The 112,637-nt window shown below is 72.2% G+C and carries 102 protein-coding genes and 4 tRNA genes (1 of these 106 running past the window's edge); 52 read left to right on the top strand and 54 right to left on the bottom strand.

Going from position 1 to position 112,637, the window contains the following annotated elements:
• A protein-coding gene (locus IEZ07_RS25805; protein WP_275413855.1) for a Glu/Leu/Phe/Val family dehydrogenase crosses the window boundary here: on the bottom strand, positions 1–115 show its 5' portion. 1,001 nt of this gene lie to the left of the window's left edge; the window shows 115 of its 1,116 coding nt (coding positions 1–115); its start codon is at positions 113–115; its stop codon lies beyond the left edge, outside the window.
• A gap of 213 nt (positions 116–328) precedes the next feature.
• Between IEZ07_RS25805 and IEZ07_RS25800 the strand changes: the two genes are divergently transcribed.
• Both IEZ07_RS25800 and bldC read left to right on the top strand, forming a co-directional pair.
• On the top strand, positions 329–1,186 hold the full coding sequence (locus IEZ07_RS25800) for a DUF8083 family protein (RefSeq protein WP_068902803.1): 858 nt from the start codon (positions 329–331) through the stop codon (positions 1,184–1,186).
• 320 nt (positions 1,187–1,506) lie between these two features.
• Positions 1,507–1,710: a developmental transcriptional regulator BldC gene (gene bldC, locus IEZ07_RS25795; protein ID WP_013133571.1), complete on the top strand. Its 204-nt coding sequence runs from the start codon at positions 1,507–1,509 to the stop codon at positions 1,708–1,710.
• 279 nt (positions 1,711–1,989) lie between these two features.
• Here the strand turns inward: bldC and IEZ07_RS25790 are convergent, their stop codons facing one another.
• A complete protein-coding gene (locus IEZ07_RS25790; protein WP_239320457.1) occupies positions 1,990–2,673 on the bottom strand; it encodes a TetR/AcrR family transcriptional regulator in 684 nt (227 codons plus the stop codon).
• 157 nt (positions 2,674–2,830) lie between these two features.
• On the opposite strand from IEZ07_RS25790, the gene IEZ07_RS25785 reads away from it, so the two are divergent.
• From IEZ07_RS25785 to IEZ07_RS25770, 4 genes are all read left to right on the top strand, one after another.
• A complete protein-coding gene (locus IEZ07_RS25785; protein ID WP_204054546.1) occupies positions 2,831–3,916 on the top strand; it encodes a LacI family DNA-binding transcriptional regulator in 1,086 nt (361 codons plus the stop codon).
• A gap of 121 nt (positions 3,917–4,037) precedes the next feature.
• Positions 4,038–4,298 carry a hypothetical protein gene (locus tag IEZ07_RS25780; protein ID WP_191897103.1) on the top strand — a complete coding sequence of 87 codons (261 nt, stop codon included), beginning with the start codon at positions 4,038–4,040 and terminating at the stop codon, positions 4,296–4,298.
• 215 nt (positions 4,299–4,513) lie between these two features.
• Complete coding sequence (locus IEZ07_RS25775) at positions 4,514–5,440, top strand: N-acetylmuramoyl-L-alanine amidase (protein WP_191897102.1); 927 nt, start codon at positions 4,514–4,516, stop codon at positions 5,438–5,440.
• A 240-nt stretch (positions 5,441–5,680) separates the two neighbouring features.
• Entirely contained in the window at positions 5,681–7,441 is a 1,761-nt protein-coding gene (locus tag IEZ07_RS25770) for a beta-N-acetylhexosaminidase (protein ID WP_191897101.1), read from the top strand.
• Positions 7,442–7,574: 133 nt separating this feature from the next.
• On the opposite strand, the gene IEZ07_RS25765 is transcribed toward IEZ07_RS25770, so the two are convergent.
• The 3 genes from IEZ07_RS25765 to IEZ07_RS25755 are packed head-to-tail and all read right to left on the bottom strand — an operon-like array spanning position 7,575 to position 9,610.
• Positions 7,575–7,778: a heavy-metal-associated domain-containing protein gene (locus tag IEZ07_RS25765; RefSeq protein ID WP_191897100.1), complete on the bottom strand. Its 204-nt coding sequence runs from the start codon at positions 7,776–7,778 to the stop codon at positions 7,575–7,577.
• A 57-nt stretch (positions 7,779–7,835) separates the two neighbouring features.
• Positions 7,836–8,903, bottom strand: coding sequence for a quinone-dependent dihydroorotate dehydrogenase (locus tag IEZ07_RS25760; RefSeq protein WP_191897099.1), 1,068 nt, complete (start codon positions 8,901–8,903; stop codon positions 7,836–7,838).
• Positions 8,904–8,914: 11 nt separating this feature from the next.
• Positions 8,915–9,610, bottom strand: coding sequence for a GAF and ANTAR domain-containing protein (locus IEZ07_RS25755; protein ID WP_191897098.1), 696 nt, complete (start codon positions 9,608–9,610; stop codon positions 8,915–8,917).
• A gap of 217 nt (positions 9,611–9,827) precedes the next feature.
• Between IEZ07_RS25755 and IEZ07_RS25750 the strand changes: the two genes are divergently transcribed.
• From IEZ07_RS25750 to IEZ07_RS25740, 3 genes are all read left to right on the top strand, one after another.
• Positions 9,828–10,214, top strand: a complete 387-nt coding sequence (locus tag IEZ07_RS25750) for a hypothetical protein (RefSeq protein ID WP_191897097.1) — start codon at positions 9,828–9,830, stop codon at positions 10,212–10,214.
• A 90-nt stretch (positions 10,215–10,304) separates the two neighbouring features.
• Positions 10,305–11,069 carry a phosphatase PAP2 family protein gene (locus IEZ07_RS25745; RefSeq protein WP_239320460.1) on the top strand — a complete coding sequence of 255 codons (765 nt, stop codon included), beginning with the start codon at positions 10,305–10,307 and terminating at the stop codon, positions 11,067–11,069.
• Positions 11,070–11,120: 51 nt separating this feature from the next.
• Positions 11,121–11,837: a phosphatase PAP2 family protein gene (locus IEZ07_RS25740; protein WP_191897096.1), complete on the top strand. Its 717-nt coding sequence runs from the start codon at positions 11,121–11,123 to the stop codon at positions 11,835–11,837.
• Here the strand turns inward: IEZ07_RS25740 and IEZ07_RS25735 are convergent.
• Positions 11,815–12,318 (bottom strand): isochorismatase family protein, encoded by a 504-nt coding sequence (locus tag IEZ07_RS25735; protein WP_191897095.1) that lies wholly within the window; start codon positions 12,316–12,318, stop codon positions 11,815–11,817. The two genes, IEZ07_RS25740 and IEZ07_RS25735, sit on opposite strands and share 23 nt — an antisense overlap.
• On the bottom strand, positions 12,315–12,479 hold the full coding sequence (locus IEZ07_RS36380) for a hypothetical protein (protein ID WP_373868884.1): 165 nt from the start codon (positions 12,477–12,479) through the stop codon (positions 12,315–12,317). The genes IEZ07_RS25735 and IEZ07_RS36380 overlap by 4 nt, the downstream gene beginning before the upstream one ends.
• Before the next feature lie 108 nt (positions 12,480–12,587).
• On the opposite strand from IEZ07_RS36380, the gene pdxR reads away from it, so the two are divergent.
• Positions 12,588–14,060, top strand: a complete 1,473-nt coding sequence (gene pdxR / locus IEZ07_RS25725) for a MocR-like pyridoxine biosynthesis transcription factor PdxR (protein ID WP_301549352.1) — start codon at positions 12,588–12,590, stop codon at positions 14,058–14,060.
• Positions 14,061–14,197: 137 nt separating this feature from the next.
• On the opposite strand, the gene IEZ07_RS25720 is transcribed toward pdxR, so the two are convergent.
• Positions 14,198–15,853, bottom strand: a complete 1,656-nt coding sequence (locus IEZ07_RS25720; RefSeq protein ID WP_191897093.1) for a methyl-accepting chemotaxis protein — start codon at positions 15,851–15,853, stop codon at positions 14,198–14,200.
• A gap of 351 nt (positions 15,854–16,204) precedes the next feature.
• Between IEZ07_RS25720 and IEZ07_RS25715 the strand changes: the two genes are divergently transcribed.
• The 5 genes from IEZ07_RS25715 (at position 16,205) to IEZ07_RS25695 (ending at position 21,219) form a co-directional block, all read left to right on the top strand.
• The gene (locus IEZ07_RS25715; protein ID WP_191897092.1) at positions 16,205–16,852 is read left to right on the top strand and encodes an O-methyltransferase; all 648 of its coding nucleotides are present in this window, start codon (positions 16,205–16,207) and stop codon (positions 16,850–16,852) included.
• Positions 16,853–17,065: 213 nt separating this feature from the next.
• The gene (locus tag IEZ07_RS25710; protein ID WP_191897091.1) at positions 17,066–18,031 is read left to right on the top strand and encodes an ATP-binding cassette domain-containing protein; all 966 of its coding nucleotides are present in this window, start codon (positions 17,066–17,068) and stop codon (positions 18,029–18,031) included.
• A complete protein-coding gene (locus tag IEZ07_RS25705) occupies positions 18,028–18,843 on the top strand; it encodes an ABC transporter permease (RefSeq protein ID WP_191897090.1) in 816 nt (271 codons plus the stop codon). Before IEZ07_RS25710 ends, IEZ07_RS25705 begins: the two co-directional genes overlap by 4 nt.
• 109 nt (positions 18,844–18,952) lie before the next feature.
• Entirely contained in the window at positions 18,953–19,663 is a 711-nt protein-coding gene (locus IEZ07_RS25700; protein ID WP_191897089.1) for a response regulator transcription factor, read from the top strand.
• The gene (locus IEZ07_RS25695) at positions 19,660–21,219 is read left to right on the top strand and encodes a sensor histidine kinase (protein ID WP_191897088.1); all 1,560 of its coding nucleotides are present in this window, start codon (positions 19,660–19,662) and stop codon (positions 21,217–21,219) included. Before IEZ07_RS25700 ends, IEZ07_RS25695 begins: the two co-directional genes overlap by 4 nt.
• A gap of 35 nt (positions 21,220–21,254) precedes the next feature.
• Here IEZ07_RS25695 and IEZ07_RS25690 read toward each other — a convergent pair whose 3' ends face one another.
• A complete protein-coding gene (locus tag IEZ07_RS25690; RefSeq protein WP_191897087.1) occupies positions 21,255–21,809 on the bottom strand; it encodes a hypothetical protein in 555 nt (184 codons plus the stop codon).
• A gap of 56 nt (positions 21,810–21,865) precedes the next feature.
• Positions 21,866–22,447, bottom strand: coding sequence for a hypothetical protein (locus IEZ07_RS25685; RefSeq protein ID WP_191897086.1), 582 nt, complete (start codon positions 22,445–22,447; stop codon positions 21,866–21,868).
• Between the two features lie 28 nt (positions 22,448–22,475).
• On the opposite strand from IEZ07_RS25685, the gene IEZ07_RS25680 reads away from it, so the two are divergent.
• Both IEZ07_RS25680 and IEZ07_RS25675 read left to right on the top strand, forming a co-directional pair.
• Positions 22,476–23,948 (top strand): hypothetical protein, encoded by a 1,473-nt coding sequence (locus IEZ07_RS25680; protein ID WP_191897085.1) that lies wholly within the window; start codon positions 22,476–22,478, stop codon positions 23,946–23,948.
• 219 nt (positions 23,949–24,167) lie between these two features.
• Positions 24,168–26,207, top strand: a complete 2,040-nt coding sequence (locus tag IEZ07_RS25675) for a cellulose binding domain-containing protein (RefSeq protein WP_191897084.1) — start codon at positions 24,168–24,170, stop codon at positions 26,205–26,207.
• 296 nt (positions 26,208–26,503) lie between these two features.
• Here the strand turns inward: IEZ07_RS25675 and IEZ07_RS25670 are convergent.
• From IEZ07_RS25670 to IEZ07_RS25655, 4 genes are all read right to left on the bottom strand, one after another.
• Positions 26,504–26,577 (bottom strand) — tRNA-Phe (locus IEZ07_RS25670).
• Between the two features lie 28 nt (positions 26,578–26,605).
• Positions 26,606–26,680: transfer RNA gene (locus IEZ07_RS25665), tRNA-Asp, on the bottom strand.
• A 107-nt stretch (positions 26,681–26,787) separates the two neighbouring features.
• Positions 26,788–26,860, bottom strand: a tRNA-Glu gene (locus IEZ07_RS25660).
• Between the two features lie 104 nt (positions 26,861–26,964).
• Positions 26,965–28,476 (bottom strand): metallophosphoesterase family protein, encoded by a 1,512-nt coding sequence (locus tag IEZ07_RS25655; protein WP_191897083.1) that lies wholly within the window; start codon positions 28,474–28,476, stop codon positions 26,965–26,967.
• 66 nt (positions 28,477–28,542) lie between these two features.
• Between IEZ07_RS25655 and IEZ07_RS25650 the strand changes: the two genes are divergently transcribed.
• Together IEZ07_RS25650 and IEZ07_RS25645 are read left to right on the top strand one after the other, a co-directional pair.
• A complete protein-coding gene (locus tag IEZ07_RS25650; RefSeq protein WP_068902932.1) occupies positions 28,543–28,884 on the top strand; it encodes a metallopeptidase family protein in 342 nt (113 codons plus the stop codon).
• 262 nt (positions 28,885–29,146) lie between these two features.
• Positions 29,147–30,469, top strand: coding sequence for an MFS transporter (locus tag IEZ07_RS25645; RefSeq protein WP_301549351.1), 1,323 nt, complete (start codon positions 29,147–29,149; stop codon positions 30,467–30,469).
• 1 nt (position 30,470) lies between these two features.
• Here IEZ07_RS25645 and IEZ07_RS25640 read toward each other — a convergent pair whose 3' ends face one another.
• A complete protein-coding gene (locus IEZ07_RS25640; protein ID WP_068902766.1) occupies positions 30,471–30,959 on the bottom strand; it encodes a PspC domain-containing protein in 489 nt (162 codons plus the stop codon).
• A 110-nt stretch (positions 30,960–31,069) separates the two neighbouring features.
• Between IEZ07_RS25640 and IEZ07_RS25635 the strand changes: the two genes are divergently transcribed.
• Positions 31,070–32,227, top strand: coding sequence for an acyl-CoA dehydrogenase family protein (locus IEZ07_RS25635; protein WP_191897082.1), 1,158 nt, complete (start codon positions 31,070–31,072; stop codon positions 32,225–32,227).
• A gap of 97 nt (positions 32,228–32,324) precedes the next feature.
• Here the strand turns inward: IEZ07_RS25635 and IEZ07_RS25630 are convergent, their stop codons facing one another.
• Positions 32,325–32,948, bottom strand: coding sequence for a 3'-5' exonuclease (locus IEZ07_RS25630; protein ID WP_191897081.1), 624 nt, complete (start codon positions 32,946–32,948; stop codon positions 32,325–32,327).
• A gap of 151 nt (positions 32,949–33,099) precedes the next feature.
• On the opposite strand from IEZ07_RS25630, the gene IEZ07_RS25625 reads away from it, so the two are divergent.
• From IEZ07_RS25625 to IEZ07_RS25600, 6 genes are all read left to right on the top strand, one after another.
• Positions 33,100–33,175 (top strand) — tRNA-Lys (locus tag IEZ07_RS25625).
• Positions 33,176–33,880: 705 nt separating this feature from the next.
• Positions 33,881–34,123, top strand: coding sequence for a hypothetical protein (locus IEZ07_RS25620; RefSeq protein WP_191897080.1), 243 nt, complete (start codon positions 33,881–33,883; stop codon positions 34,121–34,123).
• 530 nt (positions 34,124–34,653) lie between these two features.
• Positions 34,654–35,253, top strand: a complete 600-nt coding sequence (locus IEZ07_RS25615; protein WP_191897079.1) for a DUF6461 domain-containing protein — start codon at positions 34,654–34,656, stop codon at positions 35,251–35,253.
• Positions 35,254–35,883: 630 nt separating this feature from the next.
• Positions 35,884–38,550 carry a hypothetical protein gene (locus IEZ07_RS25610; protein ID WP_191897078.1) on the top strand — a complete coding sequence of 889 codons (2,667 nt, stop codon included), beginning with the start codon at positions 35,884–35,886 and terminating at the stop codon, positions 38,548–38,550.
• An 86-nt stretch (positions 38,551–38,636) separates the two neighbouring features.
• Positions 38,637–38,927, top strand: a complete 291-nt coding sequence (locus IEZ07_RS35975) for a P-loop NTPase family protein (RefSeq protein ID WP_204054548.1) — start codon at positions 38,637–38,639, stop codon at positions 38,925–38,927.
• Between the two features lie 692 nt (positions 38,928–39,619).
• Entirely contained in the window at positions 39,620–40,222 is a 603-nt protein-coding gene (locus IEZ07_RS25600) for a hypothetical protein (protein ID WP_191897077.1), read from the top strand.
• A gap of 481 nt (positions 40,223–40,703) precedes the next feature.
• Here the strand turns inward: IEZ07_RS25600 and IEZ07_RS25595 are convergent, their stop codons facing one another.
• Positions 40,704–41,375 carry a TetR/AcrR family transcriptional regulator gene (locus IEZ07_RS25595; RefSeq protein ID WP_191897076.1) on the bottom strand — a complete coding sequence of 224 codons (672 nt, stop codon included), beginning with the start codon at positions 41,373–41,375 and terminating at the stop codon, positions 40,704–40,706.
• A gap of 39 nt (positions 41,376–41,414) precedes the next feature.
• Here IEZ07_RS25595 and IEZ07_RS25590 point away from each other — a divergent pair, with 39 nt between their 5' ends.
• A complete protein-coding gene (locus IEZ07_RS25590) occupies positions 41,415–41,717 on the top strand; it encodes a hypothetical protein (RefSeq protein WP_191897075.1) in 303 nt (100 codons plus the stop codon).
• The gene (locus IEZ07_RS25585) at positions 41,714–42,745 is read left to right on the top strand and encodes a saccharopine dehydrogenase family protein (RefSeq protein WP_191897074.1); all 1,032 of its coding nucleotides are present in this window, start codon (positions 41,714–41,716) and stop codon (positions 42,743–42,745) included. Before IEZ07_RS25590 ends, IEZ07_RS25585 begins: the two co-directional genes overlap by 4 nt.
• Positions 42,746–42,795: 50 nt before the next feature.
• On the opposite strand, the gene IEZ07_RS25580 is transcribed toward IEZ07_RS25585, so the two are convergent.
• The gene (locus IEZ07_RS25580) at positions 42,796–43,503 is read right to left on the bottom strand and encodes a sensor domain-containing protein (RefSeq protein WP_191897073.1); all 708 of its coding nucleotides are present in this window, start codon (positions 43,501–43,503) and stop codon (positions 42,796–42,798) included.
• A gap of 416 nt (positions 43,504–43,919) precedes the next feature.
• Between IEZ07_RS25580 and IEZ07_RS25575 the strand changes: the two genes are divergently transcribed.
• The 4 genes from IEZ07_RS25575 (at position 43,920) to IEZ07_RS25560 (ending at position 48,027) form a co-directional block, all read left to right on the top strand.
• Positions 43,920–44,747: an alpha/beta fold hydrolase gene (locus IEZ07_RS25575; protein ID WP_191897072.1), complete on the top strand. Its 828-nt coding sequence runs from the start codon at positions 43,920–43,922 to the stop codon at positions 44,745–44,747.
• A 251-nt stretch (positions 44,748–44,998) separates the two neighbouring features.
• Positions 44,999–46,168: a sensor histidine kinase gene (locus IEZ07_RS25570; protein WP_191897071.1), complete on the top strand. Its 1,170-nt coding sequence runs from the start codon at positions 44,999–45,001 to the stop codon at positions 46,166–46,168.
• Positions 46,161–46,805, top strand: a complete 645-nt coding sequence (locus IEZ07_RS25565) for a response regulator (RefSeq protein ID WP_191897070.1) — start codon at positions 46,161–46,163, stop codon at positions 46,803–46,805. The genes IEZ07_RS25570 and IEZ07_RS25565 overlap by 8 nt, the downstream gene beginning before the upstream one ends.
• Positions 46,806–46,932: 127 nt before the next feature.
• Entirely contained in the window at positions 46,933–48,027 is a 1,095-nt protein-coding gene (locus IEZ07_RS25560) for a hypothetical protein (protein ID WP_191897069.1), read from the top strand.
• Positions 48,028–48,161: 134 nt separating this feature from the next.
• Here IEZ07_RS25560 and IEZ07_RS35970 read toward each other — a convergent pair whose 3' ends face one another.
• From IEZ07_RS35970 to IEZ07_RS25550, 4 genes are all read right to left on the bottom strand, one after another.
• Complete coding sequence (locus tag IEZ07_RS35970; protein WP_301549350.1) at positions 48,162–48,308, bottom strand: hypothetical protein; 147 nt, start codon at positions 48,306–48,308, stop codon at positions 48,162–48,164.
• Between the two features lie 138 nt (positions 48,309–48,446).
• Complete coding sequence (locus IEZ07_RS35965) at positions 48,447–48,800, bottom strand: LLM class flavin-dependent oxidoreductase (protein WP_239320477.1); 354 nt, start codon at positions 48,798–48,800, stop codon at positions 48,447–48,449.
• A gap of 99 nt (positions 48,801–48,899) precedes the next feature.
• A complete protein-coding gene (locus IEZ07_RS35960; protein WP_275413856.1) occupies positions 48,900–49,025 on the bottom strand; it encodes a hypothetical protein in 126 nt (41 codons plus the stop codon).
• Between the two features lie 21 nt (positions 49,026–49,046).
• Positions 49,047–49,511 carry a MarR family winged helix-turn-helix transcriptional regulator gene (locus tag IEZ07_RS25550; protein ID WP_191897068.1) on the bottom strand — a complete coding sequence of 155 codons (465 nt, stop codon included), beginning with the start codon at positions 49,509–49,511 and terminating at the stop codon, positions 49,047–49,049.
• Between the two features lie 353 nt (positions 49,512–49,864).
• Between IEZ07_RS25550 and IEZ07_RS35955 the strand changes: the two genes are divergently transcribed.
• Entirely contained in the window at positions 49,865–50,995 is a 1,131-nt protein-coding gene (locus tag IEZ07_RS35955; RefSeq protein WP_204054551.1) for a hypothetical protein, read from the top strand.
• A 123-nt stretch (positions 50,996–51,118) separates the two neighbouring features.
• Here IEZ07_RS35955 and IEZ07_RS25540 read toward each other — a convergent pair whose 3' ends face one another.
• The gene (locus IEZ07_RS25540) at positions 51,119–51,778 is read right to left on the bottom strand and encodes a response regulator (protein WP_068902705.1); all 660 of its coding nucleotides are present in this window, start codon (positions 51,776–51,778) and stop codon (positions 51,119–51,121) included.
• Positions 51,775–52,926, bottom strand: a complete 1,152-nt coding sequence (locus IEZ07_RS25535; protein WP_191897067.1) for a sensor histidine kinase — start codon at positions 52,924–52,926, stop codon at positions 51,775–51,777. Before IEZ07_RS25535 ends, IEZ07_RS25540 begins: the two co-directional genes overlap by 4 nt.
• 226 nt (positions 52,927–53,152) lie before the next feature.
• On the opposite strand from IEZ07_RS25535, the gene IEZ07_RS25530 reads away from it, so the two are divergent.
• Positions 53,153–54,067, top strand: coding sequence for an alpha/beta fold hydrolase (locus IEZ07_RS25530; RefSeq protein WP_191897066.1), 915 nt, complete (start codon positions 53,153–53,155; stop codon positions 54,065–54,067).
• Here the strand turns inward: IEZ07_RS25530 and IEZ07_RS25525 are convergent.
• Positions 54,030–55,040 carry a GlxA family transcriptional regulator gene (locus IEZ07_RS25525; RefSeq protein WP_204054552.1) on the bottom strand — a complete coding sequence of 337 codons (1,011 nt, stop codon included), beginning with the start codon at positions 55,038–55,040 and terminating at the stop codon, positions 54,030–54,032. The genes IEZ07_RS25530 and IEZ07_RS25525 overlap by 38 nt on opposite strands.
• A 373-nt stretch (positions 55,041–55,413) precedes the next feature.
• Here IEZ07_RS25525 and IEZ07_RS25520 point away from each other — a divergent pair, with 373 nt between their 5' ends.
• Positions 55,414–58,914 carry a tetratricopeptide repeat protein gene (locus IEZ07_RS25520; protein ID WP_191897065.1) on the top strand — a complete coding sequence of 1,167 codons (3,501 nt, stop codon included), beginning with the start codon at positions 55,414–55,416 and terminating at the stop codon, positions 58,912–58,914.
• Between the two features lie 208 nt (positions 58,915–59,122).
• A complete protein-coding gene (locus IEZ07_RS25515) occupies positions 59,123–59,926 on the top strand; it encodes a hypothetical protein (RefSeq protein WP_204054553.1) in 804 nt (267 codons plus the stop codon).
• A gap of 80 nt (positions 59,927–60,006) precedes the next feature.
• On the opposite strand, the gene IEZ07_RS25510 is transcribed toward IEZ07_RS25515, so the two are convergent.
• Positions 60,007–60,393 carry a hypothetical protein gene (locus IEZ07_RS25510; RefSeq protein WP_191897064.1) on the bottom strand — a complete coding sequence of 129 codons (387 nt, stop codon included), beginning with the start codon at positions 60,391–60,393 and terminating at the stop codon, positions 60,007–60,009.
• 76 nt (positions 60,394–60,469) lie between these two features.
• A complete protein-coding gene (locus IEZ07_RS36445; RefSeq protein WP_191897063.1) occupies positions 60,470–60,697 on the bottom strand; it encodes an AbrB/MazE/SpoVT family DNA-binding domain-containing protein in 228 nt (75 codons plus the stop codon).
• 179 nt (positions 60,698–60,876) lie between these two features.
• Here IEZ07_RS36445 and IEZ07_RS25500 point away from each other — a divergent pair, with 179 nt between their 5' ends.
• Positions 60,877–61,518, top strand: a complete 642-nt coding sequence (locus tag IEZ07_RS25500) for a response regulator transcription factor (RefSeq protein ID WP_191897132.1) — start codon at positions 60,877–60,879, stop codon at positions 61,516–61,518.
• A gap of 113 nt (positions 61,519–61,631) precedes the next feature.
• On the opposite strand, the gene IEZ07_RS25495 is transcribed toward IEZ07_RS25500, so the two are convergent.
• Genes IEZ07_RS25495 through IEZ07_RS25485 form a run of 3 tightly spaced genes read right to left on the bottom strand, consistent with a single transcriptional unit; the run spans position 61,632 to position 65,040 of the window.
• Positions 61,632–62,930, bottom strand: coding sequence for a sensor histidine kinase (locus IEZ07_RS25495; protein ID WP_204054556.1), 1,299 nt, complete (start codon positions 62,928–62,930; stop codon positions 61,632–61,634).
• Positions 62,927–64,258, bottom strand: a complete 1,332-nt coding sequence (locus tag IEZ07_RS25490) for an FtsX-like permease family protein (RefSeq protein ID WP_204054557.1) — start codon at positions 64,256–64,258, stop codon at positions 62,927–62,929. Before IEZ07_RS25490 ends, IEZ07_RS25495 begins: the two co-directional genes overlap by 4 nt.
• 5 nt (positions 64,259–64,263) lie before the next feature.
• Positions 64,264–65,040 (bottom strand): ABC transporter ATP-binding protein, encoded by a 777-nt coding sequence (locus tag IEZ07_RS25485; protein WP_191897061.1) that lies wholly within the window; start codon positions 65,038–65,040, stop codon positions 64,264–64,266.
• Between the two features lie 808 nt (positions 65,041–65,848).
• Here IEZ07_RS25485 and IEZ07_RS25480 point away from each other — a divergent pair.
• Both IEZ07_RS25480 and IEZ07_RS25475 read left to right on the top strand, forming a co-directional pair.
• Positions 65,849–67,240 carry an endo-1,4-beta-xylanase gene (locus IEZ07_RS25480; protein WP_301549349.1) on the top strand — a complete coding sequence of 464 codons (1,392 nt, stop codon included), beginning with the start codon at positions 65,849–65,851 and terminating at the stop codon, positions 67,238–67,240.
• 11 nt (positions 67,241–67,251) lie between these two features.
• Positions 67,252–68,598, top strand: a complete 1,347-nt coding sequence (locus IEZ07_RS25475) for an extracellular catalytic domain type 1 short-chain-length polyhydroxyalkanoate depolymerase (RefSeq protein WP_191897059.1) — start codon at positions 67,252–67,254, stop codon at positions 68,596–68,598.
• A 53-nt stretch (positions 68,599–68,651) separates the two neighbouring features.
• Here IEZ07_RS25475 and IEZ07_RS25470 read toward each other — a convergent pair whose 3' ends face one another.
• From IEZ07_RS25470 to IEZ07_RS25455, 4 genes are all read right to left on the bottom strand, one after another.
• Positions 68,652–70,271: a glycoside hydrolase family 27 protein gene (locus IEZ07_RS25470; RefSeq protein WP_191897058.1), complete on the bottom strand. Its 1,620-nt coding sequence runs from the start codon at positions 70,269–70,271 to the stop codon at positions 68,652–68,654.
• A gap of 130 nt (positions 70,272–70,401) precedes the next feature.
• Complete coding sequence (locus IEZ07_RS25465) at positions 70,402–72,219, bottom strand: family 43 glycosylhydrolase (RefSeq protein WP_191897057.1); 1,818 nt, start codon at positions 72,217–72,219, stop codon at positions 70,402–70,404.
• 242 nt (positions 72,220–72,461) lie between these two features.
• On the bottom strand, positions 72,462–73,883 hold the full coding sequence (locus IEZ07_RS25460; protein WP_204054560.1) for a non-reducing end alpha-L-arabinofuranosidase family hydrolase: 1,422 nt from the start codon (positions 73,881–73,883) through the stop codon (positions 72,462–72,464).
• A 165-nt stretch (positions 73,884–74,048) separates the two neighbouring features.
• The gene (locus tag IEZ07_RS25455; protein ID WP_191897055.1) at positions 74,049–76,163 is read right to left on the bottom strand and encodes an RICIN domain-containing protein; all 2,115 of its coding nucleotides are present in this window, start codon (positions 76,161–76,163) and stop codon (positions 74,049–74,051) included.
• Positions 76,164–76,656: 493 nt separating this feature from the next.
• Here IEZ07_RS25455 and IEZ07_RS25450 point away from each other — a divergent pair, with 493 nt between their 5' ends.
• Genes IEZ07_RS25450 through IEZ07_RS25440 form a run of 3 tightly spaced genes read left to right on the top strand, consistent with a single transcriptional unit; the run spans position 76,657 to position 80,309 of the window.
• Positions 76,657–78,492, top strand: a complete 1,836-nt coding sequence (locus IEZ07_RS25450) for a serine hydrolase domain-containing protein (protein WP_191897054.1) — start codon at positions 76,657–76,659, stop codon at positions 78,490–78,492.
• 18 nt (positions 78,493–78,510) lie between these two features.
• Entirely contained in the window at positions 78,511–79,647 is a 1,137-nt protein-coding gene (locus tag IEZ07_RS25445; protein WP_239320483.1) for a sensor histidine kinase, read from the top strand.
• Positions 79,644–80,309, top strand: a complete 666-nt coding sequence (locus IEZ07_RS25440) for a response regulator (protein WP_191897052.1) — start codon at positions 79,644–79,646, stop codon at positions 80,307–80,309. The genes IEZ07_RS25445 and IEZ07_RS25440 overlap by 4 nt, the downstream gene beginning before the upstream one ends.
• A 110-nt stretch (positions 80,310–80,419) precedes the next feature.
• Here the strand turns inward: IEZ07_RS25440 and IEZ07_RS25435 are convergent, their stop codons facing one another.
• Positions 80,420–81,424 carry a MerR family transcriptional regulator gene (locus tag IEZ07_RS25435; protein ID WP_191897051.1) on the bottom strand — a complete coding sequence of 335 codons (1,005 nt, stop codon included), beginning with the start codon at positions 81,422–81,424 and terminating at the stop codon, positions 80,420–80,422.
• A gap of 70 nt (positions 81,425–81,494) precedes the next feature.
• Positions 81,495–82,163 (bottom strand): HEAT repeat domain-containing protein, encoded by a 669-nt coding sequence (locus tag IEZ07_RS25430; RefSeq protein ID WP_191897050.1) that lies wholly within the window; start codon positions 82,161–82,163, stop codon positions 81,495–81,497.
• Between the two features lie 182 nt (positions 82,164–82,345).
• Here IEZ07_RS25430 and lgt point away from each other — a divergent pair, with 182 nt between their 5' ends.
• On the top strand, positions 82,346–83,242 hold the full coding sequence (lgt, locus tag IEZ07_RS25425) for a prolipoprotein diacylglyceryl transferase (protein WP_239320485.1): 897 nt from the start codon (positions 82,346–82,348) through the stop codon (positions 83,240–83,242).
• Between the two features lie 79 nt (positions 83,243–83,321).
• Here the strand turns inward: lgt and IEZ07_RS25420 are convergent, their stop codons facing one another.
• The 3 genes from IEZ07_RS25420 to IEZ07_RS25410 all read right to left on the bottom strand — a co-directional run bounded on the left by IEZ07_RS25420 (position 83,322) and on the right by IEZ07_RS25410 (position 84,817).
• Positions 83,322–83,966: a response regulator transcription factor gene (locus IEZ07_RS25420; protein WP_068902672.1), complete on the bottom strand. Its 645-nt coding sequence runs from the start codon at positions 83,964–83,966 to the stop codon at positions 83,322–83,324.
• Entirely contained in the window at positions 83,957–84,112 is a 156-nt protein-coding gene (locus tag IEZ07_RS25415; RefSeq protein WP_191897049.1) for a two-component system sensor kinase, read from the bottom strand. The genes IEZ07_RS25420 and IEZ07_RS25415 overlap by 10 nt, the downstream gene beginning before the upstream one ends.
• Positions 84,113–84,199: 87 nt before the next feature.
• The gene (locus IEZ07_RS25410; RefSeq protein ID WP_204054558.1) at positions 84,200–84,817 is read right to left on the bottom strand and encodes a DedA family protein; all 618 of its coding nucleotides are present in this window, start codon (positions 84,815–84,817) and stop codon (positions 84,200–84,202) included.
• A 207-nt stretch (positions 84,818–85,024) separates the two neighbouring features.
• Between IEZ07_RS25410 and IEZ07_RS25405 the strand changes: the two genes are divergently transcribed.
• On the top strand, positions 85,025–85,477 hold the full coding sequence (locus IEZ07_RS25405) for an iron chaperone (RefSeq protein ID WP_191897048.1): 453 nt from the start codon (positions 85,025–85,027) through the stop codon (positions 85,475–85,477).
• A 136-nt stretch (positions 85,478–85,613) separates the two neighbouring features.
• Here the strand turns inward: IEZ07_RS25405 and IEZ07_RS25400 are convergent, their stop codons facing one another.
• The gene (locus IEZ07_RS25400; protein WP_204054559.1) at positions 85,614–86,429 is read right to left on the bottom strand and encodes a hypothetical protein; all 816 of its coding nucleotides are present in this window, start codon (positions 86,427–86,429) and stop codon (positions 85,614–85,616) included.
• A gap of 286 nt (positions 86,430–86,715) precedes the next feature.
• On the opposite strand from IEZ07_RS25400, the gene IEZ07_RS25395 reads away from it, so the two are divergent.
• From IEZ07_RS25395 to IEZ07_RS25385, 3 genes are all read left to right on the top strand, one after another.
• Positions 86,716–88,053: a sensor histidine kinase gene (locus tag IEZ07_RS25395; RefSeq protein WP_191897047.1), complete on the top strand. Its 1,338-nt coding sequence runs from the start codon at positions 86,716–86,718 to the stop codon at positions 88,051–88,053.
• A 53-nt stretch (positions 88,054–88,106) separates the two neighbouring features.
• Positions 88,107–88,751 carry a LuxR C-terminal-related transcriptional regulator gene (locus tag IEZ07_RS25390; protein WP_191897127.1) on the top strand — a complete coding sequence of 215 codons (645 nt, stop codon included), beginning with the start codon at positions 88,107–88,109 and terminating at the stop codon, positions 88,749–88,751.
• Between the two features lie 279 nt (positions 88,752–89,030).
• On the top strand, positions 89,031–91,421 hold the full coding sequence (locus tag IEZ07_RS25385; protein ID WP_191897046.1) for an ATP-binding cassette domain-containing protein: 2,391 nt from the start codon (positions 89,031–89,033) through the stop codon (positions 91,419–91,421).
• A 23-nt stretch (positions 91,422–91,444) separates the two neighbouring features.
• Here the strand turns inward: IEZ07_RS25385 and IEZ07_RS25380 are convergent, their stop codons facing one another.
• From IEZ07_RS25380 to IEZ07_RS25365, 4 genes are read right to left on the bottom strand one after another with little or no spacing between them, the layout of a single operon-like run.
• Positions 91,445–92,095, bottom strand: coding sequence for a response regulator (locus tag IEZ07_RS25380; protein ID WP_068902659.1), 651 nt, complete (start codon positions 92,093–92,095; stop codon positions 91,445–91,447).
• The gene (locus tag IEZ07_RS25375; RefSeq protein WP_191897045.1) at positions 92,088–93,263 is read right to left on the bottom strand and encodes a sensor histidine kinase; all 1,176 of its coding nucleotides are present in this window, start codon (positions 93,261–93,263) and stop codon (positions 92,088–92,090) included. Before IEZ07_RS25375 ends, IEZ07_RS25380 begins: the two co-directional genes overlap by 8 nt.
• Positions 93,264–93,266: 3 nt before the next feature.
• Positions 93,267–93,962 carry an ABC transporter permease gene (locus IEZ07_RS25370; RefSeq protein ID WP_191897044.1) on the bottom strand — a complete coding sequence of 232 codons (696 nt, stop codon included), beginning with the start codon at positions 93,960–93,962 and terminating at the stop codon, positions 93,267–93,269.
• Positions 93,963–93,974: 12 nt separating this feature from the next.
• Positions 93,975–94,868, bottom strand: a complete 894-nt coding sequence (locus IEZ07_RS25365) for an ABC transporter ATP-binding protein (protein ID WP_191897043.1) — start codon at positions 94,866–94,868, stop codon at positions 93,975–93,977.
• A gap of 258 nt (positions 94,869–95,126) precedes the next feature.
• Between IEZ07_RS25365 and nshR the strand changes: the two genes are divergently transcribed.
• Together nshR and IEZ07_RS25355 are read left to right on the top strand one after the other, a co-directional pair.
• Entirely contained in the window at positions 95,127–95,927 is an 801-nt protein-coding gene (gene nshR / locus IEZ07_RS25360; RefSeq protein WP_191897042.1) for an NshR/TsnR family 23S rRNA methyltransferase, read from the top strand.
• Between the two features lie 163 nt (positions 95,928–96,090).
• A complete protein-coding gene (locus IEZ07_RS25355; protein WP_191897041.1) occupies positions 96,091–96,846 on the top strand; it encodes an expansin EXLX1 family cellulose-binding protein in 756 nt (251 codons plus the stop codon).
• A gap of 136 nt (positions 96,847–96,982) precedes the next feature.
• Here the strand turns inward: IEZ07_RS25355 and IEZ07_RS25350 are convergent, their stop codons facing one another.
• Both IEZ07_RS25350 and IEZ07_RS25345 read right to left on the bottom strand, forming a co-directional pair.
• Positions 96,983–98,812: an ABC transporter ATP-binding protein gene (locus IEZ07_RS25350; RefSeq protein WP_191897040.1), complete on the bottom strand. Its 1,830-nt coding sequence runs from the start codon at positions 98,810–98,812 to the stop codon at positions 96,983–96,985.
• A gap of 195 nt (positions 98,813–99,007) precedes the next feature.
• On the bottom strand, positions 99,008–100,294 hold the full coding sequence (locus IEZ07_RS25345) for a YibE/F family protein (RefSeq protein ID WP_191897039.1): 1,287 nt from the start codon (positions 100,292–100,294) through the stop codon (positions 99,008–99,010).
• A 257-nt stretch (positions 100,295–100,551) separates the two neighbouring features.
• Between IEZ07_RS25345 and IEZ07_RS25340 the strand changes: the two genes are divergently transcribed.
• On the top strand, positions 100,552–100,986 hold the full coding sequence (locus IEZ07_RS25340; protein WP_068902639.1) for a Fur family transcriptional regulator: 435 nt from the start codon (positions 100,552–100,554) through the stop codon (positions 100,984–100,986).
• Between the two features lie 33 nt (positions 100,987–101,019).
• Positions 101,020–103,248 carry a catalase/peroxidase HPI gene (gene katG / locus IEZ07_RS25335; protein WP_191897038.1) on the top strand — a complete coding sequence of 743 codons (2,229 nt, stop codon included), beginning with the start codon at positions 101,020–101,022 and terminating at the stop codon, positions 103,246–103,248.
• A gap of 112 nt (positions 103,249–103,360) precedes the next feature.
• On the opposite strand, the gene IEZ07_RS25330 is transcribed toward katG, so the two are convergent.
• From IEZ07_RS25330 to IEZ07_RS25315, 4 genes are all read right to left on the bottom strand, one after another.
• Positions 103,361–105,112, bottom strand: coding sequence for a heparinase II/III domain-containing protein (locus IEZ07_RS25330; protein WP_239320487.1), 1,752 nt, complete (start codon positions 105,110–105,112; stop codon positions 103,361–103,363).
• A gap of 55 nt (positions 105,113–105,167) precedes the next feature.
• A complete protein-coding gene (locus IEZ07_RS25325) occupies positions 105,168–106,421 on the bottom strand; it encodes a CU044_5270 family protein (RefSeq protein WP_191897037.1) in 1,254 nt (417 codons plus the stop codon).
• Positions 106,414–107,127: an RNA polymerase sigma factor gene (locus tag IEZ07_RS25320; RefSeq protein ID WP_307729038.1), complete on the bottom strand. Its 714-nt coding sequence runs from the start codon at positions 107,125–107,127 to the stop codon at positions 106,414–106,416. Before IEZ07_RS25320 ends, IEZ07_RS25325 begins: the two co-directional genes overlap by 8 nt.
• Before the next feature lie 148 nt (positions 107,128–107,275).
• Positions 107,276–107,764 (bottom strand): DoxX family protein, encoded by a 489-nt coding sequence (locus IEZ07_RS25315; protein ID WP_239320489.1) that lies wholly within the window; start codon positions 107,762–107,764, stop codon positions 107,276–107,278.
• Positions 107,765–107,913: 149 nt separating this feature from the next.
• Here IEZ07_RS25315 and IEZ07_RS25310 point away from each other — a divergent pair, with 149 nt between their 5' ends.
• Positions 107,914–108,576, top strand: coding sequence for a helix-turn-helix transcriptional regulator (locus IEZ07_RS25310; RefSeq protein ID WP_191897036.1), 663 nt, complete (start codon positions 107,914–107,916; stop codon positions 108,574–108,576).
• A 156-nt stretch (positions 108,577–108,732) separates the two neighbouring features.
• On the opposite strand, the gene IEZ07_RS25305 is transcribed toward IEZ07_RS25310, so the two are convergent.
• The 4 genes from IEZ07_RS25305 to IEZ07_RS25290 all read right to left on the bottom strand — a co-directional run bounded on the left by IEZ07_RS25305 (position 108,733) and on the right by IEZ07_RS25290 (position 112,374).
• The gene (locus IEZ07_RS25305; RefSeq protein WP_191897035.1) at positions 108,733–109,494 is read right to left on the bottom strand and encodes a group II truncated hemoglobin; all 762 of its coding nucleotides are present in this window, start codon (positions 109,492–109,494) and stop codon (positions 108,733–108,735) included.
• 272 nt (positions 109,495–109,766) lie between these two features.
• The gene (locus IEZ07_RS25300) at positions 109,767–110,438 is read right to left on the bottom strand and encodes a response regulator (RefSeq protein ID WP_191897034.1); all 672 of its coding nucleotides are present in this window, start codon (positions 110,436–110,438) and stop codon (positions 109,767–109,769) included.
• A 107-nt stretch (positions 110,439–110,545) separates the two neighbouring features.
• Positions 110,546–111,682 (bottom strand): sensor histidine kinase, encoded by a 1,137-nt coding sequence (locus tag IEZ07_RS25295; RefSeq protein ID WP_191897033.1) that lies wholly within the window; start codon positions 111,680–111,682, stop codon positions 110,546–110,548.
• Between the two features lie 92 nt (positions 111,683–111,774).
• Complete coding sequence (locus IEZ07_RS25290) at positions 111,775–112,374, bottom strand: hypothetical protein (protein ID WP_191897032.1); 600 nt, start codon at positions 112,372–112,374, stop codon at positions 111,775–111,777.
• Positions 112,375–112,637 lie beyond the last annotated feature (263 nt).

Below are 112,637 nucleotides of genomic sequence, written 5' to 3'. Positions count from 1 at the left end.
GGAGGCCGCTGCGCTCGTCGGAGCAGAAGACCACCTGCTCGTGTCCGGCCTGGCCGCTCATCGGGGTGCTCACCGGGCTGCTGTCCTTGTGGGAGAGCCCGAAGACGTCCGTCACGGTGGTGACTCCCGTCGTCCGGTCCGCCGCTCCGTCGCGGCGGAGATCAGACTCAGCGTAACCACAACCCGCCGAGCGTGACGACCGGGAACCCTCCCCTCTCACCTGCCGGGACGGCGTGCCGGGCCCGCGCCGGGCCGGAAGCGGGCGGACAGGGGGTCCGGCACGGTCCGGTACCGGACAAGGGCGGGCTCTTCATGGCACGATGCGAGCGTGCTGCCCTATGCCGCGTACCTCCGCGTCTATGAACCTCTGACCGCGTTCAGCCCCACCGAGCGCGCCTCATGGCAGGCCTACGCCGAGACGCCCGACCGGCCCCGCCGGGCGAGCGCGCTCCACGCCGAGCACGGTGAGGCGGTCGCCCGTCTCCTGGGGGTCCCACCGGCCCCGGCCCCGGTCCACGAGAGCCCCAACGCCTATCTGAGGCGCGTGGACGACGTGCTGTACGTCTGTCCGTGGCAGAGCAGGCTGCGCTCGTGGCTGGCCTTCTCGCGCTTCCGGGGGACGACCCCCGTCGCGGTGGCGGAGCGGTTCGTGCCGCTGTCGATCGCCGAGCAGACCGCCGACGACTTCGACCGGTTCAAGCGCCGCGGCGGGACGGCCGCGCTGCGCACCCACATCCGCACCTCGACCTGGCACATCCCGACGTCCTGGTTCCTGCCCTTCGACGGGGGCGAGCGCTGGCTGGCCCTCGACGGCGAGGCGGGAACCGGGGGGACGACCACCACCCGCAACCTGATCTACGTCACCTCCATGGCGCACGCCCGCCGCCGCGTCGCCCGCGCGCTGCAGATCCTCCGCCGCCAGGTGGGCGACGTCGGCATCACCGAGGAGGTCGAGGACGTGGCCCGCTGGCTGGAGGAGTTCCACCCGCACTCGCTGGTGGAGCTGGACTACGGCGGCATCGTCCACCTGATGGACGACGAGAAGCTCCGGGCCGACCAGTCGGTGGCCGAGCTCGCCGCCGCGCTGACGGGTCTGGACACCGGACAGGAAGAGCTGGCCTTCGCCATGTACCAGAGGGTGATCGCCCGCTGGAGGTCAATACAACTTCTCGAATCAGCAAACTGAGTCGCATATCACCCCTCTGACCTGCATAAGTGAGGCTGTCAACGTCCGGGGACGCATCTGCGAACTGAGTAATTTGCCGTTTTCACTGCGATACCACGAAACGTGTCGCTAGAATCACCGAGCGTGACAACACCGCATACACAAGAGAGATGAGTCGCCCCAAAGACTCGCCAATCGCTCTGTGTGGCTGTATGGTCACATCGGGTGATGCCGCATATGGTCCGAACTGCCGCACGCAAGGGACCATAGGGGGACATCCGTGACAAGCGTCAAGTCGCAGGATCGCTGTCGTCGGTCCACACGGAGGAGAGGCCGCACAAATGTCAGCTCGTACACCTGAGGCCGAGCCGCTGCTCACCCCGGCGGAGGTCGCAACCATGTTCCGCGTCGACCCCAAGACCGTCACACGGTGGGCGAAGGCGGGCAAGTTGACGTCCATCCGCACACTGGGTGGGCACCGCCGCTACCGGGAGACCGAGGTTCGCGCGCTGCTCGCGGGGATTCCGCAGCAGCGCTCCGAGTAGGGCGGGGGCCGTACTCGGATCCGGGGGGACAACATCGCGCGCTCACCGGGAGTGTGGGCGCGTGGACCGCACAGGCTCTGTGGAGAGCGGCGCCGCCCGCCCGGCGCCGCCTCCCCGGCCGGTGACTGTCCGTAACCGGTGACGCTCCGTCAGCGGGGACGTGCCGGGACCTCGCGCGATCCGTCCACCGGCGGCCCGCTCCCCCGGTGACGCCCCGTCGGACGCCCCTCCGCGGTCGGCGGTGCTTCGCCCCCGCTCTCTCCGGCCTTCCGGCTCTCGTCAGAGCAGCTGGTCCCGGACCAGTTCATCGAGGAGCTCCGCGACCTGCGGGTCGTGGTTGGCGGCGACCCCGAGCAGCGCCACCATGTGGTCGACCAGCATGCGCTCCAGCGTGGGCCGCTCGACGTCCCGGTGCTCCAGCCAGTCGAGGCCCGCCGTCTCGACCGAGGCGATCCACGAACGCAGCGTGATGCGGAGGGCCGGGCCCGGCTCCTCGACCCTCATCTGCCGCATGATGAGGCGGAGCAGGCGGTGCCGGACACTGTCGACGATCTCGCCGATCTCGCCGCTGCGGTTGGCCGGGCCGCCCTTGAGGAGGGCGGCGAAACCCGCCGCGTGCTCCTCGACGAAGTCGAAGTAACGCTCCAGCCCCAGGGCCAGCTCGTCCATCGGACGGCCGTTCCCGTGGGGGCGCAGCCGCGCCTCCAGCTGCGCGGCGGCGCTCTTCAGCGCGGCGACGTAGAGCTCCTGCTTGCCACCGAAGTAGTGGTAGACCAGGGCGCGCGACGCCCCGGCCGCGGAGGCCACGTCGTCGATGGAGACGTCCTCGGCGTCGTGCCTGCTGAACAGCTCCAGCGCCGCGGCCATGAGCTCCTCGCGGCGCCGGTCCACGCTGAGCCTGCGCCGCGCCGGTCGCGCGTCGCCGGACTTCTCCTGCCTCGCGGCCCCGGATCTCGAACCCACAGTGCGCACACTATCGGAGTGGGAGCGGACGGCGGCCGGGTCAAGATCCGAGTTCCGTCCCGCGAAAGCCGTACCCCATCCGGAACTCGATCGTTTTGAGTGAGAGGGCGTCAGGACACCCTCCGCAGGTGCCCACCCACCATTCCGGGGGAGAGCCATGTCAGGACCGCCGGTCAACACCGCCGTCACCCGAACCCGCGAGTTCGCCGCAGCCGTCCTCCCGGACGGCGGCGGGCCGCGACCACGTCCCACCATCCGCAACGTCGCCGAACGAGCCGGTGTCTCCAAATCGCTGGTCTCGCTCGTGCTGCGCGGATCACCGCACGTCAGCGAGCACCGCAGGCAGGCCGTGCTGCAGGCCGCCCGGGACCTCGGCTACCGTCCCAACGCGGTCGCGCGGAGCCTGGTCGAGGGCCGCACCCACCTGGTCGGGGCCCTCGTCGCCGACCTGCACAACCCCTTCTACGCCGAGTTCCTGGACGGCCTGCAGGAGAGCCTGCACGGCGACGGGCTGCGGCTGCTCATCGGCAACAGCCAGTGGGACCCGGCCTTCGAGGACGAGGCCGTCGAGGCCTTCCTGGAACTGCGGGTGGACGGGCTCGTCCTGCTCGGCATCCCGCCGACCAGCGAGACGCTCATCGAGGCCACCGGCTACACGCCCATGGTCGTGGTGGGTGAGCGCGACATCGACCTCGGCGGTGTGGACGTCGTCGTGGACGACGACCGGCTGGGCGCGCGCCTGGCCATCGACCACCTCGTGGAGCTGGGCCACCGCCGGATCGCCCACATCGAGGGGACCCGGTCCTCCTCCGGCCGGTTCCGGTGCGAGGGCTACCTGGTGGCGATGCGCCGGCACGCGCTGGCGCCGTACATCATGGTCGAGCAGGGCGACCCCACCGAGGAGGGCGGCGCCCGGGCGGCGCGGAGCCTGCTGACCCGCGACCCCCGGCCCACCGCGGTCTTCGCCGCCAACGACATGGTGGCCATGGGTGTGCTCGCCGCCGCGGCCGAACTCGGACTGCGGGTCCCCGAGGACCTGTCCGTCGTCGGATACGACAACACCCACCTGGCGGGCGTGCCCACGATCTCCCTCACCACCGTCGACCAGCCCCGCCGGGCCATGGGCCGCTCGGCCGCGGCGCTGCTCAGCGACCGCATCGGCGACCCGCGGAAGGCGTCCCGCCTGCGGCAGGTCACCCCCGAACTCGTCGTACGGCGCAGCACGGGCCCCGCCGGGGCGTAGGCGCCCGCCTGGAGGGGGTCCGGGAGGGTCACCCCGTCTCCAGGCGGGCACCAAGGCTGGGCAAACCCTCGGAGCCGCCACGAGTCCCTCGTGTTGACTCTGGCGTGACAAGGGGGTAACTATGCGTGATCCAGAACTGGTGTCATGCGCCCAGCGCGCCGCCTCCGAGCTGGAGCGGGCGTGGGCACAGTGGCGGAGCGCCCGGGGTCGCGGCGCCGAGGCCGAGGCCGCCGCCACGACGGGTTCCGTGGCCAGCTACGTCGCCCATTCGATCGACCATCCCTGGGGGCGGCCGCGCGTGGTGCTGGGCGTCGACGCCGAGGAGGCGCAGGAACTCGCCGCACTCCTGCAACGGCAGGAGACCGGCGAGCACGCCTGGTGATCCCGGCCGGGGATCGCGGCCGGGGATCGCGCTCGTCGACCGGGTCGGCGACCGTCCGGTGATCGCGCCCGGAACCGCTCCGACGGCCGGCCGATGACCGTGCCCGACGGCCGCGGCCGTCAGGTCCGTGACCGTCCGACGGCACCGACGGGCACCGATCACGGTGCCGGGCCGCGTAGGTTGGGGTGCCGACGGTTCCGCGCGAAGGGAAGAACGTGACCAGCAGAGCACTCGCGGCGGCCCTCGTCCTGTGCGGTCTGGGCGTCGCCGCCTGCGGCGGCGCCCAGGACGACGGCGCGGCGGGCCCGGCGAGCCCCGGACCCGCCACGAGCCCGGCGGACCCCGGCGCCTCCGCGCCCGCCGGCTCGCCGGACTCCGACGCGCCGGCCACTCCCGCCGAGGAGCGCACCGCGCCCCCCTCCGGCGAGACCACCGCGACCTCCGACTCGACGGTCCCCGCACCGGGCGGGAGCGCCGCGGTCAAGCCGCTGCGCGGCAAGGTCGTGGTCATCGACCCCGGCCACAACGGGCACAACTACCGCGACCCGTCGGCGATCAACCGGCAGGTCGACGTCCTGACCCACAAGAAGGCCTGCGACACCACCGGGACCGCGACCAACGACGGCTACGCCGAGGCGGCCTTCACCTGGGACGTGTCCCGGCGGCTGAAGGCGCTCCTGGAGTCCAGGGGCGCCACGGTGAAGCTGACCCGCCCGAACAACACGGGCGTCGGCCCGTGCATCACCGAGCGGGCGGCCGTCGGCAACCGGGCCCGGGCGGACGCGGCCATCTCGGTGCACGCCGACGGGGCCCGCGCCACCGACCGCGGCTTCCACGTGATCATCCCGAAGAAGATCAACGGTCCGGTGGACCCGGTCGTGGACGACTCCGAGAAGCTCGGCCGCGCCGTGCGCAACGCCTTCAGGAACGGCACCGGCCTGCCGTACTCCACCTACATCGGGCGCAACGCGCTGAGCTTCCGCAACGACCTCGGCGGACTGAACCTCTCCAAGGTGCCCAAGGTCTTCATCGAGTGCGGCAACATGCGCAACGCCGATGAGGCGCGGAAGTTCAGGAACGCGCAGTTCCGGGCGAGGATCGCACTCTCCCTCGCCAACGGGCTGCAGGACTACCTCACGTAGGCGCCGATTCGCGCCGCACCGGCCGGGCCCGGACCGTGGGACCCGCTCGTGCGGGCGCCGGTCCCCCGTACGCCCGTCCTGCCCGGACCCCGGCCCACGCCGGGGTCGTCTCCCGGGCGCGGTCCGCTCTCGGGGCTCTCCTGCGCGGTCCGCCCTCGGGTTCCCCGGGCCCGGTCCGCCCTGCAGAACATCCGGAAAGTTTCCTTCCTATTTCCTCGCGGGTTCGGCATGATCGGGGCCATGACCGACCTGCTTCCCCGTCCCGTGTCCGCCGAGTACGGCCCCGGCTCCTTCGACCTGTCCCCCGGTGACCCGATCTGCGGTCCCGCCGACCTGGTGGACGCCGTACGGCGGGCGCTTCCGGCCCTGGACCTGCGCTCCACCGGGGACGGCACGGGGCCGGCGGGACGGGGAGCGCCACCGGAGGCGGATGGCCCGGCGGCCGGGGAGACGGGTACGGCGCCCGGCACGACGGGGACGGCGGCCGGGGAGACGGGCGCGGTGCCCGACGCGGCGGTCGCGGTCGAGCGGGACGCCGCGCTGGGGCCCGAGGCCTACCGGCTGGAGGTGTCGTCCCGGGGCGTGCGGATCGCGGCGGCCGGGGAGGCGGGGGCGTTCTACGCCGCGCAGACCCTGCGCCAGCTCCTGCCCGACACGGCCTTCCGCACCGGCCGGGCCGGCGGGAGCGTCCCGGCGGTGCGGATCGCGGACGCGCCGAGGTTCTCCTGGCGCGGCGCGCACCTGGACGTGGCCCGGCACTTCCTGCCGAAGCGGGAGGTGCTGCGGATGATCGACCTCATGGCGGCGCACAAGCTGAACCGGCTCCACCTGCACCTGGTGGACGACCAGGGCTGGCGGGTCGAGAGCCGGGCGTACCCCCGGCTGCACGAGGTGGCCTCGCACCGGCCGCGGACGGTGACCAGCTACTACCGCGAGGAGGAGACCTTCGACGACGTCCCGCACGGCGGGTACTACACGCTGGAGGACCTGGCCGAGATCGCCGCCTACGCGCGGGACCGGGCCGTGACGGTCGTCCCGGAGATCGACGTGCCGGGACACGCCTCGGCGATCCTCGCCGCCCATCCCGAGCTCGACGCGCGCGCCGCGGACGGGCGGACGCCGGAGCCGTTCGGGGTGCTGGAGCGGTGGGGCATCTCCCCCGCCATCCTCTCCCCGCTGCCGCCCACGATCGACTTCCTGACCGCCGTCCTCGACGAGCTGCTCGGCGCGCTGGGCGAGACGCCGTACGTGCACATCGGCGGGGACGAGTGCGTGCTCGACGACTGGGCGGCGTCGGCGGAGATCACCGCGTTCCAGGCGGAGCTGGGGCTCTCCGGCCCGGGTGAGCTGCACGCGTGGTTCCTGCGGCGGCTCGCGGACGTGCTGGCGGAGCGGGGCAGCCGGGCGGTGGTCTGGGACGAGGCGTTCGTCAGCGGCGCGCTCCGGCCGGACACGGTCGTGATGCCCTGGCGCGGTCCGGGGGTGGCCCGCAGCGCCGCCGCGGCCGGGCACGACGTGGTGCAGACGCCGATCTTCCCGCTCTACTTCGACTACGCGGAGGCGTCGTCGGAGGACGAGCCCGTCGCCATCGGGGACGCGATCACGGTGGCGGACGTGGCGGGGTTCGCCCCGGCGCCGGAGTCGTGGGAGCCCGAGGAGGCCGGGCGGGTGCTGGGGGCGCAGTTCCAGCTGTGGAGCGAGCGCCTGCCCGACGGGCGGGCCGTCGACTACCGGGCGTGGCCCCGGGGGTGCGCGCTGGCGGAGGTCGCCTGGTCGGGATCGGCCGACCCCTCGTTCGACGCCCGGCTGGAGCGGCACCTCGGGCGGCTGGACGCGCTGGGCGTGGAGTACAGGCCGCTCTCCGGTCCGCACCCCTGGCAGCGCGGCGGGACCGGGTGGCGCCGCCACCGGCCGGGCGTCGTCAGGGTCGAGGACGCCATGAAGCACGTGGAGGAGCTGACCCGCAGCGCCGACTCCACCCGCCCCAGCACGAGCTTCTGATCGCCTTCTCCGCCCGCCCGGTGCCACGGGCGGGCGGGGAGGGCGGGCGGCGCGCTCCCGGCGCCGGCGGTGCGGACGCCGGGCCGGACGCGGGCCGTACGGGCACCGGGCCCGGAGACGGGTCGGGCGACCGTCAGCCGGCCACCTCGTAGCCGGCCTCCTTGATCGCGGCGCGGACGGCCCCGTCGTCGAGGGGGTCGGCGGTGACGTCCACCCGGCCGGACTCCAGGTCGACCTCGACCGCGGTGACGCCGGGGACCTCGCCGACCTCCTCCTTGACCGAGCTCACGCAGTGCCCGCAGGTCATGCCGGTGACGGTGTAGGTGGCGACGCTCATGATGCCTCCGATCTCGATGATCTCAGTGATCTCGATAGTACCCCCCCAGGGTACTAATCAGCCCGCGGTGCGGCCGACGATCTCACGCAGATCGGAGACGCCGTGCCGGCGCATGCGGCGGGCGAGCCCCCGGTGGATGCGGTACGCCCACAGCGGCCCGTGGTAGATCAGGCCGGTGTAGCCCTGGACCAGGGTCGCCCCGGCGAGCAGGCGCTCCCAGACGTCGTCGACGTCCTCGACGCCGCCGACCGAGACGAGCGTGAGCCGGTCTCCGACGCGCGCGCGCAGCCTGCGCAGCACCGCCAGCGACCGGGCCTTCAGCGGGCGGCCGGACAGGCCGCCGGCCTCGGTGCTGGAGACGCCCTCGCGCCCGATCGTGGTGTTGGTCGCGATGATGCCGTCGAGCCCCAGCTCCAGGGTCAGGTCGGCGACCGCGTCCACGTCCTCGTCGGCCAGGTCGGGAGCGATCTTGACGAGCAACGGGGTGCGCTTCGGGGTGCCGTCCGCGACCTCCTTGACCGCCGACAGCAGCGGGCGCAGCAGCTCGACGGCCTGGAGGTTCCGCAGGCCGGGGGTGTTGGGCGAGCTGACGTTGACGACCAGGTAGTCGGCGAGCGGGGCCAGCTCCTTCGCGCTCGCCACGTAGTCGGCCGCGGCCTCCGCCTCGGGCACGACCTTGGTCTTGCCGATGTTGACCCCGACGACCGCCGGGACGCCGCGCGTCCGGCCCAGCGCCCTGGCCGCGGCGCCCGCGCCCGCGTTGTTGAAGCCCATCCGGTTGATGACCGCCCGCTCCCGGGGCAGCCGGAACAGCCGGGGCCTGGCGTTGCCCGGTTGGGCGTGCGCGGTGATCGTGCCCACCTCGACGTGGCCGAAGCCGAGCGCGGACATGGCCTCCACGCACCCGGCGTCCTTGTCGAAACCGGCCGCCAGGCCGAAGGGTCCGGGGAAGTGCACGCCGAACGCCTGCACCCGGAGCGCCGGGTCGCGCGGGGCGAGGCGGCGGTGGACCGCCTTCTTCACCACCGGCGCCGTGGAGAGGAGACGGAGCGCGCCGACCGTCAGATGGTGCGCATCCTCCGGGTCGATACGGCTGAGCAGCTGGGTGAAAAGGAATCGATACATCACCGGTCAGGTTAGTCCCCCGGCCGGATGCCGCCCGCGCCGACCGCCCCCTCGCCGAGCACCTCGGCCGCCAGGTCGGCGACCTTGCGACGGCTGTCCCTGGCCCGCTTGCGCAGCCCGGTGAACGCCTGGGCGGCGGTGAGGTCGTGCTTGCCCATCAGGTAGCCGATCGCGCGCTCGATGAGGATCCGGTAGTCGAGGGCGTGCTGGAGCTGTCCGGCCAGGACGGTCTTCTCCTCGGCCGCCGTCGCGGCGATGAGCAGTTGCTCGATCACGTCGGCGTAGGCGTGCAGGGTCTGGACGTCGGTCTCGGTCCACGCGTAGGGGGTGGACTGGTAGACGTTCAGCGTGCCCACCGGCCGGCCGCCGAGCCGTACGGGCACGCCGGCGACCGCCCGCACACCGGGGTGGAGCCGTGCGGCCAGCTCCGGCCAGCGCGGGTCCGCGCGCACGTCGGCGCAGGTGACCGCCGCGTCCTGCTCGTAGGCGGACACGCACGGGCCCTGGCCGAGGTGGAGCTGGGCTCCCTCCAGGCTGCGCCCGGGGTCGTCGGTGGCGACCAGGTAGCGCAGTTCCTTGCCCTCCTCGGCGAACATCAGGCCCGCGCCCGAGTAACCGAGCAGCGCGTCCACGACCTCGACGGCCCGCTCGAGCTGCTGGACGATCCCCGTCTCGGGGGCCTCCGTCCGGATCCGCCGCAGACTCACGACCAACGCTTCCGGGTCCAGATATGACATGTGCGCAATGCCTTTCGCCACGACGTCCCGTCACCTGACTCGGGACCCCGGCTGCCCAGAAACGGAGGATTCATGAGCGAGGATCCGCGGCCCCGCGGCCGCCTGCGGGAACGGCCCCGGGAAGTCCGGCGATCGACGTCAACGCGACGTCAAGCATTCGTCAAGCGAAGATCGGCAGGCTGTGCGCATGAGCATTCCTTCACGTCCCACCGCCGTCCGCCGCCGCCGCACCCTGGCACACGTCGTGCTGCGCGACCTGGCGGAGACCGGGCACACCACCGTCCCGCCGTGGTGGGAGGCCGAGATCGAGCGCGAGTTCGGCGGGCTCGACGGGTTCCTGGCCGAACTGAGCCGCCAGTGGTGGGCGGCCTACGCCGTGCACCTGGACGCGCTGATCGAACTCGGCGCGGGCGACCCCGGGCAGGCGTGGGCCGACGTGGCGGAGCAGCTGCCGTACCTGCGGCGCGTGCTCGACGCCTACGCCGGAGAGCCCGCCCTCGCCGAGGCCGAGCGGCGCCACTGCGACGTGCTGCGCTGGACCGCCCGCCGCGAGGCCCGGCACGCCGCCGCCTGAGCCACCCGCCGGAAGGCGCGACACGCCGCCCCGACCGGGATTGCGTTCCCGTTCCGCGCATGGACGCGTCTGACCGGGTAGCCATTGACGATGGTCGGTTTCCTCGAACGCCAGGACTCGGATCGCCGTCTGGGCATGCGGCTCACCTTCGCGGTGGCGGCCGTGGCGCTGTTCTCGGCGCCGTTCGTGCTGCTGCTGGCGCTGGTGGTCTCGTCGTTCTCACCGCTGAACGACTTCGACCAGCGGATGGCCGAGCGGGCACACGAACACACGCTCTCCCAGCCCGGCTACGGGGACTTCCTCAACGTGGCGACCGAGGTCTTCGGCCCGGTGACGTGGCGCGTCCTGATGGTGCTGGCCGCGATCTGGCTCTGGCACCGGGGACGGCGGCGCCTGGCCGTCTGGACGATCGTCACGATCACCGTCAGCGGCCTGCTGAACCTGGCGGTCAAGGAGCTCGTGGACCGGGCCCGGCCGGTGATGCCCGACCCGATCTCCTGGGCGCCCGGCGCGTCCTTCCCCTCCGGCCACGCGATGGCCGCGGCGACGGGGGCGAGCATGGCCGTGCTCCTCCTGCTCCCCTTCCTCCGGAGCCGGGCCGCCCATCTGGCCGCCTGGGGCTGCGCCGCGATCATCACCGCGTTCGTCGCCTACAGCCGGGTGGCGCTCGGCGTGCACTGGGTCAGCGACGTGGTGGCGGGCGTCACCCTGGGGATCGCGACCGTGGCGGCGACGGCCGCGGGGTACGAGGCCTGGCGGCGCGACGAGGGCCGCAGGCCCGCGGTGCCGTACGAGGAGGGCGTGGAACCGGAGATGGAGGAGGACGGCGGGGGGAGCCCCGGCCGCACGGCGTGAACGCCTCCCCTTGGGTGTTCCTGTGGCCGTTTTTGGGGTAGCTCGCGCCTCATGTCGAAACTGCCGATCGATCTCCGGGGCGCCCTGCGGCTCATCCTGCTCCCGTTGTCCGTCATGGCCGTTCTGACGATCGGCGTCGGGCTGCTGATCACCAAGGTGCTGGAGCCGACGACCATCGGCGCGAACGACCGCGGGGTCAACGAGGAGCTGGCCCGGGAGCGGACGACCTTCTGGAGCGACGTCACCGACGTGCTCTCCGGCCTGTCGGACACCCCGGTGATCGTCGGCGCCACCGCGGTGCTCCTGATCGTGTTCCGGTTGGTCTTCAAGCGCTGGAACGAGTCGCTCTTCCTGGTGACGGCCGTCTGGTCGCAGTCACTGATCTTCCTGCTCTCCACCGTCCTGGCAGAGCGCAAGCGGCCCGCGGTCCAGCATCTGGACCCGGCGCCGCCCACCTCGAGCTTCCCCTCGGGGCACACCAGCGCTGCGGTCGCCTTCTACTGCGGCGTCGCACTGGTGCTCACCCTGCACACCCACCGCCACAAGATCTTGAACGTGCTGTGGTGGCTGGTCGGCCTGGGCGTCCCGCTCGGGATCGCCTACTCCCGGATGTATCGCGGCATGCACCACCTGAGCGATGTGAGCTGGGGCTTCCTGCTCGGCCTGGTCTGCGTCGCGGTGGCCGCCAACGCGCTGCTCCTGCGTCCGCGGCGGCGGGAGCGGGACGGCAAGGGCCCCGAAGGACTCAGAACAGCTCGTACGGCGTAGCCACCTTGGCTCCCGCCGCGGTCAGCTCCTCCTCCACCCTCCGGGAGACGGCCGCGGCGGGCTCGTCGCCGTCGTAGGTCGCATGGGCCCCGCGGACGAGCGTGACGGCGTGCCCGCGCGCCAGCGCCGCCAGGGAGGTCTCCCGGACGCACCACTCGCTCTGCATCCCGGCCACCACGACCGAGGCCACCGGCGGGAGCACCCAGGCGAGGTCGGTCCCGTCGAACGCGTCCGGGACGCGCTTGTCGATCACCTGCTCTCCGGGCAGCACCTCGTGGACCAGCTCCCAGCCCGGCGTCCCCGGGAGGTCGGGATCGCCCTCGGAGCCGTTGTTGCGCACGAAGACCACGGGGGCACCGGCGGCGCGGGCGCGCTCCAGCAGCACGGCGATCGCGTCCGCGACCGCCTCCGCGTCGGGCACCGGCGCGGGAGGCCGGAGCATGTTGCGCTGGGCGTCGATCACGAGAAGCACCTGGTTCACATGAGAACTCTAGTTCGAAACACCGGCGGAGGGAAGCGTTTCCGCTTCCCCGCACCCGACCGGCTCCGGCCGTCGCGCACCTGCTCCACCTCCAGCAGCCGGCGCGAGGCGATCCACGCCCACGGGCATCTCGGGTCGAACCACATGTCAACGGTCGTCACGTCTTCCTCCTCGGTCCGCGTTCTCCGCGCAGGCCATTCTGGGAGGAGAATCGGCCGGTCATAAGTTCCGATTCGTCACCGGATGATTGGGCCAAGGTGGACTTCCACGTGAGCCTGGGCGGACGCGGCGACCTCACCGCGCGGATCTACCGGCAGATCCGCGACGCCGTCCTCGACGGCCGCCTGCGGGCGGGCGAGCGCCTGCCGTCCACCCGCGAGCTGGCCGGTCGGCTGGGCGTCTCGCGCAACACGGTCGCCCTCGCCTACGAACGCCTCTCCGCCGAGGGGTTCCTCGCCGGCCGGGCGGGGGCCGGCACCTTCGTGTGCGACGGCCCCCCGGGCCGCACGTTCCCGCGGAGCGCCTCCGAGGGCGGTGCGCGCCGGGACCGCGGGCTCTCGCGGAGCGCTCCCGAGAACGGCGTGCGCCCGCGCGCCCCGTGGGCGTCGGTCCCCGCCGCGGACGCGCCCCCGTGGGCGCCCGGAGCGCCCGCCTTCGACTTCGGCGTGGGAGCGCCGGACCCGTCGCTGTTCCCGCTGGAGGCCTGGCGCAGGATCGTCACGCGGGAGCTCCGCCGTAAGACGATCGCCTCCGCCGGGTACGGCGACCCCGCGGGGCACGCGGGTCTGAGGGAGGCGATCGCCCGCCACGCCGGGGTCGCCCGCTCGGTCCGGGCCGGGGCCGACGACGTGATCGTCACCCAGGGCGCCCAGCAGGCGCTCGACCTCGTGGGCCGCGTCATGGTCGGGCCGGGCGACCTCGTGGCGGTCGAGGAGCCGGGCTACCCTCCGGCCCGGCTGCTGTTCCGGTCCCTGGGCGCGCGCGTCACCGGCGTGCCCGTCGACGACGAGGGGATCGACGTGGCCGCGATCCCCGACGCCGCCCGCCTGGTCTACGTCACGCCGTCCCACCAGTTCCCGCTGGGCGTGCCGATGTCGCCCGCCCGCCGTACGGCGCTGCTGGCGTGGGCGGAGCGGAGGGACGCCGTGGTGGTCGAGGACGACTACGACAGCGAGTTCCGCTTCGGGGCGCGCCCCCTGGAGCCCCTGCAGAGCCTGGACCGCGCCGGCCGTGTCGTCTACGTCGGTTCCTTCTCCAAGACGCTGCTGCCCGCCCTGCGGCTCGGTTTCCTGGTGGCCCCCGCCTCGCTCAGAGCCGCGCTGCACGCCGCCAAGCGGCTCACCGACTGGCACGGCGACCTCCTCACCCAGGCGGCGCTGGCCCGGTTCATGGAGGAAGGCCTCCTGGCCCGGCACGTACGGCGGGCCACCAGGGAGTACGCCGTCCGCCGCGAGCTGATCGTCACCTCGCTCCGGCGCGACTTCTCCGGCCTGCTCCGGCCGGTCGACTCCGCCGCGGGCCTGCACCTGTGCGCCCGGTTCCTCCCCGGCGCGGCGGCCGACCCGGACCGCGTCGTGTCGCGCGCCCGGGAGGCGGGGATCGCGGTGGAGCCGCTGTCCGGCTATCACGCGGAGCCTCCCGGCCGGCCGGGCCTCGTCATCGGGTACGGGGCGATCCCGCCGGAGCGGATCGAGCCGGGGCTGCGCCGGCTCGCGGAGTGCTTCCGGGAGGCCGCGCGCTAGCCGTTCCGGCTCCGGCCCCGCCCGCGGATGCCGGAACCCTCTCCGGATGCCCGCACGCCCGGTACGCCGGCATCAGGACGGCCCGGGGCGCCGACATCAGGGCGATCCCCGGGACGCCGGCGCCCCGGGGGCGCGGGTCAGCGCAGCCGGAAGCGGGCCACCAGCTCGCGCAGTTCGCCCGACATCCGGGACAGGTCGGTGGCGGCCCGCTGGGCCTGGCCGATGCCGTCGCTGGTGGCCTGGGCGGCCGCGGCGATGTCGGCGATGCTCAGCGCGATCTCGGTGCTGCCGCCGGCCGCCTCGGCGATGTTGCGACTGATCTCCGTCGTGGTGGCCGACTGCTCCTCGACCGCGTCGGCGATGCTGGCCTGGTAGTCGTTCACCTGCTCGATGACCGAACCCACCGCGCTGATCGCGCCGACCGCGACCGAGGTGCCCGTCTGGATGGCCTGCACCCGGGTGCCGATGTCGTCGGTGGCCTGACCGGTCTGCTGGGCCAGGTCCTTGACCTCCCCGGCGACCACCGCGAAGCCCTTGCCGGACTCGCCCGCGCGCGCCGCCTCGATCGTGGCGTTGAGCGCCAGCAGGTTGGTCTGCTCGGCGATGGCCGTGATCATCTTGACCACGTTGCCGATCTCGTTGCTCGCCTCGCCGAGCCGCTCGATGGTCGCGTTGGCCTCGTCCGCCTCCCGCGCCGCGGTCGTCGCGACCCGGGCCGCCTCCGCGGCGCTGCTCGCGATCTCCCGGATCCCGGCGCCCATCTGCTCGGTGCCCCCGGCGACGCTCTGCACGTTCTGGGAGACCCGCTCGGCGGTGGCGGAGACGGCGCTGGCCTGCGCGCTGGTCTGCTCCGCGCTCGCCGCGATCCGGCCGCTGACGTCCGACAGCTCGTCCGCCGTGGCGGCCAGCTCGTCCGCGCTGCGCGTCATCGCCTCGACCGAGGCGCGGACGCCGCTCATGGCCTCGCCCAGGGCGGCGGCCATCCGCCCGACCTCGTCACGGCTGTGGACCTCGGCCTTCGCCGTCAGGTCGCCCCGGCCGAGCGCCGACAGCACGGCCGACACCCGGGCCAGCGGCCGCACGATCGACCCCGCCACGAGCAGCGCCAGGCCGAACGCGGCCAGCGAGCCGGCCACCAGGAAGACGATCAGCAGGGTCCGGCTGCTCTCGTAGGCGTCGAGGGTCGCGGCGTGGTCCGCCTTGGCGGCCTCCGCCTCGATCCGCTCCAGCTCCTCCAGCCCCTCGACCGCCGCGGAGATGAGCGGCTGGCCGGTGGACTCCATCATCCGGTCGACGGCGTGCACGTCGTGCTTGAGGGCCAGCGGAAGGACCTGCCCGTCGCGGACCTCGATCCAGCGCGCCCAGTTGTCCTCGAAGACGGCGAGAGGCTCCTCGCCGCCCTCCGGGACGTACTCCTTGAACTTCTCCAGGCCCTGGGCGATCTGCTCGTCGCTCTCGCGCAGGGACTCCTGGTAGTCCCGCGTCGCGGCGTCGTCCGGCGCCATGGCGATCCGCAGGACGTCCAGCCGCGACTTGACCTCCGAGTGGTGGACCAGCGACAGCCCCGTGAGCGGCACGACGTTGTTGCTGTAGAGGTGGTCCACCCTGTCGCTCATCGCGGCCATGCCCGTCAGGGCGACCGTGGAGGTGGCCAGGCTGACCCCGGCCACCAGGAGCAGGCTGGTCAGGATCTTCTTCCGGACGCTGAGGTCGGCGAGCCGGCCTCTCAGGGAGCGGCGCCCGGAGGACGGGCTCTCGGCGGGTACGGCCCGCTGTTCCGTCGTGGATGGCATGGGGAGATCTCCCGATCGGTCAGAGGAGGACCCCGGCCGCGGTGTCGGCTGCTTCTCCGGTGGTTCGGGGGGTCGCGCAGGTCAAAAGATCGGCACCGGAGCCGGGAGCATGAGACCCGACCGGAGTGCCGTGCCTCACAGCGGACCGGGATGTTCCGTCTCCCGCCCCGGATCGGGATGTTCCGTCCCTCACCCCGTACCGGCTTCCGTGCGGCGCGTACCCGCTTGCCAAAGCCCTCGGTGAAAGGGAACGCTTGCCGGGACCCATCGATCGACGATCATCATCCGGGCGGCTGCCGCCGACCGGGCGGTGCCCCCGTACGGCGCACGACACCGAGGAGCGGACAGGACATGGACATCATCGACCCCGGGGTGAGCGACTACCTGCTCTCCCACTGCACCCCCGCCGACGACCTGCTCCGCGAATTGGCGGCCGAGACCCGGGAGGCGTTCCCGTCCTCCGCGGGCATGCAGATCTCCCACGACGAGGGCGAGCTCCTCACCATGCTGGTCCGGCTCACGGGCGCGCGGCAGGCCGTCGAGGTGGGGGTGTTCACCGGCTACTCGTCGGTCTGCATCGCCCGGGGCCTGCCCGCGGACGGCCGCCTGCTCGCGTGTGACGTCAGCGACGAGTGGACCTCGATCGCCCGGCGCTACTGGGAGCGGGCCGGCCTCACCGACCGGATCGACCTGCGGATCGCCCCCGCGATCGAGACGCTCCGCGCGCTGCCCGCCGAGCCGTACATCGACTTCGCGTTCGTCGACGCCGACAAGGTCGGCTATCCCCTCTACTACGAGGAGCTGGTCCCCCGGCTCCGTCCGGGCGGGCTGATCGTCCTGGACAACGTGCTGCGGGCGGGCCGCGTGCTCGACCCGGCCTGCGAGGACGAGGCCGACGTGGCCATGCGCCGGATGAACGAGACCGTCGTCGCGGACGACCGCGTCGACTCGGTGATGCTGCCCGTGCGCGACGGCGTCACCCTCGCCCGCAGGCGCTGACCCGGCCGCCGCGCCGGGATGGTCCCGACCGCCGGGGCGCCGCCGGCCGGCGCGGACGCCGTGAACATCCTGTGAGATCGGCGCCGCCGGGTCCCCGATCCGGCCTGCGCTGCGGCCCGTGCGCCGCCGCGGCGCCCGATGCGGCCCGGATCTCACAGAGGGCTCACAGAACCTCTCCGGAACCGCCCGGCCGCCCGGCCCAGGATTCGTCGCATGATCGAGTTACGGCGGTTGACCAAACGCCACGGCCGGACCACGGCGGTGGACGACCTGAGCTTCGACGTCAGACCGGGCGCGGTCACCGGTTTCCTCGGCCCGAACGGCGCGGGCAAGACCACCACGATGCGGATGATCCTGGGCCTGGACGCGCCGACGAGCGGCACGGCGACGATCCGCGGACGCCGATACGCCGACCTCCCCTTCCCGATGCGGGAGGTCGGCGCGCTGCTGGACGCCCGCGCCGCGCACCCGAACCGGAGCGTGCTCGCCCACCTGCTGTCCCTGGCGCAGAGCAACGGCATCGCGCGGAGCCGGGTCGACGAGGTGCTCGGGATCGTCGGCCTCTCCGGGATCGCCGGCCGACGGGCGGGCGGGCTGTCCCTGGGCATGAGCCAGCGGCTCGGCATCGCCGCGGCCCTGCTCGGCGACCCGGCGGTGCTGGTCTTCGACGAGCCGGTCAACGGGCTCGACCCGGAGGGCGTCGTGTGGATCCGCACCCTCATGCGCGGCCTCGCCGCGGAGGGCCGGACGGTGCTGGTCTCCAGCCACCTGATGAGCGAGACGGCGCTGACCGCCGACCACCTGGTCGTCATCGGCCGGGGTCGACTGCTCGCCGACGCCGGGCTGGACGCGTTCGTCCGCGCGAACTCGCGGGAGACCGTCCTGGTGCGCACCCCGGAAGCGGAGGAGCTCGCCCACCGGCTGCGCGACACCGGGGGGACCGTACGGCCCGGCGGCGCGGGGCAGGCGGACGCCCTGGTGGTGACGGGGATGGAGAGCGCGGTGATCGGGAAGGTCGCGATGGCGCACGGGGTGGTGCTGCACGAGCTGACCCCGCACCGGACCTCCCTGGAGGAGGCGTACATGGAGCTCACCCGCGACAGTGTGGAGTTCAGCGGCATGGAGTCCGGCGGCGTGGAACTCGGCGGCATGGATCTCGGCCCGCGGGGGGAGCGATGACGACCGCCGGTCCCGCCGTCCCGCGCCCGGGGACGACGCCGGGCCCCGCCGCCGTGTTGCGCTCGGAGTGGACCAAGTTCCGCACCGTCCGCGCCACCGTGGGCACGCTGGCCGGCGCCTTCGTGGTCGCCGTCTGCTACGGCCTGCTGTTCGGCACCGCGAACGGCAGGGAGTATCTGGGCGCCCCGCTCGATGAGCAGGCGTCCTTCGACCCCCTCCAGACCGCGTTCCGCGCCCTCATGCTCACGCAGCTGCTCGTCAGCGCGGTGGGGGTGCTCACCGTCACCTCCGAGTACGCCTCGGGGACGATGCGGACGAGCGTGACCGCCGTGCCCCGGCGGGGACGCCTCCTGGCGGGCAAGGCGGCCCTCGTCGCCCTGGTCATGCTGCCCTGCGGGCCGCTGCTCGCGCTCGCGTCCTTCCTCACCAGCCAGGCGACGCTCGCCGCCCAGGGCGCCCCCGGCCTCGCCCTGACGGACCCGGGCGTGCCGGGCGCGATCGCCGGCGCCGGGCTGTACGTGACCCTGATCGGCCTGTACGGCGTCGCCATGGGGTTCCTGCTCCGCAGGACGGCGGGAGCCGTCACCCTCGGCACGTTCCTGCTCATCCTGCCTGCGATGGCGTCGCTGTTCCCCGAGTGGCTGGCCCGCGCGGTCCTGACCTACTGGCCGACCTCCGCGGGCGCCCGGCTCTTCGGGGCCGGCCCGGACACCGACGGGCTCCTGCCCCAGGCCGGGTTCGCCGTGCTCGCCGCGACCGTGCTCGCTCTGCTGCTGGCCGCGCTGGCCCTCTTCCGGGCACGGGACGTCTGACGCCCGCGCCGGGTCCCCGGGACCACACCGCTCCCTATTCTCGGAGGGGAACGCGCCCGCCCCGGGCGGAACGCCTCCGGAAGAGGACACCGCCGTTGGAGGGAGACCCATGGACGGGAACCGGCTGCTGGTGGTCGACGACGAGCCCGTGGTGCGGGAGCTGCTCTCGGCCACCCTGCGCTTCGCCGGATACACGGTCGGCTCCGCCGCCACCGGATCCGAGGCGCTGGACGCCGCCCGGCACGAACCCCCCGACCTGGTGCTGCTGGACGTGATGCTGCCGGACATGGACGGCTTCGAGGTCGTCCGCCGCCTCCGGGAGCTCCCCAGACCGCTGGGCGCCGGTCACCCGGGCCGGATCCCCGTACTGTTCCTCACCGCCCGCGACGCCGCGGCGGACAAGGTCAACGGGCTGCGGCTGGGCGGCGACGACTACGTGACCAAGCCGTTCGACCTGGAGGAGCTGCTCGCCCGGATCCAGGCCGTGCTCCGCCGTACCGGGCTCGCGCCCGACGACCGGACGCTGAGAGCGGGCGACCTGGAGGTCGACCCCGACGGCCACCAGGTCCTCAAGGCCGGCCGGCCGGTACGGCTGTCGCCCACGGAGTTCCGGCTGCTGCACTATCTGGTCCTGAACACCGGGAGGGTGGTCACCAAGGCCCAGATCCTGGAACACGTCTGGCAGTACGACTTCGCCGGGGACTCCAGCATCGTCGACACCTACGTGAGCTACGTGCGGCGCAAGGCCGACACCACCGAGCCCAAGCTCATCCACACCGTGCACGGCGTCGGATACGTCCTGCGCAGGCCCAGGACGTGAGCGCCTCACGGCGGCCCAGGGGCCTCTCGCTCCGCGGCCGCCTCCTGCTGATCACCTCGGTCCTGCTGGCGACGGGCCTGCTGGTCAGCGGCACGGTCGCGATCGCCACCCTCCGCGCCCACCTGGTCGACCGCGTGGACGAGCAGCTGAGGCCGCTCTCCACGCTGCTGGCGCGCCTCCCGGCCGCCCTGGTCCGGCGACCCCTGCCCGGGGAGGGCGGCGGAGACCTGCGGCCGCTTCCCGGCGTGGGCCTGGTCGACCGGGTGCACGTCGCCTACCTCGCGCCGGACGGGACCGTCCTGCACCGGGAGAACCTGTCGGCCCGGGGCCCGGACGGGGGCCCCCTGCTCCCGCCGCTCGACGCCGGAGCCGTCGCCCGGCGCGCCGGACGGCCCTTCGACGCACCGGGACAGGCGGGCGGCGCGAACTGGCGGGTGATCGCGGTGCCGTGGACCGGGGTGCGGCCGTCCCCGGAACAGCCGTCCGCAGAACGGCCGTCCCCGGAACGGCCGCCTCCCTCGGAGATCGGCGCCGTCGTCGTGGCCGCGTCGCTGAACGGCGTACGGTCCACGATCACCCGGCTGGGCCTGGTCTGCCTGGTCACCGCGGTCGTGCTGCTGACCCTGCTGACCGTCGCCGGCTGGTTCGCCGTACGCGGGGGACTGCGGCCGCTGCGCGAGATCGAGGAGACCGCGGCGGCCATCGCCGGAGGCGACCTGTCCCGGCGGGTGCCCGGCACGGCCGCGCCGGGCACCGAGATCGGCCGCCTGTCGGCCGCGCTCAACGGCATGCTCGGCCAGCTCGAGACGGCCTTCGCCGAGCGGGAGGCGTCGGAGGCGCGGATGCGGCGCTTCGTCGCGGACGCCAGCCACGAGCTGCGCACGCCGCTCTTCGGCATCAAGGGCTTCTCCGAGCTGCACCGGATGGGCGGCCTGCCCGACACCGACCGGGCGATGAGCCGGATCGAGAGCGAGGCGTCCCGGCTGGCCCGGCTGATCGAGGACCTGCTGCTGCTCGCCCGCCTGGACGAGGGCGAGAGCGCCCTGCCGATGGACCTGGCGCCCATGGACCTGCGCACGCTCGCCGCCGACGCCCGCCACGACCTGCACGCGCTGGATCCTGCCCGCCCGGTCACGTTGACCGGCCCGGACGGCGGCCCTCCGGCGGAGGCCCCGGTCCACGGCGACGAGGCCAGACTGCGGCAGGTGACGAGCAACCTCGTCGGCAACGCGGTCGCCCACACTCCGCCGGGCACCCCGGTGCGGATCGGGGTCGGCACGGCCGGAGACGAGGCCGTGCTCGTGATCGAGGACACCGGCTCCGGGATGACCGCCGAGCAGGCGACCCGCGTGTTCGACCGCTTCCACCGCGCGGACGGCTCGCGCAGCCGCGCCGCGGGCGGCGGAGCGGGCCTGGGCCTGGCCATCGTCCGCTCCATCGTCACCGCCCACGGCGGCCGGGTGGAGGTCCGTACGGCCCCCGGCCGGGGCGCCGCCTTCCGGGTGCTCCTCCCCCTCGCGGGCCCGGGACCGGCGGAACCGCCGCGAACCGGCTGACCCGGCGGCCCGCGATGGGCGGGGATCACGCGTGCCTAAACCGCCGCGGGTTCCCACTCCTCGGAGAGGCACGGCAGGCGGGCCGCGCGGTAGAGCACGACGATCAGGGCCACGAGGGCCGCGAACCAGACGATGGGCAGGACGACCCCTGGATCCGCGTAGCCGTACCCGGTCGGCACGCCGAGCGCTCCCAGGCCGGCCACGGCCCAGCGCAACACGTCGAGGAGGCCGGCTCTGGAGACGTCTCCGCAGAGGCGGATCCGCCTGATGACGGCGTCGGCCGCCAGCCAGACGGTGATCAGGGCGCCCACCGTGCCGGCGATGCCCATCACGTGTCCGACAGGTGAATCCGTCAGGGGGCGATCCTCATCCACGAAATACGTGGCCATGATGACCAGCGAGGTCCAGACCATGGTGACGGCGGAGAGTCCGGCCCGGCTGAAGGGGTCATCGACGGTTCGCCGCAGCTCGGATGCCCCTGAGGCGCACAGACCCCACCCGACGGGATCGAGCAGCAGGTCGAAGCCGTTGATACGGAGGGCGCCGAAGGCGAGAACGAAACCGGTGGCGATCTTCGTTACGGGTCGCATGCGCCGTGGCCTTCCAGGTGTGTCGTCGTCCGGCGGGTCCGGGGACGGGTCCGCCGTCAGAGCAGGTCCGGGTTCACCGCGTTGTTGCAGACCTTGGCGGCGAGGCCGCGCTGCCAGGCAACCGGGAGACTCCCCCCGGCGCCTGTCACCCGCCACGAGTTCCATGTGACCTCCGCCGACCCCGAGCCGATCCAGGTGCGGTAGGTGAAGCCGACCGGCTGGGGCTCGTGCGGCACGGCCGCACAGTCGGTGATGACGACACGCCTCTCCAGGGCCTCGTAGCCACCGCTCTCCACGGTGACCACCGAACGCTCGCCTTTCTTCTCGTCGGCGGGCAGCAACCGGAGACCCGGCATTTCCATCGAGATGCCGGTGAGGGTGAAGGAGGCCGGCCCTTCGTTCTCCAGCTCGATGAGAACCCGGGCGGAAAGCACGCCGTTCTCGTCCACTTGGGCGTGGAGGAAGAAATCGTCGACACTCCAGCGGATATACGGAGTGACGGCCCCCGACCACCACAGGAACGCCGACAGGATCACCAGCGACAGGAAACCGGAGACCGCGACCAGCGACAACTGGCGCATACGCTCGCCACGCCATGTAGCAACACCGAATTGCTGCCATATGTCGCCTGAATCCATGATCTAAAACCATATATGGTGTCGTGTCGTGACGATATCCCCGGCGGTCCTCTGGGTGGTCGCCGCGGCCGCCATGCTCGTGGCGGCCGTACCGGTCACATCAGAACGGCTCACCAGATTCACCACGCTGACCGGTCTCTCCGTCACAACGGCCGGCGCCCGCCGGATCATCGACCACTTCGCCGCCCTGCGCCGGTGGCGGTTGGTCTCCCTCGCCCTGGCCGTTCCCCTGGCCTGCCTCACCGACGACCCGTTCTACCTGGTCGTGGGCTGGTGCGCCGTCTCCGTCCTCCGTGACGTACGGTCGCCGAGCCGGGCACCGCACCTCCACGGCGACATGAGGATCTACCGGGAGGCGTGGCTGCTCGGTCTGGGCGGAGCCGTGGTGGCCGGCGCCCATCAACTGCTGGACAGGGGGGCCACACCGGCGTGGCTGGCCCATGCCGCCGTCGTCGTCGCCGTGGCGGTGGCCGTACCGCTCGCCGCCCGGAACCCGGCCGCCGGACCGGCGCCCGACACGACGGATGACACGGCACTCGACACGGCGGATGACACCGCGAACGACACGACGGATGGCACCGCCCGGGCCGAACACGCCGTCCGCCGCTGGTCGACCCGGGCGCTCTACCTCGGAGGGACCGCGATCGTGCTGTCGGGCGCGCTGCTCACCCCCGGGCAGCCACTCCGGCGCGAACTGCCCGAATACTCGGTGCCCAGGCCGTTCCCGGAGCACACGGCCATGTTCACGACGGTGGAGGACTACAAAGGGCCCACCTGTCCGTGGTTCGACCAGCTGGACGACCCCTGCAGGCACTGGCTGGTGAACGGGGAGCCGTTCCCGCAGGCCGCGCCGTACGTCGTCAGAAAGGGCGGAGCACCCGGGCGGGCGCCGTTCACGGCACGCCCCGACGATAAGGCCGTCGTCTACCTGGACAGGCGCAGCCGCCGCATGATGTATCAGGACGCCGGGGGCGTCCGCCCCCTCACCGGCCGCCTGGCCGACACCGAAGTGCCCACGGCCACGTTCGCCGGCCAGAACAGGTACGTCGCCCTGACCGGGGAGGGCGGCACGCGGATCACCGACACCGAGACCTGGAGGACGGTGCCGGTCCCCGGCGTCCAGAAGGTCCACGACCTCAACAGGAGCGGGATTGTGGCCACGACGGCCACCCGGGTGCTCGTCCTCGACCACCGGGGCAGGACCCGGATGAGCCTCCCTCTCAAGAAGACGTCGCAGGACGCCGTCGAGGACACCTATCACCTCCGGCCGGACGGCGGGCGCGTCGTGGTCATCCGGCAGGATGAGGGGCGCGTCGAGACCTACGATCCGGAGACCGGCGAACGGATGGCCAGCGTCATGCCCGAGTTCCCCGGTGACGACGTCGTCGACGTCGGCCTCGGCTGGTCGAAGCAGGGCCGTTTCCTACTCCGCGGCTACGAGAGCGAACGCGTCTACAGCCTCGACCTGATGACCGGAGAGCTCCTGAGACGCGGAAAGTGAACGCGGACGGAGAGGCTCGCACGCCGCCGTGAGGCCGCCGCCGGACTCGACGCGGAACGCCCCGCGCCCGCGCCGGATCATGCAATCACCTCGGATCGGGCCGGACCTTGAAAGTTTCAGCACCGGTTGACGGATGCGGGGCCACCATCCATGATCATGTTGCCTCCGGTCAGGGGGGGGGCGTCGAGTGAACACCACCGTCCACTATGAGGTGCGCCGATGCCGAGAACCCTGTTACGGACCGCGTCCGCCGTCCTGCTGACGCTGGCCGCCCTGACCGTCCCCCCGGCCCACGCCGACGAGGGCGACCCGGTCGCGGTGACCGTCAACGCCCGCGCCGCGCTGGCCCCGGTCCCCGAGACCGGCATCGGCACCAACCACGCGATCTGGGACAGCCGGCTGGGCAGCGACGAGACCGCCGACCTGCTCAAGGCCGCGGGCATGAAGCTGCTGCGCTATCCCGGCGGCTCGTACTCCGACATCTACCACTGGGCCGACCACACCGCTCCCGGCGGCTACGTGGCGCCCGACACCGACTTCGACACCTTCATGCGCGGCGTGCGGCGCACCGGGGCACAGCCGATGGTGACCGCCAACTACGGCACCGGGACGGCGGAGGAGGCCGCGGCCTGGGTGCGGCACGCCAACGTCACCAAGGGCTACGGCGTCAAGTACTGGGAGATCGGCAACGAGAACTACGGCAACGGCCGCTACGGCACCGCCTGGGAGGCCGACGAGCACGCCGACAAGAGCCCGGCCGAGTACGCCCGCCACGTCGTCGCCTACTCCGACGCGATGAAGGCCGTCGACCCGACCATCAAGATCGGCGCGGTGCTGACCACCCCGGCCAACTGGCCCGACGGGCTGGTCGCCGAGGGCGACGCCGGGACCTGGAACGAGGTCGTCCTGGCGACCGCCGGATCGAAGATCGACTTCGTGATCCTGCACTGGTATCCCGGCGCCCTCGACAGGACCGCGCACGTCCCCGACATGATCCACCTCACCCGGCAGCAGATCGCGAAGTACGCGGGGCCCGGCTCCGAGCGGATCGGCATCGCGATGACCGAGTTCAACACCGGGTCGAGCAGCAACGGCACGAACACCCAGCCCGGTGCGCTGGCCGCCGCCGACGCCTACGCGACGCTGCTGGCCAACGGGGTGTTCACGGTCGACTGGTGGAACGTCCGCAACGGCATCGGCAACGTCACGCAGGTCGAGGGGCACACCGACTACGGCGACTTCGGCCTGCTGTCGAGCGGGACGTGCACCTCCGACGGCGGCGTCTGCGAACCGGAGGTCAACACGCCCTTCGCGCCGTACTACGCGCTGCAGATGGTGAGCAGGTTCGCCCGCCCCGGGGACCGGTTCATCCGGGCCGCGACCGACCAGGAGAAGGTCACCGCGCACGCCGTACGGCGCGCCGACGGCGGTCTGGCCGTCCTGCTGATCAACACCTCGTCCGACACGTCCTACCCCGTCACGATCGACTACTCCGGCTTCAGCCCGGCGTCCGGGGCTCCCACCGTGCTGACCCACACCAACGGCGCCACCGCCATCACGGAGTCGGCCACGGGCGGCGCGACCGGCCGGACGCTGCCCCCGCTCTCGCTGACCACGATCGTCCTGCGGCCCGCCACCGCCCAGACCGGCCTGCCGGGCGCGCCGGGGCAGCCGGCCGCCTCGGGCGTGACGGACAGGGCCGCCACGATCTCCTGGCCGGCCGCCTCCGCCGGCGCGCGTCCGATCGTGAAGTACGAGGTCCACCTCCAGAAGGGGGCCGTCAGCGAGCAGATCGGCGAGACCACCGGGACCTCGCTCACCGTGGGCAACCTGAAGCCGGGCACCCGCCACACGGTCAACGTGATCGCACGCGACGGCGGCGGGGGCACCTCGTCGCCCTCCGCTCCGCTGACGTTCACGACCGGCACGCCCGCCTCCGCTCCGTGCTCGGTACGGCTGACCAAGCAGTCCGACTGGGCCAGCGGATACGTCGGCGCCATCGAGATCACCAACCACGGTGCGCCGATCAGCGGCTGGACCCTGGACTTCAGCTGGCCCCGGGCCTGGCAGAGCCTGGGCAGCGGCTGGAGCGCCGTCTGGACGCAGAGCGGGCGGGACGTCAGGGTCGTCAACGACTCCGGCAACGGCTCGCTGCCCACCGGGGCGTCGGCCACGATCGGCTTCGTCGGCAACTACTCCGGTCCGAACGTGCTGCCGTCCGTCTTCACCCTCAACGGAACCGTCTGCACGACCCGGTAGCGGCGGCCGGGGGCCGTCCTCCGTACGGGCGGCCCCCGAGCCGCGGTCGCGGCGGTCCGGTCACCGGCGGTCGCCGGAGCCCATCCCGCATTCCGCACCGGGCGGTGTCCGCCGTTCCGTGGATGCGCCGCCGCGCTCACCGGCGGTGAATGCGCCACCGCGTTCGTTGCGCGACAGACCCGGCTATCCCCGCACGGACGGAGGCGGGCGGAGACGTCGCCACCGGTGCCATCACCATCGACACGAAAAAGCCCCGAACGATGATCGTTCGGGGCTTCCGTGCTGCTCAGCTGATGTGGTCAGGGGCGGGGTCGAACCGCCGACCTTCCGCTTTTCAGGCGGACGCTCGTACCGACTGAGCTACCTGACCTCGGTGGTGGATCGAACACCTACCAGAGCGGTCCTGACGGGACTTGAACCCGCGACCTCCACCTTGACAGGGTGGCGAGCACTCCAAACTGCTCTACAGGACCTTGCTTTGACCGGAGACTTTCGTTTCCGTTCTTTCCGCCTCGCTTAGCTTACCAGCTCTTCGGAGGTCTTCGACCTGCCGTTTCCCTGGTGAGCTTTCGCTCGACCGTGCCCCCAACGGGATTCGAACCCGTGTCGCCGCCTTGAAAGGGCGGTGTCCTAGGCCACTAGACGATGGGGGCTCAGGATTCTCATCCCGTTCCGTCGCCGTCTTCCGCTGGAGACCTCTGAAGCATAGGGGACGTTTGCCCCTGATGCCAAAGCGGCTTCCCGGATCACGGCGTCATCACGGTGTCGCGGTGCCGACGGTCGAACCCGTCGGGGACGGGGCGATCGTCGGCTCCGGTGAAATTGTACGCCCCGGGTCGTTCTCGACGTGACGCTGGATCTGCACCGACTGCTCACCCAGCCCGCCGAGGGTGATGTCGTCCCAGGCCCGCAGGCGGTGCGTCTCCCGGTCGAAGTACAGAACCGAGGCCATGACCGGGGTAGGCTCGTCGTGCTCCAGGGCGCGCAGCCCGGCACCGCCGGTGGAGCCCTGGACCAGCACCCGGGTGCCCGAGGACAGCAGCTCGGTGGAGCGGGCGTGGGAGTGGCCCGTCAGGACCATGGGCGCCGAGCCGGAGAACCCCTTGGCGATCGTCGGGTCGTGCACCGCCACCAGGTCCACCGGCTCGAACGCCTGCGTCAGCCGTGCGGCGTGGGCGCGGCCCAGGGCGGTGAGGGACTCCAGGTCGGAGTCGACCGGCACGGACTTGTCGGGGGTGAACCGGGGGTCGCCCAGACCGTAGACGCGCAGGCCCGCCACCTCCTTGACCGAGTCGTCGAGGACGATCGCGCCCTTCTGCTTCGCCACCGCCCGCTGGGTGGCCTTGGAGTCGTGGTTCCCGCGGACGAAGACGTACGGCACGCCGAGCCGGCCGATCTCCTTGACGAAGTTGTCCTCGGGGCCGCTGCCGTGGTCGGTCAGGTCACCGGTGTCGACCACCGCGTCGATCTTGAACTGGGCGGTGACCGAGCGGACGAGGTTCCACGCGATGGGGTTGAGGTGGATGTCGGAGACGTGCAGGATCCGGATCGAGGTGGGGTCGGCGTCGTAGACCGGCAGGGAGGAGACCGCGTCGTAGAGCTGGGAGACGTTGTCCACCAGCTTGACGAGCTGCCCGCGATAGGACTCGAACCTGGTCACGATGGACTCGGCGTCGCCGACCAGAGACGGCGCGCCGGCGAGCAGGCCGGTGTACTCCGGCTCGACCACGGATCCCGGCCGGAACGTCAGCAGGGCGGTCGTGCCGATGCCGGCGATCATCACGACACCGGCCAGCAGACCCGCCAGCGCCGCCCTGAGGCCGCGGAAGACGATGAGGGAGAAGATCAGCGCACCGGCCAGACCGCAGGCGATGGAGCGCAGCGCCAGGGCGCTCACCCCCTCCCGCAACTCCTTCTCCAGCAGCGCGGGGAGCCGGTCGGAGAGGCGGGGGTCCTCCAGCATGGCGCGCGCCTGGTTGGAGTCGATGTTCTCCAGGGTGACGCGCAGCCGTACCGGGGCGTCGTGGGTGTCGAACAGCAGGCTGCCCAGCGGGTGGGCGTCGACGACGGTCTCCCCCCGCAGGGACAGCTCCGCGGACATCCCGACGTCCACCGGCCCCACGGTGGCCAGCACGGGGCCGCCCAGGGCCATGCCCAGCCAGACGCCGACGACGGCGACCACCGAGCCCGCCACGGCGCGCGAGATCAACCGCACCGTCCGTCCGGTGGCGGCGCGGCGGATGCCCTGGGCCCAGCGCGTGAGATCCATGCGTCTCCCTGTCTACCCGAAGTCCCGACAAGTCGGTTACCCGGAAACACAGGGCAGAATGACGGTGTGATCGAGGTCTCGCGGGAGAAGTTCGAGGAGCTCGTGGCCGAGGCACTGGACACGATCCCCCCGGAGCTGACGAAAGTCATGGACAACGTCGTGGTGGTGGTCGTGGACGACCCCCCGGAGCCGGATCTGCTGGGCCTCTACACGGGCATCCCCCTCACCGAGCGCGGCGACTGGTACGCCGGGGTGCTGCCCGACCGGATCGAGATCTACCGGAACCCCATCTGCGCGATCTGCGAGACCGAGGACGACGTGGTGGAGGAGGTCCAGATCACCGTCGTCCACGAGATCGCCCACCATTTCGGCATCGACGACGACAGGCTGCACGAACTCGGCTGGTGACGTCCGGAACCCGTACGAACCCAGCCGATGACGCCGGGAACCCGTACGAGGCCGGCCGATGACGCCTGGAACCTGCGCGAACCCGGCGGGTGACGCCGGGAACCGGGTGATACGGCGGTGCCGTACCGCCGTCGTCCCGGCAGACGGCCGATGGACGACATTTCACAGTTTCCGACACACCCCGGATGCGCTTGGTCGCTTTGGGTTGCGAAGCCGACTCCTAACCGGCACTGTAGGTCACGTAGCAAACACCAACAGTCAGATGCGCCTGCAAGCTCACCGGAGTCCCATGGCGGCCATCAAGCCCGGGCGGCCAGGCGGTCGGCACCGTCGCCCAGCCGAACGTCAAGCCACCTACGGCGAGGTCCTCGCCATCGGCGAGTTCCGCGCGCTCTGGGCCGGGCAGGCGCTCTCCCTCCTCGGCGACCAGCTCTCCCGGGTGGCGCTGTCCGTGCTCGTCTTCGAGCGGACCGAGTCGCCCCTGGCCACCGCGTCGGTCTACGCGCTCACCTACCTGCCGCCGATCGTCGGCGGGCCGCTGCTGTCGGGCCTCGCCGACCACTACGCCCGGCGGCGCATCATGATCGTCTGCGACGTGCTCCGGGCCCTCCTGGTCGCGCTCATGGCGATCCCCGGCACCTCGTTCACGGCCCTGTGCGTGCTGGTCTTCTGCGTGGTGCTGCTCAGCGCGCCGTTCTCGGCCGCCCGGGCGGCGCTCCTGCCCGAGCTTCTCGAAGGCGACCGTTACGTCGCGGGCTCGGCCCTGCAGAACATGACCAACCAGGCCGCCCAGATGCTCGGCTTCGCCATCGGCGGCGCCCTGATCATGGGGATGGGGCCGTACCGCGCGCTGGCCCTGGACGCGGCGACGTTCATGGCCTCCGCGCTCATCCTCGTCTCGGGGGTACGGCGACGCCCCGCCCCCGCTCGCAGCGGCTCCGGCCGGCCCTCGATGTGGAAGATGACGCGCGCCGGGGCCCGGCTGGTCTTCGGCGACCCCCGGTTGCGGACCCTGGTGCTCTTCGCCTGGCTGTGCGGGTTCTACGTGCTCCCCGAGGGCATCGCGACCCCCTACGCCGCCGTCCTCACCGACGACCCGCAGCGGGTCTCGTTCGTCACCGGGCTGCTGATGGGTTCCATCCCGACCGGGACGGTCGTCGGCGCGTTCCTGTTCAGCCGGTACGTCAGCCCCTCCGGGCGGCTGCGCTCCATGGGCTGGATGGCGATGCTGACCTGCGCGCCCCTGATCCTCTGCGCGCTGCGTCCGCCGCTCGCCGTGGTGCTGGTGCTCTGGTTCGTCTCCGGCGTCGGCGGCGCCTACCAGCTGGCCGCCAACGCCGCCTTCGTGCGGTGCGTGCCCGCCGAGCGGCGGGGCCAGGCCTTCGGACTCGTCCAGTCGGGCCTGCTGGCCGCTCAGGGCCTCGGCATCCTCATCGGGGGCGCCGCCGCCGACGAGTTCGGGCCCGAGCCCGTCGTGGCACTGGCCGGCGCGGCGGGACTGCTCGTCGCCGCCACGCTGGCCATGCTCTGGACCGACTCCCGCAAGGAGATCATCGAGAGGGTGCGCGCCGAGGCGCCCGCCTGACTCACGCCTGCGGCTTGGTCTCGTCGTCGCTCCGCGGCGGCACCGGGGCGGGGTACGGCTGCGCCGGGTCCTGGTGCGTCGGGTACGGCGCCGGGTGCTGGCCCGCGTACGGCGAGGCCTGGGAGTCCTGCGGCGGGGCCGGGTAGGTCGGCTCGTGCCGGCCGGTCCTGTCGTTCCAGCTCTGCTCGGCCTTGGCCCAGCCCTGCTCGGCCTTGGCCCTGGCGTCCTGCCAGACCGGGTTGTCCTTGTTGTTGTTCACCAGGTCCTGCAGGATCGAGGTGTCCTTGCCCTCGTCGGGCAGGAGGAGCCAGCCGATCGCGTAGACGCCCAGGCCGAGGCCCCCGAAGAGGCAGGAGACGGCGAGGACTCCGCGGATGATGTTCGGGTCGATCCCGACGTAGCGGCCGAGGCCCGAGGCCACTCCCGCGACGATGCGTCCGTCCCTGGTCCGGCGGAGCTGCTTGATGCCCGAGAAGTCGTTTTCGTTCATGTCTTCAGACTGCCCGCTGAACCTTCCCGGTCACATCGGGATTCCCCCTGGCCGGACCCTGAACTCCCCGCAATACCCTGGCAGGGTCATCACGGACGAGAGGACCTCCCATGGACGATCTCCTGCGCACCGACGACACGCTCTCCGAGGAGCAGCGCCTCATCCGCGACACCGTGAAGGGGTTCGTCGGCGACCGGATCCTCCCCCACGTCGGCGACTGGTTCGAGGAGGCCGTCTTCCCGGCCCGCGAGCTGGCCCCCGTACTCGGCGGGCTCGGTCTGCTCGGCATGCACCTGGACGGGTACGGCTGCGCGGGACTCGACGCGGTCTCCTACGGGGTGGCCTGCCGCGAGCTGGAGGCCGGCGACTCCGGCCTGCGCTCGTTCGTGTCGGTCCAGGGGTCCCTGGCCATGTTCCCGATCTGGAAGTACGGCTCGGCGGAGCAGAAGGAGGAGTGGCTGCCCCGGATGGCCGCCGGAGAGGCGATCGGCTGCTTCGGCCTGACCGAGCCCGACCACGGCTCCGACCCGGCGGGCATGCGCACCCACGCCAAGCAGGACCCCTCCGGCGACTGGATCCTCAACGGCGCCAAGATGTGGATCACCAACGGCTCCGTGGCCGACGTCGCCGTGGTCTGGGCCCAGACCGAGGACGGCATCCGCGGTTTCGTGGTGCCCACCGGCACGCCCGGCTTCTCCGCCCCCGAGATCCACAAGAAGATGTCCCTGCGCGCCTCGGTGACCTCGTCCCTGTACCTCGACGACGTCCGCCTGCCGGCCTCCGCCGTACTGCCGGAGGTGCAGGGGCTGAAGGGCCCGCTGTCCTGCCTGTCGGAGGCCCGGTTCGGCATCCTGTGGGGCGTCGTCGGCGCGGCCCGCGCCTGCCTGGAGTCCGCCGTCGACTACGCCGGGAGCCGCGTCCAGTTCGACCGGCCCATCGGCGGCTTCCAGCTGACCCAGGAGAAGCTCGCCTGGATGTACGTCGGGCTCGGCCAGTCGCAGCTGACCGCCCTGCACCTGGGCCGGCTGAAGGACGAGGGGAAGATCACCCCTCAGCAGGTCAGCTTCGGCAAGCTGTCCAACGTCCGCGCCGCCCTGGACATCGCCCGCCAGGCCCGCTCGATCCTCGGCGGCAACGGGATCACCCTGGAGTATCCGGTGATCCGGCACATGAACAACCTGGAGTCGGTGCTGACCTACGAGGGGACGCAGGAGGTCCACCTGCTGACGCTGGGCAAGGCGCTCACCGGCATCGACGCCTTCCGCTGACCGGTGCCCTCCGGGCCTTCCGGCCCGGCCCCTCGCCCTCCCGTCCCCTTCGACTTCGACTTCGACTTCGACCCACCGTCGGCGCGGCCCCTCCGGCCTACCGCCGGCGCGGGGCCCGCTGGGGCAGGCCGCACGGCCTCCACTCGGGGGCCTGCGCCGCCCGGCTCAGGTGCTCCTCCCAGGACGCGCCCCGGCTCAGGAAGTGGCGGAACAGCCCGGCGGTCGCCCGGGCGTCCGCCAGCGCGGAGTGGGCGTTCCGGAGCGGGATGCCCGCGCGCTCGCAGCAGGCGGCGAGCGTCCACTTCCCGTCCGGGAGGAAACCGGGGGCGAGCCGCTGCGTGCACAGGGTCTCCGTCACCCAGTGGCTGCCGGGGAGCACCTTGAGGAAGCGGAGGTCGAAGGAGGCGTTGTGGGCGACCAGGACCCGTCCGGCGATCCGCTGCCAGACCTCGTCCAGCACCTCGTCGATCACCGGGGCGTCGGCGACCATCGCGTCGGTGATGCGGTGGATGTGCGAGGCGCCGGTGTTCCGGAGGGGGTTGACCAGTGAGTGCCACTCGTCGGTGGTGGCGCCGTCCTCGTCCAGGGAGATCAGCGCGATCTCGCAGATCCGGTCGCCCTTGGCCGGGGAGAAGCCCGTGGTCTCCACGTCCACCACGACATAGCCGCCCCGCGCGGGCAGGCGGAGGGAGCGGTCCAGCTCCGGTCCTGATCTCGTCACAGATGCCACTGTAGGAACAGACCAGCCGTGCTCGCCCACTCCTCGGGAAGAACGGCCTCGCGGACGACCGGCTTCTCCGGCGAGCAGGCGACCTGCCGCAGGCCTGGCGACGAACACCAACGGTCACTATCCTCTGTACCCTGTCTCCAGCGGGGCGTTAGCTCAATGGTTAGAGCTGCGGACTTTTAATCCGTAGGTTCTGGGTTCGAGTCCCAGGCGCCCTACCAGTCGTGAGCAGGAACTTAGGCTCTGACCTGGGCCTTCGTTCCTGGTCACTTCCCCCGGCACATGCAGTCGAGTGCAGCCGGATGCAGCTGCCTGCCACTGGTCGCGGAACATACGCGGAATGGAACCGCGCCCGTCCGTCCAGGTCAGCACCCGGATTCCGGGAGCCGCCGGAACGGTTCCGCGCGTCTCCGAAGCAGGATCCGCGCTCCCGAAGCACTGCCCAAGCCCCCCAAGTCGGTGCTGACCTACGAGATCACGTAGGAGATCCACACCCGACCTCAGGATCAGCCCCCGCACATGGTGAAGGACCCCGAGGCTTGCCCGAGGTCCTTCACCGCGTTCCGCCGTCACGGCTGTCACGTCGTGAGCGCTTCCATGATCCGCTTGTTGGCCGTCTCGTGCTGCCCGTCGATGCACTTGGCGTAGACCCGAAGGAGCACGTCCACCCCGTGGCCGGCTCGCTCGGCGACCTCCGGAGCGTGGACTCCGGCGCCCGCCAGCCGTCCTGGCGTGCGGCGTGGGCGCCGTTCCCGGACGGCGCGGGACACAGGGCCGCGCGCCGCACCCAGCGCCCACCGCTCCCTTGCAACCCGCCGCACCGAGGCCGCGCCACCGCCCAACCCCGCGCCAACCGGACAGGCCGCCCATGCGATTCCTCATCGCGGTCTGTCGCCATCAACGCGGCACCCCATACGATCACCCGCATGAGTGATCCAGAGAACATGTCCTACGGCTTCCTGGCGCTCTTGAGCCTGGGACTTCTCACCTTGGGCACATCGGGCTTCATTGCGTTCGCCTCGGGTCAGCTAGCGGCTTTGGCCATCGTCGGCATCGGCTTCGTCATCGCCGCCGCGGCCCTGACCATCTATCAACAGCGGAAAGTCCCAACCTCCAGCGGGGGCGCCCGGCTCCGGGATGATCGTCCGAACGAGCCCGTAGAGCCGTAAGCGGCTGAGGTGGAGCCTGATCGTCCCGCCTGCCACGTCCCAGGCGGAGCCCAGCAGACCGACTCCTCCGGCTCAAGCCCGTCTGTGACCGGTGGCATCCGATGATCGAGGAAATCAGCCGGCAAGGGACACGCGAAGACGGGCTTGCCTCTCCGTCGCCGGCCCGTTGCCCTTCGGGTGGGACGAGGCAGACGGGAAGATCAGTCCGGGCGGGAATGTGCGGGAAGAGGATGGTCTCCGGTGCTATCCAGCGTCCCGACGTCGTGCCCGATCGCCTACGGCTCAGCTCGCCGAGCCGTACCCCTGCGGGGAGGGGCGGCGCAATGCCGGAGACCACCCGTGACGAGGCTACCTCCGTGCCCGTTGTGTGCCCGTCAGAAGCGTGATCAAAGGGGGCTCACGGGGAACCAGGGGGAATCGAAGCGCTCCCCCGCAGGTCAGCGCTTCCCCAGCTCAGAGGTCATGATCGCTAGAGACTTCTCAAGCTGACCGCGCAGGAACCACGAACGGATTCATCGGCTCTCTCTGTCATGATCGCTGCGATACGGCTTCAGGAGGGCATGGGGATGAGTGGTGCAACGGCAGCGACTTACGAATGGCTCTACCGGGAATTCACCGACGGCGTTGACGAGACCTGGCTCTACGCCACTTTCGTACAGGGCTTGTCCCCTCAAGAGGCACTGCGGCGGATCGGCGTCGCTCCCGGTCCTCTGGAGGATTCCGGATTCGGCGTCGCGGCCTATGCCGCTCGTGGGGGGACCGTCCTGATCGAGTGCGGCTGGGCGGGGATCATCTACGACATGGCCGGCCGGCTGTCTGCGGGTACATCCGCCGCCGCAGTCATCGCGACCATCAAGAGGAAGGACTTCGCCTACTGTGTCGATGGTCAGTTGGTCACCACGTTCGATCTGTACTCCTACTCCCTCCGGGAGGGATCTGATCCTGACCGGCTCCGCGCTGAGGTTGAGGACCTCGGCCTGAACGACGGCGACCCGCTCGAATTTCCCGATGACCCGATCTCACGGGCTCTTGCCCTCGCCGAACGCGCCACGGGTGTTCACCTGCCTGCCGCTCGTTATGGTGGCCCTGCCCTGATCGGGTCCACCGACCACCTTGAGCCCTATCGGTGAAGACCCGCTCGGATGAAGATCCGGCACATATGCGGAATGCTCCCGATGCATCTGGCCAGAGCATCCGGCCAATCGCCGGGTCGAAATATCGTGCAGCCGCACCGGCGGCAGCCCGCTGGTATCCGCCGGCCTCCGGAACCGAGCGGTGAGATAGTCCGGCGCCACCGGAGCACCGTCGTGGCGGGTGAAGACGTATCCCGCTTCGTCCCAGCACCGGTCGGCACGTGCGCACTCGGCCCGCTGCGCACGTTCATGACGGCGCAGCACATGCACATCGACCGTGAGCAGGTCCCGGCCTGTCCGCTCGGCTGCTTCCGCAAGGAACGGCGAGCGGAAGTCCTCCCACGTACGTCAGAGCGGTCCGCCCAGAATCCAGCCAGTCCGAAGCACTCCGAAGACCTCTACCTCTCTTCGCCGGACGTGGTCCGGTTTGTCGGTGTTGATCGATAGCGTGCCACGCATGTCTGATGCGGTGCCGGTGTACTCCCATCCCCGATCCTCCGAGGTCGGTCTTCCATCGGGTCATCCGAAACTCTCCACGTCGGCCAGGATGACCCGGCAAGGCCTGGTGAACCGTCCGCAGTTCCCCGGCGACCTGCCGATGCAGGCGACCCCGGTGGGAGTGCGGGCGTGAATCCGTGGGATGAGATCCGGCAACGGATCGAGGCTGAGACCGGCAGCACCGCCGAGTTGCGGGCATTCGTGGCAGAGCTTGACGTATCGGCTCGTAAGGCGGTGGCCACGCACCTGCCGAAATACCTGACCGAGCGACTGCGTAGCGGCACTCGGTCCCGCTGGGAGGTCATGAATCAGGCCGAGGCGTTCCGCGTCGTGGGCACGGCCTGCCTGCCCGGAGCCGCGCAGGTGGCGGCGTGGCTCAATCGCCGGGAGTTCCGTACCGTGCCCTCGCCGAGGGCGAACGCCGAACTCATTTCGCGACTGCTCCGCGACCGGAAGGAAGAATGGCGGCGGGACCTGGCCCACCGGCTGGTCGCCGGGCTTCGCCCAGGCGGGCGCGGAGCCGAGTCGCGGTCGCAGGGCGAACCTGGCTGGGAGCTGGCGGCGAGCCTGGTGATCGAGACAGGGATCCAGCCTCCCGAGAACGATGCCTTCGTGGCAGGTTGGGTCTGGGACCTGCACCACAGACTCTGGTCAGGTGCGGAGATCCAGGTGGTCCGCGATCATCCGCTCTTGGACGTCATGGTGCCCCGGCTGTTCCGTGCGGCGGACGTCGCTCATGCCCTGGCGTACGACTGGGTGCGGAACACCGGGAGTCGACTTCCTTCGATCATCGGTGCGCTGGCCGACCTGGCGGCCGAAGGGCGAGTGGACCGGCAGATGCTGCTGGACGGATGCGCCGCCCGGTTCCTCAGCAGCGGGGCGGAAGATGCCGGAGGATTCGTGATCCTGTGGCAGGAACTGCAACCGACGCTCGCCGAGCTTCCGATCGTGGATCTGGTCCGGGTGCTTCCGATCGCCACCTCCCAGCTCGCGCAGCTGGCCACCGACGAACTCCGCCGCGTCGATGAGGCGACGGGGCTCGACGACGACCTGTTCGCCGAGGCGGTCTACGCTCTGGCGTTCCGGCCGGAGAAGAAGCACGTCACGGCCGCGCTACGGTGGATCACCCAGGCGGCGCCGGAACGCGCCGACAGCTCGCTCGCGGCGCTCGCACAGATCTTCATCCAGGACACCCCGGCCTTGCGTGACCGAGCAGTACGGCTGGCGCTCAAGTTTGCACCGCACGCGAGCCAGGCGGCCAGGGACGTGGTACGGGAGGCGGCAGCGGTCCTTCCGCCGGAGCCGCTCGGCCGGATCGCCGACGTCTTCGGTGAAGTCGAGCCGATGCCGTCGCAGGCCCCGGTGGCCGGATCCCTGCCGCCGGTGGCTCCGCTCCCCGACCTGCCGCCGCCGATCGGCTCGGCGACGGAACTGGCCGATGAGCTGCTCTCTTTGGACTGGACGTACGGGCCTATGCGGTACGAGCGGATCCTGTCCGCACTGGTCGGGCTGACCCACCGCGACCACGCCGCCACCGCCGAGGCTCTGCGGTCACCGTGGCGGGAGAGATGGGGGAACTTCGACTACGCCTACTCGTTCTACGCTGACAGCCGTACCTCCTACGACCCTTACTCGTTGCTGACCCTCTGTGCGTTCGCTGTCATGTCGCCCTCGTCCAGTGCCGGGCTCTCCCGCCGGATCGACGAATACCTCGCGAAGAACCCTCCCTACAAAACCGTGCTCGACTGGTTCGTCCGGGACCGGTTCCGGGAGGTCATCGCCCTATTCGAGGCCGGCCGAACCATTCCGCTGCTGCTGTCCACGCCGACCGCTCCCACCGGGCACCTCGACGCCGACACGCTGGTCGGCCGACTGGAACGCCTCGGTGACAACGAACCGCTGCCCCTCGACTTCTGCCAAGCCCTGCTCCGCCTGCCCCGAGACATCGATCCCGCGGCACTCGCACGTGCCGAGAAGCTCACGTCGGCAGCGGGCAAGCAGCTGACGGCGTGGCTGCGCAGCGGCGGGCTGACCGACCCAATCATGACGTACGGCCCGGCGAGCATGATGCGCAACCTGGGCGGATATCAGAACTACGCCCTCGTCACCGAGCTCCACGCCCGCATGGCACCGGCGCAGGACCTGCCGGAGCCCATCCGCGATCTGTGCACCCTCGAGCCGAAGGAGTGGTTCGCGGGCCATTCGGACCAGATGGTGTGGTGGCCGGCCATCATGCCATCCCATCGGGAAGTGATCGCCGCGCACGTGCTGGAGTGTTTCGCCGTGGACATCCGCTACGGCCACGCCCAGGTGGACGTGCTGCCCGCTCTGGTCCGGGGCGAGGGCCCGATCGGAGCGTCGACCGCGAGCGCGATCGTCCTGGGCATGGGGCATAAACTGCCCGCCCTCCGGGCGCAGGCGACCGACGCGGCGAAGATCCTCGCCGCACGCGGGGAACTGCCCGCAGACGATCTCGGGCGGGCACTGGAGCAGCTGTTCCGCCTGGACGCCGTGAAACTCAACCGGATCACGCCGGCGCTGGAGGAACTCACGCTGTCCGGTGCGCACACCGAAACGTGGGCGATGCTGGCCCGCGCGCTTCCGGCCCTGCTGCCCGCGGCCGGAGACCGGCCCGCCACCGGTCTTGCCGATGTGCTTGCGGTCGCGGTCAAAGCCGCCGCCCTCGCCGGAGCGCGGGCCGATGTCCCAGGGCTGGCCGAACTGGCCGCGCGCAAGGGCCGCAGCCGCCCGGCCGAGGAGGCACGTGGCCTCCTGCAAACGATCAGCCCGGCGTGAGACGGTCGCATCGGACCTGCCTGTAGGTCGCCGGGAGATGAGGTTCTCCACAAGCCGCTCAATACCCTGCCGAAATCTTCGCCCTGTTGGGGACCGCACCGCGGGCCAGCAGGCCGCCCGATCCCGCCGAGCCCGAGGGCGACATGCGGATCGTCATCCGCCGCGACATCTTGAGGGAGCGGGACCTGCCCGGGGCGACCAACATCGGATTGATCGACGTGGTCGTCCGCTACGCGCTGGACAGCGGTTACCACGTCGTCCTGGAGGGCATCCTGTACGCCGACCGGTACGGCGCGATGTTGCAGACGCTACGCGCCGATCATCTGGGCTCCAGTCACTGCTATTACCTGGATGTGCCCTTCGCCGAGACCCTGTGACGGCACGCTGCCAAGCCCCAGGCCTCCGCCTACGGCGAGACCGAGATGCGGGAATGGTTCCGCCCACTGGACCTGCTCGACGACGGCTGCGAGCAGATCATCGGCCCGGACAGCTCACTGGAGGAAACCCCCCAGCGCATGCTGGCCGACACCGGGCTCACCAACGGCAGCTCACCCGTACCGCACCGAAACTCATCACACCGAGCTTGACCTGGCATTCCATCGAAGTGGGGTACCTCCGCCGACCGTTGGCGGGGAATGGTCAAGAGTGCGCCTGCCGAAAATACATCCGCGCAGCTCATACGGCCTCATCCAGGGGGCGGTCGAGCGGATCCGCGCCCGGCTTCCCGTCGGCATCGCGACTGCGGAGGAGTCCGCATCCGCGCGCGGTACAGATCGCGACACCGAGGGCTGGCTCCGCGTCGGCTGACCGGCTCGCGGCCTCCGTCCGGAGGATCCCGCCTGCCCCGGGCGCAGTTGTCGTGTAAGCGGAGGGCTTCCACCAGCCGGCCGAACAAGCGAATCATGATCAGATACAGGAGACGGACTGGGACAAGAACCGACCTTGCCTGTACCGCCGCCTCGGATCGATCTACAGGTCGAGCACCTTGCGATGACTCTTGAAACGGTACAGGGCGTTAGTCATATACGGTCGGCACCCCGCTGTCCGCAGACCAACCAACAAGAGGCCAATGATGCAGAAACCCGATCGCGCCCTTCCTGAGGAAAGCCAGTGGGATCTACTGGCCGAACACGGACTGGAATCCTGGTTCAGCTGCCAATGGGCGGACACGGAAGATGGAAACGAGATCGCCCGACGGCTGGGCGTCGATCCCCGAGACGGCACGTTGTGTGACTTTCAGACAGCCATGCAATCATACGATGACGACCCGAAGAAACTCATCGTCTGGGTGGGAGAGCACTCGGCCGGCTGGTCGGCCATCCTCACGGTCAGCGGTGTGACGGTGCCGCCACATCTGATAGAGGCGCTGAGCGCAGACGGAAAACGCGTACTCGAAGCCTATTATGTGGAAGAGGCCGATCCCGGCAAACTGCTGTACACCTATGACAGGGAATACTGTGGAGATATATTCCCTCCTTCCTCCCCCGGGGGATGGATGGAGGTCCCCGAGTTCGAGGCGCACGCGAGCGGGCTGGAGCTCATCGGCGAAATCAGCGACGCTGAAACCTTTGACCGCTACTTGTGCATGGCAGGACGGATCACCGGCCGGTTCATCGACCGTGCCTGGTTCGCGTCAACGCGAACCCTGTACCACGTTCCACAGGAAGCATGACGTCGATGAACGCGTGAACGAGTTTCTCCAGCACTGCGGGTGCCGAAAATTCATCCGTCCAGGTCAAGTAGAGGGTGTCTGAAAAGTTGGCGTTCGCGTCGCTGTTCAGCTGCCTGCGGGTGTGCGTTGCCGGGCGGGGGAGGCTCTCATGCCCGATCCCCGACGCCCCTACCTGACCGGTCTCACCGACGCCGAATGGGCGCCGCTGGAACTGTCCGCGGCCGGCCGCGGGGCACTGGCCGCCGACCTTGCGAGCGCCCCCGAACTCGCCGCCGACCTTGCGAGCGCCCCCGAACTCGCGAGCGCCGCGGAACTGGCCGCCGACCTGGGCACTGCTCCGCCGGAACGGCCTCGGTGGTGTCTGGACCTCGGCGCGAGACGGACGCGGGTGCGATCGGGGTGTCGTTCCATGACGCCTTCCTCGGAGGAACACGCACGTCGGGCATGGAGCGTGGCTTTCCCGGGTTCGGCGGAGCGGGGTTCAGGCGTGGAGGTCCGGCGTGGCGAGCAGGCGTGCGAGCGCGTCGGCGGCCCAGTCGTGCCACCGCTGATGGGTCCATCCGCGGTCGTTGACGAGCAGGTTGTAGGTCTCCGGTGAGAGCAGCGCCAGGGCGATGTCGGCGGCGGCCTCGGCTGTGAGCCCGTCGCGCAGGGCCGCCTTGCGGGCCAGGGCGTCGGCGAAGACGCGCTGGACGGTGAGCCGTTGCCGGAGGTTGACGGTCCAGACCTCGGCGAGGTCGGGATCGGTGGTGGCGGCGCTGCGCACGACGTCGAGCAGGGGCGCGGCACGCAGGTAGATGTCTCCGGCGCCGGCGACCTGGCGGCGCAGCTGCCGGAGCGGATCGGGGTCGGCGAGCGCGTCGCGGACCCAGGGGCGTTCCAGAGTGGGGATGGGCTCGTCGTCGCCGGCGATGGCCAGGTCGAGGGCCGTGGTGAGGATGGCCCGTTTGGTGCCGAAGGCGTAGTAGACGGTCTGCTCGCTCACCCCGGCCTTGTCGGCGATGGCGGCGATGCTCGTGGTGGTGTAGCCCGCCGTGGTGAACAGGTCGGTGGCGGCGGCGGTGATGCGGGCGCGGGTGGATCGGGCCCGCGCCGTGCGCCCGTCCTCCTTCGCGGGTGCGCGGCCGGCTCGGTGTCGTCGTGTTTCGCTCACGACTTGACTATAGCGTCACTATAGAAACATTCTTGTAGTATGACTATAAAAACATGGGGCCCGGGTGGACTCACGGCACTGCTGCTGGCCGAGCGCGAGGTGCGCCCGGGCACCGTGGCCAATGCGCGGGTGGGCGCCGCGCTCGGCCTGACCGGCGTGCTGCCGGCCGCGGCCGCGTGGACCGGCTCGTCAGGAGACGTCGCCGACGGCCTCAGGGCCGGCTTCGCCATCGCCGCCGGCCTGGCGGTCCTCGGGGCCGTGTGCACCCTCGTCATGTTCACCCGCCCCGACGCCGACCCGGCCACCGCCCCGCCGCAACCGCAGGGAGCGCACCGCCGATGAACACCGTCCTCATCTTGGGCGGCTACGGCGCGGTCGGCCGCGAGGCCGCCGCCGCGCTCGTCGGCCGTCCCGGCACGAACGTCGTCGTAGCCGGGCGCAACCCGGGCAAGACCGCGCCCATCCCGGGGACCACGACGGTGCGCGTGGACGCCGCAGACCCGGCCGATCTGTCCCGGGCGTTGGACGGAGCCGACACCGTTCTCATGTGCGCGGAGACCGACAACGTCCGCGTCGCCCGCGCCTGCGTGGAGCGCGGCATCGGCTACGTGGACGTGACGGCCTCCCACCCGCTGCTCACCGGCCTGCAGCGACTGGACGGGGCGGCCAGGGAACACGGCGCCACCCTCGCGCTCAGCGTCGGCCTCATCCCCGGTGTCACCAACCTGCTGGCACGTTTCTGCGCCGAGCACTCGGCGGCGGACGGCCTGTTCATCGGCGCGTTGCTCGGCTCGGGTGAGGCGCACGGACCCGCCGCGCTCGCCTGGACGCTGGACGGGCTCGGGCGGTTGGACGGCTCGTGGACGATGCGGTTCCCGGAGCCGTACGGCGAGCGCACCGTGCACCGCTTCCCGTTCTCCGACCAGTACACCCTGCCCGCCACCCTCGGGTTGGGCGCGGCCCGTACCGGATTGTGCCTGGACTCTCGCCTGCTCACCCGGCTGCTGTCGGTGGCCGGGAGGCCGGCCGTCGCCCGCCTGCTGCGCCGTCCCCGGGTCCGCCGACTGCTGCCGGCCGCTCTCGGTGCGGTCCGTGTCGGTGATGACGGCTTCGCCGTGACGGTGCGCTGCGGCGAAGTCCAGGCGTCCTTCAGCGGACGGCGGCAGAGCCGCGCCACCGGGCGGATGGCCGCCCTGCTCATCGGCCGCCTGCCCGGCCTGCCGGCCGGCGCCCACCACGTCGAGCAGCTCGTGGATCCCGCCGCCTTCCTGACCGAGCTGGCCGCCGACGGATTCGACCTCGACCTCGGCGACGGCCGCTGCCCGCACCGCCGTACCAGATCGGCCTGCAGGTCGAGCGCCCCGCGATGACTTCCGAAACGGTGTCCGGCGCCAGGACGGCGGCTACGCGGTGGCCTCTCTCAGGCGGTGAAGGCGGCGCGGGGCTCACGGGGCCGGTCGGCGAAGGCGCGCGGGGACTCACCGGCGAGAACCTCGTCGCCGATGTGCTCGTACGGCTCGGCGACCCCGGTCAGCATGGCCCGGCTGAGCCCGGCCTGCACCAGCGCCGCGCCGCGGATCACCGCCGGCAGCGTGATGGCGAACAGCACGCCGATCGCGGTGGTCATGACCACGCCGATCAGGGCGCTGTCACCGAAGCCGAGCAACTCGGCCAGGCCGCTGTTGTCCGGGATCCCCTCGAGGATCCACCCGTAGACCGGGTAGGTCAGCCCGGTGATCGCCCCGGCCCACCAGGTCACCGTGAGGCAGAACGTCACGACGGCGACCGGGAGGTTCACGATGCCGTACAGCAGATCCATCCAGGACTGGCCGTTGGTCAGCGGGTTCACCAGCCGGCGGAACGTCCCGGCGTTCTGCGGGGCGGGCCGGTAGCGCGGCCGGGCCACCGGGTGGCCGAGCACCTCCGGCAGCATCCGGCGTTCCAGATCGGCGAAGCCCCGGGCGAGCATCAGGGACGCTCCCAGGATCGGCACCCCGACCCAGATGACCACCGTTCCCACGCCGAGGGAGAAACCGGTGACCATCAGGCAGAAGGCGACGACCGCCAGGGGGAGACCGAGGAGCAGGTAACGGGTGTCGGTGCCGATGCGACGCACGAGGAGGTTCATGGGGGCAACGCTATGAGCCCGGGTCAGGGGAGATCGATCCTGTCGGCAGGCTTCTCGGGGTAGGGCCAGCCCTATCCTCCCCGGTGGGACGGGCTCCATCCCGGAAGGACCTGTCGAGCATGAACCGATCCGGATTCCGCGGAGGTCCTGGTCTGCTCCGGGTCCTGTGGAATCGCTGGTCCGCTCCGGATTCCGCGGAGGTCCTGGTCTGCTCCGGGTCCTGTGGAATCGCTGGTCCGCTCCGGATTCCGCGGAGGTCCTGGTCTGCTCCGGGTCCTGTGGAATCGCTGGTCTGCTCCGGGTCCTGTGGAATCGCTGGTCCGCTCCGGGTCCTGTGGAATCGCGCCTCCGGATCGCCATGCCACGATGGTCGTGTTCTCGAACTCTGTCGGGGCCGGCGTGCCGGGGATGAGAAGATGATCAGTTTCACGTCATATGACGGCACCGTGCTCGTCTGTCATGAGCGGGGGGAAGGGCCGGCGCTGGTCTGCTTGCCGGGCGGGCCGGGACGGTCCTCGCGGTACCTGGGAGATCTCGGCGGTCTGGCGGCTCGGCGCCGGCTCTTCCTGCTGGACAATCGGGGAACCGGCGAGTCCGCGGCGCCACTCGATCCGGGCACGTACGCGATGGACCGCATGGTCGCGGACGTCGAGGCGCTGCGTGTGCGTCTGGGGCTCGAGCGGATGGACCTGCTCGGGCACTCGGCGGCCGGAGGGCTGGCGCTGCTGTACGCGGCCCGGTATCCCGAACGGATAGGGCACCTGGTGCTGGTCACACCGAGCGTGCACCCGGCGGGGATCGAGATAACCGATGAGCAGTGGTACGCCCAGATCGAGCGCCGAGCCGGCGAGAGCTGGTACGAGAGCAGGCTGCCGGACCTCAGGGCATGGGAGGCGGGCGATGAGAGCCGGCGCCTGAGTGCGCAGCCGTTCTTCTACAGCCCTTGGAACGAGACCGCCGAGGCGCACGCCGCACGGTTCGCCGAACGCTCGGTCGAGGCGGCGGAGCGCTTCCACACCGGCATGCCCACCGCCGAGGAGACCCGAGCGGGCCTGGCGAAGATCACCGCGCCGGTCCTGGTGATCGCGGGAGAGCAGGATCCAGGGCCGTCGCCCGAGCACGCGGCCGAGCTGGCCGGGCTCTTCCCGCGCGGGACCGGCATCGTGCTGCCCGGGGCGCACTACCCCTGGGTCACCGCTCCGGAGACCTTCGCCGAGGCGATCGAGGGATTCCTCGGCGGCTAGCCGACCGGCAGCACATCCGCCGGGACGCACAGGGGCCGGCTCCGGTTCTGGTAGGAGACGGCGGCGACGGCCGGCCCGACGCCTGCGGCGGATGCGCCCGGCCGCACCGGAGGCAGCGGCCGGTACCGCGTGCGGCGACAGGCTACGGGCTTCCTCACGGGCATGCCCCGGTCTGCGCCGAGCCTGATGCGAGCGGGCGGTGATCACCGAGCGCCGTCCGGGATCAGAGGGTCCGCCCGTAGGCTCGTAAGGTGCACTGGACCACACGGACGCGGATGGCCGCGATCATCGCGGCACTGATCGTATGTGTGCTCGCGGGCCGGCTCATCACACCGGGCGCATCGCCGGTGGCCATCGCGTCGGCCGTGGTGACGTGCTCGGCGGCCGCGGTGGTCATCGCACTGCGCCGGGTCCGGCGCAGAGCCGCCCTCGTCCTGTCGGTGATCGCACCCGCCTCAGCGGGTGTGAGCGTCCTTCATGCCCACCGGTACGGCGACGGGGCGGGCGCCTGGGCGTACATGGAGACGCTCGCCCTGCTGCTGATGATGATCGTCGTGATCAGGGGCGTGCCGGTACGGCGGGCTGTGGCCGCCGGGCTCGTGGGCGGCCTGGCCGAGTCGTTGATCATCCTGCGTGTGGTCCCGGCCCCGTCGCCGCTGGAAGCCGCGGGACTGTGCGCGTTCTGGGGACTGGGCGCGAGCGGGGCGGCGGTGATCGGGATGTACCTGCGCCGGCTGGACTCCGAGCGCCTGCGATCGGTGATCGGCGCTCGGCGTGCCCAGCGGCTGAACCTCGCCAGGGACCTGCACGACTTCATCGCGCACGACCTCGGGGAGATGGTCGTCCACGCGCAGGTGGGCCAGGTCGTGTCCGGCCGGGAGAGGGAGACGCTGCGTCACATCGAGCTGACCGGCCGGCGGGCCCTGGCTGCGCTGAGCGCCACGGTCAGAGCGTTGCACGAGATGGACGACGGCGCCGCAACGGGCGACGGTGCCGCGACGGACGAGGGGATGCCCGGCCTCGGAGATCTCCCCCGAATCGTCGAGGACTTCGCCGCACCGGGCACCGTACCCGCCACGCTCCGGATGGATCCGGGGCTGGCGGAGAGGTTGCCCAGACGGTTGGGTACGACGGTCTCCAGAATCGTGATCGAGTCGCTGTCCAACGTCCGCCGGCACGCTCCTGACGCAGGGTCCGTCGAGGTGGAGGTCGCCGGAGCCGGTACGAACGTGACGATCAGCGTCGTCAACGGGCCGGGAAGCGGCGCCCCCGCCCACTCTTCCACCACCCGGCTGGGCCTTGCGGGCTTGGAGGAACGCGTCAGGTCGCTCGGCGGGCGATTCGCCGCCGCTCCACTCGCCCGCGGCGGATGGCAGGTGGTGGCCGAGATCCCGGTCGATACACTGCTGCCCGATGACTGAGCCGGAGATACGCGTCCTCATCGCCGACGATCATAAAATCGTCCGGACAGGCCTGCGGATGATCCTGGAGAGTCACGGTGTCGTCGTCTCGGGCGAGGCCGCCGACGGGGTGGAGGCGGTGGAGTCGGCCCGGCGGCTCCGTCCCGACATCGTCCTTCTCGACATCGAGATGCCCCGCTTGGACGGTATCGAGGTCACGAAGTTGCTCTCCCAGCAGTCCCTGCGGGTGGTGATCCTCACCTCGTTCGACAGCGACGACTACGTCTACGCGGCTCTTCAGAACGGTGCCTGCGGCTATGTGCTCAAGCACGGCGGCCCGGCTCTGCTGATCGAGGCCCTGCACGCGGCGATGGCCGGTGACGCCCTCGTCAGCCCTTCGATCACCGTGCGGCTCTTGCGGCACCTGGCCCGGAGGACCGGCACCGCCGGGACCTTCACCGGCGAACCTCTGACCGAGCGGGAGAAGCAGGTGCTCAGCCTGCTGGCGCGCGGACAGTCCAATGACGAGATAGCCCGGTCCATGGTCATCGCACCCAGCACGGTGAAGACCCACGTACAGAGCGTCCAGCGCAAACTGGGCGCGCGGAACCGCGTCGAGCTGGCGGCCTGGGCCTGGGAGACGGGACACGTCGAGTAGGCCGGTGCCGGCGTCGCGGAATCTCCCCCCGGGAGGGGAGGCGCCTCCCCGTGGCGGAGGATGTGCCACGCCTTCGGCCGGACGCATCCTTGCCGTGGAATGTCACCGGCGACAAGGGGCCCCGATCATGACCATCACACAGCGGACACCGGTGTCGGCGTGGAGCCGGTGGCCGATATGGGCCATCCGCGCCGCGTGGCTCTGGTCAGCGATCTACGCTGTTCTCGGCGTGTTCTGGGCGCTGGGCGGCATGGGCTTCCCCTTCGGCGCCGGCGACGTCAACGCCGAAGGCCGGGGGACGCTGCTGGCCGAGGCGACGGCGCCGGTCACCGGTTCGATCATGGCCGTGCTCGGGGCGGCGGGTGTGGTGGTCGGCTGGGCGATGTCCAAGCAGGCGGAACGGCCGCGGGCGGTCCTGCTTCTCTTCGGCTGGGGCATGGCCGCGCTCCTGGTGCTGGTGCTGCCCGAGATCCGCGCGCTCACCGTCGCGCTGTTCCCGCTCGTCTTCCTGATGCTCGACAAGATGGACTGGCCGATGGTGAACTTCCTCATCCTCATGGCCGGAGGGTTCCTCTGGGCCGGTGCCACGCTGGCCTATCAGCGAGAGAGCAGATCGGCGTGCGCCCACTGCGGTCGCGGGGCCGGGGGCGGCCGGGGGCGGGCGGAGGCATGGCTGCTGCGCCGGGGACGGACGCTCACGTATGTCGCCGCCGCCGCACCCTGGGGTTATGCACTGGTACGGCTGGCCTGGGTGCTGGACCTTCCCCTCGGTGTTCCCCCGGAGTTCCTGCGGCAGATGGAGTCCGCCAACGGCGGAGCAGGCGCCAAGGGCATGGAACTCGTCCTCGTCGGAATGTGCGCCACCGGCTCCGTCCTGACCGTGGGGCTGGTGCGACGCTGGGGGGAGGTCTGGCCCAGCTGGGTTCCCGGGTTCGCCGGCCGTCCCGTCCCGGTGGCCTTTCCTGTGGCGTCCGCGGGCCTCGCGGCGGTCGGCGTCACCGCTGTCGGCCTGTCCTGGGCGCGCGGCCTGCCCGAGTTCGTCGCCAACGGCCTGACCGTTGAGATCGAAGGCCATCGAATGGGGCCGATCTTCGGCCTGCCCATCCCGTCGTTTCTCGTCTGGGGTGTCTCGCTCGGTCTTTCGGCCCTCGCGTACTACTACCGGCGCGCGGGCCACTGTGTGCATTGCCGCACCGCACCGACGGAATCGTCGATGGAATAGGGCGGCTCACGATGCTTCACCGATGGCCGGGAGGAGGGATTCCTTTCTCGGTGAGCCCGGCGCGGACGAGATCGGTCAGCGCTCCTACGGCACCGCCCTGGCCGGCACGCCGGATGGGCCCTCCGGCCGGCGCGTCATTTCGCGATGGCCTCCCGTACGGCCGGAGCGATCTCCCGGGCCCAGCGGGCCAGGGCGGTGAGGTCCGGGGCGCCGTGTCCGGCCGCGAAGAGTACGAATCCCGACGCGCCGTACTCCAGCACCGCCCCGGTCAGCTCCTCCACCCACTGCTCCACGGAGCCGCCGAGCCAGCGGCCGTCGCGGTCGCGGGTGGCGGTCAGCGGCCGGTCGGTGATGTTCCCGGGGAGGTTGAAGACGGTGCGGATCTCACCCGGATCGCCTCCTCGAAGGCGTCCACGGCGTCACCGCGGCACTCCCATGTCGGAGATCCGGTCCCACAGCCCGCCCGCTCCCATGCCGAGCACGATCCGGCCGCCCGACAGCGCCGACAACGACGTCACCGTCCGTGCCAGCATGGGCGCCGGCCGGGTCGGCAGGTTGGTGACGTTGGCGAAGCCCGCGATGCGCTCCGTGCGCCCGAGGATGAAACCGAGAGCGGCGTAGGCGTCCACGCGCCCGCCGATGTACGGATGGTCCGACAAGGTGAAGACATCGAGCCCGTCCCGGTCGGCCTGCCGGGTCATGCGCAGCAGCCGGGGGATGTCGTCGATGTCGGAATGGGTGCCGAACCCGAAGACGGCGTCATGTGCGGACATCGCTCAACCTCTCGAAGAAGTGTTCACCGGGCGCGTGTTTCCGGTGCCCGAGCCGGATGCCGGCCGGCGAAGTCGGAGGAGCCGAAGCAGGGCACCTTCTCAGGCCGCGCCGAACCGCTCGGTGAAGCGGCCGGTGAACAGGTCGGCCCCCTTGCAGGCCGAGACCGTCTCGGCCGGAACGAAGGGGTTGCAGTTCGTGTCACGAACAATATTAGTTCGTGACACGAACTGAAACCCCTTTTTCGGTCAGTGCGGGCGGTCCGGCTCCATGAACACGCTGGGCACCTTGTTGTCCTCCACGACGCGGCCGAGCAGGGCCGCGAGCGTGTCGCGCTCCCCGGGCGCGAACCCGGCGGTCAGCTCCTCGATGCGGCGGCAGGTCTCGGTGTAGAAATCATCGGCCAGCCTGGCCCCCCGCCCGGTGAGTGCCACCCGCACCGCGCGGGAGTCGTGCGGATCGGGCTTGCGCTGGACCAGGCCGTTGCGTTCGCTGCGGTCGACCAGGCCGGTCAGGCTCGACTTGGCCAGACCGAGCACCGCGCCCAGCTCGCTCATGCCGTACGGCCGCGGCATCAGGACGCACAACAGCTGGCCCTGCTGCTGGGTCAGGCCGTACTCGCGGGCGGATTCTGCGTACACGGCGTCCACCAGAAAAGCGGACCGCACCAGCCCGGCCACCACCCCGATCGGACCGTCGACATGCTTGCTCACCCGCCAAGGGTAACAAATTCGCAGAACGAACTACTTTTTCGTTTTCAACGGAGGGCATGCGGGCGGCACCGGCCACCGGGCCCCGGTCGGCATCTGCGCGTGGTGATGCGGTCCGTGTCTGCTCGGTGATCGTCACCTGCCGCGGTACGGCACCGTACGGCACGCGATGACACGGTCCGGCAGGACGAAGAGGACGGTTTCCAACAGAGAGCCATCAGATGGCGATCCGCGACAGGAGAAGGTTCCTGTGCGCCCTCTCAGCCCGTCTCAGCTTCACCACAGGGGCCTCCGCATAGCGTGCGCGAGCATGGCGAACACACCGCGCACCACGGCGACGCTCCGGTGGTCGGATCATGAGTGAGCCCACGCGTACGGTGAACGGGCCGGCGTCCGACCGGTGGCATCGGTGGTCGTCATGGGCGGGGTATGCGGCCCTCGGCTGGGCGGTGGCGTACGGCGGGTTCGGCCTGGTCTCGGCGCTGGCCGGGACCGCGGTGTTCTACCGTGCCGACGAGCCGCTGCCGGTCGGCCTGAACTGGATCATCGTGGCCGTGACCGCCTCGGCGGCGGCGGTGACCTTGGCCGCCGTGCGGCCCTGGGGCCGGCGCGTTCACCGCCCGGTCATCCCCGTCCTGCTGACCGTGCTGTGCGTGCTGACCGGCGCAGCCGCGTTCGGCCTGCTGATGGATGTGGTCACGTTGGTCTTCGCCCAGAGTGTCGACAACTGGACGGCGACCGCCAACCGGGCCCTGGCCGCGATCGGCGTGATGCTGCTCATCGCCGTGACCCGCGCCTACCGTTCCTCCGGCGCCTGTGTGCGATGCGGCGCCGTCCACGCCTCCCCCACCGCGCGGACCGGACCGGAGCCCGCCCCCGCGCCGCCGCGCGTCCGAATGCTGGCCTATGCGGGTGCCGCGGCGTTCCTGCCGTACGCGGCCGTGAAGACGACCTGGGCGCTGGGCGGGACCTTCGCCGGCGTCAGCGGAGCGCAGGCACTGGTGACGATGGAGCGCAACGGCGCCTCCGGGGTGATGCTCACCCTCGAACGCTGGGGCATCGACGCCACAGCGCTGCTGGCCGCGCTCGGGGTGTTCCTCATATTCGGCCTGGTCCGGCCGTGGGGACAGATCTTTCCCCGGTGGACGCTCGTCCTGCGCGGCAGGCGGGTGCCCCGCTGGCTGCCGCTGGCCCCCGCGCTGATCGGCGCCGCCACACTCGCGCCGTACGGAGCGATCGGGCTCGTCTACGCCGCGCTGGGCACCTTCGGGGCCGTCACCGTCCCCCGAGGGGACTTCCCCACCCCGGGGGACGCCCTGCTGGTGACCTGGATCGGGCTGGGCGCCTTCGCCGTGTACGGCATCGCCCTGGGCGTGGCCGCCTGGTCCTACCTCCGCCGCACCCGGCCGGTCTGCACGCCGCCCGGCTCGACGACCACGCTCTCGCGCGCCGGCGCGCGGCCTGCAGCTCTTCCATCGCGTTCATGACAACTCCTCCACGAGGCGGGTCCGGGACGGAACCGGTGATTCGAGCTCGGCCTGCAGGCGTTGCCTCGGGCGGTTCCCGGCGTCCGCGGCGTTCGCCCCGCCGGGGTTCCCGGGCGGTGCGCCTCAGGTCACCAGGCCCCTGCGGTAGGCGTAGACCACCGCCTGCACGCGGTCGCGCAGGTCGAGCTTGGTGAGGATGCGCGACACGTACGTCTTGACGGTCTCCTGGCTGATCACCAGTGCGGCGGCGATCTCGCTGTTGGACCGGCCGTCGGCGATGAGGCGCAGCACCTCCAGCTCGCGCGGGGTCAGCGCGGTCTCGCCCGGTGCGGCCTGGGCGGGGCGGATGCGGGCCGCGTACCTGCCGACGAGCTGCCGCGTCACCTCGGGCGCCAGCAGCGCGGCGCCGGTCGCGACGGTGCGGATACCGTGCAGCAGCTGCGCCGGCGGGGCGTCCTTGAGCAGGAACCCGCTCGCACCGGCCCGCAGCGCCTCGTAGACGTACTCGTCCAGGTTGAACGTCGTCACCACGAGCACCTTGACCGGGTCCGCCACCCCGGCGCCGGCCAGCCGGCGGGTCGCCTCGATGCCGTCGAGCTCCGGCATCCGCACGTCCATCACCACGATGTCGGGGCTCAGCCGGCGGGCGAGATCCACCGCGGCACGGCCGTCGCCGCACTCGCCCACCACCTCCAGGTCCGGCTGCGCATCGATGATCGTCGCGAAACCGGTGCGGATCAGCTCCTGGTCGTCGCAGACCAGGACCCGGACCGGCGCCGTCACGACCGGCTCCCCGCGGGGATGCGGGCCCGTACGAGGAAGCCGCCCGCCTGCCGGTCGGCGCTGAACCGGCCGCCGACGGCTTCGACCCGCTCGCGGAGCCCGGCCAGGCCCCGCCCGCCCCCGCCGGGAGAAGCGGTCCCGGAGCCGGGTCCGTCGGTGCTGACCTCCACGCTGATCTCCTTCTCGCCGTAGCGCACCCGGACCGCGGTGGGGCTGCCGTGGGCGTGTTTGAGGGCGTTCGTCAGGGCTTCCTGGACGACCCTATAGGCCACGAACTCGGCGCTGCCCGCCGATTCGGCCGGACCGCCCTCCTCGGTGAACTCCACCGGCTGCCCGGCCCGGCGGGTCTGCTCCACGAGCGTGCGGAGCCCCCCGGCGGCCGGTACGCCGATGTCGGTGTCGTGATCGGCTTTGAGCAGGTCGAGCATGTGCCGCAGGTCGGTGATGGCCCGCCGGCCGGTGTCGGTGACGGCGCTCAGCGTCGCGTCGAGGCGGTCGGGGGCGGCGGTCAGGTAGCGGGCGGCCTCGGCCTGCACGACCATCGCCGTCACGTGGTGGGTCACGACGTCGTGGAGCTCGCGGGCGATCCGGGTGCGTTCGGCGGCGCGGGTGGCCTCGGCGACGTGGCGGCGGCGTTCGGCCTCGGCGGCGCGGGCGGAGCGCAACCGGACGCCGATGCCCCACGCGAGGGCCAGGGCCAGGTAGAACACCACGTACCCCTCCACCTTCTCCCCCGCGCCGAGCCGGTCGAGCGCGAGCGCGAGCAGCACGTACGCCGCGGAGAGGAGGACCACGGTGACGCGCCGGTGGCGTTCCAGGTGGGCGGCCGCGCTGATGAGCGCGATGGGCATCGCGTTGCTCGCCAGCACGTGGTAGGCGCGGAGCTGGTCGAGGACGAAGCCGAGCGACACCAGGACGAGGCAGACGGCCGGCCATCTCCGGCGTACGGCGAGCGGAAGGGACTCCAGGGCGATCGCCACGAGCGCCAGCGCGTCGAAGGAGCGGATCGGCAGGTCGCCTACCTGCGTCCCCTTGCCGTGCAGCGCCGGCAGGAGTGACACGGCGACCAGCAGCAGTCCGAACGGCAGATCCCGGACCACGACACCGCATCGCCGCCACCGGTCCGTGACCCGCCCCAGGTCGATCATTGGGCGAGCGTAGCGGCCGCACCGCGCCACGCCGGAACGGCCCTCGCCCGCGGACCGCGCCTGTCCTCCGTGCGAGCTACCGGTGAATGTCCACCGTACGGGGACGACCCCGGGCCGCCGGATGCGTAGCTTTACGACGCGGCCGCGGACGTTTCCGTCCGCTCTCCCGCTGTGCCGCCGTGCGCATCGCCTCGGTTTCGGCTCCCTCACTGGAGGACAGGACCTCATGCTTCGCAGGATCAGGACATCCGTCGCGGCCGCGCTGTGCTGCGCCGCACTCGGCGCGGGGGTCACCGCCTGCGGCGGCGACGCGGTGGAGAACTGGGACCCCTTCGCCTCCGCCACGCGGACGGCCGATGCGACCCCGGTCTCCGGGACCGAGAAGATCGACGTCGCGGGCCGGTCGGTGAACGTGTCCTGTTCCGGCGACCCGGCGGAAGGCGGGCCGGTCATCGTCCTGATGCACGGGGCGGGCGACGGGCTGGACAAGCTGGCCGCCCTCCAGGAGACGCTGGCGAAGCGGAACCGGGTCTGCTCCTACGACCGGCTCGGCGCGGGCGCCAGCGACCGGCCGGACGGCCCGCAGGACTTCGCCGGCACCGGGAAGATCCTGACCGGGGTGCTCGACCGCGTCGCCGGTGACGGCCCGGTCGTCCTGGCCGGCCACTCGCTGGGCGGGCTGATCGCCGCCAGGTACGCCCCCGACCACCGGGACAGGGTCAGCGGGCTGGTCCTGATGGACGCCACCCCGTCCACGATGGCCGCCGACATCACGAAGGCGATCCCCGAATCCGCCAAGGGCCCGGCGGCCGAGCTGCGCGCGCAGAACCTCGCGTTCTTCCGGGGCGAGAACCCGGAGAAGCTCGTCATCACCGACGGCGAGGTCCGTTCCGCCGGGAACATCCCGGTGGAGGTGATCCAGCACGGCGAGCAGTACCTCGCGGCCGTCCCCGAGTACGGGCCGCGCCTGGAGAAGGCATGGTCCGCGGGCCAGCGCAGGTGGCTCGCGCTGTCCCCCGGCAGCAGGCTGAGCACGGCCGCCGCCAGCGGGCACCACATCTACCTCGACCAGCCCGATGTCGCCGTCCAGGCCATCGAGCGCGTCACCGCGGAGGCCGCCCGTCAGCCGCGTGACGAGTGACCGGTTCCCGGCGCCTGCCGAAGTCCCGCCGGTAGTCGCGGGGAGGGACACCGTGCCGTTTGACGAAGTGATCGCGCAGGACGCCGTCGGAACGGAAGCCCACGCGGTCTGCGATCTCCTGGATCGACAGGTCGGTGGTCTCCAGTAGTTCTTCGGCCCGGTCGAGCCGCTGGTCACGCAGCCAGGCGTGGGGTGTGGTCCCGGTGACCTCCCGGAAGCGGCGGGCGAAGGTGCGCGGGCTCATCAGCGCGTGCCTGGCCAGGTCGTCCACCGACATGGCCTGGTGGAGCCGGGTCCGTGACCAGCGCAGGACGTCGTCCATGCGTGCGTCGTCGGCCCGGGGCCCGCCCGCGGCCCGGGCGTCCGGCGGGGCGGGGACGGCGGGGACGTAGTGGACCTCTCCGCTCTCCCGGCGCGGCGCGACCATCGCCTCCCTCGCGACGGCGTTCGCGACGGCCGTGCCGTGCTCGCGACGCAGGAGGTGCAGGCACATGTCGATGCCCGCCGCCGCTCCGGCACCGGTCACCAGGCGTCCCTCGTCGACGTACAGGGCCTCCGGTTCCACCGTGACCCGGGGGTGCCTCCCGGCCAGGTCGGCCACCAGGCGCCAGTCGGTGGTGGCGCGGCGGCCGTCGAGCAGGCCGGTCCCGGTCAGCAGGAACGATCCCGTGCCGTAGGCGGCGACGATCGCCCCCCGCCTGTGGGCGTCGCGGATCGCGTCGGCGACCGGTTCGCGCAGGGTGAGCGGTCTGCCGTCGGTGGGCAGCACGATGACCAGATCGGCGGTGCTCATGGCCTCGGGCCCGTGCCCCACCTCCATGAGGTGGCCGAGATCGGTGCGGAGGGCACCGCGTCCGTCGGCGCAGACGGTGAAGCCGAAGGAGGGCAGTCCCAGGTGGGACCGGTCGGCGAACACGTTGCTCACCGCGCTCACCCCGAACGAGCTCACCCCGTCGGTGGCGAAGGCGGCCACGGACCGGAAAGGGGCGACCGGATGGACGGACGGGTGGTTCGGTGTGTGACGGCCTTTCTCCAGCCGGCATCGGCCTGAGCCAGACCGCCCTCTTCGCGCGGTTGCGGTCACGGGTCGTTCCTTCCGAATGGAGCGGAGTCTCCGCTGCTGCCGTGGACTGATGCCGTGGACTACAGCCTTTCGACGCACCGAGCGTACGAGGGCCGGATGGCCGGAGGCTGGACGTCGTCCGGACGACGTCACCTGCGCTGATGCCGCTCAATCAGGGGTGTACCGGCAGAAGTCGCCACTACCGGCAGAAACCGGAAGACCTCACCGGCGGTGACGCAGTAGCTTGTCGAATCGACGGGGATCATGTGTCAGGGGAGGCACCATGACGTTGGGTGAGCTGCTGCTCGCGTACCGGAGGAGAGCCGGCGTCACCCAGCGGGAGCTCGCCGGTCGTGCCGGCGTCGGCGTCCGGACGCTGCGCGACATCGAACAGGGTGCGGTCCGGCGCCCGCACGCCCGCTCCGTACGCAGGCTGATCGAGGCGGCCGGCCTGTCCGCCGCCGAGCTCGACCTGCTCCAGGAGGCTCCCGGGCCCGGCCCGCTCCGGGAGGCCGTCGAGGGCCTGCCCCGGCACCCCGGGGACCCGGCGCTGCGGATCGAACTCCTGGGACCGCTGACCGTCCGCGTGCTCGGGCGCGCCGCCGACCTGAGGCCCCCGATGCAGCGCCGCCTCCTGGGCCTGCTCGCGCTCCAGGCCGATCGCGTCGTCACCCATACGGAGATCGTCGACTTCCTCTGGGGGGAGGAGATCCCCGCCACCTACCCGGATCTGGTGCACACCCATGTGTCACGCCTGCGGAGGTTCCTCGGCGGCGCCGGCGCGGGCGAGGAGCTGATCAGCCGCACCGGCGCGGGCTACCGCCTCGCCTTGGCGAGCGGTCAGAGCGATCTGCTGGACTTCACCGACCTGGTGGCGCGGGCGGCGGCCCACCGCGACGCGGGCGAGACCGAGGACGCCGAACGAGCCTACGAGGAGGCGCTGTCGCTGTGGCGGGGGCAGCCGCTGGCCGACCTCGCCCCGCACGCGCTCCACCACCCGGTCGCCGTCGCCGTGTCCCAGCAACGCCTCGCCGCGGTCCTGGACCACGCCGATCTGGCCCTGGGGCACGGGCACCATCAGGCCGCGCTGGAGCGGCTCCGCGAGCTCCTCCCCGCCGAACCGCTGCACGAGGGGCTGAACGCGCGGATCGTGCTGGCGCTGGCCGCGTCCGGGCAGCGGGCCGCGGCGCTGCGCGCCTTCGGCGACCTCCGTGACCGGCTCAGGGACGACCTCGGCATCGAGCCGGGCCCCGAACTGCAGGACGCCCACACCAGGGCCCTCGGTCAGGAGGCCGCGGCGCAGGCGTCCGTCCCTCCCCCTTCCGGTCTCCGCCCCGATGCCGTTCCGGCCGAACTCCCCGCCGACATCGCCACCTTCACCGGCCGCGAGCGGCAGATCAGCCGGCTGAACGACCATCTGACCGCTGCGGACACCCGTCCCGCCGCGGCCGGGCTGTCGGTGATCAGCGGTACGGCCGGCGTCGGCAAGACCTCGCTCGCCGTGCACTGGTCCCACCGCGTGCGCCACCGCTTCCCCGACGGCCAGCTCTTCTACAACCTGCACGGTTACTCCGACAGCGCCGCCAAAACGGCCGCCGACGCGTTGAGCAGCTTCCTGACGGCCCTCGGGGTGCCGCCGGCGAACGTCCCGCTCGACGTCGACGCCCGGATCTCCCTGTTCCGCACCATGACGGCGGACCGCCGGCTGCTGCTGGTGCTCGACAACGTGACCGGCCCCGACCAGGTCCGCCCCCTCCTTCCGGCCAACCGCCACAGCGCGGTCGTCGTCACCAGCCGCAACGACCTGTCCGGGTTGAAGGTCCACGGCGACGCTCTGATCGTCGAGCTGGACGTGCTCGACGACGGAGAGGCCGTGGCCCTGCTGACGCGGCTGCTCGGTGCGGGCACCCACGATGCGTCACCGGAGCTGCTGGGCGAACTCGCCCGGCTGTGCGCCCGGCTGCCGCTCGCGTTGCGGATCGCGGCGGCGAACATCAGCCGGGGCGTCTACGGCACGGTGCAGGAGTACCTCACGGCGCTCCGTGCAGGCGACCGGATCGCCGAGCTGGCGATCGACGACACCAGGAGCACGGCGGTGGAGGCGGCGTTCGCCCTCTCCTACGCCGCGCTGCCGCCGCGGGCGGCACGGCTGTTCCGGCTGATCAGCCTCGTACCCGGGGTGGACTTCACCCTCGACGCGGCCGCGGCCCTCAGCGGGTCCGGCGCGGCCGAGACCAGGCGGGAACTCACCCGGTTGGCCAGCGCGCACCTGGTCGACCGGTACGAGCCCGGCCGTTACCGCTTCCACGACCTGCTGCGGTTGTACGCCGCGGAACGCACCGCCGAGGAGGAGCGCCCGGACGATGCCGCGAAGGCCCGGCAGCGCCTCTACGACTGGTATCTGCTGAGCGTCCGGGCGGCCGTCGAGCAGGGCCATCCCCACTGGGTCAAGCTTCCGCCGGGCGCGACGTCCGAGGGCGTGACGCCCGCCTCGTTCGCCGATCCGGCCTCGGCGGCGAGATGGCTGGCCGCAGAGCACCGCAACCTCGTCGCCGCCGTCCACCATGCGGCCCGATCCGGCCCGCGGCAGGCGGCCTGGCTCCTCACCGACGCGATGCGCAGCCATTTCTGGGCCAGCGGGAGCATGAGCGACTGGCTCTCGTGCGCGCAGGCGGCGGTGACGGCCGCGGAGGAGGAGGGAGACGTGCCGGGCATGGCCGCGGCCATGCTGACCCTGGCGAACGCGCACGCGTTCCAGGGACGGCACGACGCGCTCTCGTTGTTCACCAGGGCCAGCTCGCTCGCCGACCGGGGCGGCTGGACGGAGGGCACCGCCGCCATCCGGAACAACATCGCCGGCTACTACCTGCGCGCCGGGCGGCTGGACGACGCGGCCCGTTGGCTGGCCGAGGGCATCGAGCTGGACGAGGAAGCCGGCCGGTCGGGCATGCTGGGCATCAAGCACATCAACCTCGCCCAGGTGTACGCGCAGATGGGCCGGCTGGACTCCGCGCTCAGCCACCTCAACCGGGGCCTCGAACTCCACCCGGACACCGACGGCATGACCGCGCTCAACCTCGGAGAGGTCTGCTATCTGCAGGGGAGGTTCGACGACGCGCTCCGACATCTCGGCCGGGCGCTCTCGCTGTCCGAGAAGGCCGGGTCCCACGCCGTCGAGCTGCACTCCCTGGCCTACCTCGCCGAGGTCCACTGCGACCTGGGCCGGTACGAGGCGGCTCTGGCCCACGGGGAACGGGCGCTGCTGCGCAGCCGCGACATCGCCGACCCCTACTTCGAGGCGATCGCGTACAACGCGCTGGGCAGGCTCGCCCACAGCACCGGCCGCCACGTCCAGGCCGCCGAGCACTATCGCCGGGCGGTGGAGCTGGCCGACGAGACCCACGTGTTCGAGAAGACCGCCGCTCTCATCGGGCTGGCGAACGCGACCCGCGGCCTCGACGCGGCCGAGGCCGTCTCCTTCGCCGAGCAGGCTCTGCGGCTCGCCCGCGAGCGGTCCTTCCGCCTGATGGAGGGGCTCGCCCGCACCGCGCTCGCCGACATCGCGCTGGCCGCGGGAGACCGTCCCGAGGCGGTACGGCAGGCCCGGACCGCTCTGGAGATCCACCGTCAGACCGGCCATCGGCTGGGCGAGGCCCGCGTCCTCCGCACGCTCGGTGAGGCCGCCTCCGGCGCCGACGCCGGCTCCTACAGGAACCGGAGCGTGCGGTTGTTCCACGAGATCGGCAGCGCCGAGGCCGCTCGGCGGCCCGGCGCGAGCCCGTGAGCGACGTTACCGCCCGGCAGGCCGTACGGCATCTGACCACGGTCGGATATACGCCTCTGTCCGGGGTCGCACCACCCGCCCGGGCCCGCCCGTCGATATGCGACCCCGGCCAGACGCGCGAACCCCGTCCCGAACCGCACCATTCTCATGTGCCCCGCCGCACCGGGCAGGGCGCACCGACACGGACGAGAAAAAGGGACGGCACCCCATGACCACCGATCTTCGCGGGCGCATCACCGGATGGCGACAGGCCGGCGCGGACCGCAGGGCCGCCAACTCCGCCGCCGACCTGGACCGCCGGCCGGCGTTTCCCGGCCGATGGATCAGCGGCATCTCGCTGATCGCCGGCCCCACCCTGATCCTGGCCGGGACCCTGCTGCGCTCGGAGTTCTACTACTTCGTCCCCTACCAGCTGCGCGCCTACAGCCAGCACCCCACTCTCATCACCGCCGCCTACACCTGCTTCGCCCTCGGATTCGTGCTGCTGTGGCCGGCGGTCATGACGCTGGCCCAGCGGATCTCCGTCACCAACCCGCTGTGGGGCATGTGGGGCGGCTGCCTGGTGATGATCGGCCTGTTCACCCGGACCTTCCAGTTCGGCATCGACCATATGTCCTTCCACCTGACCGACGTCCTGGGCCTGTCCACCATGCTGGAGGGCGTCACCGGCTACTACGACGCCTGGCGCGAGACCCTGTGGCACCCGTTCAAGACCATGTCCGGACCGGCCTTCTTCGGCTGGATCGTGCTGGCCATCGGCGCCTACCGCTCCGGCGCCCTGGGCCTGGGCCGCTCCGTCGCCCTGGGACTGATGTCGGCGCTGGCCCTGGGCCCCCTCAAGGGCACCGAGCCGCAGTCCTTCATCGCCGTGGGCGGCCTGTGCCTGGCCTTCATCCCCCTGGGCGTCTCGCTGCTGCGCAACGGCCCCGCACCGACCCGGCGCGCCGTGATCTGGACCGTCGTCCTCATCGCCGTCCACGTCCTCATGACGGGCTTCGGCCCGCGAGGATGACGAACCCCGACCGGTGCCGGGAGGGCGCGGTCCTGAGCCTCCGACGAAGCCGGAGGCTCAGGACCGCGCCCTCCGCCCCGTCACCGCAGAACGGTTCGGTTCAGCATCACGCGGCAATACCACCAGAACGCGAGGGACAAGACGCCTACCCCGATGTCGAACAGGCTCATCGACGGTCCAAGGATGTCCCACCGGTCCCGGAAGGCGAACGTGAGGATCAGCAGCACCAGCTGGGCCAGCGCGGTCGTCAGAGCCAGCGGCACCGCCCGGCGGGAGCGCAGGAGCGAAGCCGCCGCCGAGGCGAGACCTCCGGCGATGTTGAGGGTCCAGAGGACGCCGAGACCGAACGGATAGTCGGCGAAGTAGCCGATCTGAGGCTCCGCGTAGCCCTGAGCGGCCAAGTAGCCCGGGTTCAGCGTGAGTGTGAGCGCGTAGTCCCGCGCGCCGCCGATGTAGAGCGCGAGCATGAACAATCCGACGACCCACAGATGCCATGGTGCACGGCCTCGCCGAGGATCCTCCACCGCGGTCGGTACGGCGTCCTCACTCATCGTCCCTCCTGTCCTTGCGGGCGTCGAGCACGGTCTCGGCGAGGTGGACGAAGTCGTCGTTGCGCAGCACCGCGATCCCGCGTTCCACGTCCGCCAGCAGCAGCAGCGTGTCTCCGGGAACAATCCCGAACATGTCCCGCATGTCCTTCGGGATGACGATCTGGCCGCGGTCTCCGACTTTCGCCGTCCCGGCGAGCTTCCCTGGTGGTGGTGGCGTCAATCCGACTCCGTACTAGCTCGTTCACACTTTTCATACTTTTCATACATAATCTACAGTATGCGCGCGTGCTGTGGAATGCCCCCGCCCCACCCGCTCCGCGCGGGTGCGGGCCTCGCCGGGTTCCTCGCGTATTCGCCGCGTGCCATCATGTGCTCGTGGAGGAGAACCGGCCCTTGCGAGTGGTCATCGCCGAAGACCACGTCATCCTGCGCGACGGCATGGTGGAGCTGCTGACCGGGCGCGGCTGCGAGGTCGTCGCCACGACCGGCACCCCGGAGGGCCTCCACGACGCGGTGCGCGCCCATCGGCCGGACGTGGTGATCGTGGACATCCGCATGCCGCCCTCCTTCACCGACGAGGGCATCCGGGCCGCCGAAAGACTGCGTGCCGATCATCCGGATCTCGGTGTGCTGGTCTTCTCCCAGCACGCCGAGCCGGCGTGGGCCACCAGGCTGCTGGCGACCGGCGCGCACGGCGCCGGATACCTGCTCAAGGAGCGGGTGGCGGCCGTCTCGCAGTTCGTCGACGCGCTGCACCGCGTCGCCACCGGAGGCACCGCGCTCGACCCGGAGATCGTCGACAAGATGATGCGCGGCGGCCGCCGGCGCCTGGACCGGCTCACCGGCCGGGAGCGGCAGGTGCTCGAGCTGATGGCGCAGGGCTACTCGAACAGGTCGATCGCGGCGCGACTGGTGGTCACCGAGCGGGCGGTGGAGAAGCACGCCGCAGCGATCTTCGGCAAGTTCGAGCTGCCGTCGACCGACACCGACAACCGCCGGGTCAAGGCCGTCGTCACCTATCTGACCGAGGTGGGTGCCTGAGCCCGGCTCAGCCGCCCGCCGGCGACCTCACTTCCGCCTGGATGGATGCCTGAGCACGGCTCGGATGCTCGCCACCGGCCTGGTCCCGGCCCGGATGAGCGCCGGAGCCCGGCTCAGAGGCTCGTCGGCAACCTGATCTCGACCCGGGTGGGACCGCCGGGCGGGCTGTCGACGGTCAGCGTGCCGTCGACCGAGGCGAGCCGTTCCCGCAGCCCGGCCAGACCCGTACCGGTGCCCATCTCCGCGCCGCCCCGGCCGTCGTCGGTCACCGCGATCCGCAGCAGGCCGCCCTCGGCCGACGCGTCGAGCCGTACCTCACTCGCCCCGCTGTGCTTGACCACGTTGGTGAGCAGCTCGACGACGCAGAAGTAGGCCACGCGCTCGATCCCGGGCTGCGCCCGTTCGGGCATCCGCAGGGAGAGTTCGACCGGCAGTGCCGCGTCCTCGCCGAGGGCCCGGAGGGCCGCGGGCAGGCCGTCCTGCAGGGCGGTGGGATCGATGCCGTGGACCAGTCGGCGCAACTCGGCGATGGTGTGGTCGGTCTGCTCGCGGGCGCGGCCGACGAGCTTCCGCACCCGCTCGTCCTGCGGGTCCACCGAGTCGGCGACCAGGGCCAGCGTGATCGCGATCGCCACCAGCTGGGCCTGGGTGCCGTCGTGCAGATCCTGTTCGATCCGGCGCAGGCTGCGGGTGTGCTCGGCGATGGCGGTGCTGCGCGCCCGGCGCAGATCGGTCAGCTCCCGCTGGGCGCGGCTGGGCCCGAGCAGCTGCCGCGCCGCCCACACGTTCAGCAGGGTGGTGCCCCGTACCGCCCAGGGCACCGCCAGCAGGACCAGGAGCCCGGCCGGGACGGCCAGGCCGGTCAGCCACGCCGGCGGCCGGCCCACGGGCTGGGTCGTCAGCAGCCAGACGCTCATCCCGATCATCAGGCCGCCCAGGGCCGGCAGGCCCGCCGCGGCCAGCAGGCCGAGCACCGCGAGCGGGAAGCGGACGAACAGGTAGCCCACGGTGCGCCAGCCGGCCGGATCGGCGAGACCGGCCCGGACCCAGGCGACCGCGGTCGGTGACGCCGCGATGCCGGCCGGCGCCTCGATCCGGACGTCCAGCAGCGAGCGCAGCAGTCCTCGGTGCAACCGCCCGGTGAGCCGGGCGGCCCGCAGTTCGCCGGCGATGACGGGAAGCCCGACGACGGTCAGGGCGAGCAGGGCTCCGGCGTACGTGCCCAGCAGTACGGCGGCCAGGCCGAGCAGTGCGACCGGAAAACCCGCGAGGGCGAACGCGACCTCGCCTGCGCGCAGCCGCGGCCACGACCGCGCCACCCGGGACCGCGCCGTCCGGGACCGCGGGACGGGGAGACCGTCCGCCGGGGCCGCGGTCCCGGCGGGCGTCGGCGTGCCGGCCCCGCCGGTCACGGCGCCGTCACCGTGGTGGCCGGGTCGAGTGCGATGGTCCGCAGACCGGCGACCATCTCCGCGGTCACCGCGAGGAGCACCGCGCCGATGAGGATCGGTGCGTAGTCGCCCATGGAGACGTACGGTACCGGGTCGTCGGTCAGTGACAGTGCGAACGCGATGCTGACCGGGGCGGCGATGGCGACACCGAGCACGACGCCGGTCAGCGCGGTCAGCACCGACTCGGCCGCGAGCATCCGGACGAGCTGCCGCTTCGTCGCGCCGATCAGGGTGAGCAGCGCGTACTCCCGCTTGCGGGCCGTGGTGAGCGAGATCAGCGTGTTGAGCGTCGCCACCGTCCCGAACAGGGCGAGCATCGCCACCTCCACGCCGCGCAGCCAGACGTCGTCGTCCGACACCGCGTCCGGCAGCACGCCGGCCATGTGGTGGCGCATCGTGTCGGTGATCACCATGAACGTGGTCGACAGGCCGACCAGCAGTGCGATCGGCACGACCGCGGAGGACAGCCGGTGGGCGTGGCCGCGCGTGTTGACCGCGGCCAGCCAGCCGCCCGACTCACCGCCGCGCAGCAGGCGCAGCGGCAGACCGAGCAGCGTGACGACGATCCGGGCCGGCAGCGGCCCGAGCAGGGCCAGCGCGACCATCGACGCCAGTGCTCCGAGCAGGGCGGCCTGGGCGGCCTCGTCCGGCTCCTGGCCGACCAGGAAACCGCACAGCACCCCCACCCCGCCGACGACGATGAGCCCGAGCAGCGTCCGGAACCAGCCGATCCGGCCCGTCTCGGCCGACGTCCCGGCCATCGCCGCGCTCGGTGTGCCGCGCGAGATCCGCCAGGTGGCGAAGACCGCCGCGAGCAGACCGACGAGGACCGTGGCCAGCGTGGCGATGAGCGGGGGCAGCGGGTTGCCGGGCACGATGGCGCCGGCCGGTGCCAGGCCGCGGTCCACCAGGGCGGACAGGAAGCTCCGCGCGGCGACCGCGCCGGCCGCCCAGGCGGGCGGCGAGACCAGCAGGATCAGGCCGGCGACCTGGAAACGGACGAGCCGGCGCACCTGCCGCGGCGTGGCCGCCACCGTGCGCAGCAGCGCCAGGTCGCGGTACTGCCCGCGGATCGCGAAGCCGAGCGTGGTGACCGCGACGAACATCGCCATGATCATCGCGATCTCGCCGAACGCACCGCCGATCAACGCGAGGTCGGAACCGCCCTCGGTCGTGGTCGCCGCGGCGACCATCGACCCGAACATGGTGATCACGGACACCGCCAGGAACAGCGCCGTCGCGAGTCCGGCGAAGGAGGCGGGACGGGTGCGCAGAGCACCCCAGGCCATCTTGATCATGAGAGTCCGCCCAGTTTCTCCGCGATGACCGCGGCCGACGGCCGGGTCAGGTCCTCCACCAGCTCGCCGTCGGTCATCATCAGCACCCGGTCGGCGAAACTGGCGGCCAGCGGGTCGTGGGTGACCATGACGCAGGTCCGCCCGTGCTCCTCCACCCCCTCGCGCAGCAGCCGGAGGATCTCCCTGCCGGTGTTGCGGTCGAGGGCGCCCGTCGGCTCGTCGGCGAAGAGGATCTCCGGCTGGTTGTACAGCGCCCGGGCGATCGCCACCCGCTGCTGCTGCCCGCCGGAGAGCCTGCCCGGCCGCTCCTTCTCGCAGCCGCCCAGGCCGACCTGGGTGAGCACCCTGCCGACCCGCGCCCGGTCGACCCGGCCGCCCATCAGGCGGGTGGGCAGCACGACGTTCTCGGCGACCGTCATGGCCGGCATCAGGTTGTAGGCCTGGAAGACGAAGCCGACCGTCGAGCGCCGCAGCCGGGCGAGCTTGTGCTCCCGCAACCTGGTGATCTCGGTCGGGCCCCAGTGGACGGCGCCCCGGGTGGGGCGGTCCATACCGGCCACGCACTGCAGCAGGGTGGTCTTGCCGGATCCCGACGGGCCCATGACCGCGGTGAACGAGCCGGGGGCGAAGGTGACGTCCACCCCCTGGAGCGCGTGCACCCGGCCGCCGCCGCGTTTGAACTCGCGGCGCAGTCCCCGCACCCGGATCTCCCGGCCGGCGCCACCGCCTTCCGGCCGGACACCGTACACCTGCTCGTTTCCGAAGAGTGACATGCCTCGATTCTCGGCACGGCCGCCGTCCCGGACGATCGTGGTGACACCCGAATCCGGGGTTCGGATATCCACACCCCGGCCTCGGCGCGGGGCCGACCCTTTTCCGCGGCACCCCTTTCGGTCCGCCCGGCCGGCCCGCCCCCGTGCGGAGGCGGAGCGGCGGACACGGAGCGACCCGGGCGCGTGGTGTCACCCAGGCTCGACGACCTTGCGCGTCCCATGGGCGGGGAGCCATGTTAGCGCTATCATCCGGCGGTACGACCCTCCTTCGACACCCCGCGTCCTTGGTGGTGATGGCGGCGAGTAAATACAGCCGACCCGGATGTCGTCAAGAGGTACGGCCCCGGGCGCCGGCCGCGCCGGGCGGGTGCCGCTCCACTCACAGTCGGCCTCCGTGGCCGCAACTTGCGGATCCGGCCTGAAACTTTCACGGCCAGACACCGGTAATTTTCTGCCCGATCACTCCCGTTGGGGCCTCAAGCTGCTCCATAACACCGGCATCCGAACCTCAACCCCCAGACTGATCGCTCCGAAATTTTCGCTGAGGTGTTGACATGTTTCGGTTACGTTTCCACACTGATCTCCGAGGCGGTCGGCCCTGCCCGATGTGGTGATCGGCGAGGGCCGCCGGTCATGACGCCGTCGTGGTGTGCACCTCCAGTCAGGGGTGCGGCGTCGTCCACCGGGTTCCCGCACATCCCCCTTCCGTGATTTCAGTGTGGAGTCAGGCATGGACAGCAAGCCTTTACCCTCATCCGCATCCGCACGTTTCGGCGCCCTCGGCAGGATCATCGGCGCCGTGGGCGCCGTGGGCATCGTAGGCGCGGCGCTGATGGTGTCGACCCCGGCGAACGCGGCGGAGAACACGCTGCACGCCGCCGCCCAGCAGAGCGGCCGGTACTTCGGCACGGCCATCGCCGCCCAGAAGCTGGGCGACTCGACCTACACCTCGATCGCGAACCGCGAGTTCGGCATGATCACCGCCGAGAACGAGATGAAGATCGACGCCCTGCAGCCCAACCAGGGGCAGTTCAACTTCAGCAACGGCGACCGGGTCTACAACTGGGCGGTGCAGAACGGCAAGCGGGTCCGCGGCCACACGCTCGCCTGGCACTCCCAGCAGCCGGAGTGGATGCGGAACCTCCGCGGCAGCAGCCTCCGCCAGGCGATGATCAACCACATCAACGGCGTGATGGCGCACTACAAGGGCAAGATCTACGCCTGGGACGTCGTCAACGAGGCCTTCGCCGACGGCAACTCCGGCGGCCGGCGCGACTCCAACCTCCAGCAGACCGGCAACGACTGGATCGAGGTGGCCTTCCGCACCGCGCGGGCCGCCGACCCGGCCGCCAAGCTCTGCTACAACGACTACAACATCGACAACTGGAACTGGGCCAAGACCCAGGCCGTCTACAACATGGTCCGCGACTTCAAGCAGCGCGGCGTGCCGATCGACTGCGTCGGCCTGCAGTCGCACTTCAACAGCAACAGCCCCTACAACAGCAACTACCGCACGACCATTCAGAGCTTCGCGGCCCTGGGCGTCGACGTGCAGATCACCGAGCTGGACATCCAGGGCGGCTCGGCCACCACGTACGCCAACGTCGTCAACGACTGCCTGGCGGTGTCCCGCTGTACCGGCATCACGGTCTGGGGGGTCCGCGACAGCGACTCCTGGCTCGGCGCCAGCGCCACCGCGCTGCTCTTCGACGGCAACGGCAACAAGAAGGCCGCGTACAACTCCGTCCTGAACGCGCTCAACAGTGCGGACCCGGACCCGGACCCCTCGCCGACCGTCACTCCCACGTCGAACCCGGGCGACGCCGGACAGATCCGGGGTACGGCCTCCGGCCGGTGCGTGGACGTGCCGAACGCCACGACGACCGACGGCACGCAGGTCCAGCTGTGGGACTGCCACTCCAACTCCAACCAGCAGTGGTCCTACACCTCCGCGCAGGAGATCCGCGTCTACGGCAACAAGTGCCTCGACGCCGCCGGCACCGGCAACGGCGCCAAGGTGCAGATCTACTCCTGCTGGGGCGGCAACAACCAGAAGTGGCGCGTCAACTCGGACGGCTCGATCGTGAACGTCCAGTCGGGTCAGTGCCTCGACGCCGCCGGCACCGCTAACGGCGCCCTGCTGCAGACCTACTCCTGCTGGGGCGGCAACAACCAGAAGTGGTCCTGGAACCGGGGCTGAGAGGTCGGATCATGAGACGGCACCAGCCGGTGCCGATCGGGGCCGGGACGGTGATCGCCGCAGTGGTCGCTGCGCTGATCACCGTCCTGGCCGGTCTCGTCGCCGCGGCGCCCAAGGCGAGGGCGGCGACGTTGACCCGGATCGGCGACTTCGGAGCGAACCCCGGCAACATCCAGATGCACCTCTACGTGCCCGACAACGTGGCCGCGCGTCCCGGCATCCTGGTGGCGATGCACGGCTGCAACGGCCGGGCGACCGACTTCCACCAGCAGACGGAGTTCGCGTCCCTGGCGGACCGGTACGGCTTCGTCGTCATCTACCCGCAGGCCAACAAGAGCGCCAACGGCCTGTCGAACTGTTTCGACGTGTGGTCCGCCGAAGCGCTCCGGCACGGAGGCGGCAGCGACCCGGTCTCGATCGTGTCGATGGTGGACTACGTCGTGCGGCGCCACAACGGTGACCCCGCGAGGGTGTTCGCCACCGGTTTCTCCTCCGGCGCGATGGAGACCGTCAACCTGCTCGCCACCTATCCCGACGTGTTCAGGGCGGGCGCCCCCTTCGCCGGCGTGCCCTTCGGCTGTCTCGGCCCGCCCGGTTGCAACGACCGGGCACCGCAGCAGTGGGGCGACCTGGTCCGCAACGCCCACCCCGGCTACACCGGTCCCCGACCCCGGTTGATGGCCTGGCACGGCACCGCGGACGACGTGCTGAACTTCAGCATGTTGCAGAAGGAGGTCGACCAGTGGACCGACGTGCACGGGGTGAGCCGGACGCCCACCTCGACCACCAGCCCGCAGTCGGGCTGGACGCGGAGGGTCTACGGGTCCGGCCAGGTCGAGGCCTACACCGTCAGCGGGGCCGGGCACAACCTGCCGCATCCCGGCATGGCCGCGCACGCGATCCGGTTCTTCGGGCTCGACGGCACCGGTCCCACACCGACCCCGACCCCGACGCCCACTCCGAGCGCCACCCCCGGCGGCGACGGCCGGATCAGAGGCGTCGCCTCCGGGCGCTGCCTGGACGTGCCGAACTCGAGCACCGCTGACGGCACGCAGCCCCAGCTCTGGGACTGCCACGGCGGCGCCAACCAGCGGTGGACCCTCACCGCCTCCCAGGAGCTGCGGGTTCTCGGCGGCAAGTGCCTGGACGCGGCCGGGACGGGCAACGGGGCCAGGATCCAGCTCTACTCCTGCTGGGGCGGCGCCAACCAGAAGTGGCGCGTCGGCCCGGACGGGACGATCGTCGGCGTGCAGTCGGGGCTGTGCCTGGACGCCGCCGGGACGGGCAACGGCGCCCGCCTCCAGCTCTACTCCTGCCACGGCGGCGCCAACCAGAAATGGAGCCTGGGCGCCGCCTGACGCACCCTGCGGTCCGGGCGGTCTCCCTGGGAACCGCCCGGACCGCAGGTGCGTCAGATGCGGTTCCAGCGCTGGTTGGCGGCGCCGCTGCACGTCCAGATCTGGAGGCGGGTGCCGTTGGCCGTGGAGTTGCCGGGCACGTCCAGGCACTTGCCCGCGCCGAGGGCGGTGATGCTCCCGTCGGGGTTGAAGCGCCACTTCTGGTTGTTCTGGCCGTTGCAGTCCCAGATGATCACGCTGGTGCCGTCGGCGGTGCCGTTCTCGTGCACGTCGAGGCACTTGTTCCCGTAGACGCGCAGTTCACCGGCCGCCGTGGAGGTCCACTGCTGGTTGCTCTGGCCGTGGCAGTCCCAGATCCCCACCCGGGTCCCGTTGGCCTGGGAGGCTTCGGTGACGTCGAGGCATCTTCCCGACCCCGCACCCTGGATCCGGGACACGGGGGCGGGCGTTCCGCCGCTGACCCGGAACACGACGGTGCCGTGGGGCGGCACGCTCGCCGAGATGGCCCCGGTGGTCGAGGTGAGGGCGTTCGTCCAGGCCTCGCGCAGGCTGAAGGAGCCACCGGACAGGCCGATCGCCGAGGCGGTGGTGCTGATCGTCGTCGTGCCGCCGCCCTGGTTGAACAGTGCGACCGCGACGTCGCCGTTGCTCAGCCGTTTGGCCAGGATGCGGCGGGTGCCGTCGTTGCTGATCTGGGTGGCCTGGAGGCCGAGCGGGTCCTGGTTGATGGCGATCAGGTTCTGGTTCTTCATGATCGTGGCGGTCGCGGAGTCCATGTTCCGCATGTCGTTGCCCGCGATCAGCGGTGCGGCCATGACCGCCCAGAGGGCGAAGTGGCTGCGCATCTCGGTGTCCGTCATGCCGCCCCGGCCGACCACCATCATGTCGGGGTCGTTGAACTGCCCCGGCTTGGCGTAGCCCGACAGGGGCGCGTTGACGTTGACGATGTTCTGGATGCCCATCGGGTAGCCGTTGGTCTGACCGGAGTTCCAGACGTTGGTGATGTCCTCGGTCGTGCGCCAGATGTTGGCGACGTCGCCCCAGTTCCGCCGCGGGCCGGTCTTCTCGTGGATGCTGTTGGGATTGATGCTGTAGAGGATCGGCCGGCCGGTGGCCGCCAGCGCGTCGCGCATCTTCGCGAAGACGCGGACCTGGTCGTCGATGGTGCCGGTGGGGGAGCACCAGTCGTACTTGAGGTAGTCGACGCCCCAGGCGGCGAACTGCCGGGCGTCCTGCGCCTCGTGGCCCTGGCTGCCGGTGGCGCCCGGATAGGAGCCGAAGTACTGGGCGCAGGTACGGTCCAGGGGCGCCTGGTAGAGGCCGAACTTCAGGCCCCGGGCGTGCAGGTAGTCGCCGAGCGCCTTCATGCCGCTCGGGAACCTCGACGGATTGGCCCGCAGGTTCCCGGCGGAGTCGCGGGCCGGGTCGAACCAGCAGTCGTCGACGACGACGTACTCGTACCCGAGGTCGCGCATGCCTGAACTGACCATCGCGTCGGCGGTCTGGCGGATCAGCGTCTCGTTGATGTTGCAGCCGAAGGTGTTCCAGGTGTTCCACCCCATCGGCGGAGTACGGCCCACGCCGTTCTCCAGCGCCTGAGCCTGGGCGGCGGGGGTGAGCGCCGCGGCCAGGGCCACCGTGGTCAGCAGTGCGCGGATTCGTTTCCTGCTCATGGAGGTCTCTCCTCAGCGGGTCGGAGGCCGGGTCTCCGGCGGGGGCCGGTCCGGGGCGGACAGGACGGCGGGGGCCGCGGTCGCGGCCGCGGTCAGCGGTGATCGGTGCCCGGCCACGGCGCGGCTCCCGTCAGCGGAAGGAGGCGTCGTCGACGTAGAGGCCGTCGGTGCCCGCGGCCGTCTCGACGTAGAAGGAGGCGTTGGTCAGCGTCCCGGTCCACGAGACGGTCGCGGTGCCGGTGAGCCGGGTCCAGCCGCCGGTGCCGACCGTCTGCGCGGGGGTGAGCTGGAGATAGCTCGTGGTGCCGTTCGCGGTGAGGGCCAGGGTCGCCTTCGCACTGGGAGTGCCGCTCTGCGAGCGGACCCAGACCTCGGTGGTGTAGCTCCTGCCGTTGGTGAGCCGGGCGGTCACGTTCTGGTGCGGGCCCTGCCAGGCGGAGGTGCGGCCGGAGTTGAGCAGGGACCGGCTGCCTCCGTGGGCCACGTCGGTCGCGGAGGAGAGGGTGCCGCCGGAGCTCGTCCAGCCGGTCGTGCCGTCCTCCATCGTGCCGTTGGCCAGGAGGTTCCCGCCACCGTCGCCCCCGCCGGTGAAGCGCCACCAGTCGAGGTTGAGCAGGTAGCCGCTGCCACCCGTGAAACGCAGGTAGAGGTCACGGGTGCCGGTCGCGCCGGACACCGGGCAGGTGACCGTGGTCCAGTTCTGCCAGCCGCCGGTGCCGTTGACGGTGCAGGTGCCCACGAGAGTGCCGGTGGGGCCGCCGAGCCGCAGCTCGATCCGGCCGCCGGCGGTGCCCGAGGCCGCGCGGGCGGTGAAGGCGGTGGCCCCGCTGCCGAAGGCGACGCCCTTGACCTTGATGTGGTCACCGTTCTCGATGAAGCCGACGTTGACGCCGCCCTCGCTGGAGGCCTCGGTCTCCACCCCGGACGACCAGGCGATGGTCTCGGCCTCCTGCCGGACGAACGGGTCGAGGGTGCCGACCTGAGGCGGGCCGGCGGTGGTCATGTTGATCGTCGGGATGGTGCCGTCGGCGTTGTAGGTGAACTTCTCCACGGCCACCGACCTGGTGTAACCGCCACCGCCCGGCAGCGCGCCGTTGTGGTAAAAGAAGTACGACCCCCCGGCGTAGTCGATGATCCCCGCGTGGTTGGTGAAGCTGCCGCCCTGCCGGGGCATGACCGTCCCCCGGTAGGTCCACGGCCCGGTGGCGCTGGGGGCCGTGGAGTAGGCGATGAACTCCGAGCAGCATTCCGCGGCGAACACGTTGTAGTAGAGGCCGTTGCGCTTGTAGACCCAGGGCCCCTCCTCGTAGAGCGTGGGGCGGCCGGGGTTGCCGCTGCGCGCGCCGAACCCCGCAGCGGTCAGCTGGACGTAGTTGATCCCGCCGGAGTAGGAGACCATGTCGCTGTTCAGGCGTACGTACGCGAGGCGGGGGTTGCCCCAGTACAGGTAGGCCTGGCCGTCGTCGTCGACGAGGACGTTGGGGTCGATCTCGTTGTTCTCGACCAGCGGGCGGTTCAGCGCGTCGCGGAACGGCCCGGTCGGGCTGTCACCGACCGCGACGCCGATGGCCATGCCGCCGGTCGCCCGGTTCCGCACCGGGACGTACCAGTAGAACCTGCCGTTGCGGTGGGTGACGTGGCCGGCCCAGGCGTTGGCGTCGGCCCAGGCGAAGGTGGCCAGGCTCATGGGCGAGCCGTGGTCGGTCCAGTTGGCCATGTCGGCCGAGGAGTAGACGCGCCAGTCGCGCATCGTGAAGTACGTGGAGCCGTCCTCGTCGTGACCGGTGTAGAGGTAGACGCGGCCGTTGTGGACGAGCGGTGCGGGGTCGGCCGTGTAGATCGTCTGGACGATCGGGTTGTCCGCGCCGGCCGGTGTCGCGGGCAGCAGGGTCATGACGCAGAGCACGCTCATGATCCAGGCCAGGCGGTGTAATGGTGCAGATCTCATGGCGTTCCTTTCGAGGTTGGACCTCGGGCCGGGAAGCGTTGCCCGACCTCGCACACCGTCGCCGCACGAGGCGCCGTCGCTGCACGAGGCACCACCGCCGTACGGGCGCCGCCGTACGAGGCACCGCCGTACGAGGCGCCGCCGCCGTACGGGCGCCGGTATGCCTGTGCGACCCGGGCGGGCTCGGCCTTCCACCGAGCCCGCCGCGCCGGCTCCACCCGAGCCGGACCCGGGTCACGCCGTCAGCGCTGCAGTGTCAGCAGACCCGGCCGGTAGGGCAGCAGGCCGTAGTCGCCGCCGGAGTTGGGGCTGCGCCCCTGGTAGAGCAGCTGCAGGTTGCAGGGGTCGACGGTCATGGTCTGGTCGGCGCTGGTGCGGATCAGCTCACCGTGGCTGATGTCGTTGGTCCAGGTGGCGCCGCTGTTGGCCTTGCCGGCGAAGGGGTTGCCCTCGGTCGCGGCCTGCGGCGTCCACGAACCGTTCAGGCTGGTGGCCGTGAACGAGCGGAAGTAGCGCCCCTGCGAGCCGATCGCCTCGACGATCATGAGGTAGCGGTTCTGGCCCTGGAGCTTGTAGACCTGGACGGCCTCGAACAGGTTGTTCGTCGTGTCGCTCATGACCACTGTCGAGGCCGTGCCGAAGCTGCCGGGGAAGTTCCCGATCGGCATGCTGGCCCGGTAGATCTTGCCGTTGTCCCCGGCGAAGAACAGGTACATGTTCGAGCCGTCACCGATGAGCGCCTGGTCGATGGGACCCGTTCCGGAGCCGGAGATGCTTCCGGAGAAGAGCGTCTGCTCCGACGACCAGCCGTTCGGGTTGGCGGGGTCGCTCGACGTCCGGTAGGAGAAGGCGGTCCTGCCCCACTGGTAGGCGAGCACCCAGGTGTTCTTCGGGGCGAAGTAGAAGAGCGAGGGCGCGACGGCGGAGAAGTTCATCGCGTTCTGGCTGGCCGAGCCCATCTCCGACCAGTTGGTGAACAGGCCGAAGTTCATCGAGCCCCACCGCGTGCCCGTGTCGTGCGTCGTCGCGTAGACGAGCTGCCTGCCGTTGTAGGGGGCGACGGTGAAGTCCTTGAGCGAGACCCAGCCCGACCTCGGCTGCGCCAGCGGGCCCGACGACGTCCAGCGGTACGTCGACGGGAGGTTGCACGTGCCGCCCGGGTCGGGTTCGCCGCCGCCGACCTTCACGAGCTGCCACTGCTGGTTGGCGCCGCCCCAGTCGTCGTACTGGACGATGTTCGCACCGTCGGCGGTGGAGGCTCCCTGCACCTCCAGGGCCCGGTTGCTGTGCCGCGAGATGAACCTCACGTGGCCGTCCGAACTGTCGGCCAGCCGCCACTGCTGGTTGGCGCCGTTCAGGTCGGCCCACTGCACGATCGAGCCGCCGTTGGCGGTCGAGAAGTTGTAGACGTCCAGCACCTTGCCCGAGTGGCGGGACTTGATGCGGTAGTAGCCGCCGCCGGAGTCGACGAACTGCCACTGCTGCTGGTTGCCGTTGTTACGGCTCCACTGGGTGATGCGGGCGCCGTCGTTGGTCGCCAGGTTGTAGACGTCCAGCGCCTTGCCGCTGTTGCGGTTGACCAGGACGTACCACGCGTTGGTGTCGACCGTGGCCGCGTTCGCCGGCTGGGCTGCCACGAACAGGCTCGCCAGCAGCGCGGCCATGGTCGTGAGGATGGCTAGGGGTCTGATTCTCACTTCGTGCTCCGATTTCATCAGGGCTGTGTTGCTGTGCCGCCCGCGAGGGGCCGGCCGACCGGGATGCCTTTCTGCGTTGGGGGGTGTGTTCCGGACCTCGGCCGGACGGCGGATCCGGTCAGGGGGTGGTGGTCAGGGGGTGGTCAGGTCGAAGCGGCGCACGGTCACGGCGCCGCCGAGGGCCTGGGTGGCGTAGTTGAAGATCCCGAAGCGGTAGCCCATGAAGAACTGCCAGGCGTTGTTCAACGTGAAGGCCGGGCCGAGGCCGACGAAGTTCGTCCCGTCGGTGCTGTAGGAGAAGCGGGCCTGTCTGCCCGACCCCGGGCGGATGTCGGCGTTGACCCTGAGCCAGATCCGGCCGCCGGAGATGTTCGCGCCCGCCTGTTCGGTGCCGGTGCCGGTGGTCTGCCACGAGCCGTTCATGGTCAGCCCGTTGGTCATCACGACCCGGTACGCACCGTTGTCGCGCCTGACGCCGATCCAGGCCGACTGGTCGCGCAGCATCGCCAGCCCGGCGCGGTCGCCGTTCGCCATCTGCGAGTAGTCGAGCTCGATCGTCGCGGTCGACGACGGGCCCTGGATGCGGTGGGTCAGGGTGTTGCGGGCGTTGTAGAGGTCGCCCGTGACTGTGGCGGTCTGCAGGCGCAGGCCGTTGCCGGTGGAGAAGCGGCCGGTGTCGGGGTTGTGGTTCCACTCCCACCGGTGGCCGAGGCCGCTCGAGGTGAAGGTGTCCGGGCCGGTCATCGGGGCCACCGTGCGGCTGGTCGGGATGTTCGGCCGCGGGTAGTTCACGCCCCAGCCGCCGTTCACCGTCTGGACGGTCGGCCAGTCGCCGGTCCAGGTGATCGGTGCGAGTGCCGGGACCCGGCCGCCGGGGTAGGCGTCGACGAACGACATGTAGTACCAGTCGCCGGCCTGGGTCTGGACCAGCCCGCCCTGGTGCGGGACGCCGCCGCCGGAGATGGGACCGGGCATGTCGAGCAGGACCCGGCGCATCTCGTACGGGCCCCACGGCGAGGTGGAGCGGAGCACGTACTGGCCGTTGGCCGGGCGGGTGAGCCAGATGTAGTAGTAGCCGCCCCGCTTGTAGAAGCGGGCGCCCTCCAGCGTGCCGACGCTCGAGGGGGTCTGGAAGACCTGCTGGGCGCGCACCTGGCTGAGGCCGTCGGCCGAGAGCTGGGCGACGCTGATGGTGCCGTTGCCGTAGGCGACGTACATGGTGTCGTCGGTGTCGACCAGCAGGCCGGCGTCGTAGTAGCAGTTGTTGATCTGCGAGCGCTTGGTCCACGTGCCGTCCACGGCGGAGGCGGTGTACACATAGGTCCGGTTGAACTCGACGCAGCCCATCCAGTAGTAGGTGCTGTTGCTGGGCCGGTAGTTCAGGGTGGAGGCCCAGATGCCCTTCACGTACGCCCGGCCGCCGTTGAGGTCGTAGGCGCCCGAGCCGAAGTCGAGCCTCGGGACCGAATGCCCGGCGTACTCCCAGTCGACCAGGTTGTAGGAGCGCAGGATCGGCGCGCCCGGCGAGTAGTGCATCGTCGAGGCCGAGTAGTAGTAGGCGTCGCCGACCCGGATGATGTCGCCGTCGGCGAAGTCCTGCCAGACGACCGGGTTGGTGTAGTCGCCGCCCGGACCGGAGCCGCCGCCGACCTTCACGAGCTGCCACTGCTGGTTGGCGCCGCCCCAGTCGTCGTACTGCACGATGTTTCCGCCGTCGGCGGTGGAGGCCCCCTGCACCTCCAGGGCCTTGCCGCTGTTGCGGTTGACCAGGCGCACATGGCCATCGGAGGAGTCGGCCAGCCGCCACTGCTGGTTGGTGCCGTTGTGGTCGGTCCACTGGACGATCGAGCCGCCGTTGGCGGTGGAGAAGTTGTAGACGTCCAGCACCTTGCCGGAGTGGCGGGACTTGATGCGGTAGTAGCCGCCGCCGGAGTCGACGAACTGCCACTGCTGCTGGTTGCCGTCGTTGCGGCTCCACTGGGTGATGCGGGCGCCGTCGCTGGTCGCCAGGTTGTAGACGTCCAGCGCCTTGCCGCTGTTGCGGTTGACCAGGACGTACCACGCGTTGGTGTCGACCGTGGCGGCAGACGCCTGGGGGGTGAGGAACACGCCCAGGAGGAGCAGGGCCGCGAGGACCGCGACCGCACGCCGTACCGTGCCGGCCCGGGTGGAGGCGTCGGCGCCTCGGTTCACCGGCGGGCGGGCGAGTGGTCTGGCGCGCACGGGCGCCGGGGATGGGGGGGACATCCAGGGCTCCTTGACTGGTCGAAGATGCGTCCTCGCGAATTGTTAGCGCTAACATATGATCGTGCAGGGCCGCTCTACCGATTCAGGTGAGCGCTTTCCGCGGAGTACATCCGATGCCTCGGCCCGGCGTCAACGGGTGGGTGGTCCTCGTCGGCCCGGACGTCACCGCCGGAACACTTTCCGACCTGTGTTTTCTCCCACTCCGGGATCACACCGCTCCGCCCGCGCCTGTGAAAGTTTCATGATTCAACCGGAGCGGGTGATCTAACTTAAGGCTTCTCGAAGCTTAACTTGCGGTCCCGCACTGCGGCCTTGCAGTCGGCGAACCGCGGAAACGGCCGGGTGCACGATCATCTCGGTCCGCTGGTTCCGCTGGGAGTAGGGTCCCCGGAGGCCGCCCAGGCGGCGCCGCGGCGCTCCCCCGCGCGGGGGAGCGCGGAATGGGCGGCGTCGGCGATGTGCCGGAAGGGTGGTTCGCAGGAGTCTTGACGGCATGCTGCTGGAACTCATCACCGCGCTGGTCCTCGCGACCACCCCGGCTCAGGCCGTTCAGCCGTCGGACCTCCCGGGGATCGGCGCGCTCGTCGACGAACACGTCTCCTCGGTCATGGCCGAGGAGAAGATCCCCGGCGTGACCGTTACGGTGGTCGCCGACGGCCGGCGGGTGGTCGACAAGGGGTACGGCTGGGCCGACGCGGAGCGCCGCCTCCCGGTGGATCCCGAGCGCACCCGTTTCCTGATCGGGTCGGAGACGAAGCTGTTCACCGCCCAGGCGGCCCTGCAGCTGGTCCACGGGGGAAAGTTGCACCTGGACGCCGACGTCAACTCCTACCTGACCTCCTTCGAGATCCGTGACACCTACCCGGGCCGTCCGGTCACCCTGCGGCATCTGCTCACGCACACGGCCGGATTCGACGACGACCACATCCTGGGCAGCGGCGCGGACGTCCGGCCGCTGGGCGAGGCGCTGGCCGCGACCCAGCCCGCCCGGCTCCGCCCGCCGGGCACCGGCGTCTCCTACAGCAACTACGGCGTCGCCCTGGCCGGACACCTGGTGGAGACGGTATCGGGGATGCCGTTCGAGGAGTACGTCGAACGGCACGTGTTCGCCCCCCTCGGCATGAAGGACTCGACGATCGCCTGCGGCGGGCTCGGGGACACCAGGGCCTACCTGGCGGACGGCTCGACGACCACGGCCGACTGCGCGAACTTCGCCGCCTCCGGTGCGGGGCCCGCGTCGACCGCGTCGGACATGGCCGCCTACCTGCAGGCCCAGCTGGAACTGGACCCCCGCCTCGGGACCGGGGTGGCGGCCGAGATGCAGCAGCGCCAGCACACCGAGGATCCCCGGCTGCCCGGCATGGGTTTCATGTGGGAGGAGTCGCCGTACAAGGGGCATCGCATGCTCTTCAAGGCCGGTGACATGCCCGGCATGCACACCTACATGTTCCTGCTGCCGGAGCAGGGCATCGGCATCCACGTCATGTCCAACGGCGACGGCACCGGACGGCACGGGCTGGACGGGTTCGAGCTGGCCCACAAGATCATCGACCGCTATCTCCCGGGCGCGCGCCCGCCAGCCGTCCAGGCTCTGCCCGGCGCCTCCGCGGAGCGGTACGAGGGCTCGTACCAGAGCAGCCGGACCAGCCACGGCAGCCTGCTGAAGGTGCAGGCGCTCACGGACTCGCCGGTGCACGTCACCGCGACCGCCGACGGCGGCGTCCTCACCACCGGCCTCAAGGGCAGGCAGGTGCGCTGGATCCAGTTCGAGCCCGGCGTCTTCCAGGAGGAGGGCGGCTGGGACCGGATCGCCTTCCCCGAGCCGGGGCAGCTGGCGATCAGCCGCAGCACGGCCGTCTTCGACCGGATCGGCCCGCTGGACCACCCGTCCCTGCACCTCGCCCTGCTGGCCGCCGCGCTCCTCGCCTCCCTGGCCGCCCTGCTGGGGTTCCCCGTGGCGGCGGCGGTGCGGGCGGTCCGCAGGCGGTCGTCCCCGCCGCCCGCCGGACCCCGCGTCCCGCGCCTGCTCGCCTGGCTTGCCGCAGCCTCCGTGGTCGCCTTCACCGCCGGGTTCGGCAGCCTGCTCGCCGACCAGGGCCGGGCGCTGCCGCTGGTCCTGGAAGGGGCTCCGGTGCTGGTCGCGTTGCTGGTGCTGGCGTCGCTGACGGTGCCGCTGGCCGCCGCCCTGCTGGTATGCACGGCGCTGGCCTGGTGGAGGCGCTGGTGGCGGGCGCCGGGCAGGATCGCCTACACCCTGGTCTCCCTCGGCGTGACCGCGTTCGCCGTCGTGGCGGTCGCGTACAACCTCGCCGGCCTCTCGCACACCTGAACTATGATCAATTCACTTATGAGCTCCACTGTCCGTGTCGTCCGCCGCATCCCGCCACTCGCCGCGGACATCGCCGTCGCCCTGGCCGTCCTCGCCGCCCACTCGGCTCCCTTCCTGCTGACGGTCCGGGAGGCCGACCCGGTGACGGGTTACACGGTCCAGCAGTACCTTCCCGTGCTCGGCCAGGCGCTGCCGCTGCTCTGGCGGCGGCGCGCACCGCTGGCGGTCCTGGTCGCGGCGATGGCCGCAACCGGTGCCTACCTGCTGAACGATCCCGACACCGCGCCGCAGCCCGTCCCGTACGCGCTGCTGATCGCGCTCTACACGGTGGCCGTGCACGGCTCGCGGCGCGAGCGGGCGTGGGGGCTGGCCATCCTCTCCGTCGGCGCCGCCGTCCAGCTCGCCGGACTGATCCTGCGCACGCCGAGTGCGGACACGACGGTGCGCGCGCTGGTGATGTACGTCGCGGCCTGGGCGATGGGGCGGGCGACGGCCAACCGGCAGGCCCACGCCCGCCAGCTCGAACGCGAGAAGGAGATGGAGGCGCGCCGGGCCGTCGAGCGGGAGCGGGCGGCGATCGCCCGGGACATGCACGACATCCTCGGCCACGCGATCAGCCTGATGGTGGTGCAGGCGGAGGCCGGCCCGCTGATCGTGCGGCCCGATCCCGGCCGTGCCGAAGCGGCCTTCGACGCCATCGCCGCGGCCGGACGCGACGCGATGGACCAGTTGCGCCGCCTGCTCGGCCTGCTGGGGGAGGACTCCGCCGAGGCCACCCCGACGGTGGCCCGCATCGGGGCGCTGGTCGAGAGCGTGGACCGCGCCGGGCAGCCCGCCGCTCTGGTCGTCAGCGGGACACCGCGCCCCCTGCCGCCGGACGTGGAGGCCGCCGCCTACCGGGTGGTCCAGGAGGCGCTCACCAACGCCGTCAAGCACGCCCGCGCGAGCAGGGTCTCCATCGAGCTCGGCTGGCGGGCGGACGCGCTCGTGATCGACGTGACGGACGACGGCCGCGGGCACACCGGCGGAACGGGGCACGGGCTCGTCGGCATCCGCGAGCGCGCGGCGGCCTGCGGCGGCTCGGCGTCCTTCGGCCACGGACCGGGCCGGCGTGGTTTCACCGTCTCGGTCCGCCTGCCGGGAGCCGCCGCGTGACCATCCGCGTCGTGGTCGCCGACGACCAGGAGCTCGTGCGCAGCGGCTTCGCCCTGATCCTCGACATGCAACCGGACATCACGGTCGTCGCGGAGGTCGGCGACGGCGCCCAGGCGGTGGAGGCGGCGCGCCTCCACGCGCCCGACGTGGTCCTGCTCGACATCCACATGCCCGTCATGGACGGCATCCGGGCCGCCGGGATGATCTGTGCCGAGACCGCCGCGAGGATCATCATCCTGACCACGTTCAACAACGACGAGTACGTCTACGAGGCCCTGCACGCAGGGGCCAGCGGCTTCCTGCTGAAAGACGTGCGGCGGGACGACCTCGTTCACGCCGTCCGCGTCGTCATGGCCGGGGAGTCGCTGCTCGCCCCCGCCGTGACCCGCAAGCTCGTCGACGACATCATCCGGCGCGACGCCCGCCCGCCGGTCGCGGTGCCGGGCATGGACACCCTGACCGGTCGCGAGCGGGAGACCCTGGCCCTCCTCGGCCGCGGCCTGTCCAACCCCGAGATCGCCGAAGCCCTGGTGGTCAGTGAGCACACGGTGAAGAGCCACGTCAGCGGCGTGCTGTCCAAGCTCGGCCTGCGTGACCGGATCCAGGCGGTCATCTGCGCCTACGAGTCCGGCCTCGTCCAGCCGGGCCACTGGCGCCGGTGACGCCTGCCGGACCGCCGGCGCCCGCGACGGCCCACCGGGCCACTGGCGCCCGCGACGGCCCACCGGACCGCCGGCGCTCGCGACGGCCCGCCGACGACGGCGACAACCCGTCACCGTGCGTCGCGTATCCGGAGGATGTACGCCGCGGTGAGCGCGACGGCGCGGTCCTCGTCATGGGACAGATCGGCGAGGGCCCGTGACGCCGTGTCCCCCGGGATGTCCGCGAGCGCCTGGGTCAGCCGCAGCCGTGCGGGCGATCCGGCGCCGCCGGGGGCGAGGCGGCCGACGAGCCCGGCGGCGATCCGATCCGCCAGCGCGGGACGGCCCGCCAGCGCGCTCAGGGCGTCGGCCGCGTCGACGTCGTTCGTCCCCTCGACGACGACGTCGATGAGGGTGGGGATAGCGTCGGCCGCTCCGCGTGCCCCGAGCGCCAGAGCCGCGTGCCTGCGGACCACGACGTCGGGGTTCGCGAGGGAGTCCCGCAGCAGCGCGGTCGCCTCACCTCCCGGGATCTCGGCGATGGACCGGACGGCGCGTTCGCGCACCTCGGCCGCCGGTGAGCCGAGACCCTCCGCCAGCAGCGCCAGGCCCTCGCCACCCGACTGCACCAGCGCCCAGCGGAGGGCTCCGGCGACGTTCGGGTCCGTCTCGCTCAGCACCGCCTCGACCAGTGCCTCCACCGGTGCCGGACCCTCGTCGACCGAGGACAGGGCCGCGCGCTGGCGGCTGCCGGCGCTCTTGGACCCCAGCGCCCGGAGGAGCGCGACGACCTGGAGGACGTCCTCCCAGCCGGCGGGCTCCGCGGCGTCGATCCGGCGCAGCCGCGTGAGCAGCTCCGTCTCGGCCGCGATGCGTTCCCGCGTCCGGCGGATGAGGCCGTCGACGAGCTCCGACGGCGCGAAGCCGGGGTCGTCGAGCGCGCGCCCGACGTCGCGCAGCGACAGCCCCAGGGACCGCAGGCTCTCGATGTGGAAGATCCGCCGGATGTCCTCGTCGGAGTACTCCCGGTAGCCCGCGCCGCTGCGGCCCGTCGGCCGCACCAGGCCGAGCGAGTCGTAGTGCCTGAGCATCCGGGCGCTGACCCCGGACCGCCGTGCCACGTCACCGATCAGCACCGGACGTCACTCCTCCACCCCGCCCGTCACTCCTCTTCACCCCGCCCGTCACCCGTCCTCATCCCGCCCGTCACCCGTCCTCACCGGCGCCGCCGAGGGCGACGACGCGCTTGGCCTCCTCGATCGCGAACTCGAATCCGGCGTCGGGGTCGCGCAGCAGCCGTTCCGTGGCGGCCGCGTGCCCCCGCACGCGGGGGTCGGGATCCGTCATCGCGGCGTGCAGGACCGGCGTGACCGCCTCGCCGAGTGCGATCAGCGCCCGGCTGAGGCTCAGCCGTGTCTCGCGCCCGCCGCGCCCGAGCTGCGTCGCCAGCACGCCGGCCAACCCGGGCTCCTCGCCTTCGGGCACGAGCACGACCGCCGCCCTCCAGGCGCTCCTCGCCACCTCGTCGTCGGCGTCGGTCAGGAGCGCCGGTGTGATCGCCGGCCATGCCCGCCGGTCTCCGATCTTGGACAGCGTGTGCAGCGCCTGGCTCCGTGCCTGCGCACGCTCCGAGCGGAGTTCGCCGAGCAGCGCCGGAACCGTCACGGACGCGGGGTGGCGGGTGAGCGCCCAGGTCAGCATATCCCGCACGTGGAATTCGGGCTCGACCGCGCATCGTTCGACGAGCTCGCCGACGAACCGCGGGTCGGGGGCCGTGCCGGCCGCCATCGCCGCCCGCAGCCGCACCGACGGGCCGCCGTCGTCCAGCCCCCGGAGGGTCCTCATCGTGTTCGTGTCCTCTTCCGGCATGGTCATCGGGACCACCTCCCCGAGCACAGTGAAGGCCTTGTCACCGTGTCAAGGTCAAGCCGGATCACGCCACATCGCCGAACCGCCGAACGCCCCGCCGGACGGCGACCGCCCGGGCGGTGGAGGCGGGCGAAGTATGAACTTCGGTCGGATGCGCGGTCGAGACGGGCCGAGCTAGATTGCCCGCCATGTCACCCGCCGTGTCACCCGCCGTGTCACCCGCCATGTCGCTCGCCGGCATCCCCAGTCCCTCCGAGGGCGTCTGGCACCTGGGGCCGCTGCCCGTCCGCGGCTACACGGTCTGCATCATGCTCGGTGTCGTGGTGGCCGTCGTCATCGCCGAGCGCCGCTGGCGGAACCGGGGCGGGGCCCCGGGAACCATGGTGGACCTGGTGACGTGGGGACTCCCGTTCGGCATCGTGGGCGCGCGGCTGTACCACGTCATCACCGACTGGCAGCTGTACTTCGGGCCCGGCGCCCCCCACCGGCCGATCGACGCGATCCTGGTCTGGAGCGACTCCGGGCCGGGCTGGCGCGGTCTGGGCGTCTGGGGCGGCATCGCCCTGGGCGGGGTGGGCGTGTGGATCGCCTGCCGCCGCCGGGGCATCTCCGTGAGCGCGGTCGCCGACACCGTGGCCCCGGCCGTCGCCATCGGTCAGGCCGTCGGCCGGTGGTGCAACTACTTCAACCAGGAGCTGTTCGGCGGCCCGACCGACCTGCCCTGGGGCCTGGTCATCGAGGCGGGCCGCCCGGGGACCGTGCCGGGCGTCACCACCTACCACCCGACGTTCCTGTACGAGTCGCTGTGGAACCTGGGCCTGGCGCTGGCGCTCATCTGGATCGGCGGCCGCTTCGCGCTGCGGCACGGCCGGCTCTTCGCCCTGTACGTGGCGGGCTACACCGCGGGCCGGTTCTGGATCGAGGGCCTGCGCGTCGACCCGGCCAACGAGATCCTCGGGATGCGGTTGAACCAGTGGACGTCGATCGCCCTGTTCCTGGGCGCGCTGGCCTACGTCCACCTGACCCGGAACAAGAGGTCCGAGGAGTCCCCGGGCGACGAACGGACCCCCGCCGAGGTGAGGTGACCCCGCGCGACGGCGCCGCAGCGGGGTTCGCCGATCCGCCCGCCGGTCCGCCGGGCTCCGCGGCGCTCGCCGTGCGGTCTCAGGAGCCGAGGTAGCGCAGGACGGCCAGGACCCGGCGGCTGTAGCCGGTGGTGTGGGACAGCGACAGCTTGTCGAACAGCGCGTTGACGTGCTTTTCCACCGCGCTCTGCGACACGTGCAGCGCCTGGGCGATCGAGGCGTTGGTCAGGCCCTGCGCCATCAGCTCCAGCACCTCGCGCTCACGGCCGGTCAGCCGGGCCAGTGGGTCGGCGTGGGTGGTGCGCGCCAGGAGCTGCCGCACCACCTCCGGGTCGAAGGCCGTGCCCCCTGCGCCCACCCGTTCCAGCGCGTCCAGGAAGTCGCCGACCTGCGCCACCCGGTCCTTGAGCAGGTAGCCGACGCCGTCGATGTCCCCGCTCATCAGCTCGGTGGCGTACTTCTTCTCCACGTACTGCGAGAGCACCAGCACCTTCACCCGCGGCCGGCGGTGCCTGATCTCCAGGGCGGCGCGCAGGCCCTCGTCGGTGTGCGTGGGCGGCATCCGCACGTCCACGACGACCACCTCGGGCTCCCGCGCCTCCACCGCCTCGACCAGCGCCCGGCCGTCGCCGACGGCGGCGAGCACCTCGTGGCCCTCCTCCTCCAGCAGCCGCACGAGGCCCTCGCGGAGCAGGGTGGAGTCCTCGGCCAGGATCACCCGCACGACGGCTCCGCAATGATCGGGACGGGCCCGCCGACCGGGCCGGTCACGGTGGAACGGCCGTCCGGCGCGGCCGGCCGCCGCGCCGGCCCGGGCAGGCCGCCGCCCGCCGGGTCCGTCCCGCCCACGCCGTCGTCCTGTGCTCGCACGACGACCATGGTGCCATCTCGGCGGACCGCGCCGAGTCCCGGGGCGACGGGGCCGAGCATGGTCACCGCCCCCGGCGGGTGCGGCCCCTAGCCGCGGAGTGCATGCCGTCCCTTGTGCCGTTCCGCCAACCGGGTGCCGACGAAGACGACCACGGCCAGCAGCACCAGGCCGATCACCGTGTTGGTGCCCATCCCGACGTAGGCCTCGACCACGGACCAGTTCTCGGCCAGGACGTAGCCCGCCAGCACGAAGACCGTGTTCCAGACGAGGCTGCCGGCCGTGGTCAGCAGCGTGAAGACGCCCAGCGGCATGCGCTCCACCCCGGCCGGGACCGAGATGAGGCTGCGGAAGATGGGGATCATGCGCCCGAAGAAGACGGTCTTGCGGCCGTGCTTGAGGAACCACGCCTCGGTCCTGGTGATGTCGGAGACCTTCAGCAGCGGGATCCGGGCGGCCAGGGCCAGCGTGCGCTCGCGGCCGAGCAGGGCCCCCACCCAGTACAGCGCCAGCGCGCCCACGACCGAGCCCGCCGTGGTCCAGGCCAGCACGCTCGGCAGGTTCATCCCGCCCTCGGCCGAGGTGAAGCCCGCCAGCGGCAGGATCACCTCGCTGGGCAGGGGCGGGAAGAGGTTCTCCAGCGCGATCGCCAGACCCGCACCCGGCGCGCCGAGGATCTCCATCAGTTCGATCAGCCAGTCCGTCATGCCCCGAAGGCTATGAACGGTCATGGTGGTCCCGGAATGAGGCGCGTGGCCGTCCCGGGCTGCGGAAAACCACAGGTGCGGGCGGGCCGATGCCCGCGGCCGGGCTCCCGGCCTCCCCCCGGTGCCCTCGCATCGTCATCGCATAGCGGATGTATCAACCCGGGCGGGCATCCTTGTCCCATAACGGAGACGACGGAGGAGAACACGATGAGCGGCACCGGAAGCAGCACGTACGAGGGGTTCACGGCCGAGGAGCGGGCCGCGATGAAGGAGCACTCCCAGGAGCTGAAGAAGGCGGCGCGGCGCGCCTCGCGGGCGGACAAGGCGGCGGAGGCGGAGCGGGACGTGCTCGCGAAGATCGCCGAGATGCAGGACTCGGACCGGGTCATGGCCGAGCGCGTCCACGCGGTCGTCAAGGCCGAAGCCCCGGTCCTCGCACCGAAGCTCTGGTACGGCATGCCCGCCTACGCGCTGGACGGCAAGATCGTCTGCTTCTTCCAGAGCGCGGAGAAGTTCAAGGCGCGCTACGCGACGCTCGGGTTCAACGACCCGGCGAGGCTGGACGAGGGCACGATGTGGCCGACCGCTTTCGCCCTGACCGAGGTGACGGCCGAGGTGGAGGCTCGCATCGCCGCGCTGGTGAAGCAGGCGGTGGCCTGAGGCCCGCCCGTGCCCGCCCGTGCCCGGCGGACCCGCCGCCGGGCGCGCCGCCGGATCCGGGCGCCGGGGAGGGCAGGACGGACCCTGGCGCCGGGGAGGGCGGGTGAATGAGCCGGCCGGCCGCCCGCAGGGTGCGTCACCATCCGCCCTCGAAAAAGGCCAGGAGCGCCGGCGCCGGGTCCGCCGCGGTGGCGGTGTTCGCCGCCCCGATGACGATCACGAGCAGCGCCGCCGACGCCGAGAGCACGCCGAACGACCCCAGCACGCGCCTCGTCCGCCCGCCGGACGGCCCCGTTACGGCGAACCCCCTCCACGACGCCGCGCTCATGCCGACGAGGGCGACCGCCACGACCGCGGCGACCCCGGCCAGCGCCACGTGGTACCGGGCGAAGTCGTCGATCATCACCTCGAGGGCGGGAGGGGTCGGGCCGCCCGTGCTCAGGTGGCCGGCCAGCCCCCGCCTGACCTGGTCGAGCGTGTCCGCGAGCGCTCCACCGGGTTCGCCGGTCGTCAGCATCGGCAGCAGCGAGGAGAAGGGTGCCACCGCGCCCTGGATGTTGGCCATCACCGCCGCCGTCGAGCCCAGCGCGAGCACCGTGACGAGGATGCCGGCGGACGCGAGAGCCGTGCTCCTTCCCGCCCCGGTGCCGCCGGCCCTCAGGAACGCCTTCCAGAGAAGGACGCCGAGTGCGGCGAGCACGGTCAGCAGGATCGCGGCGATCACGGCCTTGGCCACGTGGTAGCGGAACCAGTGATCGACGATCCCCGCCAAGCCGGGAGGGAGGTTCCTGCCGCCCGAACCCCAGTACTCGGTGAACCTCTCGTGGAAGGCTCCGGCGAGGGCGCGCTGGTCGGCGAAGCCGTCGCCCGGCCCGGCCGCCGCCAGTGTGCGCGGGGCGACGACGAAGGCGGCGGCGAGGGCGGCGGCGAGAACCGCGAGCGCGGTGATCACGCTGCCGGGGACACCTGCGGATCGCGGCGGCACGGTGGGACCGGGCAGGGGGACACCTGCGGATCGCGGCGGCACGGTGGGACCGGGCAAGGGGACTCCTCCGGTTCGATCGGGGACGCGGACGGCGTATCCGCTGGTGGGCGGTGGCGCCGTCGCCGTTCCGATCACCATTCCGCACCGGCGGCCACCCGGTCACCGGAGCGGGCCGGACATCCGGAGGTGGGGTCTGCCCCACCTCCCGGCGGACGGGGCGGGGCCGGGACAGGCGGAGGACTAGGCTGAGTCCATGATCGGATCGCTCCCCGCCGCGGTCCCGCGCCGGTCGCGGCCGGGCGTCAGGTTCGTCCTCCGCGTGGGGCGCCGCACGATCGTGGAGTCGCTCTACCTGCTCACCGCGCCGGTGACCGCCGCGGCCGGCCTGCTGCTGGTGCTCACCGGTCTGTGCGCCGGAGCGGCCGGTTCACTGCTGCCGGGCGGGTCTCCGGTGGCGGCCGGCGCGCTGGCGCCGGTGCGGTGGGCCGCCGGCGTGGAGCGGTGGCGGATCGCCAGGGTGCGGCCCTCCGCCGGAGCGGAGGGGGCGGACCGGTGGCGGGGCCCCGAGGCGGCGGCCGCCACGTCCGACCCGGGGCTGTGGCTGGGCGTGGTGCACGCGGTGGTGGTGCTCCCCGTCGCTCTGGCCACCTCGGCGGTGACGGTGCTGTGGTGGTTCGCCGGCCTCGGCGGGAGCACGTCCGCCCTGCGCGGCCTCTACTCGTCCGCCGGCCGGATGCGGCCCATGACCCTGACCGTGGGCGACGACCGGTCCCACATCGCCTTGAGCCTGGGACTGACGTCGCCGGCCGAGCGGCTCGCCTTCGGGACCGCGACCGGCCTGCTGCTGCTGCTCACCCTGCCGCTGGTGACCCGGGCGTGTGTCGCCGTCCAGGCCGGGCTGGGGCGGACGCTGCTGTCCGACGCGTCCGCGTTGCACCGCAGGATCAGCGGACTGGAGCAGGAGCGGGACACCGCCCGCGCGCAGACCGTCGCCGCGGTGACGGCCGAGGCCGCCGCGCTGCGCCGGCTCGAACGCGACATCCACGACGGCCCCCAGCAGCGGCTGGTCCGCCTGGCGATGGAACTGGGCCGCGCCCAGCACCACTTCGACAGCAGGCCGGAGGTCGTCCGCGCGGCGCTCGCCGACGCGATCGTCCAGACCGAGGAGGCACTGGAGGAGCTGCGGGCCCTGTCGCGCGGCATCGCCCCGCCGATCCTCGTCGACCGCGGCCTGCGCGTGGCGCTCACCGCCCTCGCCGCGCGCTCGACCGTGCCCGCCGAGCTCGATGCCGACCCCCTGGACCGCCGGCTGGACGCCGCCGTCGAGACGGCCGCGTACTTCGTGGTCGCCGAGGCCCTGACCAACGTGGCCAAGCACAGCCGCGCCGGCCGGTGCACGATCGGACTGCGCCACGGCGGGGGGACCCTGCGGGTCTGGGCGGCGGACGACGGGGTGGGCGGCGCCGCGCCGGACAAGGGGCACGGGTTGCGGGGGTTGGAGGACCGGCTGCACGCGGTCGGCGGCCGCCTGCGGGTCACCAGTCCCCCCGGCGGCCCGACGACGGTCACCGCGGAGCTGCCGTGCTGCTGAACCCGCCCGGAGCGGCGCCCGGACCGCCGCCGGACCGCGCGGCCCGCGGCCCGCTGCGGATCGTCCTGGCCGACGACGCGGTACTGCTGCGCGAGGGCCTGGTCCGCCTGCTCGCCGAGGACGGTCACCAGGTGGTGGCCGTGGTCGGGGACGGCCCGGCCCTGGTCGAGGCGGTGCTCGGACATCGCCCGGACGTGTCGATCGTCGACGTGCGGATGCCGCCGACCTACACGGACGAGGGCCTGCGCGCGGCGATCACGGCCCGCTCACGGTTGCCCGGCGCCCCCGTACTGGTGCTCAGCCAGTACGTGGAGGCGTCCTACGCCGGAGATCTGCTCGCGGACGGCGCGGGTGCGGTCGGGTACCTGTTGAAGAACCGGGTCGCCAGGGTCGAGGAGTTCCTGGACGCCCTGGACCGGGTCGCCCGGGGCGCGACGGTGCTCGATCCGCAGGTCGTCGCGCAGTTGCTGGCGGGGCAGCGCCGGGACGCCGTACTGGAGGCCCTGACCCCGCGCGAACGGCAGCTCCTGGCGCTGATGGCCGAGGGCCGCTCCAACGCGGCCATCGCCGAGCGGCTGGTGGTCTCCGCCAGCACGGTGGAGAAGCACATCGGCAACGTCTTCGCCAAGCTCGGCCTGCCGCCGGACGACGCCCATCACCGCCGGGTCCTCGCCGTCCTCGCCTATCTCAGGGCCTGACCGCGGGCGGCACCGGCTCCCGGCGGGCGGAGGCCGGGCGGCGGGGCCGTTCCGGCGTCCGCGGCCCGGCGGCCGGCGCCGTCCGCGGTCAGGCCCGCCGGACGGCGCACGCGGCGTCGGAGATCCCGCCGGACGCGGCCGGGCAGGCGACCGGACCGGTCAGGAATCGAGAAGCGCCGCTCTCCGGGCCGCGTCTAGCCTGGAGACCGCCGCCACGACCTGCGGGGGCGGCACCGGCGGAGAGCGCGGATGCGGCCCCGCCCGACGGATGGAGACCCGATGACCCCGACCGCGAAGGCGGGCGCGCAGCCGCCCGTGCCGGACCCCGCCGACGGCCACGACCTGATCCGCGTGCACGGCGCGCGCGTGAACAACCTCAAGGACGTCAGCGTCGAGATCCCGAAACGCCGGCTGACGGTGTTCACCGGCGTCTCCGGCTCGGGCAAGAGCTCACTGGTCTTCGGCACGATCGCCGCGGAGTCGCAGCGGCTGATCAACGAGACCTACAGCGCCTTCGTGCAGGGTTTCATGCCGGCGCTCGCACGGCCGGAGGTCGACGTCCTCGAAGGGCTGACGACCGCGATCATCGTCGACCAGCAGCGGATGGGCGCCGACCCCCGCTCCACGGTCGGCACCGTCACCGACGCCAACGCGATGCTGCGCATCCTCTTCAGCCGGCTCGGGCGGCCGCGCATCGGCTCGCCCCAGGCGTTCTCCTTCAACGTCCCCACGGTCCGGGCGAGCGGCGCGATCACGGTCGACCGCGGCGCCCGCAGGGCCGAGAAGGTGAGCTTCACCCGCGTCGGCGGCATGTGCACGCGGTGCGAGGGCCGGGGCACGGTCACCGACATCGACCTCACCCAGCTCTACGACGACTCCAAGTCCCTCACCGAGGGCGCGTTCACCATCCCCGGCTGGAAGTCGGACAGCTTCTGGACCGTGCGGGTCTACGCCGAGTCGGGCTTCGTCGACCCGGACAAGCCCATCCGTGACTACACCGAGAAGGAGCTCCGCGACTTCCTGTACCGGGATCCGGTCAAGGTGAAGGTCGACGGCGTCAACCTCACCTACGAGGGCCTCATCCCGAAGATCCGCAAGTCGTTCCTGTCGAAGGACCGGGAGGCGATGCAGCCGCACATCCGGGCCTTCGTGGACCGGGCGGTCACCTTCACCACCTGCCCCGGATGCGACGGCACCCGGCTCAGCGAGGAGGCCCGCTCCTCGCGGATCGGGGGCGTCGGCATCGCCGACGCCTGCGCGATGCAGATCAGCGACCTGGCCGAGTGGGTCCGCGGCCTCAGCGAGCCGTCGGCGGCGCCGCTGCTCGCCAAACTGCTGCACACCCTCGACTCGTTCGCGGAGATCGGGCTGGGCTACCTCTCGCTCGACCGGCCGGCGGGCACGCTCTCCGGCGGCGAGGCGCAGCGCGTCAAGATGATCCGCCATCTCGGCTCCCCGCTCACCGACACCACCTACGTCTTCGACGAGCCCACCGCCGGCCTGCACCCCCACGACGTCCAGAGGATGAACGGGCTGCTGCGGCGGCTGCGGGACAAGGGCAACACGGTGCTCGTCGTGGAGCACGAGCCGGAGGTGATCGCTATCGCCGACCACGTCGTCGACCTCGGTCCCGGCGCCGGTACGGCGGGCGGCGCGGTCTGCTACGAGGGGACCGTCGCGGGCCTGCGGGCCGCCGGCACCGTCACCGGCCGCCACCTCGACGACCGGGCCGCGCTCAAGGAGACGGTCCGCACGCCCACGGGCACGCTGGAGATCCGCGGCGCCACCCGCCACAACCTCCGGGGCGTCGACGTCGACATCCCGCTCGGCGTGCTCTGCGTCGTAACCGGCGTCGCCGGCTCCGGCAAGAGCTCGCTCGTGCACGGCTCCATCCCCGCCTCCTCGGGTGTCGTCGCGGTCGACCAGGCGCCCGTCCGCGGCTCGCAACGGAGCAACCCGGCGACCTACACCGGCCTGCTCGACCCGATCCGCAAGGCGTTCGCGAAGGCCAACGGCGTGAAGCCGGCGCTGTTCAGCCCCAACTCCGAGGGCGCCTGCCCCGACTGCAACGGCGCCGGCGTCGTCTACACCGACCTGGGGATGATGGCCGGCGTCGCCGTCCCCTGTGAGGAGTGCGAGGGCAGGCGGTTCCAGGCGGCGGTGCTGGAGCACCGCTTCGGCGGCCGCGACATCGGCGAGGTGCTCGCGATGCCGGTGACCGAGGCCGTGGAGTTCTTCGGCGCCGGCGAGACGCGGATCCCCGCCGCGCACGCGATCCTGACCCGGCTCGCCGACGTCGGGCTCGGCTACCTCGGCCTCGGCCAGCCGCTCACCACGCTGTCCGGCGGCGAGCGGCAGCGGCTCAAGCTGGCCGTCCACCTGGCCGGGAAGGGCGGCGTCTACGTCCTCGACGAGCCGACCGCGGGCCTGCACCTCGCCGACGTCGAACAGCTGCTCGGCCTGCTCGACCGGCTCGTCGACTCCGGCAGGTCGGTCATCGTCGTCGAGCACCACCAGGCGGTCATGGCGCACGCCGACTGGATCATCGACCTCGGCCCCGGCGCCGGCCACGACGGCGGGCGGATCGTCTTCGAGGGCACGCCCGCCGAGCTCGTCGCCGCCCGCTCCACCCTCACCGGCGAGCACCTGGCGGCCTACGTCGGCGCCTGACCGCGGCCGGTCCCCGGCCGCGGTCAGGCGCCGTCCGTCGTGAGCAGGCCGCGCCGGAAGGCGGCGGCGACGGCGGCCGCGCGGTCGTTGACGCCGAGCTTGGTGTAGATGTGCAGCACGTGGCTCTTGACCGTGGCCTCGCTGATGAACAGGCGTGCGGCGATCTCCCGGTTGGTGCCGCCCTCGGCGATGAGGCGGAGGACCTCCAGCTCCCGGGTGCTCAGCGGGTCGGCGGGGGTGCGGACCTGGCCGAGGAGGCGGGTGGCGACCGACGGGGAGAGTACGGCCTCGCCCCGCGCCGCCGTGCGCACGGCGCGGACGAGTTCGTCGCGGCCGGTGTCCTTGAGGAGGTAGCCGGTGGCCCCGGCCTCGATGGCGGGCAGGACGTCCCGGTCGGTGTCGTAGGTGGTCAGCACCAGGACGCGGGCCGCGCTGCCCAGCCGGGCGAGCTCCTTGATGGCCGCGACGCCGTCCGTCCCCGGCATGCGCAGGTCCATGAGGATCACGTCGGGGCTCAGCGCCCGCGCGAGCTCGACGGCCCGGGCGCCGTCCGCGGCCTCGCCGAGCACCTCGAAGTCCGGGTCGCCGGCGAACATGCCGCGGATGCCGTCGCGGACGATGGGGTGGTCGTCGGCGATCAGCAGCCGGATGGGGGTCGTGGAGGGCTCAGCCACGGACCACCGCCGGGACGCTCGCGGAGATCGCGGTGCCCGTGCCGGGCTCTGACTCGACCTCCAGCGTGCCGGCCAGCCGGCTCACCCGCTTGCGCATCGCGGTCAGGCCGAACCCCCCGCCGTCGCGGACGCGTTCCGGGTCGAACCCGGCGCCGTCGTCACGCACGTCCAGGGTGACCACGTCCTCCATGTACGACAGGGTCAGCCCGACCCGGGACGCGCCGGCGTGCTTGGCCGCGTTGGCCAGGGCCTCCTGCGCCGTGCGCAGCAACGTCTCCTCGACCTCCGGATGCATGGGACGAACCGTACCGGTGACGGTGAAATCCGCACGAACCTTGTTGAGCTCGCCCCACCGGGCCACGACGCCCTCCAGCGCCTCGGGCAGCGGCGCCGCCTCCAGCTGGCCGGGGCCCACCGCGTGCACCGAGCGCCGGGCCTCGGCGAGGCTCTCCCGGGCCAGCCGTACCGCGTTGTCCACGTGGCCCCGCCAGTCCTCGGCCTGCCTGGCCGCCTGGAGCTGGGTGATGATGCCGGTCAGCCCCTGGGCGAGGGTGTCGTGGATCTCGGCCGCCATGCGCTGCCGCTCGTCGAGCACGCCCGCCTCGCGGGCCTGGACCAGCAGCTGGGCCTGGAGGCCGGCGTTCTCCCGCATGGTCTCCTCGAGCCGCGCCACCATGCGCTTGCGCTCGGTGCTCCGTTCGGCGGTGACCTCCCCGACGAAGCTGAACAGGCTCACCCCCACGACGATGGCGGCGGTGAAGAACAGGTAGGTGAAGATCGCTGACGGGGTGGGCTCGGGAAGGCCGCCGCCGTAGGCCGTGACACTGATCGCCGCCGTGGCGGTCACCCCCGCGAACCTCTGGTTCCCCTTCAGGTACTGCCAGGAGTGGAGATAGCCGGTGAAGCCGAAGAAGCTCGCGAACCACACGCCCTGCGTGCAGAGCGCGCCGATCAGGACCACCAGCCCCGCCACGTAGACCGCACCGCCGGCCGCGCCCCGCGGCACCAGCCACATCCAGGCGGCCGCGAGCGCGGCCAGGCCGGACGTGATCCACGGGCTGCCGCCGGTGGCCAGGGAGAGCACCGCGGAGATCACCAGCAGGACGTACGGCGTGGCCGCCATCTGGCGCTCCAGCAGCCGTTCCCATCGGTCGAGCCGGCCGGTCATCCGTCACTCCCAGCGGAAGAACTTGGCCGCCGCGAGGCTGACGGCCAGAGCGTAGGCGGCCATCACACCGAGCAGCAGGGGGCTGGGGGCACCGCCCGCCCAGACCTCCCGCATGCTCTGCGCGAAAGCACCCAGAGGGGTGAACTCCCCGATGCGGATCAACATATCGGGCATCAGGTGGACGGGCTGCATGAGCCCGGCGAGATAGGCCATCGGGAAGTACAGCAGGACCCCGATCCCGTTGGCGGACCGGCCGTTCGGCGCCAGCGCCGCGATGAGCAGGCCGACCGCGAACATGCTCGCCGTACCGAGGATGAAGACCAGCGCGGCGGGCAGCCCCCCGGCGGGCAGGCGGGCGCCGAGGACGGTGCCCGCGACGGCCAGCAGCAGCCCGCAGGCGGCCAGTGCGAGGACGAGGAGCAGGAGCAGCTGAACCGCCAGGAGGTTGCCCGGGCGCACCGGCGTGACCGACAGCCGGCGCAGGATGCCCCGCTCTCGGTAGGTGGCCAGGGTGGTGGGCAGCATGTACAGGGCCACCAGCCCCACGGCGATGGCCAGCGCCATCGGCAGCAGCACGGTGTCGCCCGGCTCGATCGAGCTTCCGAACACCACCAGGATGAACAGCGGGATGAGCAGGGAGAAGAGGGCCCCGGGCTCCCGGGTCAGCAGCTTGGTCTCGACGAAGGCGAGTTTCATCATGATCGTGTTCCTTTAGTCGAAGGACCGGCCGGTCAGGGCGGTGAACGCGTCTTCCAGGGTGCGCTTGTCGATCCGGAGGTCGCTGACGAGGACCTGGTGGCGGGCCAGGTGCGCGGTGACCGCCGTGGCGAAGTCACCCGTCCCGGTGACGACCATCCGGTTCCCCTCCCTGGACACACCGGTCACGCCGGGCAGCCCCTCGACGCCGGTCATCTCCCCCGTCATCACCGTGAACCGCATCCGGTGCTCGCCCCCCGCCAGTCCGGCCGGGGTGTCGATCGCCACGACCCTGCCGCGGTTGAAGACGGCGACGCGGTCGCACAGCTCCTCCACCTCGTCCATGAAGTGGCTGACCAGGACCACCGTCACACCGCCCGCCCGGACCTGTTTGATCAGCTCCCAGGTGGCACGGCGGGCCTGCGGGTCCAGGCCGGTAGTCAGCTCGTCCAGGAAGGCCACCCGCGGGTTGCCGACCAGCGCCAGCGCGATGAAGAGCCGCTGCTTCTGGCCGCCGGAGAGCTTGCCGAACCGGGCGTTCCGCTTGTCCGCCAGCCCCCACTCCTCCAGCAGCTCCCGCCAGTCGCGCGGGGCGGCGTAGAAGGAGGCGTACAGGTCGAGGGCCTCCCACACCTTGATGTTCTCCGGCAGCTGGGTCTGCTGGAGCTGTACCCCGATCTGCTCGCGCACCCTGCGCGCGTCCTCGACCGGGTCGAGCCCGAGAACCCTGATCGACCCGCCGTCGGGCCGCCGCAGACCCTCCACGCACTCCACGGTGGTGGTCTTGCCGGTGCCGTTCGGCCCGAGGATGCCGAAGATCTCGCCTTCCTCCACCGAGAACGACACCCCGTCCAGCACGGTCAGGTCCGCGTACCGCTTGCGGAGGTCTGTGACTTCGATGACTGCCATGGCTCAAGCATCTTCCGCCCGCGTCCGGGGCGAATCGACCTGCCGGTCCTGATCGGCGGGGGATGGTGCTGATCCGGAAATCCACCGAACGGTGGATACCGCTCGCCCCCGCACCCTGCACTGCACCGCACCGCCCTGCACTGCAGTGCCCTGCGCCCCCCTGCGCTCCACCTGCACCGCCCTGCGCTCCACCTGCACCGCCCTGCGCTGCCCTGACCGGCCCGGAGACCCGGCGACGCTCGTGTTAGCCTCTTCGCCGTGACCAGCCTTGACGTCATCACCGAGCGCTCCGATCCCGCCGTACAACGGATCATCGATGTCACGAAGCCTTCGAGGTCCGTCGTCCGCACGGCGCTGATCGAGGACTCCGAGCCGCTCATGCAGAGCATCCGCGCCGGGGTCGAGCTCATCGAGGTCTACGGCCTGGAGACCGTTCCCCTGCCGGGCGACCTGCTCGCCGCGTGCGAGCAGCGCGGCATCCCGGTCCGCCTGCTCTCCCCCGCGATCGCCAACCAGGTCTTCAAGACCGAGAAGAAGCCCAAGGCGTTCGGCATCTGCCGGGTCCCGCATCCCTGCGGCTTCGCCGACCTGACCGGCCGGAAGGGCGACCTCGTCCTGCTGGACGGGGTGAAGATCGTCGGCAACATCGGCGCCATCGTGCGGACCTCCTTCGCACTCGGCGCCTCGGGCATCGTGCTCGTGGACAGCGATCTCGTCAGCATCGCCGACCGGCGGCTGATCCGGGCGAGCCGCGGCTACGTGTTCTCGCTCCCGATCGTCCTCGCCTCCCGCGCCGAGGCGCTCCGCCACTTCCAGGACAACGGCATGCGCCTGATGGCCTTCGAGGCCGGCGGAGCCCTCACGGTCAGGGACCTCGGCGGCATCGACGAGCGCCTCGTCCTCATGTTCGGCAGCGAGAAGACCGGCGCGTCGGGCGAGTTCTCCGGCATCTCCGCCGAGTCGGCGTCGATTCCCATGAACCCCGAGGCCGAGTCCCTCAACGTCTCCGTCTCGGTGGGGATCGCCCTGCACGCGCGGGCCCACCGCAACCTCGCCTAACGCCGGCGGCGCCGGGCTCCGGTCCCGCCGTCCCCCGGTGAACCCGCGGCCGGTGAACCTCGGGCCCACGGGTGCCGGGGCAGAGCGGGCACCGGCTGGGCACGCGGTGCCCGGGGCCGATTCGCTACCGTCGCCTCCGTCCCCCTTCGAGAGGAACCCCCGGATGCGACGTCTGCCCCCCGCCCTCGTAGCCGTGCTCGCCGCGAGCTCGCTCCTCCCCTCCCCGGCCCTGGCGCAGTCCGCCCGGGGCGGGGAGGGGACCGCGACCGCCCTCGGACCGGTGCAGGCGATCGGAGGAGAAGCGATCGAAGGGAAGATCGAAGGGAAGGCGGTCAGGGGGAAGGCGACCTTCTACGAACTGCGGTCCGGAGGGGGGAACTGCTCGTATCCCTCGCCTCCGGCCGACGGCCTCTACGTGGCGCTCTCCCCCCGCGAGTACGCCGCCGCCGCCTCCTGCGGCGGCTATCTGGACGTCACCGGGCCGAAGGGCTCCGTCCGGGTCAAGGTCGTCGACCAGTGCCCGGAGTGCCCGGCGGGGCACATCGACCTGAGCCGCAGGGCCTTCACCCGGGTGGCCGGCTCCGGCAGGGGCACGGCGCGGGTCGCCTACCGCCCGGTCCGCGACCCGCGGATCGGCAGACCGCTCTCCTTCCGCGTCAAGGAGGGGTCGTCGCGGTGGTGGTTGGCCGTGCTGGTCATCGACCACGGCAACCCGCTCGCCTCGGTGGAGGTGAAGGCCGCCGGCGGCGCGTGGCGCAGACTGGCCCGGGCCGACCACAACCACTGGATCGCCGCCTCCGGCGCAGGCCGGGGTCCCTTCGCCGTGCGGGTCACCGACACCCGCGGGCACCGGGCCACGGCGGGACGCGTCCGCCTGGCCCCCGCCGTGGTCCAGCGCACCGCCGCGAAGCTGTACTGACCGGGGCCGGCGGGCGGGCGGAGCCGCCCACCGGTGCGGGTCGCGCAGCCCGGACCGCCGCGGGGAGCGGCCGAGGGCGGGCACCGGTCAGCGCGGTGGAGCACGACCGGGGCGGGGAGCGGCCGCGCGGCGCCGGTCAGCGGCGGACCGCGTCCGGGGCGTCGTCCTCCGCCAGGAAGCCCCCGGACTGGTGGTGCCAGAGTCGGGCGTAGGGGCCCCGGGCCTGGAGCAGCTCGGCGTGGGTGCCCTGTTCCACGATGTGCCCCCGGTTGAGGACGACGAGCCGGTCCATCCGGACGACGGTGCTCAGGCGGTGCGCGACCACGAGCGCGGTGCGGTCCTGCATCAGGCGCCACAGGGCCTCCTGGACGAGGATCTCGCTCTCGGAGTCCAGGGCGCTGGTCGCCTCGTCCAGCACCAGGATCGGGGCGTCGCGCAGGATGGCGCGCGCGAGCGCGACGCGCTGCCGCTGGCCGCCGGAGAGCTTGACCCCGCGCTCCCCGACCAGGGTGTCGAATCCGTCCGGCAGGGACTCGACGAACTCCGTGACGTGCGCCGCCCGCGCGGCCCGGAGGATCTCGGCGTCGGTGGCGCCCGGCCGGGCGAACGCGAGGTTGTCCCGCACGGACCGGTGGAACATGGCGGGTTCCTGGGGGACGTAGGCGATGAGGCCGCGCAGGTCGGCCTGGCGCAGCCGGGAGATGTCCTGCCCGCCCACCAGGATCCTGCCCCCGTCCACGTCCATGAGACGCAGCAGCAACCGGGTGAGGGTGCTCTTGCCGCCGCCGGACTGGCCGACCAGGCCGATCTTGGTCCCGCTGGGGATGTCCAGGTCCAGGTCCTCGAAGAGCGGCGGGCCGTCGGCGTACGCGAACCTCACCCGCTCGAAGCGGACGCCCGCGTCGGCCGGGCGCAGCGGCTGCGGGTCGGGGGGGTCCACCACGGTCGGCGGCACGAGGAGCAGCTCGGTGAACTGGGCCGCCTCGGTGAGCACGCTCTCCATGCGCCGGTATATCTGGTTGAACTCGAACATGATGTTGATCGCGTTCGAGTAGTAGGTGAACGTCACCACGACGGCCTCCACGCCGAGGCCGCCGCGGAGCGCCACGGCGAGGAGCAGGCCCGCGGTGCTGGTGAGCACCGACAGCGGGGCGACCACGGTGTCCACCCGGAGGTTGCCGTAGTCCCAGGAGCGCAGGGACAACCGGTGCTGCTCGGCGAGCCTGGCCCGGTGCTCGACGGCTTCGCGCTCCTCCGCGGCGAACGCGCGGACCGTGTCCATGTTGGACAGCACGTCGGCGACGTGGCCCGAGACCCGCACCTTGGCGGCCTCGCGTTCGTCGACCAGCGCCTGGCGGCGGCGGATGAGCGGGGCAACGAGGACGGCGGTGAAGACGATGAGGCCCAGGAGCACGACGACCAGCAGCGGGTGGTACCGCCACAGCACCACCGAGGCGAAGGCCAGGGGGACCACCTTGGCCATGATCGAGAACGTGAGAGTGTCGGCGAAGTCCTCGAACCTGGAGGAGAATCCGAGCACCCGTTTGGTCAGCGATCCGGCGAAGTTGTCGTGGAAGAACGCGGCGTCCTTGGCCAGCAGCGCGTCCATGCCCACCACGCCGAGCCTCTCGATGCCCCGGGCGTCGGTGCGGTTCAGGAAGTGCAGCCCCACCCGCCACAGCACCTCGCCCGCCAGCAGCAGCGCGCCGAACCCGACCACGTAGGGCATCAGCGCGTCGACGGAACCGTCCCCGCCGCCTGACAGGTGCCCCACGAGCCCGGCCACCGCCAGCGGCGCCAGGTAGTACAGGCAGATGTTCCCCATCGCCGGCAGCGTCAGCGCGGGAACCGCGACCCGCCACTGGCGCCTCAGCTCGCCGCAGTAGTGGCGCAGCGCCAGCAGAACCGCCGATCTCCGCACGGGCGGGCCGTCTCCGGAGCCCTCCGGCGATCCGAGCACAGTCATCAGCCCTCCCGAACGCCGACACCACCGTGGCCATGTTGCCGCAGCGTACGAGGGGGAAGCGACCGGTTTTTCGCCCGCCCCGGCGGCGGACCGGACACCCGGTGAGCCGCCCGGCCGGCCTTCCGGGCGTCCTGTGCAGCCCGGCCTCCGGCACGTTCTGTACGGTTCCGGAACCCGTCCGGCGGCCGGACCGACTCAGGCGACCGGGTCGGACAGCGGCTGCGGCGGCCGCCGGTGACGGGCCCGGCGTGGCGGGTCGTCGCGGTCGTGGTCATGATCGGAGTCGGCGCGGCGGGCGCCGGTCAGGGCGGCCAGCGCGGTCGTGATCGGCACGGCCGCGATCAGCCCGAGGGTGCCCACCACGCTGCGGACGATCTCCTGGGCGAGCACCGGGTTGGTCAGCACCTCGCCCAGGGGCTGCTCGCCGACGCTGATCAGCAGCAGCAGCGGCAGCGACGCGCCGGCGTAGGCGAGCACGATCGTGTTGATCACCGAGGCGATGTGGGAGCGGCCGACCCGGGCCGCGGCCCGGTACAGCCGGGCGAACCCGTACCCGGGATTGGCGTGGGCCAGTTCGGCGACGGTGGCGGCCTGGGTGACGGTGACGTCGTCCAGTACGCCCAGGGACCCGATGATGATGCTGGCCAGCAGCAGTCCCTGGGTGTTGATGCGGTGGCTGGTGTCGAGGTAGAAGGAGCTCTCGTCGGTGATGCCGTTGAGCTGGACGACGCCGATGGCGGCGTAGGCCAGCGCGCCGGTCAGGGTCAGGCTGGCCACGGTGCCCACGATCGCCACCGAGGTGGTGACGGTGAACCCGTGGGTGAGATACAGCACGGTCAGCATGATCGCCGCGGCGCCGACGACGGCCACCAGCAGCGGCGGCTCGCCGGCCAGGATCGCCGGGATGACGAACGCCAGCAGGAGCACGAAGGTGATGCCCAGCCCGACCAGGGCCATCACCCCGCGCCAGCGGCCGAACGCGATCACCGCCAGCGCGAAGGCGGCGCCGGCCAGCAGCAGCGGCGAGGACCGGTCGTGATCGGAGATCTGGTAGGGCGGCACATCCAGCTCGCTGTCGGGAGTGTGGATGAGCACCACGTCGTCGCCGGCGGCGAAGCGCTGCGCGCCCGGGCCGCTGGGCAGCGGGGAGACGACGTCCCCGCCGGCCTGCGGGCCGCTGGTCAGCCGGACGCGGGCGTCGCCGCAGGTGGCCGGGTCCGGCGCGGGCGGCGCAGCCTGCGGCTCCCCCTCGATGGGCGGCTCCTCCGGGCAGGGGGTGAGGGTGATCGCGGTGATGGTCCCGTTCACCCGCTGCAGTGTCGGCTGCTGCGCGGTGGAGACCGGTCCGGCCGGCCACAGCCAGACCAGCGCCGCCACGGTGACGACCGCCAGCGGGATGATCACGGCCAGGATCGCCCGGACCGTCGCCCGCGAACCCGCCGGGAGGTGGCCGTGCGAACCGTGGGAATGGTCGGCGCCCATGGGCGAGGCTCTCCTAAGGCACGTGCGGGTGGGATGAGGCGCCGCGAGGTCGCCGCGGGTGGGGGAGGCGGTCCAGGACGTCACCGCCGCCACGATGGTAGCCGCACCGCGCCGCGCCGCGCCGTACCGTGCTGCGGCGGGATGGGACGGGACGAACCCCGCTCGGCGGGACAGGACGAACCCTGCCCGGCGGGACATTAGACTTAAGTCATTCGCTCTCTTGAGTCATTCGTGTTTATGGAGGTAGGTTTGGCGCCATGACCGCACCCGAGACTCCGACCACCGCCGAGGAGCTGCGCGGGGTGGGCCTGCGGGTCACGGCCGCCCGCGTCGCGCTCCTCGAGACCGTGCGAGCCGGCGACCACCTCGACGTCGAGGCGATCGCCTCCGGGGTGCGCGACCGTGTGGGCCACATCTCCCTCCAGGCCGTGTACGAGGCCCTCCACGCGCTCACCGCGGCGGGACTCCTGCGCCGCATCGAGCCGGCCGGCAGCCCGGCCCGGTTCGAGGGGCGCGTCGGGGACAACCACCACCACGTCATGTGCCGGTCATGCGGCGTCGTCGCCGACGTCGACTGCGCGGTCGGCGAGGCGCCCTGCCTGACCGCGTCCGATGCCCACGGCTTCTCGATCGACGAGGCCGAGGTCATCTACTGGGGCCTGTGCCCCGCCTGTTCCACCAGCGACTCCTGAACACCTCTCGTCCCTCAGTCCGGAAGGATTTCCATGTCCGAGAACCACGACGCGATCGTCACCGACCCGAAGGCGGAGGAGGGCGGCGGCTGCCCGGTCGCGCACGGCCGCGCCTCGCACCCCGCCCAGGGCGGCGGGAACCACCGGTGGTGGCCTGAGCGGCTCAACCTGAAGATCCTCGCGAAGAACCCCGCCGTGGCCAACCCCCTCGGCGAGGACTTCGACTACGCCGAGGCGTTCAACAGCCTCGACCTCGCGGCCGTGAAGCGGGACATCGCGGAGGTCCTGACGACCTCGCAGGACTGGTGGCCGGCCGACTTCGGCCACTACGGCCCGCTCATGGTGCGGATGGCCTGGCACAGCGCCGGCACCTACCGGATCACCGACGGCCGCGGCGGCGCCGGGGCCGGTCAGCAGCGGTTCGCCCCCCTCAACAGCTGGCCGGACAACGCCAACCTCGACAAGGCCCGCCGCCTGCTCTGGCCGGTCAAGAAGAAGTACGGCCAGAAGATCTCCTGGGCCGACCTCCTGGTCCTCACCGGCAACGTCGCCCTGGAGACGATGGGCTTCGAGACCTTCGGCTTCGCCGGCGGCCGCGCGGACGTCTGGGAGCCCGACGAGGACGTCTACTGGGGCCCCGAGACCACCTGGCTCGGCGACGAGCGCTACAGCGGCGACCGGGAGCTGGAGAGCCCCCTCGCCGCGGTGCAGATGGGCCTCATCTACGTCAACCCGGAGGGCCCGAACGGCAACCCGGACCCGCTCGCCTCGGCGCGCGACATCCGTGAGACCTTCCGCCGGATGGCGATGAACGACGAGGAGACGGTCGCCCTGATCGCGGGCGGCCACACCTTCGGCAAGACCCACGGCGCGGGCCCGGCCGAGCACGTCGGCCCCGACCCCGAGGCCTCCCCGATCGAGCAGCAGGGCCTGGGCTGGAAGAGCACCTTCGGCGCCGGCAAGGGCGGCGATACGATCACCAGCGGCATCGAGGTCACCTGGACGAACACCCCGACCCAGTGGGACAACAGCTTCTTCGAGATCCTGTTCGGCTACGAGTGGGAGCTGACCAAGAGCCCCGCCGGCGCCCACCAGTGGAAGCCGAAGGGCGCCGCCGGTGACGGCACCGTCCCGGACGCGCACGACCCGTCGAAGCGCCACGCCCCGGGGATGACCACGGCCGACCTCGCGCTCCGGTTCGACCCGATCTACGAGCAGATCTCGCGGCGCTTCCTGGAGAACCCCGACGAGTTCGCGGACGCCTTCGCCCGCGCGTGGTTCAAGCTGACCCACCGCGACATGGGCCCGGTCGCGCGCTACCTCGGCCCGGAGGTCCCGAGCGAGGTGCTGATCTGGCAGGACCCGCTCCCGGAGCGGACCCACGAGCTCGTCGACGCCGCCGACGTCGCCTCCCTCAAGGGCGACATCCTCGCCTCGGGCCTGACGGTGTCCGACCTCGTGTTCACCGCGTGGGCGTCGGCCTCGTCCTTCCGCGGCAGCGACAAGCGCGGCGGCGCCAACGGCGCCCGCATCCGCCTCGAGCCGCAGAACGGGTGGGAGGTCAACGACCCCGACCGGCTCGCGCCGGTGCTGCGCACCCTGGAGGGGGTCCAGGAGGCCTTCAACGCCGCCCAGACCGGCGGCAAGCGGGTCTCGCTCGCCGACCTGATCGTGCTCGGCGGCTGCGCGGCCGTCGAGAAGGCCGCCAGGGACGCCGGTTTCGACGTCGAGGTCCCCTTCACGCCGGGCCGCGTGGACGCCTCGCAGGAGGAGACCGACGTGGAGTCGTTCGCCGCGCTCGAGCCGGCGGCCGACGGGTTCCGCAACTACCTCGGCAAGGGCAACCGGCTGCCGGCCGAGTACCTCCTGCTCGACCGGGCGAATCTGCTGACCCTGAGCGCCCCCGAGATGACGGTCCTCGTCGGCGGCCTGCGCGTCCTGAACGCCAACCACGGGCAGTCGCCGTTCGGCGTCTTCACCAAGACGCCCGGAGTGCTGACCAACGACTTCTTCGTCAACCTGCTCGACCTGGGCACGGAGTGGACGTCGGCGTCGGACGACGCGAGCACCTTCGAGGGCCGCGACGCCGCCGGTTCGATCGAGTGGACCGGCACCCGCGCCGACCTCGTCTTCGGGGCGAACTCCGAGCTGCGCGCGCTCGCGGAGGTCTACGCGAGCGACGACGCGAAGGAGAAGTTCGTGAAGGACTTCGTGGCGGCATGGGACAAGGTCATGAACCTCGACCGGTTCGACCTCGCCTGATGATCCCGGCGTCCGGGCCGGCCCGCGCGGGCCGGCCCGGACGTCCTCGTTCCCGGCGTTCCGGCCGGCCGCCGTCACCGGTCGAGGTTCCCGGGGTTCCGTCCGGCCGCCGTCACCGGTCGAGCGAGAGCGGGAAGGAGACCGGGCCGCCGGGGGTCCGGACGGTCGCCCGGCCGCCGGCGCAGGTGACCTCGGGATCACCGGTGCCGGGGACGACCAGGGTCAGCACGGAGCGCGCCGCGGGCGACAGCACCGTCGCCGACCGCGCCGTCCGGAGGTGCCCGGTCGCGATCTCCCGGTGCTCCACCTCCTGCCCGCCGAGCGGCAGGCCCGAGACCGGGGAGAGCTGGACCAGCGTCACCCGCCGCTCCCCGTCGGCCAGCACCACCCGCCCGTCGCGGACCGAGACCACGGTGAGCGACGGGTCGAAGTGCCAGAGGCTGCGCAGCACCGACCCGGCCGGGACCTCGTCCAGCACGGCCATCAGGTCGGCGCCGTGGACGACCAGGACCGAGCGGGTGCGGCGGACCCCGTACGCGTCGTCGGTGAGCCGGAAGCACTGCCGCTCCGGGCCGGTGGACGCGCTCACCAGGTGCGTCGCCGTACCCTCCCGGAACGTCGCGCCTGGCACGACCGGGACGTTGTGCGCCTCGGGCGAGGCCGTCCACCGCTGGTACGGCGTGCGCTCGTAGGAGTGGAAGCCCGCCTCGACCAGGACCGCGCGGCCCCGGGCGTGGTAGGTGACGCCCAGGTGGTCCTCGTGGCCGTGCAGCCTGCGCCCGGGGCCGAACCTGATCGAGTAGTACGCCGAGGCCGGGTCGTCCCAGGCGGTCCTGGCGAAGACGTAGCCGGCGTCGAACACCCGCACCGTCTCCCGCCGGGCGGGGAATCCCACCGGGCGCACCCCGGCCGGGCCGTCGCCGATCGGCACCAGGCTGCCGTCGGGCTGGGTGGCGTGGGCGACGTAGGACTCCAGCGCCGCGCGCCGCGCGGCCAGGGCGGGCGGGACCTCCATCCCGCACCGGGTGATCGTCTCCAGCGCGACCCCCAGCCGCCGGTGGACGTAGAGGCCGTACCGCGGCGCCTGCTCGTGCAGCGCGCCCTGCCCGTCGATCGCGAGCAGCGCGGAGCCGGTCATCCGCCGGACGGCCAGCTCCTGCCAGGGCCGGTGGCCGAGGCGGCGTCCGATCGTCAGCAGCGCGATGTCCTGGTCCAGGCCGTGGTTGTGCCCCCGGCGGTAGAGCGCCGGATCGGCCAGGACCCGGCCGTGCTCGGCCAGGCTCCGGCGCAGCCAGCCGGCGCGCACGTGCGCGCTGAGGCAGACCAGCGCCGGGCCGCGCAGCGCGACCGGGTGCTCGGCCCAGGCCCACGGGCTGACCCCGGCCCCGCCCTCGGGGTTGCCGCGTACCCAGTCCTCGGCGATCGCGGCGGCGCGGTCGAGGAACTCCCGGTTCCCGCAGCGCTCGTACTCCACGACCAGGCCGCCCATCCAGCGCAACGCGTGCAGGTTGAGCGCCCAGGAACGGCTCCGGTGCGGGTCGGCGAGCCAGTCGATCCCCCCGGTGCCCAGGTCGGCGGGCGGGAGGCCGGCGAACGCGACCCGGCCCCGCAGGACCTCCGCGGCGTCGATCGCGGGGAAGCCGCCGGGCACGCAGACGGCCGGACCCTCGCCCGCCCGGAGGGACCGCAGCGCGGACCGCTGCCCGAAGGCCCGCGGGAAGGCCTGCCCGGAGGTCCGCAGGAAGGCCCGCGGGAAGGCCCGCACGAAGATCCGTAGGAGGGTCGCGCCCGCGCGGCGCAGCCGGACCGGTACGGCGGGCCGGTACACGGCGGGACCGGGCACCGTGGTGACGTGCTTGAACAAATGCTTGCTCCAATGAACGGCGCGAGCGGCCCTGGAGACCACCCGGTGAGGCGGGCTACGGCAGGCCGGGCGCGGCCGGTTCGTCGTCGGTCCAGCCCGCCTCCAGCACCAGTTCCACCTGGTCTCCTCCGGACCCCGGCGGGCCCGCGACCGTGGCGGAGAGCACCTGCGAGTCGCCGGGATCGATGATCAGCGTCCGCCGGACGGCGGGAGCGGCCCGCAGGTCGAACGAGAACGCGGCGCCCCTGCGGCCCCGTTCGTCCGTCGCCTCGCCCAGGTAGCGGACGTTCGGCAGCTCCGCCAGCGCCCGGTAGGCGGCCGCCCGCACGGCCGGCGGCGACGGCTTGCTCCACAGCAGGCCGCTCAGCGCGTCGGCGACGACGCCGTCGAACGAGTCGAGCGGACCGGCCCCGGAGGCGCCGGCCGCCCGTTCCTCCCGCACCGCCCGGCTCACCCACTCCTTCAGCGCGGCGGCATCGGTCGGCAGCCCCTGGATCTGCTCGAAGGTCATCGCACGGCCGGCCATGCTGAACGGCACCCTGCCCGTGGCCGCCGTGAGCCGCCCCTCCTCCGCCGCGGTGGACAGCAGGTGTCCCCGGCTGGACCACTCGGCGGGCGAGCCGTCGCGCCGCCAGGCGTCCTCGTCGGCCTTGCCGGCCGGGTGCGCCCCCAGCGCCCGGGAACCCGACCAGACCCGGCCGTCCCTGGCCACCCACTGCTCGGTGACCCGCGACTCCACCAGCCGGTAGCGGTTCCCGCCCCGGCCGAGCGGCTCCGGATGGGTCTGCCGGTGCAGCTTCCTGACCCTCCAGTACGCGCCGGTCGCCACGGGCTCGGCGGCGGCCGTGCTCGCCGCCGCCAGCAGCACCGACCGGCCGGAGACCGTCGTGATCCGGTCCGGCCCGCCCGGGCCGCCCGGCTCGCCGCCGGTCGCCCCCGGGACCACGAGCGCCACCGCCACCGCCACGGCGGCGGCGAGCCCGGCCGCGACCGGCGCCCACGGCCGCCGCAGACGGCGCCGTCCCGATCCCGCCCCCGGACCCCGAAGGAGTCCGGTCCCCGGACGCCCGGCCCCTCGGCCCTGGCGGAGTCCGGCCGCTGGATTCCCGGTCCCCCGGCCCCGGAGGAGTCCGACCCCCGGACGCCCGGTCCCCCGGCCACGACGGAACCAGGCCACCGGACCCCGGCGGGCACCGGCGTCCGGCAGGCCGCGGACCCCTGCCTCGACCCGGCCGCGGACCCTGGCCTTGAGGAACGGGTCGGCCGGCGGCTCGCCGTACAGCTCGCGGAGCGTCCTCAGCTCATCCACGGCCGGTCTCCTCGGGGTCGAGCATCGGGTTGCCGCCGCCCAGCGCGGCGCGCAGCTTCTTCCTGGCCCGGCTGAGCCGGGACCCGACGGTCCCGTACGGGATGCCCAGTGCGGTGGCGATCTCCTCGTGGCTCAGCCCGGCCAGGGCGACCAGCAGCAGGACGTCGCGGTCGCGCCGGTCGAGCCCGGCCACCGCCGCCGCGAGCTCCGGCCGCAGGCTCTGCGCGCTGACCCGCGCGGCGACGCGCTCGTCGTGGCCGGGGGCGTCGGCGTCCGGGCCGTGGCGCCCGAGCGCGCGCAGCGTGCGCACCTCCAGGCGGCGGTGCCTGCCGACGAGGTTGGTGGCGATGCCGTACAGCCACGCCCGCACGCCCGCCCGGGAGGGGTCGTAGGAGGCCCGCTTGCGGAACGCGGTGAGGAACGTCTCGGCGACGACGTCCTCGGCGTGGTCGGGGCCGAGGCGCTGGGCGACGTACCGGTGGATCTCTGCGAAGCAGGCGTCGAAGACCGCGCCGAACGCCTCCGGGTCGTCGAGGGAGAACGGGCCGGTCCCGGCGTCCTCCACGGGCGGGGTCCGGCCGGCCCCCTCCGCGGACGGGGTTCGGCCGGCCCCCTCCGCGGACGGGGTTCGGCCGGCGTCCTCCACCGCGGGCGGGGTCCGGCCGGTCCCCGCCGCGGACAGGGCGGTCCGGGGCGGCGCGGTCACGATGGTCTCCCCGGCATGTGCACCCTCTCGGAGACGGATCGGCGGTCGCTTCTTATCGCCCGATCCGCCGATCCGCTTTCACGGTCTCAGATATGATCTACGTCACTCTTCCCGGGACCTCCAGGCGCTGCCCGCCTCCGCCGGCCCGTCACCGCGTTACGGACCGGCCGTCCCGCGCGACCACCGCCACCGCCGGCCCGCTCCGGCCCCGGGGGCGTAGGAGCGCGTCCAGCGCCCAGGGTCCCGGGCCGAGCACCGCGACGAGGAAGAACGACCAGCAGAACAGCGCCGCGAGCTCTCCGCCGTTGAGCAGCGGCAGGAGGTGGTCCGGCTGGTGCACCACGAAGTAGGCGTACGCCATCGAGCCGGAGCAGATCAGCGCGCCGAGGCGGGTGAGGAGCCCGGCGAACACCAGGGCCCCGAAGACCAGCTGGACCAGCGCCGCCCACCACCCGGGCCAGGCGCCGAACTCCACGGCCTGGCCGGTGCCGCGGTTGCCGCCGAGGACACCGAACATCGACGCCAGCCCGTGGAACAGGAACAGCAGGCCCGTCACGGCGCGGAAGAGCGAGAGCACCGGCCCGCAGAACCGGTCGAGCCTCATCGCCGGTCCGGCGCCGATCGGTTCGTCCCTCATCGGCTCACCTCTCGTCGCCGGTGCGTCGGACGCATCGCTTCCCCCATCGCTCGTGCCATTTCCGCCAACTGCCGTGCTCAATATTCCGTCGGCTCCAAATTACGTCAACCAGAATTGGCGAAATTTGAGATTCGGCTACGGTGGAGTCCATGGACGCGACGTCGGGGGACCTCGAGGCGCTCGGCCTGTTGTCCGAGCCGCAACGGGCCCGCCTCTACGAGTTCCTGGTCGCCAACGGGCCGTGCACCCGCCAGGAGGTCTGCGAGGCCCTCGGCATGGGCCGGACCCTGGTCGCGTTCCACCTGCTCAAGCTCGAACAGGCCCGGCTCGTCACGACGGTCGACGAACCGGCGGGCACCGGCCGCCGCGGCCGTCCCGCCCAGCGCTACCGGGCCGCCCGGCGCGAGCTGAACGCCTCGGTGCCGCCGCGCCGCTACGAGCTGCTCGCCGAGATCCTGCTCCGCGCCGCCCGGGAGCACCTGCCCTCCGAGTCGTTCACCGAGGCCGCCGTCCGCGCGGCCGTACGGCTCGGCCGCGAGCTGGCCGCCGAGCAGGCCGCCTCCGGCGCCCCCGACGCGCTCTGGGAGCTCCTCGGCCGGCTCGGTTACGAGCCCGCCGCCGACGGCGGCTCCGTGGTGCTGACGAACTGCCCGTTCCAGCGGATGCGCGCGGTCGACACCGAGCTGGTCTGCTCGGTGAACGCCGCCCTGGCCCGGGGCTGCCTCGACGGCCTGAACGCCGCGGAGCGGTTCACCGCCCGGCTGCGGCCCTGCCCGGACAACTGCTGCGTGCTCCTCGAACCCGCCGCCTAGCGCCGCCGGTCCGGCGCGCCATGCCCGGGAGGCGTCCGGGCGCCGGAACCCGGAGCCCCTCGCACGCTTCCGGAAGCAGCGCGCCGACCGCCGCCGACGCCGCGCGGCGGGACCCCCGCGGGACTCCCACGGAGGTCCCGCAAGGGTCCCGCGGCGTCAGCCCTGGTACGGCGGCGCGACGCCCCAGCCCCACCGCGGCACCGGCGCCTGCCGCACGGGTGCGGCCCCGGGCTGGGAGTTGGCGAGGGCCAGGCGGGTGCCCCACTCGATGTAACCCATGAACGCCGCGCGGAACTCCGGATCGTCGGGCAGGCCGACCTCGTCGGCGGCGTCGGCCAGCAGGGTCACCCAGCGGCGGCGCTGGGCCTCGGTGATCGCCCGGTTCAGGTGCATGCCCAGCATGTGCGCGTAACCGCCGCGCTCGCCGGTGTAGCGCGCCGGGCCGCCGAAGACCTCCGCCAGCCACATGGCGACGTAGCGGGGATGGCCGGGGTCCATGTGCGCGAAGAGCGGCCCGACCACGTCGTCGGCCCGGACCGTCTCGTAGAACCGCTCGGTGAGGCGTTCGAGCGCCTCGGTCCCGCCCATCCAGTCGTACAGGGTGGGGACGGCGCCGCCGGTGCCGCGCACCGCGGCCGGCTCGTAGTGGCGCATCTCCTCGATCATGCCGACGTAGGGCCGGACCTCCGCGAGGAAGCCGGGGAACAGCTCGCCTCCCCGGAACCCCTCCAGGTGCTCCTTGGCCGAGGTCCAGGTGATCCGCAGGATGTAGGAGGCGGGGTCGTCGGCGCAGCGGCTGAGCTCGTAGTCCGCGCACTGCGGCGCCCGCGCGAGGAGGAGCGCCGCCCTGCCGTAGGCCTCCTCGAACGCGGCCGACCGGTCGTCGGGGATGCGGTAGCGGATGTACTCCACGATCATGGTCGTCCTCCGGAGGGTGAGATCGAAGCCTCCGGCCCACTATGCATGATCTGTAATCATGTAATCAATAGGAAAGATCACTGGCCGGGGATCCGCCGCGTGGCCCGCCGGACACCGGGCACCGCCACCGAGGTCCGGTGCAGGGGCCGATGCCGGGCCCGCCGCCGGGGCCCCGTGCGGACGCCACCGCCGGAGCCTGATGCGAGGGGCGACGCCGGGACCCGGTGCGGACGCCACCGCCGGGGGCCTGGTTCGGAGGACGGCGCCCGGCGTCACCCCAGGCCGTGGTCACGGGCGTAGACGGCCGCCTGGGTACGGTCGCGGAGGCCGAGCCGGTGGAGGATGCGCGATATGTGGTTCTTCACGGTCCCCTCGCTGAGGAACAGGCGCTCGGCGATCTCCCGGTTGGTCGAGCCCCGGGCGATCAGCCGGAGCACGTCGAGCTCCCTGGCGGTCAGGGAGGCGTCCGGCCCTGCGCCGGGCCGGACGGCGAGGACCGACGCCAGCCGCGCCGCCGCCGCCGGGTCGAGCTGGGCGATGCCGGCGTGCGCGAGCCGTACGGCGGCGGCCAGTTCCCGGGCCGGCACGTCCTTGAGCAGGTAGCCGGTCGCACCCGCGCGCAGCGCCTGGACGACGTACTCCTCGTCGTCGAAGGTGGTGAGCATGACCACCCGGACGCCGGGGGCGCGGTCGCGCAGGGCGGCGACGGCCTCGACCCCGCCCATCCCGGGCATCCTGACGTCCATGAGCACCACGTCGGGCGCCAGCGCGACCGTCTGCTCCACCGCGTCGTGCCCGTCCGCCGCCGTGCCGACCACGGTGATGCCGGGCTGGATGCCGAGCAGCGAGGCGACGGCCTCCCGGATGAGCCGCTGGTCGTCGACGACCAGGACGCGCACCGCCCGGTCGGAGGCCTCCGGGGATGCGGGGTTCCCCGTGGGCACCGGCGTCCCCGGGCTTGCCGGAACCCCTGCGCGGCCGTGTCCGCTCGGGGTCCCGGAGGCGGCCACGGGGATCTCCCGAGTCTCGGAGGTCGCGGGGCTCTCGGGGGTCACGGGGCGGTCCGCCGGGGGATCGTGACGGTCAGCCGGGTCCCGCCGCCGGGGGCGGCGCCGATGTCGACCCGCCCCCCGGCCAGGTGCACGCGTTCCCGCATGCCGAGCAGGCCGTACCCCTCCCTCTCCGGCGCGAACCCGCGGCCGTCGTCGCTGACCACCAGCTCGGCGCCCGCCGCGCCCAGGGTCGCGGCCACGGTGACGCGGGTGGCGCGCGCGTGCCGCCTGGCGTTGGTGATGCCCTCCTGGGCCGCCCGGTAGACGGCCCGGAGCGCCGCCGGGTCGTGTCCGCGCTCATCACCGGCGAGTTCCAGGGCCACGGCCACGCCGTCGTCCGCCTGTCCCTCCACCAGCTCGGCCAGGGCGTCCGCCAGGTTGAAGGAGCCGCCGCCCTCCTCGCGCAGCGTGCGGACCGACCGCCGGACGTCGCCCAGCGCGCGCCGCGCCGAACCGTGCGCGTCCGCGATCGCCCGGTCCGCCGTGGCGGCGTCCAGCTCCCGGAAGGCCGCGGCCTTCTCCAGCAGCACGACGACCGCCGTCAGGTGGTGTCCGAGGTCGTCGTGGATGTCCCGGGCCACCCGGTTGCGCTCGGCCGCGGCGGAGAGCTCGGCGACCCTGGCGGCGGAGGCGGCCAGTTCGGTCCTGGCCCTCCGTTCCTCCACCGCCACCGCGGCCATGGCGACGGCCAGGACCAGCCCCACGGAGAACATCAGCAGGTCGGACACCTGCTCGGGGTTGGCGTACCAGCGCGGGTCGGCCACCGCGCCCGCCACCGCCAGGGACAGGGCGCAGGCCACGGCCAGCGCGACCGCGGCCGTGCGGCCGAAGGCGAAGTACGCGGTGAACGGCACCAGGACGAACAGCGCCCGCGACAGCCCGGACCCGTCGGCGGCCGCGACGGCAGCGAACAGCGCGATCCGCGCGCCGAGCAGCACGGCCGCCTGCCGCCGGGGCGTGCCCTCCGGGTGGCGGCGCGCCTCCAGCAGGTCGAGCCCGGCCAGCGCGGCCAGGCCGCCGGCGAACAGCGCCGGCCGGGTGTCGCCGAACCCGGCCAGCCAGGCGTACACGCCCGCCGCCAGCACCGCGCCGTAGAGCACGGGCGACACCCACGGCACGGGGCGGGAGAGGGACATGCCCGCCAGACTACGGCCGGACCGCACGCCGCTCCACCCGCCCGTCCCGCCATCCGGTACACCATCGCGGTCCGGTACGCCGCTCCATCCGGCTATCCCGCGGTCCGGTACGGCACGGCCGCCCGCCGGGGCGACGCCTCGCCCTGCCGCAGCGACAGCGACAGCCAGATCAGCGATGCGGCGACCAGCACGTGGACGACGCTGTTCAGCGGGGTGTCCGGCAGCGGCGCGAGCAGTGCCAGCAGCACCAGGGTGACGCCGTAGCCCACGGCGGGGACGCGCGGGAAGACCCCGGTGCGCAGCATCGACACGGAGAACAGCGCGGTCCCGACGACGAAGAGCGCCATGCCCCCGAGCAACGCGATCCTGGTGGGTCCGGCGAGCAGCGTCTTCACCACCGCCGGGTCGAGGAAGAAGACGACGAGGTTGAGCGCGAAGACGACACCCGCGAAGAGACTGAGCCCGATCATGTTCACGGCGTACGCGATGACGCCGAAACGGCCCGAGGCGGAGCTCTGACGCAGGTGGAAGGCGGTGAGCGCGGGCGGGCCGAAGGCGATTCCGAGGCCCAGGACGATACTGGTCGCGGCGGTCTCGCCGGTGAACGCCTCGACCGCCCCGGGCAGGCCGACGGACAGCGCCAGGACGACGCCGCACACCATGCCGAAGCGCGACATCCAGGAGAGTGACACGGGAACTCCTTCCGTGAGGACTGGGAACGGTCCGACGGTAGGAGCGGGGGACCCGGCCGGATAAGTACCGGAGGTCATGGTGACGGCACGACGTGCGGGGCCGGAGGACACGTGCCGTCCGGCCGGACGGGCCCAGACCGGACGGATCCCGGCCGGACGGATCCCGGCCGGACGGATCCCGGCCGAGCGGATCCCGGCCGGACGGATCCCGGCCGGACGGATCCCGGCCGAGCGGATCCCGGCCGGACGGATCCCGGCCGAGC

Origin of the sequence: Planomonospora parontospora, from assembly GCA_014647935.1 — a bacterium.
Lineage (GTDB): Bacteria > Actinomycetota > Actinomycetes > Streptosporangiales > Streptosporangiaceae > Planomonospora > Planomonospora parontospora.
Note: the sequence above shows the minus strand (reverse complement) of the source record. Positions and strands in the feature narration are given on the sequence as shown.

What these genes read in the sequence shown, in the direction of transcription:
- IEZ07_RS25780 (WP_191897103.1), top strand. Translation starts at nt 4,038, where the DNA reads ATGCGTGATCCAGAACTGGTGTCATGCGCCCAGCGCGCCGCCTCCGAG.
- IEZ07_RS25590 (WP_191897075.1), top strand. Translation starts at nt 41,415, where the DNA reads ATGACTATAAAAACATGGGGCCCGGGTGGACTCACGGCACTGCTGCTG.
- IEZ07_RS25720 (WP_191897093.1), bottom strand. Translation starts at nt 15,853, where the DNA reads ATGCCATCCACGACGGAACAGCGGGCCGTACCCGCCGAGAGCCCGTCC.
- IEZ07_RS25450 (WP_191897054.1), top strand. Translation starts at nt 76,657, where the DNA reads ATGCTGCTGGAACTCATCACCGCGCTGGTCCTCGCGACCACCCCGGCT.
- bldC (WP_013133571.1), top strand. Translation starts at nt 1,507, where the DNA reads ATGTCAGCTCGTACACCTGAGGCCGAGCCGCTGCTCACCCCGGCGGAG.
- IEZ07_RS25770 (WP_191897101.1), top strand. Translation starts at nt 5,681, where the DNA reads ATGACCGACCTGCTTCCCCGTCCCGTGTCCGCCGAGTACGGCCCCGGC.
- IEZ07_RS25445 (WP_239320483.1), top strand. Translation starts at nt 78,511, where the DNA reads ATGAGCTCCACTGTCCGTGTCGTCCGCCGCATCCCGCCACTCGCCGCG.
- IEZ07_RS25315 (WP_239320489.1), bottom strand. Translation starts at nt 107,764, where the DNA reads ATGAGGGACGAACCGATCGGCGCCGGACCGGCGATGAGGCTCGACCGG.
- IEZ07_RS25410 (WP_204054558.1), bottom strand. Translation starts at nt 84,817, where the DNA reads ATGACGGACTGGCTGATCGAACTGATGGAGATCCTCGGCGCGCCGGGT.
- IEZ07_RS25430 (WP_191897050.1), bottom strand. Translation starts at nt 82,163, where the DNA reads ATGACCATGCCGGAAGAGGACACGAACACGATGAGGACCCTCCGGGGG.
- IEZ07_RS25340 (WP_068902639.1), top strand. Translation starts at nt 100,552, where the DNA reads ATGACCGCACCCGAGACTCCGACCACCGCCGAGGAGCTGCGCGGGGTG.
- katG (WP_191897038.1), top strand. Translation starts at nt 101,020, where the DNA reads ATGTCCGAGAACCACGACGCGATCGTCACCGACCCGAAGGCGGAGGAG.
- IEZ07_RS25715 (WP_191897092.1), top strand. Translation starts at nt 16,205, where the DNA reads ATGGACATCATCGACCCCGGGGTGAGCGACTACCTGCTCTCCCACTGC.
- IEZ07_RS35955 (WP_204054551.1), top strand. Translation starts at nt 49,865, where the DNA reads ATGAGTGAGCCCACGCGTACGGTGAACGGGCCGGCGTCCGACCGGTGG.
- IEZ07_RS25685 (WP_191897086.1), bottom strand. Translation starts at nt 22,447, where the DNA reads ATGGATTCAGGCGACATATGGCAGCAATTCGGTGTTGCTACATGGCGT.
- IEZ07_RS25700 (WP_191897089.1), top strand. Translation starts at nt 18,953, where the DNA reads ATGGACGGGAACCGGCTGCTGGTGGTCGACGACGAGCCCGTGGTGCGG.
- IEZ07_RS25655 (WP_191897083.1), bottom strand. Translation starts at nt 28,476, where the DNA reads ATGGATCTCACGCGCTGGGCCCAGGGCATCCGCCGCGCCGCCACCGGA.
- IEZ07_RS25785 (WP_204054546.1), top strand. Translation starts at nt 2,831, where the DNA reads ATGTCAGGACCGCCGGTCAACACCGCCGTCACCCGAACCCGCGAGTTC.
- IEZ07_RS25675 (WP_191897084.1), top strand. Translation starts at nt 24,168, where the DNA reads ATGCCGAGAACCCTGTTACGGACCGCGTCCGCCGTCCTGCTGACGCTG.
- IEZ07_RS25760 (WP_191897099.1), bottom strand. Translation starts at nt 8,903, where the DNA reads ATGTATCGATTCCTTTTCACCCAGCTGCTCAGCCGTATCGACCCGGAG.
- IEZ07_RS25465 (WP_191897057.1), bottom strand. Translation starts at nt 72,219, where the DNA reads ATGAGATCTGCACCATTACACCGCCTGGCCTGGATCATGAGCGTGCTC.
- IEZ07_RS25310 (WP_191897036.1), top strand. Translation starts at nt 107,914, where the DNA reads ATGGACGCGACGTCGGGGGACCTCGAGGCGCTCGGCCTGTTGTCCGAG.
- IEZ07_RS25385 (WP_191897046.1), top strand. Translation starts at nt 89,031, where the DNA reads ATGACCCCGACCGCGAAGGCGGGCGCGCAGCCGCCCGTGCCGGACCCC.
- IEZ07_RS25690 (WP_191897087.1), bottom strand. Translation starts at nt 21,809, where the DNA reads ATGCGACCCGTAACGAAGATCGCCACCGGTTTCGTTCTCGCCTTCGGC.
- IEZ07_RS25520 (WP_191897065.1), top strand. Translation starts at nt 55,414, where the DNA reads ATGACGTTGGGTGAGCTGCTGCTCGCGTACCGGAGGAGAGCCGGCGTC.
- IEZ07_RS25530 (WP_191897066.1), top strand. Translation starts at nt 53,153, where the DNA reads ATGCTTCGCAGGATCAGGACATCCGTCGCGGCCGCGCTGTGCTGCGCC.
- IEZ07_RS25345 (WP_191897039.1), bottom strand. Translation starts at nt 100,294, where the DNA reads ATGGGCGCCGACCATTCCCACGGTTCGCACGGCCACCTCCCGGCGGGT.
- IEZ07_RS25635 (WP_191897082.1), top strand. Translation starts at nt 31,070, where the DNA reads ATGGACGATCTCCTGCGCACCGACGACACGCTCTCCGAGGAGCAGCGC.
- IEZ07_RS25745 (WP_239320460.1), top strand. Translation starts at nt 10,305, where the DNA reads ATGGTCGGTTTCCTCGAACGCCAGGACTCGGATCGCCGTCTGGGCATG.
- IEZ07_RS25460 (WP_204054560.1), bottom strand. Translation starts at nt 73,883, where the DNA reads ATGGCCGCGCTGCTGGCGAGCCTGTTCGTGGCAGCCCAGCCGGCGAAC.
- IEZ07_RS25475 (WP_191897059.1), top strand. Translation starts at nt 67,252, where the DNA reads ATGAGACGGCACCAGCCGGTGCCGATCGGGGCCGGGACGGTGATCGCC.
- IEZ07_RS25560 (WP_191897069.1), top strand. Translation starts at nt 46,933, where the DNA reads ATGACCATCACACAGCGGACACCGGTGTCGGCGTGGAGCCGGTGGCCG.
- IEZ07_RS25640 (WP_068902766.1), bottom strand. Translation starts at nt 30,959, where the DNA reads ATGAACGAAAACGACTTCTCGGGCATCAAGCAGCTCCGCCGGACCAGG.
- IEZ07_RS25355 (WP_191897041.1), top strand. Translation starts at nt 96,091, where the DNA reads ATGCGACGTCTGCCCCCCGCCCTCGTAGCCGTGCTCGCCGCGAGCTCG.
- IEZ07_RS25585 (WP_191897074.1), top strand. Translation starts at nt 41,714, where the DNA reads ATGAACACCGTCCTCATCTTGGGCGGCTACGGCGCGGTCGGCCGCGAG.
- IEZ07_RS25295 (WP_191897033.1), bottom strand. Translation starts at nt 111,682, where the DNA reads ATGTCCCTCTCCCGCCCCGTGCCGTGGGTGTCGCCCGTGCTCTACGGC.
- IEZ07_RS25750 (WP_191897097.1), top strand. Translation starts at nt 9,828, where the DNA reads ATGAGCATTCCTTCACGTCCCACCGCCGTCCGCCGCCGCCGCACCCTG.
- IEZ07_RS25510 (WP_191897064.1), bottom strand. Translation starts at nt 60,393, where the DNA reads ATGCTCGCGCTCTACATCGGCGGCGCGCGGGACTACGCGCTCACACTC.
- IEZ07_RS25645 (WP_301549351.1), top strand. Translation starts at nt 29,147, where the DNA reads ATGCGCCTGCAAGCTCACCGGAGTCCCATGGCGGCCATCAAGCCCGGG.
- IEZ07_RS25740 (WP_191897096.1), top strand. Translation starts at nt 11,121, where the DNA reads ATGTCGAAACTGCCGATCGATCTCCGGGGCGCCCTGCGGCTCATCCTG.
- IEZ07_RS25565 (WP_191897070.1), top strand. Translation starts at nt 46,161, where the DNA reads ATGACTGAGCCGGAGATACGCGTCCTCATCGCCGACGATCATAAAATC.
- IEZ07_RS25515 (WP_204054553.1), top strand. Translation starts at nt 59,123, where the DNA reads ATGACCACCGATCTTCGCGGGCGCATCACCGGATGGCGACAGGCCGGC.
- IEZ07_RS25490 (WP_204054557.1), bottom strand. Translation starts at nt 64,258, where the DNA reads ATGGCCTGGGGTGCTCTGCGCACCCGTCCCGCCTCCTTCGCCGGACTC.
- IEZ07_RS25535 (WP_191897067.1), bottom strand. Translation starts at nt 52,926, where the DNA reads ATGATCGACCTGGGGCGGGTCACGGACCGGTGGCGGCGATGCGGTGTC.
- IEZ07_RS25600 (WP_191897077.1), top strand. Translation starts at nt 39,620, where the DNA reads ATGATGCAGAAACCCGATCGCGCCCTTCCTGAGGAAAGCCAGTGGGAT.
- IEZ07_RS35965 (WP_239320477.1), bottom strand. Translation starts at nt 48,800, where the DNA reads ATGTCCGCACATGACGCCGTCTTCGGGTTCGGCACCCATTCCGACATC.
- IEZ07_RS25405 (WP_191897048.1), top strand. Translation starts at nt 85,025, where the DNA reads ATGAGCGGCACCGGAAGCAGCACGTACGAGGGGTTCACGGCCGAGGAG.
- IEZ07_RS25455 (WP_191897055.1), bottom strand. Translation starts at nt 76,163, where the DNA reads ATGTCCCCCCCATCCCCGGCGCCCGTGCGCGCCAGACCACTCGCCCGC.
- IEZ07_RS25375 (WP_191897045.1), bottom strand. Translation starts at nt 93,263, where the DNA reads ATGACCGGCCGGCTCGACCGATGGGAACGGCTGCTGGAGCGCCAGATG.
- IEZ07_RS25580 (WP_191897073.1), bottom strand. Translation starts at nt 43,503, where the DNA reads ATGAACCTCCTCGTGCGTCGCATCGGCACCGACACCCGTTACCTGCTC.
- IEZ07_RS25705 (WP_191897090.1), top strand. Translation starts at nt 18,028, where the DNA reads ATGACGACCGCCGGTCCCGCCGTCCCGCGCCCGGGGACGACGCCGGGC.
- IEZ07_RS25365 (WP_191897043.1), bottom strand. Translation starts at nt 94,868, where the DNA reads ATGGCAGTCATCGAAGTCACAGACCTCCGCAAGCGGTACGCGGACCTG.
- IEZ07_RS25765 (WP_191897100.1), bottom strand. Translation starts at nt 7,778, where the DNA reads ATGAGCGTCGCCACCTACACCGTCACCGGCATGACCTGCGGGCACTGC.
- IEZ07_RS25485 (WP_191897061.1), bottom strand. Translation starts at nt 65,040, where the DNA reads ATGTCACTCTTCGGAAACGAGCAGGTGTACGGTGTCCGGCCGGAAGGC.
- IEZ07_RS25575 (WP_191897072.1), top strand. Translation starts at nt 43,920, where the DNA reads ATGATCAGTTTCACGTCATATGACGGCACCGTGCTCGTCTGTCATGAG.
- IEZ07_RS25350 (WP_191897040.1), bottom strand. Translation starts at nt 98,812, where the DNA reads ATGACTGTGCTCGGATCGCCGGAGGGCTCCGGAGACGGCCCGCCCGTG.
- IEZ07_RS25615 (WP_191897079.1), top strand. Translation starts at nt 34,654, where the DNA reads ATGATCGCTGCGATACGGCTTCAGGAGGGCATGGGGATGAGTGGTGCA.
- IEZ07_RS25620 (WP_191897080.1), top strand. Translation starts at nt 33,881, where the DNA reads ATGAGTGATCCAGAGAACATGTCCTACGGCTTCCTGGCGCTCTTGAGC.
- IEZ07_RS25395 (WP_191897047.1), top strand. Translation starts at nt 86,716, where the DNA reads ATGATCGGATCGCTCCCCGCCGCGGTCCCGCGCCGGTCGCGGCCGGGC.
- IEZ07_RS25710 (WP_191897091.1), top strand. Translation starts at nt 17,066, where the DNA reads ATGATCGAGTTACGGCGGTTGACCAAACGCCACGGCCGGACCACGGCG.
- IEZ07_RS25305 (WP_191897035.1), bottom strand. Translation starts at nt 109,494, where the DNA reads ATGATCGTGGAGTACATCCGCTACCGCATCCCCGACGACCGGTCGGCC.
- IEZ07_RS25470 (WP_191897058.1), bottom strand. Translation starts at nt 70,271, where the DNA reads ATGAGCAGGAAACGAATCCGCGCACTGCTGACCACGGTGGCCCTGGCC.
- IEZ07_RS25370 (WP_191897044.1), bottom strand. Translation starts at nt 93,962, where the DNA reads ATGATGAAACTCGCCTTCGTCGAGACCAAGCTGCTGACCCGGGAGCCC.
- lgt (WP_239320485.1), top strand. Translation starts at nt 82,346, where the DNA reads ATGTCACCCGCCGTGTCACCCGCCGTGTCACCCGCCATGTCGCTCGCC.